General features: G+C 73.5%; 108 protein-coding genes and 1 tRNA gene (1 of these 109 only partly in view). 53 read left to right on the top strand and 56 right to left on the bottom strand.

What is annotated here, in order from left to right:
* Positions 1-187, top strand: the 3' portion of a protein-coding gene (glpK, locus tag J2S44_RS35595) for a glycerol kinase GlpK (protein ID WP_310423353.1). It extends 1,310 nt beyond the left edge of the window; the window shows 187 of its 1,497 coding nt (coding positions 1,311-1,497); its start codon lies off the left edge, out of view; its stop codon occupies positions 185-187.
* A 199-nt stretch (positions 188-386) separates the two neighbouring features.
* Here glpK and J2S44_RS35590 read toward each other — a convergent pair whose 3' ends face one another.
* From J2S44_RS35590 to J2S44_RS35575, 4 genes are all read right to left on the bottom strand, one after another.
* A complete protein-coding gene (locus J2S44_RS35590; RefSeq protein ID WP_310423350.1) occupies positions 387-1,064 on the bottom strand; it encodes a DUF4232 domain-containing protein in 678 nt (225 codons plus the stop codon).
* 336 nt (positions 1,065-1,400) lie between these two features.
* Complete coding sequence (locus tag J2S44_RS35585; protein WP_310423348.1) at positions 1,401-2,624, bottom strand: cytochrome P450; 1,224 nt, start codon at positions 2,622-2,624, stop codon at positions 1,401-1,403.
* 65 nt (positions 2,625-2,689) lie between these two features.
* The gene (locus J2S44_RS35580; protein WP_310423345.1) at positions 2,690-3,283 is read right to left on the bottom strand and encodes a hypothetical protein; all 594 of its coding nucleotides are present in this window, start codon (positions 3,281-3,283) and stop codon (positions 2,690-2,692) included.
* 25 nt (positions 3,284-3,308) lie between these two features.
* Positions 3,309-3,779 (bottom strand): hypothetical protein, encoded by a 471-nt coding sequence (locus J2S44_RS35575; protein ID WP_310423342.1) that lies wholly within the window; start codon positions 3,777-3,779, stop codon positions 3,309-3,311.
* Between the two features lie 17 nt (positions 3,780-3,796).
* On the opposite strand from J2S44_RS35575, the gene J2S44_RS35570 reads away from it, so the two are divergent.
* Positions 3,797-4,282, top strand: coding sequence for a GNAT family N-acetyltransferase (locus tag J2S44_RS35570; protein WP_310423340.1), 486 nt, complete (start codon positions 3,797-3,799; stop codon positions 4,280-4,282).
* A gap of 575 nt (positions 4,283-4,857) precedes the next feature.
* On the opposite strand, the gene J2S44_RS35565 is transcribed toward J2S44_RS35570, so the two are convergent.
* From J2S44_RS35565 to J2S44_RS35535, 7 genes are all read right to left on the bottom strand, one after another.
* Complete coding sequence (locus tag J2S44_RS35565; RefSeq protein ID WP_310423337.1) at positions 4,858-5,982, bottom strand: RCC1 domain-containing protein; 1,125 nt, start codon at positions 5,980-5,982, stop codon at positions 4,858-4,860.
* Positions 5,983-6,124: 142 nt separating this feature from the next.
* The gene (locus J2S44_RS35560) at positions 6,125-6,625 is read right to left on the bottom strand and encodes an NUDIX hydrolase (RefSeq protein ID WP_310423334.1); all 501 of its coding nucleotides are present in this window, start codon (positions 6,623-6,625) and stop codon (positions 6,125-6,127) included.
* A 2-nt stretch (positions 6,626-6,627) separates the two neighbouring features.
* Complete coding sequence (locus tag J2S44_RS35555) at positions 6,628-7,416, bottom strand: alpha/beta fold hydrolase (protein ID WP_310423331.1); 789 nt, start codon at positions 7,414-7,416, stop codon at positions 6,628-6,630.
* Between the two features lie 40 nt (positions 7,417-7,456).
* Positions 7,457-12,163: a hypothetical protein gene (locus tag J2S44_RS35550; RefSeq protein WP_310423329.1), complete on the bottom strand. Its 4,707-nt coding sequence runs from the start codon at positions 12,161-12,163 to the stop codon at positions 7,457-7,459.
* The gene (locus J2S44_RS35545; RefSeq protein ID WP_310423326.1) at positions 12,163-12,882 is read right to left on the bottom strand and encodes a hypothetical protein; all 720 of its coding nucleotides are present in this window, start codon (positions 12,880-12,882) and stop codon (positions 12,163-12,165) included. The genes J2S44_RS35550 and J2S44_RS35545 overlap by 1 nt, the downstream gene beginning before the upstream one ends.
* Positions 12,879-14,381 carry a hypothetical protein gene (locus J2S44_RS35540; RefSeq protein WP_310423323.1) on the bottom strand — a complete coding sequence of 501 codons (1,503 nt, stop codon included), beginning with the start codon at positions 14,379-14,381 and terminating at the stop codon, positions 12,879-12,881. The genes J2S44_RS35545 and J2S44_RS35540 overlap by 4 nt, the downstream gene beginning before the upstream one ends.
* A 129-nt stretch (positions 14,382-14,510) precedes the next feature.
* A complete protein-coding gene (locus J2S44_RS35535; protein WP_310423320.1) occupies positions 14,511-15,152 on the bottom strand; it encodes a helix-turn-helix transcriptional regulator in 642 nt (213 codons plus the stop codon).
* A gap of 63 nt (positions 15,153-15,215) precedes the next feature.
* Between J2S44_RS35535 and fdxA the strand changes: the two genes are divergently transcribed.
* Positions 15,216-15,557 (top strand): ferredoxin, encoded by a 342-nt coding sequence (gene fdxA, locus J2S44_RS35530; RefSeq protein ID WP_310423317.1) that lies wholly within the window; start codon positions 15,216-15,218, stop codon positions 15,555-15,557.
* Entirely contained in the window at positions 15,554-15,958 is a 405-nt protein-coding gene (locus tag J2S44_RS35525; protein ID WP_310423314.1) for a hypothetical protein, read from the top strand. The genes fdxA and J2S44_RS35525 overlap by 4 nt, the downstream gene beginning before the upstream one ends.
* 222 nt (positions 15,959-16,180) lie before the next feature.
* Here the strand turns inward: J2S44_RS35525 and J2S44_RS35520 are convergent, their stop codons facing one another.
* The 5 genes from J2S44_RS35520 to J2S44_RS35500 form a co-directional block, all read right to left on the bottom strand.
* Positions 16,181-17,248 (bottom strand): sensor histidine kinase, encoded by a 1,068-nt coding sequence (locus J2S44_RS35520; protein ID WP_310423312.1) that lies wholly within the window; start codon positions 17,246-17,248, stop codon positions 16,181-16,183.
* Positions 17,249-17,286: 38 nt separating this feature from the next.
* Positions 17,287-17,952 (bottom strand): response regulator transcription factor, encoded by a 666-nt coding sequence (locus tag J2S44_RS35515; RefSeq protein ID WP_310423309.1) that lies wholly within the window; start codon positions 17,950-17,952, stop codon positions 17,287-17,289.
* Between the two features lie 118 nt (positions 17,953-18,070).
* Entirely contained in the window at positions 18,071-18,832 is a 762-nt protein-coding gene (locus J2S44_RS35510; RefSeq protein ID WP_310423306.1) for an SDR family oxidoreductase, read from the bottom strand.
* Between the two features lie 78 nt (positions 18,833-18,910).
* Positions 18,911-19,069, bottom strand: a complete 159-nt coding sequence (locus J2S44_RS35505; protein WP_310423304.1) for a hypothetical protein — start codon at positions 19,067-19,069, stop codon at positions 18,911-18,913.
* A 157-nt stretch (positions 19,070-19,226) separates the two neighbouring features.
* Entirely contained in the window at positions 19,227-19,400 is a 174-nt protein-coding gene (locus J2S44_RS35500) for a hypothetical protein (RefSeq protein WP_310423302.1), read from the bottom strand.
* 82 nt (positions 19,401-19,482) lie between these two features.
* On the opposite strand from J2S44_RS35500, the gene J2S44_RS35495 reads away from it, so the two are divergent.
* The gene (locus J2S44_RS35495; protein WP_310423299.1) at positions 19,483-20,088 is read left to right on the top strand and encodes a class I SAM-dependent methyltransferase; all 606 of its coding nucleotides are present in this window, start codon (positions 19,483-19,485) and stop codon (positions 20,086-20,088) included.
* 48 nt (positions 20,089-20,136) lie between these two features.
* Here the strand turns inward: J2S44_RS35495 and J2S44_RS35490 are convergent, their stop codons facing one another.
* Positions 20,137-20,499 carry a MerR family transcriptional regulator gene (locus tag J2S44_RS35490; protein ID WP_310423296.1) on the bottom strand — a complete coding sequence of 121 codons (363 nt, stop codon included), beginning with the start codon at positions 20,497-20,499 and terminating at the stop codon, positions 20,137-20,139.
* A gap of 80 nt (positions 20,500-20,579) precedes the next feature.
* Here J2S44_RS35490 and J2S44_RS35485 point away from each other — a divergent pair, with 80 nt between their 5' ends.
* The gene (locus tag J2S44_RS35485; RefSeq protein WP_310423293.1) at positions 20,580-21,245 is read left to right on the top strand and encodes an SDR family NAD(P)-dependent oxidoreductase; all 666 of its coding nucleotides are present in this window, start codon (positions 20,580-20,582) and stop codon (positions 21,243-21,245) included.
* Positions 21,246-21,276: 31 nt separating this feature from the next.
* Positions 21,277-22,353, top strand: coding sequence for a hypothetical protein (locus J2S44_RS35480; RefSeq protein ID WP_310423291.1), 1,077 nt, complete (start codon positions 21,277-21,279; stop codon positions 22,351-22,353).
* Positions 22,354-22,468: 115 nt separating this feature from the next.
* Here the strand turns inward: J2S44_RS35480 and J2S44_RS35475 are convergent, their stop codons facing one another.
* From J2S44_RS35475 to J2S44_RS35465, 3 genes are all read right to left on the bottom strand, one after another.
* Positions 22,469-22,819, bottom strand: coding sequence for a hypothetical protein (locus J2S44_RS35475; RefSeq protein WP_310423288.1), 351 nt, complete (start codon positions 22,817-22,819; stop codon positions 22,469-22,471).
* 119 nt (positions 22,820-22,938) lie between these two features.
* Positions 22,939-24,300 carry a UDP-N-acetylmuramoyl-L-alanine--D-glutamate ligase gene (murD, locus tag J2S44_RS35470; RefSeq protein ID WP_310423286.1) on the bottom strand — a complete coding sequence of 454 codons (1,362 nt, stop codon included), beginning with the start codon at positions 24,298-24,300 and terminating at the stop codon, positions 22,939-22,941.
* A 131-nt stretch (positions 24,301-24,431) separates the two neighbouring features.
* The gene (locus tag J2S44_RS35465) at positions 24,432-25,790 is read right to left on the bottom strand and encodes a hypothetical protein (RefSeq protein ID WP_310423282.1); all 1,359 of its coding nucleotides are present in this window, start codon (positions 25,788-25,790) and stop codon (positions 24,432-24,434) included.
* A gap of 255 nt (positions 25,791-26,045) precedes the next feature.
* On the opposite strand from J2S44_RS35465, the gene J2S44_RS35460 reads away from it, so the two are divergent.
* The gene (locus J2S44_RS35460) at positions 26,046-26,933 is read left to right on the top strand and encodes an anti-sigma factor domain-containing protein (RefSeq protein ID WP_310423279.1); all 888 of its coding nucleotides are present in this window, start codon (positions 26,046-26,048) and stop codon (positions 26,931-26,933) included.
* Positions 26,934-26,937: 4 nt separating this feature from the next.
* Here J2S44_RS35460 and J2S44_RS35455 read toward each other — a convergent pair whose 3' ends face one another.
* Entirely contained in the window at positions 26,938-27,537 is a 600-nt protein-coding gene (locus J2S44_RS35455) for a DUF4232 domain-containing protein (protein WP_310423277.1), read from the bottom strand.
* Positions 27,538-27,610: 73 nt separating this feature from the next.
* Positions 27,611-28,729: a serine hydrolase domain-containing protein gene (locus J2S44_RS35450; RefSeq protein ID WP_310423275.1), complete on the bottom strand. Its 1,119-nt coding sequence runs from the start codon at positions 28,727-28,729 to the stop codon at positions 27,611-27,613.
* A 171-nt stretch (positions 28,730-28,900) separates the two neighbouring features.
* On the opposite strand from J2S44_RS35450, the gene J2S44_RS35445 reads away from it, so the two are divergent.
* The gene (locus tag J2S44_RS35445) at positions 28,901-29,569 is read left to right on the top strand and encodes a copper homeostasis protein CutC (RefSeq protein ID WP_310423273.1); all 669 of its coding nucleotides are present in this window, start codon (positions 28,901-28,903) and stop codon (positions 29,567-29,569) included.
* Between the two features lie 80 nt (positions 29,570-29,649).
* Here J2S44_RS35445 and J2S44_RS35440 read toward each other — a convergent pair whose 3' ends face one another.
* Positions 29,650-30,456: an SGNH/GDSL hydrolase family protein gene (locus J2S44_RS35440; protein ID WP_310423270.1), complete on the bottom strand. Its 807-nt coding sequence runs from the start codon at positions 30,454-30,456 to the stop codon at positions 29,650-29,652.
* 191 nt (positions 30,457-30,647) lie between these two features.
* Positions 30,648-31,160, bottom strand: a complete 513-nt coding sequence (locus tag J2S44_RS35435) for an alpha-ketoglutarate-dependent dioxygenase AlkB family protein (RefSeq protein WP_310423268.1) — start codon at positions 31,158-31,160, stop codon at positions 30,648-30,650.
* Between the two features lie 59 nt (positions 31,161-31,219).
* Between J2S44_RS35435 and J2S44_RS35430 the strand changes: the two genes are divergently transcribed.
* Positions 31,220-31,633 carry a DoxX family protein gene (locus J2S44_RS35430; RefSeq protein WP_310423265.1) on the top strand — a complete coding sequence of 138 codons (414 nt, stop codon included), beginning with the start codon at positions 31,220-31,222 and terminating at the stop codon, positions 31,631-31,633.
* Positions 31,634-32,024: 391 nt separating this feature from the next.
* Here J2S44_RS35430 and J2S44_RS35425 read toward each other — a convergent pair whose 3' ends face one another.
* The 8 genes from J2S44_RS35425 to J2S44_RS35390 form a co-directional block, all read right to left on the bottom strand.
* On the bottom strand, positions 32,025-32,522 hold the full coding sequence (locus J2S44_RS35425) for a hypothetical protein (RefSeq protein WP_310423262.1): 498 nt from the start codon (positions 32,520-32,522) through the stop codon (positions 32,025-32,027).
* Between the two features lie 97 nt (positions 32,523-32,619).
* Entirely contained in the window at positions 32,620-33,135 is a 516-nt protein-coding gene (locus tag J2S44_RS35420; RefSeq protein ID WP_310423260.1) for a DUF6924 domain-containing protein, read from the bottom strand.
* Positions 33,136-33,175: 40 nt separating this feature from the next.
* Positions 33,176-34,093: a 1-phosphofructokinase family hexose kinase gene (locus J2S44_RS35415; RefSeq protein WP_310423257.1), complete on the bottom strand. Its 918-nt coding sequence runs from the start codon at positions 34,091-34,093 to the stop codon at positions 33,176-33,178.
* 71 nt (positions 34,094-34,164) lie between these two features.
* On the bottom strand, positions 34,165-34,590 hold the full coding sequence (locus J2S44_RS35410; RefSeq protein WP_310423254.1) for a hypothetical protein: 426 nt from the start codon (positions 34,588-34,590) through the stop codon (positions 34,165-34,167).
* Positions 34,591-34,950: 360 nt separating this feature from the next.
* Entirely contained in the window at positions 34,951-37,152 is a 2,202-nt protein-coding gene (locus tag J2S44_RS35405) for an MMPL family transporter (protein WP_310423250.1), read from the bottom strand.
* 25 nt (positions 37,153-37,177) lie between these two features.
* Positions 37,178-37,900, bottom strand: a complete 723-nt coding sequence (locus J2S44_RS35400) for a TetR/AcrR family transcriptional regulator (protein ID WP_310423247.1) — start codon at positions 37,898-37,900, stop codon at positions 37,178-37,180.
* Between the two features lie 159 nt (positions 37,901-38,059).
* A complete protein-coding gene (locus tag J2S44_RS35395) occupies positions 38,060-38,836 on the bottom strand; it encodes a MerR family transcriptional regulator (protein WP_310423244.1) in 777 nt (258 codons plus the stop codon).
* Complete coding sequence (locus tag J2S44_RS35390; RefSeq protein ID WP_310423240.1) at positions 38,833-40,275, bottom strand: MFS transporter; 1,443 nt, start codon at positions 40,273-40,275, stop codon at positions 38,833-38,835. Before J2S44_RS35390 ends, J2S44_RS35395 begins: the two co-directional genes overlap by 4 nt.
* A gap of 104 nt (positions 40,276-40,379) precedes the next feature.
* Here J2S44_RS35390 and J2S44_RS35385 point away from each other — a divergent pair, with 104 nt between their 5' ends.
* A complete protein-coding gene (locus J2S44_RS35385) occupies positions 40,380-40,832 on the top strand; it encodes a GNAT family N-acetyltransferase (protein WP_310423237.1) in 453 nt (150 codons plus the stop codon).
* Positions 40,833-40,834: 2 nt separating this feature from the next.
* Positions 40,835-41,578, top strand: a complete 744-nt coding sequence (locus J2S44_RS35380) for a DinB family protein (RefSeq protein ID WP_310423234.1) — start codon at positions 40,835-40,837, stop codon at positions 41,576-41,578.
* On the opposite strand, the gene J2S44_RS35375 is transcribed toward J2S44_RS35380, so the two are convergent.
* Positions 41,575-42,405: an SDR family NAD(P)-dependent oxidoreductase gene (locus J2S44_RS35375; RefSeq protein ID WP_310423231.1), complete on the bottom strand. Its 831-nt coding sequence runs from the start codon at positions 42,403-42,405 to the stop codon at positions 41,575-41,577. The genes J2S44_RS35380 and J2S44_RS35375 overlap by 4 nt on opposite strands.
* Positions 42,406-42,552: 147 nt before the next feature.
* Here J2S44_RS35375 and J2S44_RS35370 point away from each other — a divergent pair, with 147 nt between their 5' ends.
* The 3 genes from J2S44_RS35370 to J2S44_RS35360 all read left to right on the top strand — a co-directional run bounded on the left by J2S44_RS35370 (position 42,553) and on the right by J2S44_RS35360 (position 44,370).
* Entirely contained in the window at positions 42,553-43,416 is an 864-nt protein-coding gene (locus tag J2S44_RS35370; protein ID WP_310423228.1) for a helix-turn-helix transcriptional regulator, read from the top strand.
* Positions 43,417-43,486: 70 nt separating this feature from the next.
* On the top strand, positions 43,487-44,074 hold the full coding sequence (locus tag J2S44_RS35365; protein WP_310423225.1) for a class I SAM-dependent methyltransferase: 588 nt from the start codon (positions 43,487-43,489) through the stop codon (positions 44,072-44,074).
* A complete protein-coding gene (locus J2S44_RS35360; protein ID WP_310423222.1) occupies positions 44,071-44,370 on the top strand; it encodes a DUF1905 domain-containing protein in 300 nt (99 codons plus the stop codon). The genes J2S44_RS35365 and J2S44_RS35360 overlap by 4 nt, the downstream gene beginning before the upstream one ends.
* A gap of 24 nt (positions 44,371-44,394) precedes the next feature.
* On the opposite strand, the gene J2S44_RS35355 is transcribed toward J2S44_RS35360, so the two are convergent.
* The 3 genes from J2S44_RS35355 to J2S44_RS43025 are packed head-to-tail and all read right to left on the bottom strand — an operon-like array spanning position 44,395 to position 46,699.
* Complete coding sequence (locus J2S44_RS35355) at positions 44,395-44,550, bottom strand: hypothetical protein (RefSeq protein ID WP_310423219.1); 156 nt, start codon at positions 44,548-44,550, stop codon at positions 44,395-44,397.
* A 56-nt stretch (positions 44,551-44,606) separates the two neighbouring features.
* Entirely contained in the window at positions 44,607-46,304 is a 1,698-nt protein-coding gene (locus tag J2S44_RS35350) for a glycerol-3-phosphate dehydrogenase/oxidase (RefSeq protein WP_310423216.1), read from the bottom strand.
* Positions 46,304-46,699: an FGGY family carbohydrate kinase gene (locus J2S44_RS43025; RefSeq protein WP_374727940.1), complete on the bottom strand. Its 396-nt coding sequence runs from the start codon at positions 46,697-46,699 to the stop codon at positions 46,304-46,306. The genes J2S44_RS35350 and J2S44_RS43025 overlap by 1 nt, the downstream gene beginning before the upstream one ends.
* Before the next feature lie 119 nt (positions 46,700-46,818).
* Between J2S44_RS43025 and J2S44_RS35340 the strand changes: the two genes are divergently transcribed.
* Both J2S44_RS35340 and J2S44_RS35335 read left to right on the top strand, forming a co-directional pair.
* Positions 46,819-47,067: a helix-turn-helix domain-containing protein gene (locus tag J2S44_RS35340; protein ID WP_310423214.1), complete on the top strand. Its 249-nt coding sequence runs from the start codon at positions 46,819-46,821 to the stop codon at positions 47,065-47,067.
* A 12-nt stretch (positions 47,068-47,079) separates the two neighbouring features.
* Positions 47,080-47,211 carry a hypothetical protein gene (locus J2S44_RS35335; protein ID WP_310423211.1) on the top strand — a complete coding sequence of 44 codons (132 nt, stop codon included), beginning with the start codon at positions 47,080-47,082 and terminating at the stop codon, positions 47,209-47,211.
* A 13-nt stretch (positions 47,212-47,224) separates the two neighbouring features.
* Here the strand turns inward: J2S44_RS35335 and J2S44_RS35330 are convergent, their stop codons facing one another.
* Positions 47,225-47,782 (bottom strand): ester cyclase, encoded by a 558-nt coding sequence (locus J2S44_RS35330; protein WP_310423208.1) that lies wholly within the window; start codon positions 47,780-47,782, stop codon positions 47,225-47,227.
* 131 nt (positions 47,783-47,913) lie between these two features.
* Between J2S44_RS35330 and J2S44_RS35325 the strand changes: the two genes are divergently transcribed.
* The 24 genes from J2S44_RS35325 to J2S44_RS35210 all read left to right on the top strand — a co-directional run bounded on the left by J2S44_RS35325 (position 47,914) and on the right by J2S44_RS35210 (position 76,631).
* The gene (locus tag J2S44_RS35325; protein WP_310423205.1) at positions 47,914-48,636 is read left to right on the top strand and encodes a cellulose binding domain-containing protein; all 723 of its coding nucleotides are present in this window, start codon (positions 47,914-47,916) and stop codon (positions 48,634-48,636) included.
* A 9-nt stretch (positions 48,637-48,645) separates the two neighbouring features.
* Entirely contained in the window at positions 48,646-49,191 is a 546-nt protein-coding gene (locus J2S44_RS35320; protein WP_310423203.1) for a hypothetical protein, read from the top strand.
* A 193-nt stretch (positions 49,192-49,384) separates the two neighbouring features.
* Positions 49,385-49,963 carry a Panacea domain-containing protein gene (locus J2S44_RS35315; RefSeq protein WP_310423199.1) on the top strand — a complete coding sequence of 193 codons (579 nt, stop codon included), beginning with the start codon at positions 49,385-49,387 and terminating at the stop codon, positions 49,961-49,963.
* Positions 49,953-50,252: a hypothetical protein gene (locus J2S44_RS35310; RefSeq protein WP_310423195.1), complete on the top strand. Its 300-nt coding sequence runs from the start codon at positions 49,953-49,955 to the stop codon at positions 50,250-50,252. Before J2S44_RS35315 ends, J2S44_RS35310 begins: the two co-directional genes overlap by 11 nt.
* A 410-nt stretch (positions 50,253-50,662) precedes the next feature.
* On the top strand, positions 50,663-51,706 hold the full coding sequence (locus J2S44_RS35305; protein WP_310423193.1) for a LacI family DNA-binding transcriptional regulator: 1,044 nt from the start codon (positions 50,663-50,665) through the stop codon (positions 51,704-51,706).
* Positions 51,703-53,733 carry a beta-galactosidase gene (locus J2S44_RS35300; RefSeq protein ID WP_310423190.1) on the top strand — a complete coding sequence of 677 codons (2,031 nt, stop codon included), beginning with the start codon at positions 51,703-51,705 and terminating at the stop codon, positions 53,731-53,733. The genes J2S44_RS35305 and J2S44_RS35300 overlap by 4 nt, the downstream gene beginning before the upstream one ends.
* 36 nt (positions 53,734-53,769) lie before the next feature.
* Positions 53,770-55,086 carry an ABC transporter substrate-binding protein gene (locus J2S44_RS35295; protein WP_310423187.1) on the top strand — a complete coding sequence of 439 codons (1,317 nt, stop codon included), beginning with the start codon at positions 53,770-53,772 and terminating at the stop codon, positions 55,084-55,086.
* 61 nt (positions 55,087-55,147) lie between these two features.
* The gene (locus tag J2S44_RS35290; protein WP_310423182.1) at positions 55,148-56,062 is read left to right on the top strand and encodes a carbohydrate ABC transporter permease; all 915 of its coding nucleotides are present in this window, start codon (positions 55,148-55,150) and stop codon (positions 56,060-56,062) included.
* Positions 56,059-56,898, top strand: a complete 840-nt coding sequence (locus J2S44_RS35285) for a carbohydrate ABC transporter permease (protein ID WP_310423180.1) — start codon at positions 56,059-56,061, stop codon at positions 56,896-56,898. Before J2S44_RS35290 ends, J2S44_RS35285 begins: the two co-directional genes overlap by 4 nt.
* 863 nt (positions 56,899-57,761) lie before the next feature.
* Complete coding sequence (locus J2S44_RS35280; protein ID WP_310423177.1) at positions 57,762-59,222, top strand: NAD(P)/FAD-dependent oxidoreductase; 1,461 nt, start codon at positions 57,762-57,764, stop codon at positions 59,220-59,222.
* Positions 59,219-59,509 carry a phosphopantetheine-binding protein gene (locus J2S44_RS35275; RefSeq protein WP_310423174.1) on the top strand — a complete coding sequence of 97 codons (291 nt, stop codon included), beginning with the start codon at positions 59,219-59,221 and terminating at the stop codon, positions 59,507-59,509. Before J2S44_RS35280 ends, J2S44_RS35275 begins: the two co-directional genes overlap by 4 nt.
* Before the next feature lie 67 nt (positions 59,510-59,576).
* Positions 59,577-63,446, top strand: coding sequence for a non-ribosomal peptide synthetase (locus J2S44_RS35270; protein ID WP_310423171.1), 3,870 nt, complete (start codon positions 59,577-59,579; stop codon positions 63,444-63,446).
* Between the two features lie 21 nt (positions 63,447-63,467).
* Entirely contained in the window at positions 63,468-63,689 is a 222-nt protein-coding gene (locus J2S44_RS35265) for an MbtH family protein (protein ID WP_310423168.1), read from the top strand.
* Entirely contained in the window at positions 63,686-65,209 is a 1,524-nt protein-coding gene (locus J2S44_RS35260; RefSeq protein WP_310423165.1) for an amino acid adenylation domain-containing protein, read from the top strand. The genes J2S44_RS35265 and J2S44_RS35260 overlap by 4 nt, the downstream gene beginning before the upstream one ends.
* A gap of 35 nt (positions 65,210-65,244) precedes the next feature.
* Positions 65,245-66,489: an ATP-grasp domain-containing protein gene (locus J2S44_RS35255; protein ID WP_310423160.1), complete on the top strand. Its 1,245-nt coding sequence runs from the start codon at positions 65,245-65,247 to the stop codon at positions 66,487-66,489.
* Entirely contained in the window at positions 66,486-67,778 is a 1,293-nt protein-coding gene (locus J2S44_RS35250) for an MDR family MFS transporter (RefSeq protein ID WP_310423158.1), read from the top strand. The genes J2S44_RS35255 and J2S44_RS35250 overlap by 4 nt, the downstream gene beginning before the upstream one ends.
* Entirely contained in the window at positions 67,771-68,985 is a 1,215-nt protein-coding gene (locus J2S44_RS35245) for an argininosuccinate synthase (RefSeq protein ID WP_310423156.1), read from the top strand. The genes J2S44_RS35250 and J2S44_RS35245 overlap by 8 nt, the downstream gene beginning before the upstream one ends.
* Positions 68,986-69,001: 16 nt before the next feature.
* Positions 69,002-70,225 (top strand): argininosuccinate synthase, encoded by a 1,224-nt coding sequence (gene argG / locus J2S44_RS35240; RefSeq protein ID WP_310423153.1) that lies wholly within the window; start codon positions 69,002-69,004, stop codon positions 70,223-70,225.
* Between the two features lie 18 nt (positions 70,226-70,243).
* Positions 70,244-71,770: an argininosuccinate lyase gene (gene argH, locus J2S44_RS35235; RefSeq protein WP_310423147.1), complete on the top strand. Its 1,527-nt coding sequence runs from the start codon at positions 70,244-70,246 to the stop codon at positions 71,768-71,770.
* Complete coding sequence (locus J2S44_RS35230; RefSeq protein WP_310423145.1) at positions 71,767-72,918, top strand: hydroxymethylglutaryl-CoA lyase-like TIM-barrel protein; 1,152 nt, start codon at positions 71,767-71,769, stop codon at positions 72,916-72,918. The genes argH and J2S44_RS35230 overlap by 4 nt, the downstream gene beginning before the upstream one ends.
* Before the next feature lie 2 nt (positions 72,919-72,920).
* A complete protein-coding gene (locus tag J2S44_RS35225) occupies positions 72,921-73,937 on the top strand; it encodes an isocitrate/isopropylmalate dehydrogenase family protein (RefSeq protein WP_310423143.1) in 1,017 nt (338 codons plus the stop codon).
* A complete protein-coding gene (locus J2S44_RS35220) occupies positions 73,934-75,178 on the top strand; it encodes a 3-isopropylmalate dehydratase large subunit (protein ID WP_310423140.1) in 1,245 nt (414 codons plus the stop codon). Before J2S44_RS35225 ends, J2S44_RS35220 begins: the two co-directional genes overlap by 4 nt.
* The gene (locus tag J2S44_RS35215) at positions 75,175-75,663 is read left to right on the top strand and encodes a 3-isopropylmalate dehydratase small subunit (protein ID WP_310423137.1); all 489 of its coding nucleotides are present in this window, start codon (positions 75,175-75,177) and stop codon (positions 75,661-75,663) included. The genes J2S44_RS35220 and J2S44_RS35215 overlap by 4 nt, the downstream gene beginning before the upstream one ends.
* Entirely contained in the window at positions 75,660-76,631 is a 972-nt protein-coding gene (locus tag J2S44_RS35210; protein ID WP_310423134.1) for an aminotransferase class IV, read from the top strand. Before J2S44_RS35215 ends, J2S44_RS35210 begins: the two co-directional genes overlap by 4 nt.
* Here the strand turns inward: J2S44_RS35210 and J2S44_RS35205 are convergent.
* Positions 76,624-78,303, bottom strand: coding sequence for a DUF885 domain-containing protein (locus tag J2S44_RS35205; RefSeq protein WP_310430080.1), 1,680 nt, complete (start codon positions 78,301-78,303; stop codon positions 76,624-76,626). The two genes, J2S44_RS35210 and J2S44_RS35205, sit on opposite strands and share 8 nt — an antisense overlap.
* 109 nt (positions 78,304-78,412) lie before the next feature.
* Between J2S44_RS35205 and J2S44_RS35200 the strand changes: the two genes are divergently transcribed.
* Positions 78,413-78,485, top strand: a tRNA-Gly gene (locus J2S44_RS35200).
* Between the two features lie 101 nt (positions 78,486-78,586).
* Here J2S44_RS35200 and J2S44_RS35195 read toward each other — a convergent pair.
* The 3 genes from J2S44_RS35195 to J2S44_RS35185 all read right to left on the bottom strand — a co-directional run bounded on the left by J2S44_RS35195 (position 78,587) and on the right by J2S44_RS35185 (position 80,342).
* Positions 78,587-79,096, bottom strand: a complete 510-nt coding sequence (locus tag J2S44_RS35195) for a hypothetical protein (RefSeq protein WP_310423131.1) — start codon at positions 79,094-79,096, stop codon at positions 78,587-78,589.
* A 70-nt stretch (positions 79,097-79,166) separates the two neighbouring features.
* The gene (locus tag J2S44_RS35190; protein ID WP_310423128.1) at positions 79,167-79,544 is read right to left on the bottom strand and encodes a hypothetical protein; all 378 of its coding nucleotides are present in this window, start codon (positions 79,542-79,544) and stop codon (positions 79,167-79,169) included.
* A gap of 48 nt (positions 79,545-79,592) precedes the next feature.
* Entirely contained in the window at positions 79,593-80,342 is a 750-nt protein-coding gene (locus tag J2S44_RS35185) for an ArsR/SmtB family transcription factor (RefSeq protein WP_310423124.1), read from the bottom strand.
* 293 nt (positions 80,343-80,635) lie between these two features.
* Between J2S44_RS35185 and J2S44_RS35180 the strand changes: the two genes are divergently transcribed.
* Together J2S44_RS35180 and J2S44_RS35175 are read left to right on the top strand one after the other, a co-directional pair.
* The gene (locus tag J2S44_RS35180) at positions 80,636-81,118 is read left to right on the top strand and encodes a universal stress protein (RefSeq protein WP_310423121.1); all 483 of its coding nucleotides are present in this window, start codon (positions 80,636-80,638) and stop codon (positions 81,116-81,118) included.
* 65 nt (positions 81,119-81,183) lie between these two features.
* Complete coding sequence (locus J2S44_RS35175) at positions 81,184-82,407, top strand: NAD(P)/FAD-dependent oxidoreductase (RefSeq protein WP_310423118.1); 1,224 nt, start codon at positions 81,184-81,186, stop codon at positions 82,405-82,407.
* Between the two features lie 48 nt (positions 82,408-82,455).
* Here the strand turns inward: J2S44_RS35175 and zwf are convergent, their stop codons facing one another.
* Positions 82,456-83,796 (bottom strand): glucose-6-phosphate dehydrogenase, encoded by a 1,341-nt coding sequence (zwf, locus tag J2S44_RS35170; protein ID WP_310423115.1) that lies wholly within the window; start codon positions 83,794-83,796, stop codon positions 82,456-82,458.
* 115 nt (positions 83,797-83,911) lie between these two features.
* On the opposite strand from zwf, the gene J2S44_RS35165 reads away from it, so the two are divergent.
* Both J2S44_RS35165 and J2S44_RS35160 read left to right on the top strand, forming a co-directional pair.
* Entirely contained in the window at positions 83,912-84,196 is a 285-nt protein-coding gene (locus tag J2S44_RS35165) for a Smr/MutS family protein (protein WP_310423110.1), read from the top strand.
* Between the two features lie 174 nt (positions 84,197-84,370).
* Positions 84,371-85,591 (top strand): acyltransferase family protein, encoded by a 1,221-nt coding sequence (locus J2S44_RS35160; protein WP_310423108.1) that lies wholly within the window; start codon positions 84,371-84,373, stop codon positions 85,589-85,591.
* Here J2S44_RS35160 and J2S44_RS35155 read toward each other — a convergent pair.
* Together J2S44_RS35155 and J2S44_RS35150 are read right to left on the bottom strand one after the other, a co-directional pair.
* Positions 85,546-86,229, bottom strand: coding sequence for a response regulator (locus tag J2S44_RS35155; RefSeq protein ID WP_310423106.1), 684 nt, complete (start codon positions 86,227-86,229; stop codon positions 85,546-85,548). The genes J2S44_RS35160 and J2S44_RS35155 overlap by 46 nt on opposite strands.
* Positions 86,230-86,278: 49 nt before the next feature.
* Positions 86,279-87,847 (bottom strand): sensor histidine kinase, encoded by a 1,569-nt coding sequence (locus J2S44_RS35150; protein ID WP_310423103.1) that lies wholly within the window; start codon positions 87,845-87,847, stop codon positions 86,279-86,281.
* Positions 87,848-87,927: 80 nt separating this feature from the next.
* On the opposite strand from J2S44_RS35150, the gene J2S44_RS35145 reads away from it, so the two are divergent.
* Both J2S44_RS35145 and J2S44_RS35140 read left to right on the top strand, forming a co-directional pair.
* On the top strand, positions 87,928-89,286 hold the full coding sequence (locus J2S44_RS35145) for a cation:dicarboxylate symporter family transporter (RefSeq protein ID WP_310423100.1): 1,359 nt from the start codon (positions 87,928-87,930) through the stop codon (positions 89,284-89,286).
* Between the two features lie 355 nt (positions 89,287-89,641).
* Positions 89,642-91,417: a GAF domain-containing SpoIIE family protein phosphatase gene (locus tag J2S44_RS35140; RefSeq protein ID WP_310423097.1), complete on the top strand. Its 1,776-nt coding sequence runs from the start codon at positions 89,642-89,644 to the stop codon at positions 91,415-91,417.
* A gap of 49 nt (positions 91,418-91,466) precedes the next feature.
* Here J2S44_RS35140 and J2S44_RS35135 read toward each other — a convergent pair whose 3' ends face one another.
* From J2S44_RS35135 to J2S44_RS35105, 7 genes are all read right to left on the bottom strand, one after another.
* Positions 91,467-94,673 carry an AbfB domain-containing protein gene (locus J2S44_RS35135; protein ID WP_310423094.1) on the bottom strand — a complete coding sequence of 1,069 codons (3,207 nt, stop codon included), beginning with the start codon at positions 94,671-94,673 and terminating at the stop codon, positions 91,467-91,469.
* A 316-nt stretch (positions 94,674-94,989) separates the two neighbouring features.
* Entirely contained in the window at positions 94,990-95,883 is an 894-nt protein-coding gene (locus J2S44_RS35130) for an ADP-ribosylglycohydrolase family protein (protein ID WP_310423091.1), read from the bottom strand.
* 15 nt (positions 95,884-95,898) lie between these two features.
* Positions 95,899-96,030, bottom strand: a complete 132-nt coding sequence (locus tag J2S44_RS35125) for a hypothetical protein (RefSeq protein ID WP_310423088.1) — start codon at positions 96,028-96,030, stop codon at positions 95,899-95,901.
* Positions 96,031-96,192: 162 nt separating this feature from the next.
* Positions 96,193-97,041 (bottom strand): hypothetical protein, encoded by an 849-nt coding sequence (locus J2S44_RS35120; protein WP_310423085.1) that lies wholly within the window; start codon positions 97,039-97,041, stop codon positions 96,193-96,195.
* A gap of 271 nt (positions 97,042-97,312) precedes the next feature.
* Positions 97,313-98,146 (bottom strand): peptidase, encoded by an 834-nt coding sequence (locus J2S44_RS35115; RefSeq protein ID WP_310423082.1) that lies wholly within the window; start codon positions 98,144-98,146, stop codon positions 97,313-97,315.
* A 2-nt stretch (positions 98,147-98,148) separates the two neighbouring features.
* Entirely contained in the window at positions 98,149-99,420 is a 1,272-nt protein-coding gene (locus J2S44_RS35110) for a VWA domain-containing protein (RefSeq protein ID WP_310423080.1), read from the bottom strand.
* A gap of 152 nt (positions 99,421-99,572) precedes the next feature.
* A complete protein-coding gene (locus J2S44_RS35105) occupies positions 99,573-102,008 on the bottom strand; it encodes a tyrosinase family protein (RefSeq protein WP_310423077.1) in 2,436 nt (811 codons plus the stop codon).
* A 216-nt stretch (positions 102,009-102,224) separates the two neighbouring features.
* Between J2S44_RS35105 and J2S44_RS35100 the strand changes: the two genes are divergently transcribed.
* Entirely contained in the window at positions 102,225-102,857 is a 633-nt protein-coding gene (locus tag J2S44_RS35100; RefSeq protein WP_310423075.1) for a putative DNA-mimic protein, read from the top strand.
* A gap of 81 nt (positions 102,858-102,938) precedes the next feature.
* Here the strand turns inward: J2S44_RS35100 and J2S44_RS35095 are convergent, their stop codons facing one another.
* Positions 102,939-103,499, bottom strand: a complete 561-nt coding sequence (locus tag J2S44_RS35095) for a hypothetical protein (protein ID WP_310423072.1) — start codon at positions 103,497-103,499, stop codon at positions 102,939-102,941.
* 159 nt (positions 103,500-103,658) lie between these two features.
* On the opposite strand from J2S44_RS35095, the gene J2S44_RS35090 reads away from it, so the two are divergent.
* The 3 genes from J2S44_RS35090 (at position 103,659) to J2S44_RS35080 (ending at position 107,371) form a co-directional block, all read left to right on the top strand.
* Positions 103,659-104,420: an ABC transporter ATP-binding protein gene (locus J2S44_RS35090; RefSeq protein WP_310423070.1), complete on the top strand. Its 762-nt coding sequence runs from the start codon at positions 103,659-103,661 to the stop codon at positions 104,418-104,420.
* Positions 104,405-106,453, top strand: coding sequence for a hypothetical protein (locus tag J2S44_RS35085; RefSeq protein WP_310423067.1), 2,049 nt, complete (start codon positions 104,405-104,407; stop codon positions 106,451-106,453). Before J2S44_RS35090 ends, J2S44_RS35085 begins: the two co-directional genes overlap by 16 nt.
* 129 nt (positions 106,454-106,582) lie before the next feature.
* Complete coding sequence (locus J2S44_RS35080) at positions 106,583-107,371, top strand: Rossmann-fold NAD(P)-binding domain-containing protein (RefSeq protein ID WP_374727939.1); 789 nt, start codon at positions 106,583-106,585, stop codon at positions 107,369-107,371.
* On the opposite strand, the gene J2S44_RS35075 is transcribed toward J2S44_RS35080, so the two are convergent.
* The 4 genes from J2S44_RS35075 to J2S44_RS35060 form a co-directional block, all read right to left on the bottom strand.
* Positions 107,364-108,386, bottom strand: coding sequence for an LLM class flavin-dependent oxidoreductase (locus J2S44_RS35075; RefSeq protein ID WP_310423061.1), 1,023 nt, complete (start codon positions 108,384-108,386; stop codon positions 107,364-107,366). The genes J2S44_RS35080 and J2S44_RS35075 overlap by 8 nt on opposite strands.
* Positions 108,387-108,439: 53 nt before the next feature.
* Positions 108,440-109,660: a hypothetical protein gene (locus J2S44_RS35070; protein ID WP_310423058.1), complete on the bottom strand. Its 1,221-nt coding sequence runs from the start codon at positions 109,658-109,660 to the stop codon at positions 108,440-108,442.
* A 139-nt stretch (positions 109,661-109,799) separates the two neighbouring features.
* On the bottom strand, positions 109,800-110,816 hold the full coding sequence (locus tag J2S44_RS35065) for an LLM class flavin-dependent oxidoreductase (RefSeq protein ID WP_310423055.1): 1,017 nt from the start codon (positions 110,814-110,816) through the stop codon (positions 109,800-109,802).
* A 128-nt stretch (positions 110,817-110,944) separates the two neighbouring features.
* Positions 110,945-112,588: an alpha/beta hydrolase gene (locus J2S44_RS35060; RefSeq protein WP_310423052.1), complete on the bottom strand. Its 1,644-nt coding sequence runs from the start codon at positions 112,586-112,588 to the stop codon at positions 110,945-110,947.
* A 335-nt stretch (positions 112,589-112,923) separates the two neighbouring features.
* Between J2S44_RS35060 and J2S44_RS35055 the strand changes: the two genes are divergently transcribed.
* Positions 112,924-113,958, top strand: coding sequence for a polysaccharide deacetylase family protein (locus tag J2S44_RS35055; RefSeq protein ID WP_310423048.1), 1,035 nt, complete (start codon positions 112,924-112,926; stop codon positions 113,956-113,958).
* Positions 113,959-113,999 lie beyond the last annotated feature (41 nt).

The raw sequence follows: 113,999 nt of genomic DNA, 5'->3' as shown, positions 1-113,999 counted from the left end.
GCTCGGCGCCGCCTACGCCGCCGGCCTCGCGGTCGGCTACTGGCCGGACCTGGCCGCGCTCCGCGACCTGTGGCACCGGGCCGGCCAGTGGCTGCCCGACATGGACCCGGCGCTGCGCACCACCGAGTACGCCAACTGGCAGCGCGCGGTCGCCCACACCTTCGACTGGATCCAGCCGCCGCCGTGAGCCGCTGGGCTCGGCCGGCGTGGACGACCTGATCGCGCTCGCCGAGGCGCGGGCGGGCTCAGCGGGGTCCCAGGCCGGTGCGGCCGTCGAGCAGCTCACGGGCCGCGTCCAGGTGGCCGGCGTGCCGGGCCGTCCCCGTCACGGCGGTGACGCCAGCAGCGCCGTACGACAAGTTCCCGGCCTACAGCAGCTTCCCGGCCTACAGCAGCGGACGGGACGGCTCGACGTGCGGGGCCGACGGCGGGGCCGGCGGTGTCCCGGTCGGCGCCGCCTCGCCGGGTGCCCGCTCGATCAGCCACGGGCTGACCCCGAGCCGCCCGGTGCTGCCCAGGTCGAGGCCGCCGTCCGGGCCGAGCACGGTCGCCGGGCGGCCGGCCGCCGGCGCGACGGCCAGGTGCGACACCACGACCGGTGGCCGGCGCGTGTCGTCGTACGTGTTGCGCCACACCACGATCGCGGACGCCCGCTCCCCGGGCCGGACCACCACCGGCCGCGGCGGATCGCTACGTCGCGGCAACGCACCGGCGATCTCGGTGACGCCGTCCAGGACCCGCACGTCCAGCGGTTCCCGTTCCGCGCCGAGCGGCGCCACGTCCGGGTAGCCGTCCACCCGGTAGTCCACCGTGCCGCAGTTGACCAGCCACACGCCGAGCGCCCGCAGGCCCATGGCCGCGTCCCGCTCGGCGAGCTCCAGCCGTACCCCCTCCGGCCCGCACGTCGCCGCCGGCGACGGTGGCGCGTCGGTGCGCTGCCACGACGGCTCCGCCCCGGCACAGCGCACACCCTCCCCGCAGGAGTCCCCGCCCTGCCCGGGCCCACCGGGCCCACACCCGGAGAGCAGAAGCAGAGCGATCACCGGGTACGCCAGACGCCGCATTCCACGGATCATGCCGTATCCCGGCGCGGACACCGCGTTCCGGCCGTCGTGCGGCCGGCGCCGACCCGGCTGGGCGCGGCCGCGGTGACTCCCGTTCCGTACCGCCGCGGGTCCGGCGCCGGTATCGGCGTGGGAGACGGGCCGCGGCGGGGCCCGCGCGCCGGCACATACGTTAGGCTCGATGTCGTGACGGCGGGCCGTCCGGCGGCCGCCGCCGCGTGGGGCTTCCCGGCTCGTCCGCCCCGCTCCCCGACGGCCACACCGTCCGGACCGGGTGGGCCGTCCTCTGATCGCGGTGGGCCCCCGTTTCCCCCGTTACGGGGGCCCACCGCCCGGTCAGTCCCCCGGCGTACGTCCGCGCGCCGTCCGCACCGGCAGCGTGAGCGGGCCGCGTACGTTGATCGATCGCCGGATCACGACGGGCCGGTCCGCGTCGGCCGTCAGCCCGGGCAGCGCGGCCAGCGCGATCCGGGTCTGCACCCGGGCCAGCCCCGCGCCCGCGCAGGTGTGCCCGCCGGCCCCGAACCCGAAGTGCCGGGACGGCGTCCGGGTCGGGTCGAAGCGGTCGCCGTCCGGGAAGCGCTCCTCGTCCCGGTTCGCGGACGCGAACACCAGCAGCACGTCCGCGCCCGCCGGGATCCGCACGCCGCCGAGCACCGCCGCCCGGGTGGCGAGCCGGAAGATCGTCGGCACCGGCGACTCGTACCGCAGCGTCTCCTCGACCACGTGCGACGGCGGCAGCCGCGGCGGCCACCGGTCCGGGTGCCGCAGCAGCAACCGGACCGCGTTGCCGATCAGGTCGGTGGTGGTGATGTGCGCCGCGCCGAACGTGCCGCCGATCGTCCCGACCGTCTCCGCCTCCTGGTCCGCGGTCAGCGGCGCGCCGCCCGGTGCGAGCGCCGCGACCACGTCACTGATCAGGTCGCCGGTCGGCTCGGCCCGCCGCGCCCGCACGTAGCCGGCCAGCATCCGCTGGAAGGCCACCACGGTACGGGCGTCCGCCGCCTCCGCGGCCTCGCCGACATCCGCGCTGCCCAGCCGGAACAGTGCCGCGCTGCCCGCCCGCGCCACCGCCACGTCGCCGGCGTCCAGTCCGAACAGTTCCGCCGCGGTGCCCACCGGCAGCGGCGCGGCGAACCGCTCCACCAGGTCCGCCCGCCGTGGCAGCGCAGCGGCGAGCGCCGCCGCCCGCTCCCGCATCCGCGGTTCCAGCGCCGCGATCCGCCCCGGCGCGGTCAGATGCCGGGTGTACGGCACGCGCAGCCGGTGATGGGCCGGCCCGTCCGAGGTGACGTGGTCGGGTTTCGGCGGGAAGCCCTCGGCCAGCACCGCGAGCGTCGCCGGGAACAGGGCCCGCACCGGCCGCAGGCTGTTCGCCGACGAGAACCCGGCCGAGTCCCGCAGCACCGCGTCCACGTCCCGGAACCGCGTCACCACCCAGGCGTCCAGCCGTGGCGAGTAGAACACCGGCTCCCGCCGCCGCGCGGTCGCGTAGAACGGATAGGGGTCCGCGAGGTGCGCGCCGAGCGGGTCATAGCTCTCCGCGAGTTCGCTGACCATCGGCTCGTCTCCTCACCCGGGAACGCCCTGATGAGAATCCCCCGGCCGCCCCCGCACGGCAACCCCTACGCGCCCGGCCCCCGGAGATCCCGGACGACGACGTCGTCCGGCCGTTCGGCGCAGTCGGGATGGTGAAGGTCGAGCAGGGCCGGATCGGTGGTCAGCGCGGTGCGCCCGACGTAGGTCTCGTCCAGGAAGAACGTCGCCCGGGTGCCCGCGCCGGCGGGCGCCGCGAACCACTCCGGCGGCGCGATCGCGTGGTGGCCGTGCAGCGTCTGCCGGAACCCGCGGCCGTCCCGCCACACCTCGAGGTCGACGTGCGTGCAGAGGCCCGACGATTGGATGTACATCCACCGCCGCGCGGGGTGGGCCAGTGTGCCGTACCGGTGGATCACCGGTGTCTCGTGACCGGGTGGCAACGTGTCCGGCTGGTCGTCCGTCACCGAGAACACGAGATCGGCGCTGATCTCCACGACGACCCGCGGCACGTGGGCCGCCGGCCCGTCCGGCCACGGGTGGAACGCCTGCCGCGCGACCGCCTCGAGGATCCGGGTCGGCAGCTCCGGACTCCCCCGGTCCACCCCGAAATACACCCGGGTGCGCCGTCGCACCGACTCCTCGGGCGGCAACACGGTCAGCTCGTTCTCGGCGTCCGCCACGCCGTCGACGCTATCCCGGCCGGGGTCACCGGTCCAGTGTGGACCGGGACCTGGCCAGGAAGGCGCCGCGCAGGTCGTCGAGCTCGGTGTAGAGGTCGTCGAGCGAGGGCACGCCGTCCCAGACCGCGCGGTTGAGGCGCTCGAAATAGGCGCGGGCGGAGGTGTGCACGTCCGCGGGGTAGAGGACCTGCAGCATGCGTTCCGCGACCCAGAGACGGTGCATGACCTCCTGGGCCGCGACCGGCCACGGGTCACCGGTGGACCAGTCGTCCGGGCGCTCGAACGCGGCCCGTTCCGCCTCCGCCGCCACCGCGACGAAGCGCTCCAGGTGCACCAGCCGCTCCGCGCGGCGGCTCTCGGCACGCTCCACCTCGCGCCGGCGCTGCTCGGCCCGCGCGCTCATCCGCAGCGTGCTGTGCTGCACCAGATAGGACAGTCCGCCACCGAGCAGCACCCCGCCGAGCGAGGTGAGCGCGGTGAGTGTCTCGCCGGCCACCGCGATACCGTACCGCGATGATGGTGCGTGACTTCGGCGACGACGACTGGCCCGGCGTGTGGCGGATCATCCGCGACGTCGTGACCGGGCAGGAGACCTTCCCCTACGACCCGCGGATGACCGAGCCGCAGGCCCGCGCCATGTGGATCGAGTCGCCGCCCGGCCGGACCGTCGTGGCGGTGGCGGACGGCCGGGTCCTCGGCACCGCGAAGATGGGCCCGAACCGCCCCGGCCCCGGCGCCCACGTGTCCACCGCGAGTTTCATGGTCGCGCCGGACGCGCGCGGCAGCGGCGTCGGCACCGCGCTGTGCGCGTTCGCACTCGACTGGGCCCGCGCGGACGGCTACGCCGCCATGCAGTTCAACGCGGTCGTCGAGTCCAACCACGCGGCCGTCCACCTCTACCGCAAACAGGGCTTCGACATCCTCGCCACGGTCCCGCGCGCCTTCGCCCACCCCACCCTCGGCCGCGTCGGCCTGCACCTGATGTACCAGGAGTTCTGAGCCCGGCACCACGGAACCGACAGCAGAACCCCGAAGGCGATTTTCCCGCTTCCGGCGCGGTCGCGTCCCCAGTGCTCCCGCGGGCACCGGTCGTCGCCGGCGCTCCTCCCTGCCGGCCCCGCCGTGGCCAGGACAATCCCCCGGCGCCCCGCCATCGGCCCCTCCCGGCCGCCCGGCCCGGATCCGGTGGCGCGGCCAAGGATCGCGGGGCACCGCGGCGGTCGCGTGGTTCTTCTACCGGCACCGCGCGGCACCGGCTCCGAGGCCGCCCGGCAAGCGGAGCGCCAGCGGAGACTTGCCGGGCGGCGAGGTTGGCCCGCGGGAGCATGCGGGCCGCACCACACCGGGAGCGGGAAAAGCAAAAACCGCCTCCCACAGCCAGCCGGAACGCGGGGTCCGGGGCTCGGCCCCGGGAAAACCCAGCGCCCGCGGGAGCATGCGGGCCGCACCACACCGGGAGCGGGATAAGCGTGATGTCGCTCGTGACGCGTCGGGTGCGGACGGATGGCCGGAGTCCGGTGGCGGGTGTCCCGCGACCGTCGTCCGGCCATCGTCCGCACGGCGGAGGCCGCCGGTTACGGGAAGGTCACCTGCCCGGGGGCGGTGCGGCGGACGGTGGTGCCGTCGCCGAGCTGGCCGCTGCCGTTGTTGCCCCAGCACCACAGCGTGCCGTCGGTGCGGACGCCGCAGCCGTGGTAGCCGACCGCGAGCGGGCCCGTCCAGGTGGTGGCCGTGCCGACCCGGGCCGGGGTCTTCCGGTGCGTGGTGGTGCCGTCGGCGAGCTGGCCCTGGCCGTTGTGGCCCCAGCACCACAGGCTGCCGTCGGTGCGGGACGCGCAGGTGGTGTCGAAGCCGACCGTGACCGCGGCCCAGGTGCCGCCGGTGACCTGGAGCGGCGCGGTCTGGTAGGGCACGTCCGCGCCCAGTTGGCCGTAGCCGTTCTCACCCCAGCACCACAGCGTCCCGTCGGTACGGTTCGCGCAGGTGAACGTGTATCCGGCGGTCACGCCGGCCCAGGTCGCCGCGGTGCCGACCTGCGTGGGGCTGGTGCGGTAGCCGAGGCTGCCGACGCCGAGCTGCCCGCTGGAGCTGTCACCCCAGCACCACAGCGTCCGGTCGGTGCGGGTCGCGCAGGTGTGCGCGAACCCGGTGGTGACGCTCGCCCAGGTGGTGGCGGTGCCGACCCGCAGCGGCACGGTCGAGACGTAGACCGACCCGCCCTGGCCGAGCTGGCTGTGCCGGTCGAAGCCCCAGCACCAGAGCGATCCGTCGGTACGGGTGGCGCACGTGTGGTTGTCGCCGGCGCTGACGGTCGCCCAGGTGGTGGCGTCGCCGACGCGGACCGGTGCGGTGCGGTTCGTCGTGGTGCCGTCGCCGAGCTGGCCGCGGAAGTTGTTGCCCCAGCACCACAGTGATCCGTCGGTGCGGACCGCGCAGGTGTGCCCGGTGCCGCCGTCGGCCGCGGTCCAAGAGCCGGCGATCGCGACCGGTGTGGACCGCGCGGTGGTGCTGCCGTCGCCGACCTGGCCGCTGGAGTTGCTGCCCCAGCACCAGAGCGACGCGTCACCGCCGACCGCGCAGGTGTGCCCCCACCCGACGGTGACGGTGGAGATCGTGGCCGGGGCCGCGGCACTCGCCGGCGCCGCCATGCCCAGGACGGCGACCGCGAAAGCGACGACCAGCGTCCACAGTGAACTCATACGGTGTTGCCTCATACGCTGAACTCCCGGAATAGGTGGGTGGCGAGGCGATGGGAGCGCTTCCAGGCATCCTACATCGACGTCCGGCGATATCAAGCCGTCGCGGGACGCGCCACCGGCCGGGCGCCGGGGGTGCCCGCCGTCAGACGGTGGGGACCTCCGCGCCGTCCCGGGCGAACCAGGCGGTCTCCCCGCCGTCCAGCGTGGTCTCGATCCGCAGCCGCTCGTAGTCGTTCAGCGGTGGCAGCGTCGCCCGCGCGTACCACCCCACCTCCAGCGACTCGTCGTCCGCGACGTGCGCCACCCGTTCCTGGCCCGGGACCGGGCGGCAGAGGAACCACACGTTGAGGTACTCGCACCGGTCCCCGTTCGGGTAGGCGGTCGGATGCAACGCCACCCCGGCCAGCCGCTCCACGGTCACCCGCACGCCGGTCTCCTCGAGCACCTCCCGGACCGCGGCCTCGGCCGGCTGCTCGCCGGGATCGATCACCCCGGACGGGATCGACCACCGTCCGTCGTCGCTGCGCCGCTGGAGGAGCAGCTCGCCCGCGTCGTTCACCACGACCGCGGAGGCGCTGGGCAACATCAGCAGGTCGTGCCCGATCTGCTTCCGCAGGCCGGCGATGTAGTCGGAGACACCCATGATCAAACCTTAGCGAGGAAGGCCCGCAGCGCCGCCAGGAACGCGTCCGGCCGGTCCAGGTTGACGGTGTGCGCCGCGCCGTCGATCACGACCTGCTCGGCACCGTGCGCCGCGAGCTCGTCCGACACGCGCCGGATGTCCGTCGTGTCCAGCGTCCCGACCATGGTGAGCACGGGTTTCGGCAGCTCAGCGAGCCGGCCGACCGCCCCCACCTCGAGCATCCGCCCGGTCGCCTCCACCGACAGCCGCACCACCCCGTCCCGCATCATCGCCGCGCACTTCTCCCGCATCGCGGCCGGCACCTGCTCCGGCGCCCGGTACGGCCCGTCCACCCAGGCACGCAGCATCGCCTCGACGAAGCCCTCCGCGTCCGCCCGCGCCGCCGCGTCCGCCTGGGCACGCCGGCACTCCAGCGTGAACGGGTCCGTGAAGGTCATCCCGCTGACCCCGGTCGCCACCAGGACCAGGGTCACCGGCACCTCGGGATACGCCAGCGCGAAGTCGATCGCGGTCCGCCCACCCAGCGACAGCCCCACCAGAACCGGCCGCTCCGCCCCGACCTGCCGCAGCACGTCCGCGAGATCCCGGTACGCGCGATAGTCCCCGCGCGCCGGCGTGGACCGCCCGTGCGACCGCGCGTCGTACCGCGTCACCCGGTGATCCACCGCCAGCGCCTCGAACTGCCCGTCCCACATGGACGCGTCCAGCGCGCCACCGTGCAGCAGCACCACGTCCCGCCCGCTCCCGGCGGTCTCGCAGTACAGCTCGCCGTCCTCCACCGCAATCCGCACACCACGCAGCCAACCACGCGCCGGCCTCTCCGGGCAGGGCCTAGAGCAGCCGTTCCTGGCGGGGCAGGGTCAGGCGGGCCGTGGTGATCGTGGCGGTCAGCGCGTCCTCGTTCAGGTCGCGGTCGACCACCTGGGCGTACGAGCGGCCCTGGTTCTGGGTGTTGCGCATGCGCACCACGTTCGGGAACCGGCCCACCGCGCGCATGTCGCCGAGCCCGGACAGGAAGATGAGCTGGATGCCGTTCGCGGCCGCCACCCGGCGCTGCAGGTCGAGGAACGCCACGTAGTTCGCCGTGCCCAGCGGGTTGTCCATCGGCAGCACGCCCAGCCCGGGCACGTCCGACCCGCGGTTCGCCGCCCGCAGCCGGGCCAGCATGCAGAACAGCAGCAGGCTGATGGTGACCTTCTCGCCGCCGGACCACTTGCTCATCAGCTCGACCGGCTGCCGTTCCTCGCCCAGCGCCGTCGACGGCTTCAGCACCCGGGCGACGAAGTTGCCCTTGCCGACCGCGGCGGACGTCGCCTCCCAGGCCAGCGTCATCCCGTCCGGGATCGGCTCCTTGCGTTCGACCAGCTTGTCCACCAGCCGTTCGACCCGGGACCGCAGCACCGCGTCGCCGGTGTCCACGCTGGCCCGCGGGCCCACGTCCAGGAACCGCCGGTTGCTCAGCTGCTCGCCGAGCCCGCCCGGCAGCTGCGCGTGGTTCTGCGCCCGCTGCAACGTCTTGAGCGCCTCGCGCACCTCCGCGCAGAGCGCCGTCACGACCAGGTGCTTGTCCTTGTCGATCGCGGACAGTTCGCCGCGCAGCCCCTCCCGGTACTCGGTCAGCCGCGCCGCCAGCGCCTCCGCGTGCGGCGCGAGTTCGTCGACCGCGTTCTCGGTCCGGAACCGGTCCCGCACCTCCGGGCTGACCACCGCGAACCGTTCCTGCGCCGCCCACCGCCCGAGCCGGTGCCCGCCGGTCGTCAGCGCGCCCCGCGCGGTCGCCAGCGCGGACTCCGCCTCGTGCACCGTGCGCCGCGCCGCCCGCACCTCGCGGTCCGCCTCGAAGACCTCACCCGCGAACGGCACCGCCCCCGGCGGGTACGGCACGTCCTCGTCGACCAGGTCGGTCGCGGCCCGGTCGAGGTCCTCGGCCCGCCGGGTCGCGGCCCGCGCCCGGTTCTCCGCGGTCGTGGCCGACGCCGCGTGCGCGTCCGCCTCGGCCTGCCGGCGGTCGAGTTCCGCCCGCACCTCCCGGGCCCGCATGTCCGCCTCGGCCGCGGTGTCCGGCGGCGTCACGTCGACGCCCGGGGCGCGGCGCGCGGTCGCGGCCACGAGCACCCGCTCCGCCGCCTGCGCGTCCGCCCGGGCGGTGCCGGACGCGATCAGCGCCTCGTCGTGCGCGTCCTTGGCGATCGCGGTCGACCGCCGGACCGACACCGGGTCGGCCGCCTCCGGCGTGTCCGCCAGCAGCTCCGCGGCCGCGCGCTCGGCCCGGCCGAACGAGTCGATCTGGTCGTCCAGCGCGGCCAGCCGGTTGTTGATCTCGGCGATGGTGGCCTCCAGCGCCGACTCCGACGCCTGCCGCAGGTACGCCTCGTCCGCCGCCTGGTAGCCGGCCCGCGCGTCCGCCAGCGACGGCAGCTCGTCGACCGCGACGACGGCGGAACCGGCCACCCGCCGCAACTCGTCGGCCCGGGCCCGGTACTCCGCGGCCCGCGACCGCTTCTCCTCCGCCGCCCGGGTGGCCGCGCCCGCCGCAGCCGCGTACCGCTGTTCCTCGCCCTGCGCCGCCGCCAGCGCCGCCTCCGCCTCGGCCCGCGCGCCGGGCAGCGCATCGCGCTCCGCGCGCAGGCCCGCCATCGCCGGCACCCGGTGCACGATATCGGCCAGCACGCCCATCCGGATCGCCAGCGTGCGCCGCTCCGCCGCCAGCGCCTGGCGGCGTTCCTGCAGCTCCGCGTGCTCGGCGTCGAGCGCGGCCCGGGCCTCGGCGAGCGCGGCGCCGCGCAGGTCGGCGGACCGGACCTCCTCGTCCAGGCGCGCGATCGACTCGTCCAGGTGCTCGCGGTGGCCCGGTGGGCACCGGTCGACCAGGATCAGCAGCCGGTCCTTGAGCGTCTTGTCCCGGTCCCGGCCGTCCGTCAGCTCCTGGATCTGCTCGGCGCGGGACCGCTGCCCGGCCCGCCGCCGTTCCGCCTCGGCCGCGCCGGCCGTCCGGTCGAACAGCGCCTGCGCCGGTGCGATCACGAACCCGTCGCCCGGCTCCGGCAGCGCGTCCACGACCTGCCGCAGCGCGGCCGTGGTCGACACCCGGACCGCGCTGGTCGGCCGCAGTGCCGCCGCCGCGAGCGCGGCCCGGGCCCGTTCCAGGTCCTCGGCCGCGGGGACGAGCAGGCCGCCGACCAGGTCCGGCGCGGCCGCGATGGCCGGTGCCCACCGGCTCGGCGGCACCGAGTCGGCCAGGTAGTGCCAGCCGACGACCGCCGGGATCCGCTTCTCGGCCAGCACGTCCGCGGCCATCGCCAGGTCGAGTGCCGGTGGCAGCAGCCCGCGCGCGGATTCGAGTGCCCGGGTGGCCCGGTGGTCCTCCACGTCCGCGACCGCGAGGTCGATCCGCCGCCGGTCCGCGGTCAGGATCTCCTCGGTGAGCAGGTCGGCGAGCTTGCGGTGCTCCGCGATCGGGTCGATCCGGTCCGCCTCGGCCAGCATCAGCAGCCGGTGCTCGGTGGCCAGCGCGTCGATCTCCGCGACCAGCGGCTCGCGCTCCGCGACCAGCCCGGCCCGCCGGTCCAGCGCCGCGTTCCGCGCCCCGGCCAGCTCCGCCGTCTCACGATCGAGTTCCCGCCGCCGTACGCCCAGCGCCTCCACCGCCGCCGGCAGCGCGTCCTCCAGTTCCCGCACCACCGCGGCGTCCGCGTCCCGGGCGGCCTGGTACGCCTCCTCGATCTCCCGGTCGGAGACCGCCTCGGCCCGGACCGTCCCGGCCCGCCACGCCGCGCTCCCGCCGGTCCGCTGCCCGGGCACGGCCCGCCCGGCGCCACCGGGCTCGGACCCGCCGCCGTCGGCGGCCGCGGCGGCGTCGTCGACGGCCGCACCGCCCCGGGTGGCCGCACCGCCCCGGGTGGCCGCACCGCCCCGGGTGGCCGCACCGCCCCGGGTGGCCGCGCCGCCGGTGACCGCGTCGCCGTCGGTGGTGGATTCGCCGGCGCGGCCGGTCGCGCGGGTCTCGCCGACCGGCGCCGGTGTCGCGCCGTCGACGATCTCGTCGAGGACCGCGTCCAGGTGCCCGTCCGCGATCGCCGTCCCGATCGCGGTGGTGAACGCCGCGATCTGCTCGTCGATCGTCCGCCGCCGGGCGTCCAGGCCGCCGATCCGGGCCTGCAGCTCGCCCGCGGCGGCACGCGCGGACGCGTGCGCGGCGGACGACTCCGCCGCCGCGGCCGCGTGCGCGCCGGCCTCGGTCCCCAGCGTGCCGGCGACCGCGCGCAGCACCGCGACCAGCAGCGCCGCCGCCTCCGCGCGGGCGACCCGGGCCGGTTCCGCGCCGGCCTCCGCCTCCTCCTGGCGCTGCACCGCGCTGGCCAGCCGGCGGCTCGCGGTCAGGTGCTCGGCCAGCAGCGGCACTATCTGCCAGGCCGCGTGCTCCAGCGCGGACCGCCGTACCTCCTCCAGGGCCTCCTGGTGTGCGCCGGTCGCCTCCGCGTGCCGCAGGTGCGCGGCCCACCACACGTACTCCCGGATCTCCGCGTCGAGTGCGGCGACGCGCTCCAGCGCGGCCCGCTCGTCGGACCGGTGCGCCGACACCGACGCCGACTCGGCCGCGGCCCGGGACCGGGCGGCGTCCGCGGCCGCGCGCAGCGAGGCGGCCAGGCCCACGGCGGCGTCCCGGCGCAGCGCGACCGTGCGCTCCGCCCCGGCCACCTCGTCGCGCGCGGTGGCCAGGCGTTCCAGCAGCCCGGTCGCCTCGTCGCAGAAGTCGACCTCGGCGCGCAGCCGGGGCTGGCGGGCCAGCCGGTCGCGGGTGGTACGCAGGATCTCGGAGATCTTGCCGGCCGAGCCGGGGTCGGTGACCAGCGAGAGCAGGTACTGCACGAACTCGTCCGCGGTCTTGAACTTGAAGTGGTGCTCGATGCCGCCCTCGGTCGCGTTGATCTTCAGGATCGCGGTGAACAGGCCGGGGTCGAGACCGCGGTCGGTGAGCGCGCCGGCCCACCGCTCCTGCTTGGTGACCACGACCGGGTCCAGGTCGAGCGGCAGCGCCTCGAGCGCCTTGACGAACTCCTTGAAGTCCGTCGGCCGGCCGTCCGGCCGGGTGAACGGCAGCGTCTCGATCTGCGTGGCCGACGCGGTGGGGCTGAACGCGTACCAGCACTGGCGCAGCCGGTCGTGTGCCGCGTTCGGGTCGGCGGGCTGCACCCGGTCGGCCCACTCGTAGACCGCGCCGGTGATCAGGCGGCGGCCGCTCGGGTCGACCCACTCGACCACCACGTGCGCGGTGTCCCCGCCCAGGATGCAGTCCTCCAGGTGGCGGCCGGTGGTGGCGGTGGCGAGGAAGTCCCGGCGGTCCGGCCGGACCAGCGCGCAGACCAGCGCGATGAGCGTGGACTTGCCGCCGCCGTTGCGCATCCACAGGATCGTGTCCAGCGGCGTGCCGTCCCGGCCGGTGAGTTCGAGCGTGACGTCGCGGAACCGGGCCGCGGGCGAGCCGATCCGGTCGAGGAAGATGCGGCGCATCTGCCACAGCCGCGCGGGCGCCGCCATCAGGCGACCCGCTGCCGGTGGGCGCGCAGCGCGGCCAGTGCCTCGCCGCCGGCCACGTCCGCGACCAGGAGGCGGAAGCGGTCGGTGAGCTGGTACGACGCGGGCCCCATCTGCGGCATCAGCCGGGCGGCGCCGCGCTCGACGAGCCAGCCGAGCACCTCCGCGATCGCGAACTGGGTGCAGCCGCGGGCCGGGCCGGGCTGCCGGTCCTTCGGCTTGAACGACGGCATCCGGGCGTAGACGTTCGCGGCGACCCGGGCCTGCCCGTCGACCGTGTCCTCGTCGCCGGGCAGCGCGGACACCGCCTCGATCGCGTCCCGCACGAACGCGTCCAACGCGGCCACCTCCACGATCTTGACGTCCGTGCTGTCCAGGTCGAGCTGGCGGGGGAACGCGTACGCCGCGATGCCGAGCACGATCAGGCCGGCGACCAGCTTGTCGTCCGGGTTCATGGCGGTGCTGCGCAGGTCGCTCATCCGGACCGCGAAGACGCTGTTCGGCTGGGTGGTGAGCACGATGCCGCCACGGCTGGGCGCGCCGAGCACGGTCAGCCCGAGCCCGCCCGCGACCGCCTCGACCGTGTCCCGGAACTCGGTGTTGCTGCGGAAGCGCTCCAGCAGCACACCGTACGGGTTCGCGTCCGTCGGCCGGGCGCCCGCGCGCAACCCGAACGCGACCAGTTCCGCGGCCGCGCGCACGTCCTCCAGCGGCACCGTCACCGCGACTCCTCCGTTACCGCTTCGTCCCGCGTGAACCGGACCACCAGGTCGTCCCCCCACGCCACCGGCGTGTCCAGCACGTCGTCGCCGCGCTCCACGGTCAGCGACGCGACCAGCGCGGACAACCCGCCGTCGTCCTCGTCGGCGGCGTCCGACACCCCGTCCGGCGCATACGCCCACAAAGCGGACAGCAAGATCAACTCTATCGCATCCTGCGCGTCGCCCTCGGCCAGGTCCACCTCGGACAGCAGCGCCGACAGCGGTGTCGGCTCGTCGCTCGCCGCCCGCAGCACCCGGGACGCCGCGTCGATGACCACCGGAGGGTACGACTGGAGGTCCACACCCGTGGTCTCGCCCGGCCGCTCCGGGTCGAACTCGTCCGGCTCCGGCGCCCGGGGCGGCGCCAGCAGCGCGTCCACCAGGCTGTCCAGGTGCAGCAGCCGCGGCACGCGCAGGCCCAGCACCCGGTCGCCGAACGCCTCGATCACCGGCAGCGCGTCCGAGTCAGGCAGCCGCAGCACCGGGTGGAACAGCTCCTTCTCCGGGTCGAGCAGCCGCAGGTGCACCGGCCGGGCGAAGACCTGGCTCAGCTGCGCCTGGATGAAGACGGTGTGCGCCGAACCCACGCGGGACGCGAGATCGAGGTGCACCTGACGGATCCGGCGCAGCGTCTCGACCAGCTCGCCGGAGGCCTGCCGCACGGCCGCGTCCGTCTCCGTGTCGATGCCGGCCGCGACGTGGTTGAGCACCTCCGCGTCCTCGGCCACCCGCGACTCGACGTGCTCGCGGGCGCGCTCCAGCCGGCGCGGCACGTCGACCGCCCAGTCGACGGCGCGCACGTCCCGCCGGGTCGCCTCCATCAGCTCCGTCAACGACGCGGCCATCGCCACCGACACGCGCTCGGCCTGCGCGGCCGTCCGCCCGGCCGCCTCGAACCGCCGGTCGCGCAACTGCCGCTGCAACACCACGGAGAACGCCGCCTCCGCGTCGTCCACGTCCAGGTCCAGACCGCTGAGGTAGAGCATCACCGCCTGCGGCGACGCCTGCACGATCGCGCCGTCCGGGCTGTCCTGCAACTGGAGCAGCTTGAACGCGAACTCCTCGCGCCGCCCGTCGTCGTCGGTGAACGCGTAGACGAACGCGCGCTGCCCCTCCGCGTCGTTCAGCAGCCCCTTGATCACCCAGCGCGCCGCCTCCGCGCAGGCGTCCCGCGGCGCGCCCGGCGCCATCCGCACGGCCAGCTCCGCGATCGAGTCCAGCAGCTCACCGAGCGTGATCTGACGCGCGAACCCCATCGAGGCGACCGCGATGTCCACCGCCGCGAGCGCCAGCTGCCGCAGGTCGAACCGCCGGTCGTCGACGTTGGCGAAGGCCGCGTTGCGCACCAGCCGGGCCACCGGATCGGTGAGCACCAGCGCCCGCCACCGGGCCCGCATCGACGCCTCCGCCGAGGGCGACCGCAGGACCCCCGGATCCCCGTCACCCGTCTCGACCTGCACCGACACCCCTCACCCCCGTCACCTGCCGCGCCGGTGGACAAGGTTAGCCGAGGCCGCCGACCACCCGGCCCACCACCCACAGTAGTGATCTTGACCCCGCCGGCGCCCCACGACCGCGCCCGGCCGCCGTCAGCCCTCCAGGCGCAGCGTGACCAGGCAGCGGTCCGGGGTGGCGAACGGGGTCAGGCCGTCCACCGCGACCGGTGCGGTCAGGCCGTCCATCGCGCTCTCCAACAGCCCCTCGTGCAGCGCGCAGATCATGCCGCCGTGCGTGTCGACCAGGTCCAGGAACGGGCAGTGCCGCAGCCCGATCTCGCCGTCCCGGCCGGCCACCCGCGGCGGGTCCGGCGCGAAGCCGAGATCGTCGAGCATGTCGTGCAGCCAGACGATCGCGGGCTCGGTGCCGTCCGCCACCCGCACGTCGTCCGCGACCCGGCTGCCCCACCGGCGGCCCGCGTCCTGTGCGGCCGCGATCGGGTCGTCCGCGCGCGCCAGATCGTCGGCCAGCAGCTCCGCCAGCACCCGGTAGTTGCGCGGCCCGCCGCGATCCATCTCCCGCCGCGCGGTGAACAGCAGCGGCGGCCGGCCCGGACCGTCCGGCGTGCCGTGGACGCGGTCCGCGTGACCGGACCGTGCCAGCGTCTCCAGGTGGAACCGGGCCGTGTTCGGATGGATGCCGAGCCGCTCCGCGACCGCACCGATGCTGACCGGCCCGGCCGCGGCGCGCAACAGCTCCAGCACCTCCCGGCGCCGGACCGCGGGCTCACTCATGGCGCCATTCTCACACGTACCCACCGGGGTTTTCACTATCGGTTCTTGTATAAACTCGCTCGCATGGCTTACGTGATCGCGGAACCGTGCGTCGACGTCATGGACAAGGCGTGCGTCGAGGAGTGCCCGGTCGACTGCATCTACGAGGGCGGGCGCACGCTCTACATCCAGCCCGACGAGTGCGTGGACTGCGGCGCGTGCGAGCCGGTCTGCCCGACCGAGGCGATCTTCTACGAGGACGACCTGCCCGAGTCGATGACCGCCTACGCCACCGAGAACGCGGCGTTCTTCGCGGACACGCTGCCCGGCCGCGACGCCCCGATCGGCTCCCCGGGTGGCGCCGCCAAGATCGGCCCGGTCCCGGCCGACACGCCGTTCGTGGCCGCGCTGCCGCGCCGCCCATGAGCGCCGCCGCCGTCTTCGTCCGGCTCGGCATGGTCGTGGCGATCTCGTTCATCGAGGCGCCGCTCAAGTTCCGCGCCCCCGGCGTCACGCTCCCGATCGGTCTCGGCATCGGCCGCCTGGTCTTCCGCGCGCTCAACGTCGCCGAGGCCGTCCTGGCCACGTTCGCCCTGCTCACCGCCTTGATCATCGGCACCGGCACGGCCGCGCTGACCGTGCTCGGCCTCGCCGTCCTCATGCTGGCCGTCCAGGTCGCCGCGGTCCGCCCCGCGCTGACCCGCCGCTCGAACCGCGTCCTGGCCGGCGAGACCGGTCCGCGATCGTCCGCCCACCTGGTCTACATAGCGCTGGAGATCCTCAAAGGTGTCGCGCTGATCGCCGCCGGCGCGCTGCTGCTCGGCTGACCGGGACCACACCCCATGGTCCCGCTTCCGGCGTGGCGGCGTTCCGAGTGCTCCCGCGGGCACCGGTCGTCGCCGGCGCTCCTCCCTGCCGGTTCCGCCGCTGGTCACGCACAACCCCGGGCGGTCACCCGGCGACGGTCACCCGACGGCGGAGAGCCGACGGCGGTCACCCGACGGCGGAGAGCCGACGGCGGTCACCCGGCGGCGGGGAGCCGACGGCGGTCACCCGGCGGTGGGGAGCCGCACCACGACGCGCAGGCCGCCGGCCGCCCGCGGAACGAGCGTCAGCGTCCCGTCGTGCGCCCGCACGACGGCTGCGACGATCGCCAGCCCCAGCCCGGCACCGGCGTGCCCGGCGCGCGTCCGCTCGGCCCCGCGCCGGAACGGCTCGGTGAGCGTCGGGATCACCTCCGGCGCGAGCACCTCACCGCCGTTCTCCACCGTGAGCACCGCCCTCCCCGCACCGGCTCGCGTCACGACCCGCACGAAACCGCCCGCCGGTGCATTGTGGACGATCGCGTTCTGCACCAGGTTCATCGTCAACTGCAGCAGCAGCGACGGCGACCCGGTCACGTGCACCACGTCGCCGGCCACCTCGACGGCCACCCCGTGCGCCCCCGCCAGCGGCAGCAGCGTCTCCACCGCCTCCTCCGCCGCGAGCGACAGGTCGACCCGCTCCCGGCCGAACGACCGCCGATCGGCGCGGCTGAGCAGCAGCAACGCCTCCGTCAGCCCGATCGCCCGCGCGTTCACCACGTGCAGCCGGCCGATCAGGTCACCGTCGACCCGGGCCGGGTGCTCGCGGGCCACCTCCAGCATCGCCTGCGTGATCGCCAGCGGGGTGCGCAGTTCGTGCGACGCGTTCGCCGCGAACCTGCGCTGCTCGTCGACGTGCGCCTCCAGCCGGCCGAGCATGGTGTCGAACGCGTCCGCCAGTTCCCGGAACTCGTCCGCCCGCCCCGGCAACCGGATCCGGTGCGCAAGTGACCCGGTCGCCGCGGTCCGGGCCGCCTCCGTGATCCGGCTCAGCGGCGCCAGCATCCGCCCCGCCAGGATCCAGCCGCCCACCAGCCCGAACACCAGCAGGAACCCGGCGACGACCGCGGCCCGCGGCGCGAACGCGTGCAGCAGCTCGTAGCGCGTCGGGCTGTGCGGCCCGACCCGCGGCGACCAGGCCGGCGGCTGCGGCACGTACCGCAGCAGGAACACCCACACGACCGCGAGCAGCAGCGCACCCGCCACCATCAGGAAACCCGCGTAGCTGAGCGTCAGCTTCAGCCGCACGCTCATCCCCGGCACCCTGGGATCGTGGTCCACCGCCGCACCGCTCACGGCGCGACGTCGATGCGGTAGCCGGACCCGGCGACGGTCTCGATGACGCCGGGCTCACCGAGCCGCTTCCGCAGCGACGAGATCGTGATCCGCACCGCGTTGGTGAACGGGTCCGCGTTCGCGTCCCACGCCCGTTCCAGCAGCTCCTCCGCGCTCACCACGCCGCCGTGCGCCGCCACCAGCACCTCCAGCACGGCGAACTGTTTCCGGGTCAGCGCCACGTACCGCCCGTCCCGGAACACCTCCCGCCGGAACGGATCCACCCGCAGCCCCGCCACCTCCCACACCGGCGGCCGCGGGCGCACCCGCCGCCGGTCCAGCGCCCGCAGCCGCAGCACCAGCTCCCGCAACACGAACGGCTTGGTCAGATAGTCGTCGGCCCCCAGCGCGAACCCGGACTCCTTGTCGTCCAGCCGGTCCGCCGCCGTCACCATCAGGATCGGCATCCCGCTCCCGGACGCGAGAACCCGCCGCGCGATCTCGTCCCCCGACACGCCCGGCACGTCCCGGTCGAGGACCACGACGTCGTAGCCGTTGACACCCAACAGCTCGAGCGCCGTCTCACCGTCCCCGGCGACGTCCGCCGCGATCGCCTCCAGCCGCAACCCGTCCCGGATCGCCGCCGCCAGAAACGCCTCATCCTCCACCACCAGCACCCGCACGCCTCGAGGCTACGGGCCACCACATATCACCGGCCTACCAAAAACCTCCGGCCTTCGAACGCCCGGCGCCGGCGGCCGGAGTGCGGTGCCCCAAGCGGGGTGGGCGGTTCGCCGCGGGTCAGCCCAGCTGGGTGGGGACGACCGTGAGGTCGGCCAGGTTGACGCGGGCGGGCACCGCGACGGAGTAGACGACGGCGTCCGCCACGTCCTCCGCGGTGATCGTCTCCAGGCCGGCGCGGAGCTCGTCCAGTCCGGTCCGGGTGGCCTCGTGTGCCATGTCGGCGCCCAGCTCGGTCATCGCGAACGCGGGGGCGACGTTGCGCACCCGGACGCCGCGGGGGCCGAGCGCGGCGCGCAGGTTGCGGGTCAGCTGGGCGACCGCGGCCTTCGTCGCGCCGTAGACCGGGTAGTCGGCGAAGATCACGTCGGCGGCGATCGATCCGACGTTGACCAGGTCGGCGCGCCGGCCGGCGCCGGCGGCCGCGAGCAGGTCGTCGACGAACACGTGGCCGGTCGTGATCAGGCCGCGCAGGTTCACATCGATCATGCGATCCCACTCGCCGGTGTCCGCCTCCTCGAACGGCGCGCCGAGCATGACGCCGGCGTTCGCCACGACGAGGTCGGGCCGGCCCAGTTCGTCGCGGACCGTGCCGGCCGCGGCCGTCATCGCGGCCGAGTCGGACACGTCCACCGGCACCGCGAGCGCGCGCACCCCGTTCTTCGCCCGCAGCTCACCCGCCAGCTCGTCCAGCCGGCCGGCGCGCCGGCCGATCAGGGCCACGTCGGCACCCTCGTCGGCGAACCGCCGCGCCAGCGCCGCCCCGATCCCCGCGCTCGCCCCGGTGACGACCGCGATCCGTCCTGTCAGCATCTCGCTCATGCCGTCGAATCTATGAAGCGTCCCCGCCGGCAGGGAGGTCGTGCTGCACCCACCCACGCGATCGGCGGTGACCGCCCGTCACGGGGTGCGCCGCCGCGCCCGCCGCACGGCCAGCGCCGCCGACCCGAGCACGAGGACGGCACCGATCAGCTGCAGTCCGGGCGAGTCGTCGGCTCCGCCGTACACGAAGGCGGCGACGCCGGTCACCACGGCGAGGGCGACGAGGACGTAGTACATGCGGCACTCCTTGGCGTGGGTGGCCCTCATGCCACCGCACGCAGCACATCACCCGGCGACGTGCGCGGAGAAGCCGTTCGCCGGACCTCGCACAGGATCTGCACACCTCGCGCACACGGCGGCCGCACCGGGCCGAGTCCGCGGGGGCGGTCGTGGGTCAGGCGACGATCGCGGTGGCGACCGCGACCACCGCGGTGACGGCGGCGGCGACGGTCAGGGCGGCGAGTCGCGCCGGCCGGTGCCCGAGGCGGGCGTGCCGGGCGTGGCGGCCCCGGCGGCCACGCAGGTCGGAGGTCCGGACGAGGCGCTCGAGTTCGATGGTCGGCGTCATGGCCCCAACCTATGAGCGGTGCACCGCGTGGCGCGTGAGCCGCCGTACTCAGGTCCCGCAGGCGGGGCTCTACAGTGTCGTCGTGCACGAGCAGCCGGTACGGGAAGCCTATTCGTCGAAGTCGGAGCGGTACATCGCCCTGTTCGACGGCGACTGGCGCAGCGACGACGAGACGGCCCTGGTCCGGGACCACCTCACCGGTCTGGACGGCCCGGTGCTGGATCTGGGGTGCGGCCCCGGGCACTGGAGCGCCTATCTGCACTCGCTCGGCGCCGACGTGACCGGCGTCGACCTGGTCCCCGAGTTCGTCGGTCACGCCCGGACGCGCTTCCCCGGCCCGGAGTTCCGGCTCGGCTCGATGACCGCGCTCGACGTACCCGACCATTCGGTGACCGGCATCCTCTCCTGGTACTCGACGATCCACCTGCCGCCGCCGGAACTCGACCGGGCGCTCCGCGAGTTCCGCCGGCTGCTGACCCCGTCCGGGCGGTTGGTGATCGGCTTCTTCGACAGCGACGACGAGGTGGCGGCGTTCGACCACGCGGTCGTCACGGCGTACCGCTGGCCGGTGGACGAGTTCGCCGCGCGGCTGGCGACGGCCGGGTTCACCACGCTCGAGCGGCTGCGGCACCGGCTCCCGGACCGCCCGGACCGCCGGTACGCGGCCATCGCCGCCCGCGCCCACTGACCGCACCGGCCCACCCGGCACCAAAAACACCGGGCGCGACAGGAAGGGTCAGGCGGGCCGGTCCGCGGCGGACAGCAGGCCGTCGAGCGCGTCCCGTTCCGCGGCCAGGCGGCTCATCGCGGCGGTGATGCGGGCGCGTTCGCGGGTCAGGTGGCCGACCAGGCCGGGGCACGGGGACGGCACCGGGCGGGCGGCGTCGCCGTGCACGCAGTGCAGCACCTGGGCGATCACCGTGGTGGGCAGGCCGGCGGCGAGCAGCGCCCGGATGTGGAAGACCGTGGTCACGTCGGACGGCGCGTAGTCGCGGTACCCGTTGCCGCGCCGGACCGGCCGCAGCAGGCCCTGCTCCTCGTAGTAGCGCAGCAGCCGCCCGCTCACGCCGGTCGCCCGGGCCAGCTCCCCGATCCGCATCGCGCCTCCGGCTTGACCTTCACACCGATGTGACAGCTTAGGTTCGGCCCGTCGGCGATCACAAACATCGAGGGGTACGCATGGCGGGCATCATCATCATCGGGGCGGGGCCGGGGATCGGGCGATCGGTCGCCCTGCGGTTCGCGCGGGAGGGACTGCCGGTCGCCCTGATCTCGCGCACCGGCGGCACGGTCGGGGCGGAGGTGGCCGCGCGCGGCGTGCGCACGCTCACCCACCGCGCGGACGCCGCGGACGAGGACGCGCTGCGGGCCGCGCTGGACGAGGCGGTGGACGCGTTCGGCCCGCCGGACGTGGTGGTCTACAACGTCGCGCTGATCCGGCCGGACGCGCTCGGCGAGCTCGACGGGGACGCGCTCCGGCACGCCTGGACCGTCAACGTGGGTGGCGCGATCGTGGCAGCCGCGCACGTGCTGCCCGGGATGGCCCGGCGCGGCGGCGGTACGTTCGTGGTCACCGGCGGCATGCCGGAGCCGAAGCCGGAGTACGTGTCCCTCTCGCTCGGCAAGGCGGCCGTGCGCACGCTCGTCGACCTGCTGGACCGGCGGTTCGGTCCGGCCGGCGCGCACGTCGCCACGGTCACGGTGGCCGGCCCGGTCGCGCCCGGCACGCCGTTCGACCCGGACGACATCGCGGACCGGTTCTGGCAGCTGCACACCCAGCCGCGCGCGCACCGGCAGCGCGAGATCGTCGTATCCGGCGAGCCAGCCGTCGTACCCGTTGACTAGGGTCTTCCGGGTCAGCCGACGAAGGAGCAGCGTGGCCCGTTACCCGACCGTGCCGTTGCCGGCCGGCGAGCCGAGGATGATCGCCGGCCAGGTGCGTTCCTGGGTGACGGCACCGCCGATGCGGGACCTGGTCGCCGCGTTCGGCGGCGAGCTGCCGGCGGGCGAGGTGGGCAAGCTGCTCGGCTGGCTCGACGACTTCTCCGCCGCGCACTGGGACTTCCGGCGCGCCGGCGGCGTGGAGCGTGACCAGGTGCGGTCGCCGCACTTCCACCCCGAGACCACCGCCACGGTACGGGAGGCGGCCACCGCGCTCGGCCTCGCCGAGCACCGCCGTCCCCGGCACGCGCGCTACGACCACGTGCTGGTGCTCGGCGGGCTCGGCCGGGCCTGCCTGCAGCGGGTCGCGCACGCGGCCGAGCTGCTGCGATCCGGGGTGGCGGCGACGGAGGTGGCCGCGCTCGGCAGCTTCCGGCCGCTGTCCGCGGCCGAGCGGGCGGAGCCGGGGCTGGCCGGCGCGGTGCACGAGGTGGACGCGATGGAGGTCGCGGTCCGGGCGAGTTTCGGCTTCCCTGCGGACCCGTTCGTCGACCGCGCGACCGGCCCGATCGGCCACGACTCCTGGGCGATCCGCACCTTCCCGGCCGCGACCGGCACGGCGCCGTCAGACACGGCCGCACCGCACACAGCCGCACCGCACACGGCCGCACCGGACACTGCCGCACCGGACACGGCCGCACCGAGCACGACGGCACCGGACACGGCCGGTGCCCCGGCCGTGCACGTGCTGGCCGCGCCGTCGAGTGAACCGGAGAAGCGCCGGGCGCACACGCCGGACACGTACGAGTTCTGGGCGCACCGCTTCGCCGTGCGACCCGGCGACCGGATCCTGGTGGTCACCTCGCCGATCTACGTGCCGTTCCAGCACTGCGACGCGATCCGCATGCTCGGCCTGCCGTACCGCTGCGAGGTCGACACGGTCGGCTTCGACCCGGCCCGGGCCGTGCCACCGCAGCCGGCGACCGCCACCGCCACCGACCGCTACCTGCAGGAGACCCGCTCCGCGATCCTCTCCATGCAGCGCCTGCTCGCGGCGGCCGACGCGACCTGAGGACGACCGGGAACCGGCCGTCGGGCCGCACACCGAGCTCGGCACCCGAGGTGCCGCCCGCGGACGAAACGGCACCCGGCCTCGTCGGAGGCCGGGTGCCGCAGAACCGGATCGACTAGCGCAGGCCGAGGCGCTGGGCCATCGACGGCTTGCCGCGGCCGAGCTTGCTCGCCATCCGGGTGGTCATGGACGGCGTGCGGCGCATCCGGGACGGCAGCGTGGTCACGGCCGCGCGCACGCGCTGGGTCCGCGTCTGCGGCTTGCGCGCCGCGCGCAGCCGGAGCACGGCCGCGGTCGCGCCGGCCAGCACGATCGCGACGGCCGCGACCGGCGTGGGGTTGCGGCGGATCGCGGCGCCGGTCTTGCGGGCCGCCTCCGGTGTGGCGGCGACGGCCTGACTGACGCGGTTCGTGTCGGCCTTCCCGTTCATCGTCGCGGGAGTGTCGTGGACCAGGCTGTCGGTCATGGCATTACCTCCACGAATTCGAAGTCGTGTGCGTGGTGTTCTGCCGTGATCAGTGCCCGTTCTCCCGCGATCGAATCGTGAGTCGGCCCTCATTCACCGTGCGTACACGATCGGGTGCGCTACGGCCGGGTCGCCTCGATCGCCTCGCGGAACACCCGGGAGCGGTGCGCGTAGTTGTCGTACCGCCCGTAGCTGGCCGCGGCCGGGGACATCAGCACCACGCCGCCGGTCGCGGTTCGCTCCCGGCCGATCCGCACCGCCTCGTGCATGTCCGCCGCCTCGACGACCGAGATCCCGGGCAGGTCCGCGACCAGCGAGAGGATCATCGGGCCGCTGTCCGGGATGCCGATCAGCGTCGCATTGATCTTGTTCTCGCGCAGGTAGTCGCGCAGCGGCGAGTAGTCCACGCCCCGGTCGTCACCGCCGACGATCACCGAGAGCGGCCGGTCCGCGAAGTTCTCGATCGCGTGGATCGTGGACTGCGGGATGGTGGAGAGCGAGTCGTCGACGAACGTCAGGCCGGACGGGTCCGCGATCGGCTGCAGCCGGTGCTCCAGCCCCGCGAAGCCACGCAGCGCCGCGGCCAGCGCCTCCCGGGACGCGACGCAGTCGACGCCCATCGCCTCGATCGCGGCCAGCGCCACGCACAGGTTGCCCTCGTTGTGCCGGCCGAGCAGGCTCAGGTCCGCGCGCGGGAACAGCGCCTGGCCGGCCCGGAAGAACCAGCGGGTGCCGTCCGGGCCGGGCGCGACGTGGAAGCCGTCCGGCAGCCCGGCCGGGACCAGCGGCAGCCCGCCCCGGTCGGCGAACTCGGCGGCCAGCCGCGCGTCGTGCCCGTGGTAGACCACCGCCTCCGCGCCGTGCATCGCGATGTTGAGCTTGCCCCGGAAGTACGCCTCCTCGCCGCCGAACCAGTCGAGGTGCTCCGGGAAGAGCGAGGTCACCACCGCGACCCGCGGAGAGTCGTCGAGATCCGCGCACTGGTACGCGCTGAGCTCCATCACGTACAGCTCGGCCGGGGGCATGGCCAGCGCCGCGATGCCGATGTTGCCGCCCAGCTCGTTCGGCCGGCCGGCACCGGCCAGCAGCGCGTGCACCAGGCTGGACGTGGTGCTCTTGCCCTTGCTGCCGGTCACGCCCACGGTCCGCTGCCGGTGCGCGGCCATCCACAGCGCGGTCCCGCTGGTCACCACGCCGCCGCGGGCCCGGTGCTCGACGATCCACGGGTGCACGTCCGGGATGCCCGGCGACCGCACGATCACGTCGATCTCGGCCAGTTCGCGGTGCGCGTCCTCGCCGCCGAACAGCGGCGCCGCCGCGGCCAGGTGCCCGGTCCAGGTGGTCGCGAGGAAGTTCGCGGAGTCCTGCACGGTGATCAGCCGCCGCGGCCCGGCCGGCGCGATCGCCTCGACCGCCGCGATGCCCTCACGGCCCGTACCCCAGACCGCCACCCGGCGTCCGGCCAGCTCCCGCAGCTCCACGTCTCTCCCCAGCGTCGCAGCCCCCACCCCACCGGCGGCGGTACCAGCAACATAGGCCATGGCCCGAACGTCCCGCCCGGCCAGGCCGCTGTCCCCGGCGACCGGGGCGGCGGGGGCGGCCGGCGCGGGCCTCAGTCCGCGGTGAGGAGCAGGACCTCGGGGGTGAGCGTGAGTGCGGCGCCGGCCTCGGTGCGGGCGGTGACGACGCCGTCGGAGACCGCGACCAGCGTCAGGATACTGCGGGAGATGCCCCGGGCGGCGAGCATCGTGGGGTTGCCGGTGTCCGCGCCGGCACCGCGGACCGCGACGTCGCCGGTGCCGTCGCCCGTCGCGGTGACCCGCAGGAACGCGCCGCCGATCCGGTCGAGCGGCACGCCGGCGAGCCCGGTGTCCGGCACCACGGTCACGGTCTCCGCACGGCCCGCGTCGACGTCGGCCGTTCCGGGCGGCGCCGCGGGCACGCCGGCGACCGGCGTCGGGACGACCTCACCCGGGCCACCGGCGGCACCGGACGGCGACGGCACATCCCCCGACGGCGCGGTGCCGGACGACGCGGTGCCGGGCGGCAGCAGCGCGGACGGTGGCAGGCTCGGCGCCGGGGACGGGTTCCCCGGCAGCGGGACCATCACCAGCAGGCCCGCCGCGGACGTCTCCGCCTCCTCGCCGGTGACGTAGCCGACCAGGTCGGCGCGCAGCTCCGTACCGGCCTCGTAGTGGATTGTGATCTTGTCGCCGTCGACCGGGACGAGCATCAGCCCGCCGCGGGTCCGGTCCGCACCCTTGGTCGCGGACCAGAACAGCTCCTGCCGGTCGGAGTCGCCCGCTCGGACGAACCCGCCCTCGGTGCCGACGTCCGCCGCGACCTGCAGCATCACCGCGGAGACCGACCTGCCGGCCAGCTCCGGGACGCGGTCCAGGTCGAGCTCCTTCTCGTCCCCCTCCGGCTCCTTGACCAGGCGGAAGATCTCCCGGGACGGGACCGGCACGACCCGGCCCGCGGCCGCGGCCGACGCCGGCGTCAGCGTGCCGACCAGCTGGACCACCAGGCGCCCGCCGGCCTCGTCGCGGACCCGCAGCGCGCCGTCACCGGCCACCGGCACGATCAGCGTGGTGCTGGTCTGCCCGCCCTCGCCGGCCAGCCGCAGCGCCGGGATCGTGCCCTCGGACGACGTGACGGTGACCGCGCCGGCCCGCGCCGCGTCCAGCGCGGAGACCGCGAGCACCACGGCCGTGCTGCCCTCGGCAACGTCCAGCAGCGACACGTTGACCTCGTCGCCCGGCGCGAGCGGCTCGCCGGACCGGTTGTCGAACAGCGACTGCGGCCCGGCCGGTACGAGCCGGTTCGACGCGATCGCGGCGGCCGCGTTCGTCAGCACGATCTCCGGGACGTCCACCGAGTTCGCCGAGGGCGCGCGCTCGTCCGCGAACAGCAGCCGGGTGCCGGCCAGTGCCATCGCGGCACCGGCCAGCACCGCCACCCCCACCGTCACGATCCGGAAGACGACACCCGGCCGTCCTCGACTCCACCCCGCCATTCGGCCGCCTCCGCATCGCTGTTTCTTCGCACCCCGGACCCCCCGTGCGGCCCGGGACTCGCCCCGCCACACCCAATACGGTGAAAATCAAGAACCGGTTCTCCCCCATTCTGGGGTACGGGTAAAGGCCCATCGATCAGGCACGACGTCACCCGGCCGATGGACGTGCGCGCATGCCCCGGGCCGCCGCCGGCCCGTATGGTGGCCGGTGTGACCGACGCGGAGTCACCACGCAATCGCGCACCCGACCCGGGCGCGGGCGGTGACGCGCCCGGGCAGTGGTTCGGCACCGGGCCGGACGACGACGAGATCGAGGACTTCCCGGCGTCGCCACCGCCGTATCCGGGCCCGGCACCCCGCCCACCGGACGAGCCACCGCACTCCGCCTATCCGCCGGACCCGGCCTATCCGCCGGACCCGGGCTACCCGCCGCCGGACGGGGCGCCGTCCTTGCGGGACGGTGGGGTGGTGCCGGACCGGCAGGTCGCGGGCGTGGCCGACTACTGGCCGGTGCCGCCGCGGGAGGCGGTCGCGGCGGTGCCGGAGCGCGGGACGGGGCGGAAGCGGCGGGCCGGGCCGGCCGGGCCCGGACCGGGCGTGCCGGGTTCCTCCGCCGGTGCGTCCGGCCCGCTCGCCGTACCCTCGGACGGGTCTGTGGGTCTTCGGCGCCCGTGGGCGCTGCCGCTCGCGGCGCTGGCGGCGGCCGCGGCGCTGACCGCCGGGGTGCTGGTGGTGGACCGGGTGCTGACGCCGCCGAACCCGTTCCTGGAGGGCGGCACGGAGTTCGCGGCGACCGGGGCGAACGGCGCGACCGGCACGGTGCGGCTGGTGCCGACCGGCACCGGGACCGGCGTGGTGCTGGAGCCGGACGGGTTGCCGGCGGCCGCGGCGGGCAGCTACTACGCGGCCTGGCTGCGCGGTCCGGACGGGACGGTGGTGCCGCTGGGGTCGTTCCACGAGCGGCGGACCGGCATCCCGGTCTTCCTGTGGAGCGCGGTCGAGCCGGCCGGCTACCCGGAGTTCGTGGTGACGCTCCAGTCCGAGAACGATCAGCCGGCGCCGGACGGCCCGGTGGTGCTCACCGCCCGGCTCGGCTGACGGGTCACCAGGCGACGACGCCCTGGGTGGACGGCTGGATCGTGCCGACCTGGAGGCCGCTGACCGGCAGCCGCTCGACGGCCTGGTCGCCGCCCTCGACGCCGGTGATCGTGGCGTTGACCGGCGTGCCGCCGCCGGGCGGCGAGACGGTGAGCGTGGTGGCCACCGCGCAGCCGGACGCGCCCAGGTCGCAGATCGTCCACTTGAAGCCGGCGAACGCGGTCTCGCCCGGGTCGAGCGCCGTGGCCGTGGCCGGGCCGGGCTGCTCGACCTCCTCGACCGGCACCGTGAGCGCGCTGCCGTCCGCGGCCCGCAGGCCGAGCGTGGGGCGGCCGTCCAGCGTGCACGGGCCGTCGGACGCGTTCGTGATCGCCAGCAGCGCCACGCCGGCGTCCTGCACGGTCGCCGCCGCCCGGATGTCCTCGCCGGTGCAGGCCTCGCCGCCGGCCACGCCGGCCACCGAGCCGGCCGGCACCGGCGCCGTGCTGCGCGTCCCGGCAACCGGCCCGGGCTCGCCCGCGGCCTCCTGGCCGGCATCGCCGGCGCAGGCCGTGACGGTGCACAACAGCGCGGCCGCCGTGATGACCCGGAACGGACGCCTCATGTCAGGACCCCTCTCGTCGACTGCCCGGATCGTTCCCGGACGGCCGCGGGAGTATGCCGGTTTCGCGAGGGTCCTACCTGATCGACGCGTTCACCGCCCGGATCAGGTTCGCCGCGCGGGTGTCCGGTTCCGCATAGTCGGCGTGCATGCGGTTCGGCACGTAGCCGAACGCGACGCCGGTCTCCGGGTCGGCGTACCCGATCGAGCCGCCGTGCCCGGGCCAGCCGAACGCGGACGGCGAGTACCACGGCAGGTCCGGCGACGGCAGCCCGAAGCCGAGCCCGCTCCGGCTCGGCACCTCCATGATCACGTCAGGCCCGGCCGCGGCCTCCGCCGTGGCCGTCGCCAGCGTCGCCGGCGCGAGGACGCGCACGCCGTCCACCTCGCCGATCAGCGCGGCGTAGAAGCGGGCCAGCGCGGCGGCCGTGCAGACGCCGTTGACGGACGGGATCTCGCAGGTCAGCGCGGCCGGCTCGGACAGGTCGAGCGGCTCCTCGCTGATCACCAGCGTGCGGGTCCGCAGCGCGGCCGGGTCCAGCGCGGCGAGCACGGCCCGCTCCCCCGGCGACGTGATCAGGGTGGCGAGCCGGTCCAGTTCGGACGCCGGCAGGCCGACGTGCAGGTCCAGCCCGAGCGGCGCCGCGATCTCCTCCCGGAAGAACACCCCGGGGGTACGGCCGTCCGCACGCCGGACCACCTCGCCGACCAGCCAGCCGAATGTCAGCGCGTGGTAGCCGATCGCGGTCCCCGGCTCCCACTCCGGCACGGCCTCGGCCAGCCGCTCGACCACCGGGTGCCAGGCGTAGACGTCGGCCAGCGGCATGCGGGGCAGCGCGGGCAACCCGGCCTGGTGGGTGAGCAGCCAGCGGACCGGGATGCCGGCCTTGCCGTGCCGGGCGAACTCCGGCCAGTACGCCGCGACCGGCGCGTCCAGGTCGAGCACGCCGCGCTCGGCCAGCACCAGCGCGACGGTGGCCGGCACCGCCTTGGTGGTGGAGAAGACGACCTGCAGCGTGTCGCGCTCCCAGCGCCGGCCGGTCGCCGGATCCGCCACGCCGCCCCACAGATCGACGACCCGCTCACCGGCCCGGTAGACCGCGACCGCCGCACCGGCCTCGCGCGCCATGTTCGCCGCGAACGCCTCCGCCACCCGCTCGTAACCGGGCGCGACCGTACCGTGGATGTCCGTCATGGGTGGTCAGGCTATCCTGGCTCGGCCGGTCAGGGCCGGTGGCGCGTCGTGGGTGACGAACGGTCCGCGCGCGAGCGGTTCGGCGCGCGGCTACGCTGATGCATCGACGTACGCGAGATCACAGCGGCGATTCGCCGGGGAACATGCCTCGCATATGGGACCATGCCGCCTATGTCGCGCCCGCTGCTGGAAGTCATCGCGCTCGGCCCCGCCGACGCCCGCCGTGCCGCCGACGGCGGCGCCGACCGGATCGAACTGGTCAGCGACATGGACGCGGCCGGCCTGACCCCCGACCCGGCCACCGTCGAGGCGGTCCGCGCGGCCGTCGACATCCCGGTCCGGGTGATGCTCCGCGACCGGGACGGCTTCGCGCCGCGCGACCTGGCCGCACTGCGCGGCACCGCCAAAGCGGTCCGCGGCGCCGGTGCGACCGAGTTCGTGCTCGGCTTCCTCACCCCCGCCGGCGGCGTCGACCTGCCGGCCGTGCAGGAACTGCTCGACGTGCTGGACGGCGCGCCGTGGACGTTCCACCGCGCCATCGACCACGCGGCCGACCGGACCGCGGCCTGGGACGTGCTGCGCGACCTGCCCGGCCTCGACTGTGTCCTGACCGCCGGCTGCCCGTCCGGCGTCACCGACGGCCTGCCCGTCCTCGCCGCCGAGGCCGCGTCCGGCATCCCGGTCCTGGCCGGCGGCGGCCTCCGCCCACCCCACCTGACGCCGCTGCGCGAGGCCGGCGTCACCGCGTTCCACACCGGCGGTGCGGTCCGCCCGGAGGGCCGCTGGGACCGGCCGGTCGACCCGGACCTGGTCGCGTCCTGGCGCGCGGCGCTCAGCTGATCGACGCGCTCGGCCGATCGACGGCGGCCCGCCGGCCGCGGAACCGGGGGTGCGCCGCGGCCCACCCCCGGTCACCCGCCTCAGAGCTTGCTGATCTCCGCGGACAGCATGTACGCGTAGACCACGGCGTGGCCGTACCTCTTCGGGTGGAAGATCTGGACGTGCTTGGTGACGTCCGCGCTCACGCCGTGGATCCACTCGTTCTTCATCGGGGTGGTGCACGCCTCGTGACCGAGGAACGGCAGCCGCATCTCGACGAACCGCACACCGGCCCGGCCGGCCGCGTCCGCGATGCCCGCGGCCAGGTGATCGGCGTTGTGCGTGACCTGCTGCCGCTTCGCGGCGCTGAGGCCGACCGCGCCGCAGCTGCCGGTCCCCTCCGCCACCAGCCGCGGGTACCCGAGCACCAGGACCCGCGCGTGCGGCGCCCGCGCCCGGATGTCGGTGTAGAGCGCGGCCAGGTCGTCGGCCAGCGTGGTGCGTGCGTAGTGGGCGGCCAGGTCGGTGGCCGCCTTGCAGTCCGCGTCGGTGCCGGTCAGGCACGTGCGGACGGTGTTGGTGAAGCCGTCGTCGTTGCCGCCCACGGTGATCGTGACGAGCGTGGTCCGCGCACCGAGCGCGCCCATCTGGCCGGCGCGCACATCGGCGATGGTGGCGCCGCTGCACGTCATGTCGCGGAGGGTGAAATCGGAGTGGATGCGCGCCCAGGTACGCGGGTAGCTGTCCTCGCTCCGCAGACACGCGCCGCTGGACTCGAGGTACGGCGGCGCGCCGACGCCGGAGGCGAACGAGTCGCCGAGCGCCACGTAGTCACCGGGAGTCAGGCCCGTCGCCTGAGCGGGTGTCGCGGCCGCCACCGTGGCGGTGACCGCCAGCACGGCGGTCACGAGGGCCGAACGGAGTCTGTGCATATACGTCTACACCTCGGGGATCGGGGATGCGGGCAATCCGTCCGCTGCCCGGCACCGTGCCGGGCGGGACGCGTCATCGTGGCCCCGGACGCGGGACACCCGCATCGGCATCCGTTGCCTACCTCCACCACCCGCGGCGGTCAGGCATGCGGTGCGCCCGGCCGCCGTCACGACGCGGACAGCCGGAACGTCAGGCTGAACCGCAGTCCCACACCGTCCGCCCGCGGCACGGCGTGCGACCAGTGCCGCTGGGTCTCCTCCGTCATCAGCAGCAGCGAGCCGTGCGCGAGCGGCATCTCCACCCGCCGCTGCCGGTCGAGACCGCGGAAGACCAGCGTGCGGGTCGCGCCCAGGGACACGATCGCGACCGCGCTGCCCGGGGCCGGCCCCGCGTACGAGTCCCGGTGGAACCCCATCGTGTTCGCGCCGGTCTCGTACCGGTTGGCCAGACAGTTGTCGAAACCGTGTCCGGCGTGGACCGATGCCGTCCCCGCCACCGCTGCGAGCTCCGGTGGCATCGGCCTAGGATCATGATGCCGGCCGGAATAGTCGTACGGCGTACCGAAACTGGCGGTCTGCCGCGCCCGCATCCCCTCATCCCACTCCAGCGTCCGCAGGAAGCCGAACACGGCGTCCGGGTCGGACAGCGCACCGGGCACGTACCGCACATAAAGATCCATCGACCGACCCTACGACCGCCGTACGCCGGGCGGCCGTCGATCAACACGGGGAGCGAAGCGTGCTCGCAATCGCCGCACAGGCACTGCTCGGCCTGGCCCTGCTCGGCGCCGGCACCGGCCACCTCACGGTGCTGCGCGACGAGTTCCACGCCCAGGTCCCGCCGTGGATCCCGCTGGACGCCGACTTCGTCGTGGTCGCGTCCGGCGTCGTCGAAATCGCGCTCGGCCTGGCGCTGCTGCTCACCTGGCGGCAGCCGGCCCGCGGCCTGGTCGGCGCCGTGACGGCCGCGTTCTTCGTCGCCGTGTTCCCCGGCAACATCGCCCAGTTCACCGAGCACCGTGACGCCTTCGGCCTCGAGTCCGACCTCGCCCGCGGCATCCGCCTGCTCTTCCAGCCGCTGCTGATCGTCTGGGCCCTCACCGCCACCGGCGCGATCCCCGCACTCCGCACCCTCCTCCACCGCCGCCGCTGACACCGCCGCCGCCTCCCCGGCGCGGCCCCCTCCCCGGCACCGCGCGGCCACCTCCGCGCTTTCACGGGCACTTCCCGGCGCTCCCGCGGTCACCGCTCAACCGGCCGGTCCGCGGGACGAACGTTCACCGGTCACCTCCGTCGTGTCCGAAATATCGTCCTAAAGCAGGTTCCCAGCGCACACCGCCCGCGCTCCACGCCCCGGTGGATCATTGACCGATGCGAAAAGGCGCCCGATCGGCGTTGTGGACCTCGTTTTCGCATCCGTCAATGATCCAGACGGTGCGACGCACGCGGGTACGGCACGACGGCGGATGGGCGGGCGCCGCTCCGGCGAGGTCAACTCACCCGTTCCGGCGCGGGGCCGACCCGGTGCCGGCTCGGTCGTTCCGTCATTCGTGGCCGACCCCGGCGACCCTCGCTCGGTCACCGGCGAAGTCGAGTCGCTCCGCCACACACGAGCGATGCGCGACAAGGGAGACGCACCCGGGGCCGTCGGCGCTGCGCACATCGATCGAGACGCCGTCCCCTCCCGAGCTCACCACCGTCGGCCGAGCGCAGAACGCACATGGCCGGCGCAGCGCGCGCAGGTCCGCACCACGCAGCGAGAGACGCAGCCAGAGCGGCGGCGCGTACCGGTCGATCTCCTGAACGACCGCGTCCGCCTCGCTCCCGACCGCGGGCAACTCGTGCGGCAGCGCCCTCGGCGAACCGGACGGACTGTCGATGTATGCGCCGTCCACCGAGGCGCCCACGTCCTCGTGCCCGCGCACCCGGACCATGACGCCCCAACGCTCGTGGCTCACGATCCTCACCCGGACCGTCTCACCGACCACCAGTGCCGACACCCCGCCGTCGAACCGCTCCATGTCGCCAGTGTCCTCGATCATCCAGCGGCCGGCTCCGGCGAGGCACTCGGCGGACGCGCGGGTTCCGGGGGTGCCGCTCGACCGGTTCGCACCCGCACCGGTCCGAGGGGTGGTGGGGTCAGCGGCGGCGGGCGGTGGGTGAGGTGGAGAAGTCGTAGTCGTCGGCGTCGAAGGGGACGCCCTTCAGGGAGGCGATCGCGGAGAGCACCTTGATCTGGCCCTCGCGTCCGCCGCACCGGTAGACGCCGTCCGGGTCGACGCTGCGCACGTAGTCGTGGAAGAAGCCGGGCGCGACGAACAGGTTGTTGGCGACGTGCCAGAGCACCTCGGGGGCGGACCGGAACGTGCCGCCCGGGTCGTCGATCAGGTCCACGACCAGCAGCGGCAGGTCGGGTGAGCTCATGGTGACGCTGTCGGCGAGCGCGACCATCGGGTGGGACGGGGTCCGCGGGACCAGCTTCAGCGCGCGGGCCGGGCTCACGCCGGAGAAGGCCGGGTCGTCCACGAACGTGAACGCGGCGCGCACCAGGTCGCCGCCGGGTGGTTCGGCGACGGCCCGGCACACCCGCGTCCACGCGTCCACGTCGGTGAAGTCGGTGCGCACGACCAGCGTGCTCTCGGTCACAGGCAGCATGGTCCAACGCTAACAATCCGGGCGTGCGCGCCGGGCCGGATCAGCGGTCTTCCAGCCGGACCCGGCCGATCAGCTCGGCGATCGCCTCGGCGTCGCCGGTGCCGAGGCCGCGCCGGGTGACGTTGAGCGCGCCGGCGGCGGCGCCGGTGCGCAGCGCCTCCTCGATGTCGCCGCCACGGGCGAGGACGGACGCGATGCCGGCGGTCATCGAGTCGCCGGCGCCGCGGTGGTCGGCGACCTCGAGCGCGGGCGGCTCGACCGCGACCACCCGGCCGTCGAAGAGGGCCAGGCTGGGCGCGTCGGGGCGGCTGATCAGCACGGTGCCGGCGCCCTCGTCGAGCACGCTCCGGCCGGCCTCGATCAGCGCCTTCTCGTCGTCGCCGGACGCCCGGCCCGCGTCGATCAGCTCCTCGTGGCTGACCTTGACGAACGCGGGTTTGCCCTTGAGCACCGCCGTGAGGTCGTCGCCGGACAGGTCCACGACCACGGTGACGCCGTTGTTGCCGAGGTCGGCGGCGAGCCGCCGGTAGACGTCCGGGTCGACGACGCCGGGTGCGGCCGAGCCGCTGAGCACCGCGACCGGGGACCGCAGGCCCTCGGCGAGCGCGAGCCCGTAGAGCTCGTCGATGTCGTGCCGGGTGAGCGGGACGCCGCCGTCCTCGGCGATCTCGTCGCGTTCCCCGCTGCGGCGGTCGTGGACGTACCAGCCGTTGCCCGAGTCCCGTTTCACCGACCGGATGTCGATGTTCTCGCCGCCGAGCCGCCCGAGCAGGACCTCACCGGTCTCTCCGCCCAGGGACACACACAGCGTCACGGGTACGCCGAGCGACGCCACCATCCGGGACATCCAGACGCCCTGGCCACCCGCGTGTACATGCAACTCCGGCCGGTCCGCCCGTTCCTCGATCGTCACCGTCAGGATCGGTACGGCCGCGAACACCATCACCCGCGCATCCATGACCCCGACGTGCCCGGAATCCGGCCCGGTCACCCCTGGTAGATGCTGTGAACTCGCTGAGTGTTGTCGGCTCAGGCGGCGGCCGCGCGGGCGGAGACGAACTCGTGCAGCCGCAGCCACTCCGTCTCCAGCACCGCACCGTACGCGCGGGCCACGTCAATCATGTCGCGGGCCCGGTCGAAGTCCCCGGCCAGGAACGCCGCGGTCGCGGCCGCGTTCGCCTGACCGCCCCGGGCGCGGCGCAGCTCGGACCACTCCTCCGCGGTCCGCACCACGTCCGGCAGCCCGTGCGCGGCCACGTGCGCCTCCAGCCAGGCGCGCTCCTCGTCGGTCGCGCCGGTGATCTCGCAGACGTACTTCTGCCAGCCGCCGGCCACGTCCCGGTAGCCGGGCGCCCACTGCTCCGTCGCCATCAGCAGCTGCTGCCGGCGTATCTTCGCGCGTCGCTGCTCCAGATCGTCACCGAGCGCCGGAGCGTTCTCGACAGTCGCGGTCATGCGGTTCCCCCTCGAAGATCAACGTCAGTCGGCCAGATTTCCCTGCGCGACCGGCACCCATGCCCGTCACCCGGACACGACCCGGTAACGATGGTTACCAGGCGTCCCCTGCGAGGGTGCGCGGCGCGGCCGGGAGGTGCCCGGCCGCGGGCCGCGCGGGCTCGGTGACCAGCGACGGCACCGGCTCCGATGCGGCGGCCGAGCGGCGGCGGAGGCCGCCGCGAGCGTTTGCCCGCGGGAGCATGCGGGCCGCACCCCGCCGGAAGCGGGAAGATCACGGTCTGGGGTGGGAGGAGGCGGAAACCGCGAGGAGCAGGCTCCCGGACGGCCGGGACCCTGCTCCTCGGGTGCGGGACGGCGTCAGTGGCGGGCGGTCTCCGACTCCGGCGCGGAGGTCTCCGTGACCTCGCTGACCGTGACCGGCGGGACCGCGCGCTCCAGCGCCGCGCCCTCGACGTCCAGCGTCGGGAGCCAGCGCAGCCAGGCCGGCAGCCACCAGGCGGCGCGGCCGAGCAGGCTGAGCGCGGCCGGGACCGCGATCATGCGCACGATGATCGCGTCGAACAGGATGCCGACGGCCAGCGCGAACGCGATCGGCTTGATCGTGTCGTTGCCCTCCGGGACGAAGCCGGCGAAGACCGCGAACATGATCGTCGCGGCCGCGACGACGACCGGCGCGGCCTGCTTGAAGCCGGTGATCACGGCGTCCCGCGGCGAGGCGCCGTGTGCGTGCGCCTCGTGCATGCGGGAGACCAGGAAGACCTGGTAGTCCATGGCGAGGCCGAACAGGATGCCGATCACGATGATCGGGGCGAGGCTGAGCAGCGGCGCCTCGGTCTCCGTGTTGACCAGCGTATTGAGCCAGCCCCACTGGAAGACCGCGGTGGTGGCGCCGAGCGCGGAGCCGATCGTGAGCAGGAAGCCGAGCACGCCGATCACCGGTACCAGCAGCGACCGGAACACCAGGATCAGCAGGATCAGCGCGAGCCCGACGACCAGCACCAGGTAGCGCGGCAGTGCCTCGTCGAGCTTCTCGGCCACGTCCACGCTGACCGCGGTCTGCCCGGTCACGTAGATCTGGTCGTCACCGGCGTCGTCGACCGTGTCCCGCAGCGTGTGGACCAGCTGCTTCGTCTCCTCGCTGTCCGGCGCGGAGTCGGCGATGACGGTGACCATCGCGGCCGCGTCGTCCGGCCGGGCCGCGGCGAGCGACGCGAACGAGACCCCGTCGAGCGCCTGGAACGACGCCACGATCGCGGTGGCGCGGGCGGTCGCGTTCGCGCCGTCGACCAGCACGACCAGCGGGCCGGAGAAGCCGGGGCCGAACCGCTCGGCGATGATCGCCTGCGCCCGCTCCTGCGTGCTGCCGGCCTGCGCGGGCTGGATCAGCGTGGTCTGCATGGAGAAGAACGGCACGGAGACGACGCCGAGCACGACCACGGCGGCGAGCAGGCTCAGCGTGCGGAACCGGGTGACCGTGTCCGCCCAGCCGCGGTAGAACGGCCGGCCCTGCTCCTCCGGGTCGACCGCGCCGGCGGCGCGCAGCCTGCGGGGCAGCGCGCGGCGGCCCATGAAGCCGAGGACCGCGGGAACCAGCGTGATCGCGATCAGCACGGCCACCACGATGGTGGCCGCGGCCGCGATGCCCATCTCGGTCAGGAACGGGATGCCCGCGACCGCGAGGCCGGCGAGCGCGATGACGACCGTGATGCCGGCCGTGACGACCGCGGAGCCGGCGGTGCCGACCGCCATCGCGGTCGCGTTCTCCGGGTCGCGGCCGTGCAGCAGCTCGTGCCGGTAGCGGGTGACGATGAACAGCGTGTAGTCGATGCCGACCGCGAGACCGAGCATGACCGCGAGGATCGGCGTGGTCGACTGCAGATCGACGAAGCCGCTGAGCGTGGTGATGCCGAGCGCGCCGATGCCGACGCCGACGATCGCGGTGAGCAGGTTCATCCCGGCCGCGACCAGCGAACCGTAGGTGATCGCCAGCACGATCAGCGCCACCACCACGCCGATCGCCTCGGCCGGGCCGCCGATGTCCGAGCCGGGCTCCATGCTGGCCTCGCCGCTGACCTCGGTGTCCAGGCCGCCGTCGCGCGCCTCGGCGACCGCGTCCAGCAGGGCCTCGCGCTGCTCGGCGGTGATCTGCGGCGCGGGCACGCCGTAGGTGACCGTGCTGTACGCCGCGCTCCGGTCCGGCGCGACCGTGGGGCGCTGCGGGTCGAGCGGGTTGCTGGCGCTCTCCACACCGGGCAGCGCGCCGAGCTTCTGCACGTACGCGGTGATCTCCGCGGCCACGGCCGGGTCGCTGACCGCGGCGCCGTCCGGTGCCGCGATCACCACCTGCGCGGTGCCGCCGGACCCGCCGCCGAACCGTTCGTCGATCAGGTCCAGCGCGGTGGTCGACTCCTGGCCGGGAATGCTGAACGACGTGGCCATGGTGCCGGAGAGCGTGACCGCGCCGACCCCGGTGCCGACGAAGACCAGCAGCCAGACGATGGTGACCGCCCATCGGTGCCGGAACGAGCCCAGCCCGAGGCGATGCAGGAAGGTTGCCATGCCGATGGTTCCTCTCGGTGCTTCTCTAACGCGGGTGGCCGAGTGCGTCGTAGATCGCGGCGACCAGGTGGTTGCGCACCTCGCCGGGTGCGTGGTCGCGCAGCTGGTGGAACGGGTGGCCGTCGCCGCTCAGCGCGACCGAGGCGATCGCGAGCGCGCCGACCGCGGCGATCACCCGCACCACGCGGCCCACCTCGGTGCTGCCGGGCAGCACGCCGAAGGCGGTCATCACCGGCCGCGCGATGCCCTCCAGCCGGTCCTGTTCGCCGGGTCCACCGGATCTTCCGCTCGTCGCCGGCTTCCCGGTCGTCGCGGGCTTCCCGGTCGTCGCGGGCTTCCCGGACCGACCGGGCCCACCGGGTTCGGCGGGTTGAGCGGGCTGAACGGGTTGAGCGGGACCGGTCAGCTCGGCGGGACGGCCGACGAAGGACAGCGCGAGCGAGGTCAGGCCGGGGCTGGACAGCGCGAGGTCCACCAGGAGCTCGATCACCGCGCGGTCGCGCTCCGGCCCGTCCGGCATGGCCGCGGCCGTCTCCGCGACCTCGCGCATCGCGCCGGCGCAGCAGTCGACGGCCGCGTCCCACAGCGCCTCCTTGCTCGGGAAGCGGTGCAGCAGGCCGGTCTTCGAGTAGCCGGCCGCGTCCGCGATGCGCTGCACGGACGTGTCCCTGAAGCCGTGCCGGGCGAAGAGCGCGGCCGCATGCTCGACGATCTCGTCGTCGATCTCCTGTCTCGTCTGTCGCGGCACGTGGACCAACTTAGTGCCTCACGGACCATCCTGGTCCGTACCGGACCGTAATGGTCCTCACATTGAGCACACGTCTCATACTCGCATTTCGCCTATCTGCGGCGAAGCGAAAGCAGATCATCCAGCGGTACGGTGCGGGTGCACCCGCCGTGCCCGCACTCAGGCCCCGGGCGTACCCGGCCGGGCGCGGGTGTCCCGCTCCGCGTGCTGGACGTCCGCCACCATCCGGGCCAGGAACGCGCGCTGCGTGTCGTTGAACATCGCGTCCCCGTAGTCGGCGAACAGCGGGTCCACCTGCGGCGCGTGGATCGCCGGATAACCGCCCGCGAAGACGCGCGCGAACACCCGCCGGTACGCGGCCAGCAGCTCGTCCCGCTCACGCTCCGGCGTCTCCCCGTCCAGCGCCGCGAACCGGCCGGAGAGCGCGCTCAACTCGGCGAGCAGGTCCGGCCGGTTCAGCGCGACGTAGAAGTCGCGCAGCTCCCGCCGGCCGTCCTCGTCCAGCAGGTGGTGCAGCAGGATCGACAGGTCCCGGTCCTGCGCCAGCAACGCCGGCGGCAGCCCGGTCGCGTCGTAGGCACCGAGCAGCCCGGCCAGCTCCGGCGGCGTGTCCGGGCTGGCACCGGCCGCCCGCAGCCGGGCGATCACATCGCGGCGGGCGGTGAGCCGCGCGATCTGCGCGGCCAGCTCCGCGTCCAGCTGCTCCAGCACGGAGTCCGCGTGCGTCGCCGACCCCAGCAGCGCCGGGATCTCGTCGAGCGGCACGCCGATCTCGGTCAGCCGGCGGACGCGCAGCAACAGGATCAGGTCGCCGACCGCGTACTCCCGATAGCCGTTCGCCCGCCGCCGCGGCTCCGGCAGCACGCCGACCCGGTGATAGTGCCGCAGCGTGCGCACGCTGACCCCGGCCAGCCGGGCGATCTCGCCGCTGTTCATCCCACCAGCTCCCCAGGCTCCTGCTCACGCCGTTCCGGCTCCTGCTCACGCCGTTCCGGCACCCGCTCGCGCTGCCCCGGCCACCGCTCCGCCTGGTCCGGCTGCCCGTCCTGCCGCTCGGGCTGGTCCGGCAGGTCCGGCTGCCGTGCCGGCTGGTCCGGCCGTGGTGCGCGGGTGGCGGGCGGCCCGGCGGGCCTCAGGGTGCGGAGCGCCGGTGCCCACAGAGCGTAGGCCGCGGTGACCGCCCAGGCCACGGCCAGCGCGACCGCGGCCGTCCGGGCGCCGGACCACTCGGTCAGCACCGCGGCCGCCCCCATGCCGAGCGCCGGGGCGAGCGTCATGATCGCATTCTGCGTGCCCATGATGCGGCCGCGCATGCCGTCCGGGATCCGCTCCACCATGAGCACGCCGAGCAGGCTGCCGAACAGGCCGTTGCCGAGCCCGACCACGCCCGCCGCCGCCAGCACCAGCCACGGTGACGCCAGCGACGCCATCCCGCCGAACCCGGCGACCGTGCACAGCGCGCCGACCACGAACCAGGCCCGGCGCGGTCCCCGGCCACCCACGGCCGCGTAGGTGCCGCCGCCGGCGAGCAGGCCGAGCGCGAGCGCGCTGAGCACGAACCCGAGCAGCTCCGGGCGGCCGGCGAGGGTGAAGTACACCGGCAGCACCAGCGCCTGGAACGCGCTCAGCACCAGCACCAGCACCGTGCTCAACACGGTCGTCACCACCAGGAACGGTGACCCGATCAGCACCCGCCAGCCGTCCCGCAACCGCACCCGCCAGCCGTCCCGCAACCGCACCCGCCCCGGACCCGCGCCCACCGGTCCGGTCGGGGTGGGCGCGCCGAGCGGGCCGGTGGTCGCGAGCGCGCCGGCCTCGCGCGGGATCAGCAGCGTGACCAGGGCCGCTGCGCCGGAGAGCGCGGCCGTGACCCAGAGGACCCCCGTACCGTCGAACGTGGTGACCAGCACGCCCGCCACGCCCGGCCCGATCAGCGTCACCACCGCGCCGCTCGCCTCCCGCAGCCCGAGCAGCCGTTCCGTGCCCAGCCCGCCGCTGCGCACGATCCCGGGCAGCATCGCCTCCCGTGCCGTCAGCCCCGGCACGTCCCCGAACGAGCCGATCACCGCGGACAGCACGAACCAGCCCAGCGACAGCCCGACCGCCGAGTCCAGCAACGGCAGCGCCGCGATCGACGCCGCCGACACCAGATCCGTCAGCACGGACGCGGTCCGCCGGTTGATCCGGTCGATCACCACGCCCATCAGCAGGCCGGCGACTGCCGCCGGTAACGCCGACGCGATCGCCACCGCGCCGGTGGCCAGCACGCTCCCGGTGGTCTGCAGCACGATCAGCGGCAACGCCACCCCGGCAACCGAGTTGCCGAGCAACGACAGCACGTATGAGGCGAGGTACGCCCCCGAAGCTCGTTTCACCCCACCATGGCAAACCATGACGTCGCGTCGGGGTCAACCACCGATCCGCAAACCGGCCGGTAAGGACCCGAAAATCGCTCACCCCTGACGCCTATCCTGCGGTCATGCGTCTGGAACGCGTGACACCGAGGAACTACGAGGCCGCGCTGAAGCTGTCGGTCCGCGACGACCAGCAGGATCTGGTGGCGTCCGTCGAGCACTCGCTCGCGGAGGCGTACGCGTACGGCGACCACGCCTGGCCCCGGCTGGTCTACGACGATGACCGGCTGGTCGGGTTCCTGATGGCATTCGTGGACCTGCCGTGGCGGGACCCGGACGACACCGACCGGCGCTCCGGCCTGTGGCGCCTCAACATCGCCGGCGGCGAGCAGGGCAAGGGGTACGGCACGTTCGCGGTCGAGGCGGCCTGCGCCGAGCTGCGCTCCCGCGGGACCACGGCGTGCTACGTGACCTACGTGCCGCGCGACGGCGGCCCGGAACCGTTCTACCGCGGGCTCGGGTTCGTCCGCACCGGCGAGGTCGCCGACGGTGAGACCGTCGCCGTGCGTACCCTCTGACCATGGCGGACTTCACCGGGCAGGACCTGAGCGGCGCGCGCTTCCGGACGGTGCGGCTGGCCGGCGCCCGCTTCCACGACGTCGACTTCCACCGGGCGCGGATGCGCGGGGTCTGGCTGTCCGACGTGGACATCGACGGCGAGGTCCGCAACCTCGTGATCAACGGCGTCGACGTGGCGCCGCTGATCGAGGCGGAGCTGGACCGCCGCGACCCCCGCCGCCCGCTGATGCGCCCGACCACCCCGGACGGTTACGTCACCGCGTGGGAGGTGGTCGAGCGCATCTGGGCGGAGACCGTCGACCGGGCGCGACGGCTCGACCCGGCGCTGCTGCACGAGCGGGTCGACGACGAGTGGTCGTTCATCGAGACGCTGCGCCACCTGGTCTTCGCCACCGACGCCTGGGTGCGGCGCGGGATCCAGGGTGACCCGTCGCCGTGGCACCCGCTCGACCTGCCGTGGGACGGCATGACGCCGACCCCGGGCGTGCCGTGGGACCGGGACGCCCGGCCGGCGCTGGACGACGTGCTGGCCCTGCGCGCCGACCGCATGTCCGGCGTCCGCGACGTGATCGCCTCGCTCACGCCGGAGTCGCTGGCCGCGCCGACCGCGCCCGCGAGGGGCCCGGGCTGGCCGGCGGAGGGCGACTCGTACCCGGTCTCGGACTGCCTGCTGACCGTGCTCAACGAGGAGTGGCAGCACCGGCTCTACGCGGAGCGGGACCTGGCGGCGCTGGAGTCGCGTTAACCGGCGAAGTCCGTGCTGACGGCCAGCTCGCGGCCGGCCTCGATGTCGCCGGCGAGCGCGCCGACCGCGGCCCTGGCCAGGTCGTACGAGTCGGAGCCGAGCAGCTGGTGCAGCGGCGCCCCGCCCCGCACCGCGACCGTGATGATCGCCTCGGCGGCCTTGACCGGGTCGCCGAGCTGGGTGCCCGGCATGGCGAGGTGGGCGTCGGTCATCTCGCGGATGGCGCCGTAGCCCTCGACGGTGCCGGTGGGCAGGCCGAGCGAGTGCGGGCGCAGGAAGTCGGTGCGGAAGTAGCCCGGCTCGACCAGGTTGACCCGGACGCCGAACTCGGCGACCTCCGCGGCCAGCGACCCGGTCAGGCCCTCCAGCGCGTACTTGCCGGCGCAGTAGAGCGCCCAGCCCGGGAACGTGGTCAGGCCGAGGATCGAGCTGACGTTGATGACGTGCCCGCGGCGCTCGGCCCGGAAGTCCGGCAGCACCGCGCGCAGCACGTTCCAGACGCCGAAGATCTGGACGTCGAACATCTGCCGCACCTCGGCGTCCGTGGTCTCCTCGACCGCGCCCAGGAAGCCGTACCCCGCGTTGTTGACGACCACGTCGATCCGGCCGAAGCGCTCCTTCGCCGCGGTCACGGCCGCGGTGACCTGCCGCTCGTCGGCCAGGTCGACCTCCAGCGGAAGCAGCCGCGCGGTGTCGGCGGCACCGAGTGCCGCGGTCAGCCGGGCGGTGGAGCGGGTGGTCGCCGCGACGCTGTCGCCCCGGGCGAGCAGCTGCGTGACCAGCTCCAGGCCGAGGCCGCGGGACGTGCCGGTGACGAACCAGTTCATGGGTAACTCCTCGAGTCGTGGTGACGGACTCAATGCTTCGACGCCGGCGGCCCGCCGGACAGCGCCGAGCTGGCCCACCCGTACCTGGGAACGGCGTGCCCACCCGGGCCGCTGCCGCCGGCGGCCGGATGCGCCACCATGAATGACATGGATGGTCGTTCCGCACTGGGAGAGTTCCTGCGCGCGTGCCGGGCGAACACGGCGCCGGCGGACGCGGGACAGGGACGGCGGGTGCGCGGCCTGCGCCGGGAGGAGGTCGCGCAGCTGGCCGGCGTGAGCGTCGACTACTACACGCGGCTGGAGCAGGGCCGGCACACCACGCCGTCCGAGACGGTGATCGACGCGCTGGGCCGGGTCTTCGGCCTCGACGCGGCCGGTCACGCGCACCTGGCCGACCTGGCGAGACCGGCGCGCCGCCGGGCCGAGCGGGTCCCGTCGCAGAAGGTGCGGCCGGCGATGCAGCAGCTGATCGCGTCGATGACCGAGCACCCGGCGTTCATCATCGGCCGGCGCACCGACGTCCTCGCGGCGAACCCGCTGGCCCGCGCGCTGCTCGCGGACTGGCCGAGCCGGCCGCCCCGGGAACGCAACTACACCCGCTGGGTCTTCCTCGACCCGGCCGCGCGCGACCTCTTCGCCGACTGGCGGACCGTCGCGGCCGAGGTGGTCGGCACGCTGCGGCTGTACGCCGGCCGCCACCCCGACGACGTGCGGCTCAACGAGCTGGTCGGCGAACTGACGATCAAGAGCGCCGAGTTCCGCACCTGGTGGAACGGCCACCGCGTGCACGAACGTACGCACGGCACCAAGCGCCTGCTGCACCCCGCGGTCGGCCCGATCACCATCCGTTACGAGGCGTTGTCCCTGCCCGGCGACGACGACCAGACCCTCTTCGTCTACAACACCGACCCCGGCAGCCCGTCCCACGACAACATGCGCCTGCTCGCCCTCTGGGCCGACCCCCGGGCACCCCGGGACGCGCGGCCGGCCGTGCCGCGGACACGCGAATAACGGCGGCGCGGCGCGCGGGTTAGGTTTGACGGGCAGAGAGCCGATCTTGAGGGTACGGGGTGAGGTGGCCATGACCGAGGAGAATCTGTGGCTGCGGCAGGTCGCGGAGAACCCGGGGCATGCGCAGTGGTACATCCAGCGGTTCCGGGACATGGCGGCGCGCGGGGCCGATCTGGGTGGCGAGGCGCGCATGATCGACGCGATGGTGCCGCGCGGCGCGCGGATCCTGGACGCGGGCTGCGGGACCGGGCGGGTCGGCGGGCTGCTGGCCGCGGCCGGGCACACCGTGACCGGTGTCGACCTGGACCCGGAGCTGATCGAGGACGCGCGGGCGACGTACCCGCAGACGCGGTGGCTCGTCGGTGATCTCGCCGAGCTGAGCCTGCCGGACCGGTTCGACGTGATCGTCTGCGCGGGCAACGTGCTGACGTTCGTGGCGCCGTCCACGCGCGTGGAGATCCTGCGCCGCTTCGCCGGTCACCTGGCCGACGGCGGTCGCGTGGTCACCGGCTTCGGCGCCGGCCGCGGTTACGACTTCGACGCCTACCTCACGGACGTCAAGGAGGCCGGGCTGGACGCGTCGCTGCTGCTGGGCACGTGGGACCTGCGCCCGTTCGGGCCGGACGCCGACTTCCTGGTGGCGGTGCTGTCCCGGTGATCATCGAGTTCGAGGCGCCGCTCTGGGAGTGGGACGCCCGCCGGGAGAGCTGGACGTTCGTCAGCCTGCCGGAGGACGTCTCCGAGGACATCAAGCATCTGACCGGCGGGCTGCGGCGCGGCTTCGGCGCGGTCAAGGTCCGCGCCGTCGTCGGCCGCAGCGAGTGGAGCACCTCGATCTTCCCGGACAGCCGGCGCGGCGCCTACGTGCTCCCGGTCAAGCGCGCGGTCCGGGAGAGGAACGGCCTCTCCCCCGGCGACGTCACCGCGGTCACGGTCGAGGTGCTGACGCCCTGACCCGCGCCCCGGCGAGCGGCGGGGTCAGCAGCGCGACGATCGGTGCCAGGGCCAGGGCGGTGAGGCACGGTTCCAGGCGAGCCGGTTGGCCGGCGCCGCCGCGAGGACACCACCGACGAGCGCGGCGAGCACGGCGAGGATGACGCCGCCCGGCCCGTACCGCGGGAGGAATGTTCGCACGGCGTGAATATGGAGACCGGTGACCGGCCGCGGGAGGGCGGCCGGTCACCGGGCGGTCAGACCGGCACGATCTCCGGGGCCTCGCGGCGCAGCGCGTCCGCGCCGGCGTCGTCCGGTGCGGACTGCGCGGCGAGCTCGGCCGCGACGCGGGACTCGTAGTGGCCGATCTCCCGGGCCACGTCCTCCGCCGACCAGCCGAGCGCGGGCGCGATCAGCGGTGCGGCCGCGCGGGCGGCGGTGCGGCCGCGGTCCGCGGTCTCGATCGAGATGCGGGTACGGCGGGTGAGCACGTCCTCCAGATGGCGGGCGCCCTCGTGGGTGACCGCGTAGACGATCTCCGCGGTCAGGTACTCCGGCGCGCCCGGCATCGGCGCGCCCAGCGACGGGTCCGCCGTGATCAGCCCCAGCACCTCGTCGACCAGCGTCCCGTACCGGTGCAGCAGGTGTTCGATCATGCCGACGCCGAGCCCGGTGCCGCGGCCGAGCGCGTGCCGCCGGTTCCACGCGGCGCGGTAACCGGCCGCGCCGAGCAGCGGCACCTGCTCCGTGCACGAGGCCGGCACGCGGTACGGCAGGTCCTTGACCGCGAGATCGACGGCGTCCTTGGCCATCACCCGGTACGTGGTGTACTTGCCACCGGCGATCACCACCAGCCCGGGCACCGGTGAGTCGACCGCGTGCTCGCGGGACAGCCTGGCCGTGTTCGCCGCGGTCGCGGAGATCAGCGGGCGCAGCCCGGCGTAGACACCCTGGATGTCGTCCCTGTTCAGTGGCGTGACGAGCGCCTTGTTGACCTCTTCGAGCAGGTAGTCGACGTCGTGCCCGGACGCGGCCGGGTGGGACTTGTCCAGCGTCCACGGCGTGTCGGTGGTGCCGACGATCCAGTGCCGGTCCCACGGGATGACGAAGAGCACGCTGGTCGCGGTGCGCAGGATCATGCCGGAGTGGCCGGGGATCGCGGACCGCGGCACCACCAGGTGGATGCCCTTCGACGCGGTGATCCGGAACGTGCCCGGCTCCGGCAGCAGCGACTGCAGGTCGTCCGTCCAGACGCCGGTCGCGTTGATCACCGACTTGGCGCGGATCTCCAGCGCGGCGCCGGTCTCCGCGTCGGTCACCCGGACACCCGCGACCCGGCCGTCGGCGGACCGGAGGAACCCGTCCACCACGGTACGGGAGGCGACGTGCGCGCCGTGGGCGGCCGCGGTCCGGGCCAGGAACATGGTGTGCCGCGCGTCGTCGACCTGCGCGTCGTAGTACTGGATCGCGCCCGAGAGCGACTCCGGCCGCAGCCCGGGGAACGCCCGCAGCGCGGCACCGCGGGACAGGTGCTTGTGCTTGGGAATCCCGGCGCTGGTGCCTCCGGAGACGCTCAGCGCGTCGTAGAGGAAGATCCCGGCGCCGACGTAGAGCCGTTCCCAGCCGACGTGCCGCAGCGGGTAGAGGAACGGCACCGGCCGGACCAGGTGCGGTGCGAGCTTCTGGATCAGCAGGCCGCGTTCCCGCAGTGCCTCGCGGACCAGTCCGAAGTCGAGCATCTCCAGGTAGCGCACGCCGCCGTGGATGAGCTTGCTGGACCGGCTGGACGTGCCGCTGGCGAAGTCGCGTGCCTCGACCAGGCCGACGGTGAGCCCGCGGGTGGCCGCGTCGAGCGCGGCGCCGGCGCCGGTCACGCCGCCGCCGACGACGAGGACGTCGAGCTCCTGTCCGGTCATGGCGGCCAGCGCCGCCGTACGCGCCGATGGTGTCAACATCAGATATCCCCTAGTCCGAAGGTGCGCTCGACGGCGGCCTTCCAGCGTGTGTGTCCCTGGTCCCGGCGGTCGGCCGGCCAGGAGGTCTGCCAGCGGCGGGATTCCCGCCAATCAGGCCCTGGGTCGAAGTGGGGTCGGAGCGAGGCGCGGCCCAGGTGTCGTCCGGGTGCGCGGCGCGGAAGCCCTCGGTGCGCGGACGACGACCGGATCTCCGGCGGCGTCTCGGCGGGGATGTCGAGGAGCGCGAGCAGCCGCGGGTCCCAGCTCATCGTCTCCAGGGACATCAGCTGCGTACGGCTGGCGTTCGTCACGTCGGTGGCGAACACCTCCCCGCCGGTCAGGTTCCACGGTGGCCAGGTGTCCACGGGGCCGGCCGGGATCTCGCCGCGCGCCACCGGTACCCGCAGACCGGGATCCCGCGCCGACGAAGTCCGCCACAGTGTTTCCTCTCGATTGCCGGATCATCCCGACGGTATGAACCGACGGACCCCGCGACAACGCCTCGCGTGCGACAATGTCGCACGCACCGGGCTTGATCCAGTCCATCGAGCGGTCGTCCGCGATGCTCCGGCTGATCGGTGCCGCACCCGCCGGCCTGCGGGTCAAGGAGATAGCGGACGCGCTCGGCCCGGCCCAGGCGGCCGCGCGCGGCATCCCGCACACGCTCGCGCACGTCGGGTGCGTCACACAGGACGACGGCCGCTACCGGCTCTGCATCGCCGAGGGGCAGCCGGCCCGCGCGGTCCTGGAGGCGACCGCCTGACAGACCCGCGACGTGGCCGACGGCGCCGGCCACCGGTCCGGCCGGCAGGACCCGCGCAACAACCGGCACCGGGCCGGTGTGCGGCGCCCGGCCATGGACCCGGACCGCCGCGCCGCCGAGGCCGCCGTCCTCCGGAGCGGCTGACCCGCCGAACCGGTCAGTGCGAGAGGTCCGGGGGTGTCGTGTCGGTGAGGCGCGGGTCGGGGGTGGAGCCCATCCTCGCCAGGCCGCGCAGCGCCCGGACGAGCCACCACCAGGTGCGGGGGTCACGCATGTCCTGGGCCGCGAGGAGCTGGGAGAACATGGTGAGGCGGTCGAAGTAGACGCGTTCGCAGACGAGGTTCTCGGCCTCGTCGAAGAGGAAGTAACCGGTCATCCGGACCCGGAAACGGCCACCGGTCGGCGGGATGCCGTTGAGCGGGCCGAGGTGCGTGCCGATCAGCCAGAACTCGACGATGACCGCGTCGGCGCTGTGCCGGACCGCGATGATCTCGTGATCCTGGTCCGGGAACGCGACGCGCGTGTCGTCGTAGTAGCGGCGGACCGCGGCGTCGCCGTCGTGGACCGTCATCATGGCGATCAGCTCGTAGTGCGGGTGCGGGAACGTGGCCAGCACGTCGTCCCACTCCTGGCGGACCTCGTCGTGGAAGTGGTCGAGGACGAGCTTCTCGCGGGCGCGCAGCGTGTCCGGGTCGGGCAGGTCGAAACGGCCCACGGGAGTCTCCTCGACGGGAAGTGACAGGCGTCCCGGGCACCCTACCGACGGCTGTCCGATGTGTCTCGTCCGACCGTTCGTCGCCCGGTGCGGGTAGTCTGTGGCCCCTGTTCCTACCGGAGAGGCGAGCGATGCCGGCGGCGACAACGCTCCGTAACCTTGCGCCGTGGCTGCCCACCGGCGTGGCGGTCGCGTTCCTGCTGGGCTCCCTGGTCACGGTCGCGGGCTACGCGGTGCGCGGCGACGATCCCGTGCCGCCGCCGGGCCGGGCGGCACCGCTGCCACCGTTCTCCCCCGAGACACCGGACCCCACGGCACCGGACCCCACGGCACCGGCGTCCGGGGCATCGGCCTCCGGGACGCCGGCACCCGGCGCGGCCGGGGCGGCGGACGACCGGCCGGAGGCGGCGATCGGGGTGGCCGACCCGAAGCGGGACGCGCCGGACCGGCGGGTGCCGGAGGCGCAGCGGAGCACACCGGAGCGCGCGCGGGCCACCGGCTCGGCGCCGGCCCGGCAAAGGCCGAGCAGCGGACCGGGCGGTACGTACCGGGTGGTCGACGCCTTCCCCGGCGGGTTCATCGGCGAGGTGCTGGTCGAGAACCCGGCGCGCACGGACACCGCCTGGACGGTCACGCTGACCGTGCCGGCCTCGATGACCGGGCTGGTCACGTCGTGGGTGGAGGGCGCGCCGCAGGCCACGCTGGAGGTGGACGGCCGCACGTACACGTGGCGGTCCGGTGTGCCGGTGAGCGCGGGCGGCAGCGTACCGCTGAGATTCCATTTCAACCGGGAGGACGGCGCCGACGTGCCGGACCGGTGCGCGGTGAACGGCAACCCCTGTACGGGACTCTAGGAGGCGATGATGCGGCACGAGGGTCTGCTCGGTGCGACGTTCGCGGACGGCGGCGTCGGCGCGGCGTACGCGGCGGGAAAGGTCCTCGTCGTCCGCGTCGGCGACCGGGAACTGGAGCCGGACGAGTACCACGCGCGCCCGGACACCGAGATCACCGGCTGGGCCCACGTCTGCTCGTGCGGCTGGCACGGCACCCACTGGCGGCGCGCGACCGGCCCGGGCGACCAGGACCTCCCGGCCCGCCGGGTCTGGTCCGCGCACCCGTCGCCGCCGATGGACACGATCGATCTGATCAGCGGCCACGAGTACGCCGACCACATCGCCCCGATCCGGGAGGGCCTGCTGGCCTCGCTGCTCCGGCTGGCCGGCGACCACGTGCTGACCGCGGTCGGCCGGGCCCGGGAACTGGGCGCGTCCTGGTCCGACATCGGCGCGGCCACCGGCCTCACCCCGGAGGACGCACACGCCCGCTGGCAGCACGCCCCGATCCAGCTCGTCACACCACGCCACGGCGCCCAGCTCGCGGCCCTGGCCCGCCTCTGCACCCCGGCCTGACCCACCCGCCCGCGCGGCCGCGGTGCCGGAATCCACGACAGCACCCACCCGCACCGCCCCGCGAGCCGGCCACCGCACCACGAACCCACCCGCCGCCGGTGGGCGGCAGTTGCAAAAACGGACACTGCTGATCGTGTAATGGGATCAATACCGTATGTGGTTGATGCCGGTCGATCCCCGCGGAGGCAGCGCCATGGTCATCGCCGTCAGCCGTCAACCCGAACGGGTGTATGAAATTTCCGGCCTGGACAACCCCTGCCGATCATCAACCGGGGGTCGCTACGGTCGCCCGATGACCGCAACCGTCCACGACGTAGCCGCGGCCGTCACCCGACGGCTACCCGGCCTCCCACCGGAAGACATCCACCGGCTCGTCTACTACACGCAAGGCCACTACCTCGCGGAATACGACAAACCCCTGTTCGACGCCGACATGATCGCCACCGACGACGGCCCGCACATACCGGCCCTCGACGAGGCACACCAACCGGCCGGCGGCGACACACTCCCCGAAGCCGCCGCCGCGGTCGTCGACCACGTGACCTGGCGCTACGGCGCACTCGACAGCCGGCAGTTGCGTCACCTGACCCGCCAGGAATCTCCCTGGGTCAACGCCCACCGCGACAACCGCCCGATCGACCACGCCGAACTGCACGCCTTCTTCGCCGCCCCGTCCCCGGCGAGCCTGCCCGACCCGCGCCTCACGGACCCCGCGTTCCGTGCCGCGCTCGCCGCGCAGCTCACCCCGGGGACGGTCGGCCATGACCGATAGGCCGTACGCGGTTACCGGTTTCGACCAGCTCATCGCGGACTGGATCGCCGAGCACAAGCCCAGCGCCATCGAGATCGAACGCGTGCAAGCGTGGGTTGACGCACTCCAGAAGGACCCGGAGCCCGTCGGCGCCGATCAGCTCGGCGGGCACTCAGGCATCATCGACGATGACTTCGAGGACATGTACCACGCCCGGATCGACGGAACGTCCGTCGTCGCCACGTGGCAGATCGTCGAGTGGCGGCGACAGGTGGTCGGCAGGCTCATCGAGGGCCTCCCGGACGCCTGACGCCGTAGACGCGGACAACGCCCCGGACCGCGGTGGTCCGGGGCGTCAGCTACGACCGCTCGAAGCGACAGTTGAGCCGGCCCGCATCACGATGTCGACCGGCGGCCGTGCACCGACTCAAACTCCCGGTCGACGCTCGCACCGGCGCCGCCGGTGCCGCCGAGCCGGTGGTTCCGGAGCCGGACGGAGTCCGAGACGGCCCGGTCGATCGGTGAGGTCACGGGTCGGCCCTCCCCGGCGCGGGAGTTCCACAGTAGACGACGGCGCCGGACCCGATTACCCACCGTCGCGAAATGATCACCGTTCGGCCCGCAGAATTGTTCACGTAACGCCATTGACATGTTCAGAGTCACAGGCCTAGCTTTTGCGAAACGTTTCGACGGCCAACGGACGACGAGGATCGGTGGCGCATGGGTTCGCTACGGGACGTAGCCACGCGGGCGAATGTCGCGGTCTCCACCGCGTCCGCTGCGCTGAACGGCACGCGCCCGGTCGCGGCCGAGACGAAGCGCCGGATCCTGGCCGCGGCCGCCGAGCTCGGGTACCGGCCGAACGTGCTGGCCCGCGGCCTGGTCTCGAAGCGGACCCGGATCCTGGCGCTGCACTACCCGGCACCGGCCGGTGGGTTCGGCCTGACCGAGATGCAGTTCGCGACCGGTGCGGCCGCGGCCGCCAGCGAGCTGGGCTACCACCTGCTGCTCTCCCCGGAGAACGCGGATCCGCTGGACGAGTTGCGCTACCTGACCGGCACCGGCCTGCTCGACGGCGTGCTGCTGATGGAGGTCCGGCTGGACGACGAGCGGGTCGCGCTGCTGACCGGCGAGAACGTGCCGTTCGCGCTGATCGGCCGCACCCGGCACCCGGAGCGGCTGTGGTTCGCGGACATCGACTTCGGCCGGCTCGGCGCGGACGTGGTGGAGCACCTGACCGGGCTCGGCCACCGCACGATGGCGTTCATCAACCACACCCGGGACGCCTACACCGGGGACTACGGACCGGTCGTCCGGATCGGTGAGGAGATCGCGGCCGCCGCGAAGGAGGCCGGGATGAGCTACGCCGACGGCTTCGACGCGGACACCGCGGAGCAGGGCCGGGCCGCGCTGGACGGGCTGCTGGCCACGCACCCCGAGGTCACGGCCGTGGCGGTCTTCTCCGACCAGGCGGCCGTCGGCGTGCTGGCGGCGGCGGAGGAGCGCGGCCTGCACGTACCCGGGGATCTGACGGTCGTGATGGTCCTGACGTCCGCGCAGGTGGCGTCCATGTTCCGGCCGCGACTGACCACACTGGAGCCGCCCAGCCTGGAGCTCGGCCGGCGCGGCGCGCAGATGTTGATCGAGCAGCTCGCGGACGACACCGCGGGCCCGCCGCCCGGCGGTGAACTGGTGCCCTGCCGCCTGGTGATCGGTGACAGTTCCGCCGCACCGCGGGAAGACCACAAGGAGGTACGAGCGTGAGCGCGGACCGACCCGGCCTGCACACCGTGACCCGAGGCCGCGGCCTGCTCTTCGGCGGTGACTACAACCCGGAGCAGTGGCCGGAGCACGTGTGGGAGGAGGACGCGGCGCTGATGCGGGCGGCCGGCGTCAACCTGGTCACCGTGGGCGTGTTCAGCTGGGGGCGGCTGGAGCCGTCGCCGGGTGAGCGCGACTTCGCCTGGCTGGACCGGGTGCTGGACCTGATGCACGGCGCCGGGGTGGCGGTCGACCTGGCCACGCCGACCGCGTCGCCGCCGCCGTGGATGGGGCACCGCTGGCCGGAGACGCTGCCGGTGGACGAGAACGGGACGGTCCTGCACTACGGCGCGCGCAACCAGTGGTGCCCGTCGTCGCCGGTGTATCGCGAAAAATCATTGGAAATCACGACCGCGCTGGCGGAGCGGTACGCCGGCCACCCGGCCGTCGTCATGTGGCACGTCGGCAACGAGTACGGTCAGGTCTGCCACTGCGACCTGACCGCGGCGAACTTCCGGCGCTGGCTGACCGCGAAGTACGGCGACCTGGCCGCGCTCAACGAGGCCTGGGGCACCACGTTCTGGTCGCAGCACTACTCCGACTGGGCCGAGATCATCCCGCCGCGCACCGCGCCGTACATCATCAACCCGTCGCAGAAGCTGGACTGGGCCCGGTTCTGCTCGGACGCGCTGCTGGAGCAGTTCACGGCCGAGCGGGACGTGCTCCGCGCGCACTCCCCCGGCATCCCGGTCACCACGAACTACATGGGGTTCTTCAAGCCGGTCGACTACTGGTCCTGGGCACCGGAGCAGGATGTGATCTCCAACGACTGGTACCCGGACCTGGCCGACCCGCGCTTCCCGGTCCGCGCCGCGCTCACCCACGACCTGATGCGCTCGCTGGCCGGCGGCCGGCCGTGGATGCTGATGGAGCAGTCCACCGGCGCGGTCAACTGGCGGCCGCACAACCTGCCGAAGCCGGCCGGGCAGCTGCGGCTGGAGTCGCTGCAGGCGGTGGCGCGCGGCGCGGACGGGTCCTGCTACTTCCAGTGGCGGCAGTCCGCGTTCGGCGCGGAGCGCTTCCACTCCGCGATGCTGCCGCTGGCGGGCCCGGACACGGCCGCCCACGCCGAGGTGCGCGCCCACGGTCAGGAACTTCAAGGGCTCAAGGACGTCGCGGGTACGGTCGTGAGCGCGCAGGTCGCGATGTTGCACGACTGGCACAGCTGGTGGGCGGCGGAGGAGCGGGCCCGGCCCAGCGACCGACTGTCCGTGATCGAGCAGCTGACCGACTACTATCACCCGCTCTGGCAGCGGGGCGTGACCGTGGACCTCGCGCGGCCGTCGTCGGAGCTCTCCCCGTACCCCCTGGTCATCGCCCCTGATCTGTTCTTGATCAGCGAGGCGGACGCCGCGGCACTGACGGAACACGTGCGGGCCGGCGGCGTGCTCGTGGTCGGGCCGTTCTCCGGCATCGCGGACCCGCGTGGCCACCTCCACACCGGACGGTTCCCGGCGCCGCTGCGCGAGGTGCTCGGCGTCTCCGGCGAGGCGTGGCACCCGGTCGATCAGCCCGTGCACTGCTCGTGGCGCGATGAAACCGGTTTCACAGGGTCCGGTTTCACGGCCCGGGACTGGACCGAGAGTCTGCGTAGCGACGGCGCCGACGTGATCGCCGTGTTCGACGACGGCGGGCCGGCCGTCACCCGGCACGAGTTCGGCGCCGGCGTCGCCTGGTACGTCGGCACTCTCCCGGACGCGGCCGGCCTGTCGGAGCTCACCGAGAGGTTCCTCGCGGACGCCGGAGTGTCCGGAATGGACCTTCCCGAGGGGGTCGAGGCGGTGCGCCGCGGCGATCTGCTCTGGGTGCTCAACCACGGGGACGGCACCGTCTCCGTGCCCTTCGAGGGGGACGCCGTGGACGTGCTCACCGGCGCCCCGATGCACAACGGGGCGACGCTCGCCCCTCGTGGTGTCGCGATCCTGCGGCAGCACGCCGGTACGGGCACCACCGCACCGGCCACCCGATGAACAACCCTGGTAAAACCTGCGAAAGCGGAGAACATCATGCGTAGAAGGTCCCTGCTGGCCGCCTCCTCGGCCGCGATGCTGCTGGCCGCGTGCGGCACCGGCGACGACGAGGGTGGCGAGAACGGCGCCGCACCGGCGATCGAGGGCGACGAGAACGCCCCGGCCAACCTGGTCTTCTGGGCCTGGGCGGAGAACATCCAGCAGGTCGTCGACCTGTGGAACTCGAAGAACCCGACCCAGAAGGTGCAGCTCAGCGGGCAGGCCGCGAGCGACGAGCTGGTCTCCAAGTTCCTCACCGCGGTCAAGGCCGGCAACGCGCCGGACGTGGTGCAGGCCGAGTACCAGGCGCTGCCCACGCTGATCACGAACAACGCGCTCGCGGACCTGACCAGCGCGATCGACGACACGACGAAGAGCGCGTTCCCGGCGGGCACCTGGAACCTGACGTCGTTCGGCGGTGCCACCTACGGCATCCCGCAGGACGTCGGCCCGATGATGCTGTTCTACCGCGAGGACATCTTCACGGAGATGGGCTTCTCGGTGCCGAAGACCTGGGAGGAGTTCGGCGTCCTGGCCAAGGCGGTGCGGCAGAAGGACCCGAAGAAGTACCTGACCACGTTCTCCCCCGGCGACGCGGGCTGGCTGGCCGGCTTCGCGCAGCAGGCCGGCTCGAAGTGGTGGAGCAACTCGAACGACGCCTGGACCGTCGCGGTCAACGACGAGGCCACCAAGAAGATGCTCTCGTTCTGGGGCGGGCTGGTGAACTCCGGCGACCTGCTCGGCGACCCGATGTACACGCCGCAGTGGAACAGCCAGATGAGCGACGGCACGATCATCGCCTGGCCGAGCGCGGTGTGGGGCGCGGGCGTGCTGACCGGTGTCACGCCGGGGCTGGCCGGCAAGTGGAAGGCCGCGCCGATGCCGCAGTGGTCGGCGTCCGAGCAGTACACCGGCTTCTGGGGCGGCTCGTCGACCGCGGTCAGCACGTCGTCGACGCAGAAGGCGCAGGCCGCGAAGTTCGCGAAGTGGCTGAACTCCGACCCGGAGGCACTGGCCGCGCTCGCCAAGATCGGCCTGTACCCGGCGGCGTCCGCCGGCCAGACCGCCGAGGTGCTGGGCGCGCCGCCGGCGATCATGTCGGCGCAGCCGGACTACTACACGACGGCGGCGGCGATCGCGAAGACCGCGCGCGGCTTCGACAGCTGGGGTCCGAACACGAACGTCACGTACGGCGCGTTCGAGGACCTGCTGCCGACCGCGGTCAAGAACAAGACCGACTTCACGGCGGTCGCGGACCAGGTCCAGAACACCTCGCTCGAGGACCTCAAGAAGCAGGGCTACCAGGTCGCTTGATCTTCTCGGCCCGCCGGTCCCTGGTGACCGGCGGGCCGTCTCCGCCGGAACGGAAACACACATGACCACTGTCACGAGGCGGCGACGCCGGGGACCCGGTGCGGCGCCCTATCTGATGGCCGCGCCGGCCGTCCTGCTGTTCATAGCGTTCTTCCTCATTCCCATCGGGTACGCGATCTGGCTGAGCCTGCACGCGATGCGGGTGCGCGGCCGGGGCTTCGGCGTGCGTACCGAGGTGTTCGTGGGGCTGGAGAACTACCTCTCCGCGATCGGCGACTCGGCCATGTACGAGGCGCTGGTCCGCATGCTGGCGTACGGCGTGATCATGGTGCCGGTGACGATGGGCCTGGCCCTGTCGTTCGCGCTCATGCTGGACGTGCCCAAGGTCGGGCTGAAGAGCTTCTCCCGGCTCGCCATCTTCCTGCCGTACGCGGTGCCGGGCGTGATCGCGTCCGTGCTGTGGGGCTTCACGTACCTGCCCGCGGTCTCCCCGATCACCCGGATCTTCACCGAGGCCGGGCTGCCGGCGCCGGACTTCTTCGGCGACGTGTCGATCTACTTCTCGATCGCGAACATCGCGATCTGGGGCTCGGTCGGCTTCAACATGGTGGTGCTCTACACCGCGCTGCGCGCGATGCCGGCCGAGGTGTACGAGGCCGCGAAGATCGACGGCGCGTCCGAGTGGCAGATCGCCTGGAAGATCAAGATTCCGCTGCTCGCCCCCGCCCTGATCATGACGTCGGTGTTCTCGCTGATCGGCATGCTGCAGGTCTTCAGCGAGCCGAACACGGTCAAGTCGATGACCAACTCGATCACGCCGGACTGGGTGCCGCTGATGCGGATCTACCAGCAGGGCTTCATCGAGAACGACATCTACCTGAGCGCGGCCACGTCCGTCCTGCTGGCACTGGTCACCGTACTGCTGTCCCTGGCCGCCCTGGCCGTGTTCCGGTTCCGTGCCCGGAGGTCGTCGTGAATCGGCGCGTCAAACTCATCCCGACGATCCTGCTGCTGCTCGGCGCGCTCTACTCGATCGCGCCGGTCGTCTGGCTGGTCTTCGCCTCCACCAAGGGCCCGGGCGAGCTGTTCACCACGTTCTCCGGCTTCCCCAGCTTCAACGGCGGGTTCATGGAGAACGTGCGCACGCTGAACGAGTTCGGCGACGGCCGGTTCTGGAAGTGGACGCTCAACAGTCTCATCTACGCCGGCGGCGGCGCGCTGCTCACCGTGATCATCTCCGCCACCTGCGGGTACGCGATGGCGAAGTACCGGTTCCGCGGCCAGAAACTGATCCTCGGCTCGCTGCTGGCCGGCGTGCTCGTCCCCGGCATCACCCTGTCCATCCCGCAGTACCTGCTGCTGTCGTCCGCCGGGCTGGTCGGCACGTACTGGTCGGTCATCCTGCCCAGCGTGATCAGCCCGTACAGCATCTACCTCTGCCAGGTCTACGCGTCCGCGTCGATCCCGGACGAGATGCTCGAGGCCGGCCGCGTCGACGGCGCCGGCGAGTTCCGCATGCTGTGGTCGATCGGCCTGCCGGTCATGATGCCCGGCCTGGTCACCGTGTTCCTGCTGCAGTTCATCGGCATCTGGAACAACTTCCTGCTGCCGTACATCATGCTCGCCAACGACGACCGCTTCCCGCTCACCGTCGGCCTCTACTCCCTGCTCAACCGCGGCGCCTCGCAGCCCGCGCTCTACACGCTCGTCATCACCGGCGCGCTGCTGTCGATCATCCCGATCTTCGCGCTGTTCCTCTTCCTCCAGCGCTACTGGAAGCTCGACCTCATCGCCGGCGGCGTCAAGGGCTGACCGCCGCCGCTCCGCGTTCCCGCGCCGCCCGCCCCCTCCCCGGGGCGGGCGGCGTCGTCGTCCGCCCCGGCCTCACCAAACCCCGCAAGCCGGACATCGGGCACGCGATTGCCGTTCTGCAAATTGCATATGATCCTCAAACTTGCCCGCCGCCGCCCCGTTCCTGATCAATATTCAATGTGTTGATCAATGCGAAACAGCGATGCTGACCTGCAAAAAGACTCCCCAAACAAAGGTCAACTTATTGCGGGCCAATTCGTTCGATCTCTTAACGCCTAACTGCTTGCACCCAGCAGGCGCCCCGTCTAAACTCCAAGAGTCGTTAGTCGACGATCGATGTTCGGAGAGTGACGAATCGACGTAGGATGCCCGCGAGCCTCGGCGCTCGCAGTCATCCCGGAACGGGGGATTTGCAACGGGGGAAACGGGGCCTCCAGGGCCGCTCTGTGATCACTATTAAGTGATCACATATTGTGCTGTGCGCGCGACGACTTCGCCCACCTCAGCACCGCTGACGATCGCACCGGCGCGCCTGCCGGTCATGCGATCATGCCGCGGCCAAGCCGACAAGCATATACATCGCGCAGCCGACCGCCACAGTCCGGCTCATGGGTTAATTGCGCCCGAAAATGCGCACACCCAGGCATTCTTGACCATTTCTGTGCGGAAATATCGAGAAGCCCGGTCAGCAATGAGCCGTAATGACGCGTCGCGTTCCCGTGAAAGTCCGCACCCGTGAAAGCCATTGCCGAAACGGTAGAGCTTCGGTGATGTGAATGCTCCATGCCTGCTTTACGGTTTATCGGAGGATTTCGATGGAACATCCTGGTGTCAGAAACACTGCAGCGCCGAAGCAGGCCGATGTGGTCATCGTCGGCAACGGCGCGCTCGGCCTGTTTCTCGCCGACGAACTGGTGGAACGCAAGGTCGGGTCCGTCGTCGTGGTCGGTCCCAGCCACCGTGACGCGGGGGCGAGCCGCGCGGCCGGCGCGATGCTCGGCTGCTTCGGCGAGGTGACCTCCGAGTCGCTTCGCACGGACGCCTCGCGCACCCGGTTCGAGCTCGGCGTCCAGGCGCACAGCCGCTGGCCCGAGGTCCTGCGCAAGCTCGAGGAGCACTCCTCGACCGGGTTCCCCCTGCAGACCGCCACCGAGACGCACGTGGTGCTCAACGCCATCGGCGCCGAGCTGGACACCGTCAACTTCGAGGCGATGCTCAAGGCGCTCGACGAGTACGGCAAGCCCTGGTCCCCGATCGACCCGGCGGACATCCCCGGCTTCCGGCCGCGGACCGACGCGCGCGCACTGCGCGCCGTTCACCTGCACGACGAGGGTGCGGTCGACGCGCGCGGCGTGCTCGCCGCGCTGGAGACCCGGCTCGACGCGGCCGGTGCGACGCTGCTCGACCAGACCGTGCGGCGGCTGACCGGTAACGCCGACGCCGTCACCGGGGTCGAGCTCGAGGACGGCAGCATCATCGAGGCGGGCAAGGTCGTCGTGGCGGTCGGCGCGCGCAGCGAGGCCCTGGTCCGGACCGTGGCCAAGGAGACCGAGCTGATCCCGACGTTCCCGGGCCTCGGGTTCGCGATGATCGCCAAGCGCACCGCCGGTGAGCCGTTCCGCAGCGTGGTGCGCACGCCGAACCGCGGCTTCGCCTGTGGCCTGCACGTCGTGCCGGCCGGCCCCGGCCGGGAGTACCTCGGCGCCACCAACCGCCTGGTCGACGACATCGCCAGCGTCACCTGGATCGCCGATGTGCGCTACCTCGCCCAGTACTCGATGCAGCAGCTGGACGAGCAGATCGCGCGGCACGAGGTCCTGCAGTGGCTCAGCGGCAACCGGCCGGTCACGCTCGACGGCTTCCCGATGATCGGCTGGCTCCCGACCTCCGGGCTCTACCTGATGACCGGCACCTACCGGGACGGGTTCCACTGCGCCCCGCTGCTGGCCACGCACGTCGCCAACGAGCTGCAGGGCAAGCCCGGCACCATCGACCCGATGTTCAACCCGGTCCGCCAGCCGATCCAGACCCGGACGGTCGAGGCTTCGGTCGAGGAGTACGTGCAGCACAACATGGCCGCCTGGTTCGAGACCGGCGCGGAGGCCGCGCCGCAGATGACGACCACGCAGCTGGCCGCGTACTACCGCGCCCGGGGCACGGAGTTCTACGAGAAGATCGGCTCCGGATACGCCCTCGGCCCCGACGTGCTCTGGTACGCCGAGGGCAGCCTCGTCGGCGCGCGCCGGGTCGCACGCTACCTGCGTCGCGTCGGCGACGCTCCTTCCCTGGCCCCGGCCACGAGCGGCATTGGAGAATCGCGGTGACGAACGCCGATCAGTCCCTCCGGGACCTCGTCAGCAAACTCGTCCAGGAGCAGCTCAACTTCGGCAGCCGCGAGCTGGCCCCCGACGACGACCTGTGGAACATGGGCATGACCTCGCTCTCCTGCATGGGTCTCATGCTCAACCTGGAGGACGCGCTCGACGTCGAACTGCCGACGGAGAGCCTCCAGCACGGCACCTTCCGCAGCGTCAACACCATCGTGGCCGCGGTCGCCGCCGTCCGGGAGGACGCCGAGCCGGCCGCCGACGCCACGACGCCGGTGGCCTGACCGGCACGTCCGCACACCCGCCCGTTCCGGTGCGCGCACCGGAACCTCCCGTATGGACCTGGTGGCCATGCCCCGACGTGAGAAGCGCCCCGCCAACCCGTTCCCACTGCACCGCGAGCCCGTGACGAGCGGATACCCGCTGTCGGTGGGTCAGGAGCGCCTCTGGTGGCTACGCCAGCTGGACTCCGCGCACGACCAGTACCACATCCATGGTGGATGGCGCTTCCCCAAGGGACTGGACCCCGTGGCCATCACCACCGCCTTCGCCGGGCTGGTGCAACGGCACGAGATCCTGCGGACGAGGTTCGTCCTCCGCCCGGACGGGACCACGGCCCAGGAGGTGCTCGACGACGTCGAGATCCCCATCACCTGGAGCGGCCGGGATTGGGTCGCGGCGGTCGAGGCCGCCGCGACCGCTCCCTTCGACCTCGCCGACCCGCCGCTGTTCCGGCTGGTCGGCGCGGAGCTGGACGACGGACCCGGGCTGTACATGGTGTTGCACCACATCATCACCGACCGGTGGTCGATGGACGTGCTGCCCCGGGACCTGATGGAGCTGTACGACGCCGCGCTGGAGAAGCGGCCGGCGCAACTGCCGGAGCTGCCGGTCCAGTACGGCGACTACGCCGTCTGGCAGCGGCGGTTCCTGACCGAGGAACGGCTCGCGTCGCTGCTGGAGTGGTGGTCGGGCGCGCTGGCCGGCCTCGACCGGCTGGAGCTGCCGCTCGACCGTCCGCGCCCGGCCGTCGCGGCGGGCGACGGCGCGAGCGTCGTCGAGGAGCTGTCCGAGGAGTCCACGTCCGCGATGACGGCGCTGGCCTGGCAGTCCCGGGCGACGCCGTTCATCGTGGTGACGGCCGCGCTGGCCGCGACGCTGGCCGACTTCACCGGCCAGTCCGATGTGGTCGTCGGCGCGATCGTCTCCGACCGCCCGCACAACGACCTGCAGGACGTGGTCGGGTTCTTCGTCAACACGGTGCCGGTCCGGGTGGACGTGTCCGGGACCGATCTGACCTTCCGGGAGCTGATCGTCCGCACCCGGGATGCGTGGATGGCCGCGGACGCCCATCAGGACGCGCCGTTCGAGCAGATCGTCGGCGCGCTGCGCAGCGGTGCGGCGGACCGGCGCAACGCGATCTTCGACGTCGCGGTGAACCACGCCGGCGACCGGCTCGCCCTGACCGAGCTGCCGAACGCGCCGATCTGGTGGTACCCGGAGGTCCCGGAAACCGCCCGGTTCGACCTCTCGCTCACCACGATGCCGGTCGACGGCCGCCTCCGGGCGTCCTTCCTCTACCGTCCCGACCTGTTCGAGCGGGAGCCCGTCGCCGCGCTCACGGCCCGGTACGTCCGCCTGCTCGAGCGCGCGATCGCCGAGCCCGAGCGGCCGCTGCGCGAGTTCGTCCTGACCACGGACGAGGAGCTGGCGGCCCTGCACGCCCGCAACGACCCGTCGTCGGCACCGGAGACCACCGTGGTCGAGCTGTTCCGGGCCCGCGCCTCGGCCGCGCCGGACGCACCGGCGGTGGTCGCCGCGGACGGTGCACTGTCCTGTCGCGAGCTGGACGAGCGGTCCGACCGGCTGGCCCGGCACCTGGTCACCCGGGGCGCCGGCCCGCAGCGCGTCGTCGCGGTCTGCCTGGAGCACGGCATCGAGCGGTACGTGGTGCTGCTCGCGATCCTCAAGTGCGGTGCGGCGTACCTTCCGCTCGACCCGGGCTTCCCGGCCGAGCGGCTGACGTTCCTGCTCGACGACTCCGGTGCCGTCCTGACCGTGGTCAGCCCGTCGCTGCGCGGCGCACTCCCGGCGCACTCCACGCCCGTGCTCGAAGCCGGTGCCGGCGCGCCCGGCCTCGCCGGCGACGCGGCCGGTGACCTGCCGCCGGCCGCGCGACCCGACGACCTGGCGTACCTGATCTCCACGTCCGGCTCGACCGGGACGCCCAAGTCCGTGGCGGTCACCCACCGAGGGCTGAGCCGGCTCGTCGCCGGCGCCCCGAGCTACCTCGAGGTCGGGCCCGGGACCACGTTCCTGCAGGCCGGGCCGCTGACCTTCGACGTGGCCGCGCTGGAGTGGACGGCGCTGGCGAACGGCGGGCGCGTCGTGGTGACCGACACCGGAACGCTTCAGGAGAACCTCGGCGCCCTTGTCCGCGAGCACGCCGTGACCACGCTCAAGCTGGTCTCTCCTCAGCTCGATCTCCTGGTGGAACGGGACGTCGCGGCCCTGGGCGGGCTGCGCCAGCTGATCGTCGGCGGCGACGTGGTCACGCCCAGGAGCTTCGCGGCGATCCGGGAGCTGCTGCCGCGCTGCCGGGTGACGGCGTCGTACGGGCCGACCGAGTGCACCGTGCTGGCCACCGTGTTCGACGGCGACCCCGGCAGCGGCCGGGTGCCGATCGGCCACGCCGTACCGCACACCCGGGTCTACGTGCTGGACCGCGACCTGCGGCACGTCCCGGCCGGTGCGCGGGGTGAGATCTACCTGGGCGGTGACGGCCTGGCCCGCGGCTACCACGGGCGGCCCGGCCTCACCGCGGCCGCGTTCGTCCCCGATCCGTACGGTCCACCCGGCTCCCGGATGTACCGCACCGGTGACCTGGGCCGCTACCTCGCGAACGGCGAGATCGACTTCCTCGGCCGCGCGGATCGCCAGGTGAAGATCCGCGGCTTCCGGATCGAGACCAGCGAGATCGAGCACGCGCTGCTGCGCCAGGCCGGGATCACCTCGGCGATCGTGCTCCGGGCGGAGCTGCGGACCGGACCGGCGCTGGTGGCGTACGTGGTGGCGGCCGAGCCGGTCGACCGGGCCGCGCTGCGCCGCGGGCTGGGCGAGACCCTCCCGGCGTACATGGTGCCGGACCACGTCGTGCAGGTGCCGCGGATCCCGCTGACCGCGAACAACAAGGTGGACCGCGCGGCGCTCCCGCCGGTCACGGCCGCCCCGCCGGGCGCGGAGCAGGACGTGGCACCGGAGACCGGGCTCCAGGCCCGGGTGGCCGAGGCGTGGTCGACGGTGCTGGGCGGCCCGGTGCCGGCCACCGGCGACTTCTTCGAGCACGGTGGGCACTCGCTGCTCGTACCGCGGGCGACCGCGGCGGTCCGGCGGCTGCTCGGCCGCGAGGTCCCGCTGCGCCTGATGATGGAGCACCGGACCCCGGCGGCGTACGCGACGGCGCTGCTCGGCGAGAGCCGGCCCGACCTGGCCGGGGTGTCCCGCGAGCACCGGCTGGAACGCCGGTCCTGGCGTTCCGAGCGGCTGGGCGGCGACCGGCGGGTGGACCTCTTCGTCTCCGGCACCGACCACGCGGCGCCGGTCCGGCGGCTGCTGGTGGTGCTCGACGGCTCGGAGCTGGTGGACATCATGCGGCTGCCGGTGATCCTGGACCGGCTGACCCTGGCCGGGCACATCCCGGTGACCGCGGCGGTCTTCCTGAGCCCCGCCGACTGGGAGTCGCGCCGCACGGAGCTGCTCGACGACGGCTACGTGGACCTGCTCGCCGACGACCTCCTGCCGTACCTGCGGACGTGGCTGGGCGAACGGGACCGGGCCGACCGGGTCGTCGCGCTGGGCGCGAGCCTGGGCGCGATCGCCGCGGTCCGTGCCGCGCTGCGCCGCCCGGACCGGTTCGACGGCGCCGCCGGCATCTCCGGACCGCTCACCGACCATCGGCTCGGCCCGGCCCCGGACGGCGACGGCGTCGGCGCCCAGCCGGTGCGCCTGTTCCTGGCGGCCGGGCGCGAGGAGGAGGAGATCCTGCTCGACGACGGGCTCAGCCTGGTGGAGGCGACGAAGCAGACGGCCGCGGACCTGGCCGGCCGGGGCCACGTCGTCCGCACCGAGTTCGCGGACGGCGGCCACACGTATGCCGCCTGGGAGGCAGTCCTCCCCGGCGCCGTCGGCTGGGCGCTGGCCGACCAGCCCGAGCACGAATGACCTGAAGGGACCGAGGGGCACATGTTCGACGATGAACGGCGGGAGTTCCGTGTCGTGGTCAACCACGAGGAGCAGTTCTCCATCTGGCCGGCCGATCGTGATCTTCCGCTCGGCTGGCGGGCCACCGGCCCGGCCGGCACCAGGGCGGAGTGCCTCGCGCACATCGACGAGGTCTGGACCGATCTGCGGCCGCTGAGCGTGCGCCGGCCGGCCGCGGCCGAACCCACGGGAGGTCAGCGGTGAGCGCGCCCCCGCGGACCGCCGTGACCCTCGGCGAGATGTTCGAGCACCAGCTCCGCACCCGTCCGGACGCGACCGCGGTGCGGACGTCCGGCCGGTCGTGGACCTACGCGGAGTTCGGCGCGGAGACGGCCCGGCTGGCGCATCGGCTCCGGCGCCTCGGCGCCGGTCCCGGCACGGTCGTCGGGCTGGTGGCCCCGCGCGGCCCGGCCGCCGTGCTCGGTCTCTGGGCCACGATCCGGGCCGGTGCCGCGTGCCTGCCGCTGGACCCGGCCGGGCCGCCGGCCCGCAGCCGGGACGTGCTCCGCGAGGCGGAGTGCACCCTGGTGCTCGCGGACGCCGCGGTCGAATGGCTGCCCGGGGCGTTGCTGATCGGCGATCCCGGCCTGGCGGGCGAGCCCTCGACCGGTGCCGGTCTGCCGGCGCCAGCGGCCCAGGACCTCGCCTATGCGATCACCACGTCGGGCTCGACCGGCCGGCCGAAGGTGGTCGGCGTGCCGCACGAGGGGATCGTCAATCTGATCGTCGCCTGCCGGGACGAACTGGACCTGATCCGCCCCGAGGACGTGCTGCTCTGGACGGCCGAGCCGACCGTCGACGTGTCGATGCAGGACTGCCTGATGACGTTGGCCTGCGGTGCCGCGATCGCGACCTCCGCGCCGGGCGCGCCGCAGGCGATGCTCCTGGTCCGCGATGCCCGGGCGCTGGGCGCCACCGTGCTGGACCTCCCGTCCGCCGTGGTCGGGCCGTACGGCCGGTCGCTGCTGCCGCGCCTGGCCGCGGCCGGGGTGCGACTGGTGATCACCGGCAGCTCGCAGCTGGACGGGCGCGGACTCGCGGACGCGGCCGGCGACCTCGTGGTGCACAACGGGTACGGTCCGACCGAAGCCTCGGTCGCCGCCACCTGGTACGTCTGCGACTCCACCACCCCGCAGCGGGCGCCGATCGGCAAGCCCTACGGCGGCGTGCGGATCCATCTGCTCGACGAGGACCTGCGCCCGGTCCCGGACGGCGAGGTCGGTCAGATCTACATCGCGGGCCGGGGGCTCGCCCGCGGCTACCTCGGCCTGCCGTCCCGGACCGCCTCGGCGTTCCTGCCGGATCCGTTCAGCGACGAGCCCGGCCGGCGGATGTACGCCACCGGTGACCGCGCGACGGTCGACGCGGACGGCAACTACGTCTACCTGGGACGGATGGACGACCAGGTGAAGATCAACGGGTTCCGGGTCGAGATCGGCGAGGTCGAGCACGCGCTGCGCGGATTCCCCGGGGTCACCGACGCGGCCGTACTGGTCCACCCGCGAGCGCCGGGCGGGACCGCGCTCGTCTCCTATCTGTCCGGCACGCCGTCGCCCGACGAGGCCCTCGTCGAGTACCTCCGCGACCACCTGCCGGGCCACATGATCCCCCGGTTCCACGTCTGGCTGGCCGAGATGCCGCTGAACCGCCCGGGCAAGGTCGACCGCACCGCACTCGCCGGCATCCCGATCGGCGACTCGTTGTACCGGGCGGGCGGGCGATGACCCTCCCTCACCTGGCCGAAGGAGAGCTCTCAATCATGTCAGACACCGCTTCCGCGCGACCCCGGATCCTCGTGATCGGCGGCAAGCCGAAGATCGTTCGTAAGGCACGCGAGCTGGGCCTGGACGTCGTCTACGTCCAGTACCCCGACTCGTACCGCCGTGAGCACTGGGACTACGTCGACCAGGCGCTGCTCCTGGACTACTCGGACATCGACCGGTTGCTGCCGCTGGTCCGGGCACTGCATGCGGCGTACCCGTTCCAGAAGGTTCTCTCGCTCTTCGAACTGGGCCTGCTGCCCGCCGCGCGGATCGCCGAGGACCTGGGGCTGGGCGGCAACTCGGTGGCCACGGTGGAGATGCTGCTCGACAAGCCGCGCATGCGGGCGCACCTGAACGCCGCAGGGGTCAGCCCGGTCGCGAACGCGGTCGGCCGTACCGAGGAGGACCTGCGCGGCTTCGTGCGCGAGCACGGCCTGCCGGTGGTGGTCAAGCCCACCCGTGAGGGCGGCAGCATCTGCATCTTCGCGGCCCACGAGGAGGCGGACCTGGCGACGATCGTGGACCGGTACCACGAGGCCGGTGCCACCTTCGACGTCATCGACCTGGCCGGGCCGCTGGACGAGTTCCTGGTCGAGGAGTTCCTGGACGGCCCGGAGATCAGTGTGGAAACGGTCAGCTTCGACGGCCGCCACGTGCTGGTCGCGGTGACCGACAAGGTGAGCGGCCCGGCCTTCGTCGAGCTCGGCCACTCCATGCCGAGCCGGCACCCGAGCGCGGTGCTCGAAGAGGTCGAGGAGCTGGTGATCCGGTTCCTGGACACGGTCGGGCTCACGGAGGGACCCGCGCACACGGAGGTCAAGCTGACCGGGCGCGGGCCGCGGATCATCGAGTCGCACAACCGGGTCGGTGGCGACCGGATCAACGAGCTGGCCGAGATCGCCTACGGCGTCGACATGGACCGCTACGGGATCGGCATCCCGTTCGGGCTGGTCGAGCCGCTGCGGCAACCACCGAAGCCGGTGGCGGGCGCGGCGATCCGGTTCCTCACGCCGCCGGCCGGCCGGGTCGTGGCGATCACCGGCACCGAGGCGGTCCGGGAGGACCCGGCCCTGGTCGAGCTGGAGATCGAGGTCGCGCCCGGCGACGTGGTGCGCGAGCTGCGCTGGAGCGAGGACCGGGTCGGCCACGTGATCGCGCGGGGCGAGACCGCCGAGGAGGCCGTCGCGAACTGTGAACGGCTGGTGGCCGCCGTACGGATCGAGACCGAGGCCGTGCGATGACGACGGACACCACGCCGCCGGAGGACGACCTGCGGTTCTGGCAGGCGGTCCGTTACCTGCCGATGCGGGTCTGGCTGGTCAGCGCCGGCATCCTGGTCAACCGCGCCGGCAACTTCCTGCCGGTCTTCATCGTGCTGTACGTGACCGTCACCCACCACTCCGCCTGGGCCTCCGGGTTCGTGCTGGGCGCGGCCGGGCTGGGCAACGTGCTGGGCAACGCGATCGGCGGGCATCTCGCCGACCGGCTCGGCCGCCGGTGGACCATGACGCTGTCCGGGTTGCTCACCGGCGTGCTGACCGCCGGTGTGCCGCTGGTCGACCCGCTGCCCATGCTGATCCTGCTGGTGTTCCTGGTCGGCACCGTGTCCCAGATCTACCGGCCCGCCGCGGCGGCGCTGCTGGTCGACGGGCTCAACCACAAGCAGCGGCTGGCCGCGGCCGGGGTCTTCCGCTTCGCCATGAACATCGGCGCGGCGATCGGCGGTGTCCTCGGTGGACTGCTCGCGGCCTCCTCGTACGAGCTGCTCTTCTACGGCAACGCCGTGGCCGCGCTGGTCTTCGGCGTGGTCACCGCGGTCCTGGTGCGCGATCCCGCGGCGTACCAGGCGGCCCGGTCCGAGTCCGAGTCGGTGCTCACGGAGAAGGTGGGGTACCGCACCGCGTTCGCGGATCGCCGGTTGCGCCGATTCCTGATCATGACGTTCGTCGCGGAGGCGGTCTACATCCAGTCCACCGTCGGGCTGCCGTTGCACGTCTCCGACGCGGGCCTGTCACCGACCAGCTTCGGCCTGCTGATCGGCCTGAACGGCCTGATCGTGCTGGTGCTCGAGCTGCCGATCACCGCGGCCGTCTCGCGCCAGCGACCCGAGTACGTACTGGCGGTGGGCAACCTGCTCACCGGCCTGGGGCTCGCCGCCACCGCCTTCGCGGGCTCGATGTCCTGGCTGGCCGTGACCGTGGCGGTGTGGACGTTCGGCGAGATGATGTACGCCTCGATGGCCGCGGCGTACCTCGGTGGACTCGCCCCGCCGCACATCGTGGGCCGCTACCAGGGCATGTACGGCGCCGCCATCGCGGCCGGCAACGGACTCGGCCCGGTCATCGGCGGCCTGCTCTACGCGGCGAACGCCGGCGTCTTCTGGGTGCTCGTCGCGGTCGCCGGCGTGTGGTCCGCCCAGCTCTGCCTTCCGCCTCTGCTGCGCCGCCGCGCCGAGTCCGCCGCGGTGCCCGCCGAGCCCCTTCCACCATCACCGGCCGAATTATCCGAACGGGGAGGCTCACATGCCTGAACGCGCGAAGAAGATCGTCCTCGCCTACTCCGGTGGGCTCGACACCTCGACCGTCCTGAAGTGGCTCCAGGAGGACTACGGCGCGGAGGTGATCGCCTTCATCGGGGACCTGGGGCAACCCGGTGACCTCGCGGAGACGGCCGTCAAGGCCGAGCGGATCGGCGCCGCCAAGGTGGTGGTCAGCGACCTGCGCGAGCGGTTCGTCACCGACTTCGCCTTCCCGTGCATGGCGGCGAACGCGCTGTACCAGGGGCGGTACCCGATGGCGTCGTCGATCGGCCGGCCGCTGCTGACCCAGGAGCTGCTCCGGATCGCCGACCAGGAGGGCGCCGACGCGGTCGCGCACGGGTGCAGCGGCAAGGGCAACGACCAGCTGCGCTTCGCCCTCGCCGCGGCCGCGATCCGGCCGGGCATCACGGTGATGCAGCCGCTGCTCGACTGGCCCCTGCAGAACCGGGAGGACCAGGTCGCCTGGGCCCGGAGGCACGGCATCGACGTCCCGGTCACGGCCGACGCCACGTACAGCTACGACGAGAGCGTGTGGGGCCGCAGCATCGGGTGCGGCCCGATCGAGGATCTCAGCCTCCCGCTGCCCGAGGACGTGTTCACCTGGACCGTGTCACCGCGGCGGGCGCCGGACGAGCCGCAGCGCGTCCGGATCGGCTTCGAGCAGGGCCGCCCGGTCTCGCTGGACGACGAGAAGCTCGACCCGGTGACGCTCACGATCCGGCTGAACGAGCTCGGCGGCCGGCACGGTGTCGGCCGCATCGAGCACATCGAGGACAAGGTCGTCGGCATCAAGTCGCGGGAGATCTACGAGACCCCGGCGGCCGTCATCCTGCACCACGCGCACCAGGACCTCGAGGAGCTCACCCTCGACCGGGACACGCTGGAGTTCAAGCGCACCGTGGCGCCGCGGTACGCCGGCCTGGCCTACGCGGGTTACTGGTTCTCGCCGCTGCGGCGCTCGCTCGCGGCGTTCGCCGAGGACACCCAGCGGTACGTGACCGGGCAGATCGAGGTCGAGCTGTACAAGGGCAACCACCGCATCGTCGGCCGGCAGTCGGACCACGCGCTCTACGACTACGCGCTGTCCACCTACGACCGGCAGGACTCGTTCGACCACGAGGCCGGGCGGGGCTTCACCCGGATCGCCACACTGCCGGACCGGATAGCCGCCAAGGTCCGTCACACACCCGTCGGCTGACACGAAAGGAGCATCGATGCCGAAGGATGGCATCACACCCGTGAACCGGGTCGCCCTCGCATACTCCGGCGGCCTCGACTCCACGGTCTGCATCAAGTTGCTGGAGCGGGAGTACGCCGCCAAGGAAGTCATCCTGATCATGGTCGATGTCGGCCAGGGTGAGGCGAGCCTGGCGGAGGCGCGGGAGCGCGTCGCCGGCCTGCCACTGCAGCTGATCACGGTGGACGCGCGACGCGAGTTCACCGACGAGTGGATCCCCCGCGCCGTCGCCGCGAACGGCAGCTACGGCGGGTACCCGCTGTCGAGCTCGATGACCCGCCAGCTCATCGCGGCCCGGGTCGCCGAGGTCGCCCGCGAGCAGGGTTGCGACGCGGTCGCCGAGGGCTCCACCGGCAAGGGCAACGACCAGTTCCGCTTCCACAACACGTTCACGCTGCTCGCGCCGGAACTGCGGGTGGTCACACCGATCCGGGACCTCAACCTGTCCCGGGCGGGTGAGCGCCGTCTGGCGCAGGAGTTCGGACTGACCTACAAGGAGGGGATCAGCGACGACAAGACCTGCTGGGGCCGCGCGATCGGCAGCGGTGAGATCGAGGACCTCGAGCAGGACATCGACGTCAACGAGTACGAATGGTGGCACCCGGTCTCCGCGGACGCCGCCGGGCCGGTGCGCGTCACGGTCGAGTTCCGCGAGGGACGGCCGGTGCGGGTGGACGACGTCAAGGGCATGAACGAGATGATCGGCATGCTCAACGAGGTCGCCGGCCGCCGGTCGATCGGGCGGATCGACGTCGTCGAGGACGGCATCATGGGCCTGAAGTCGCGGGAGGTCTACGAGGCGCCCGCCGCCAGCGTGCTGCTCACCGCGCACCGTGACCTGGAACGGCTCTGCCTGACCAAGCGGGAGCTGGCGTTCAAGGCACAGGTGGACACCGCCTGGGCCGACCTCGTCTACCACGGGCACTGGCACCACCCGCTGAAGGCACAGCTCGACGCGTTCATCGCCGAGTCCCAGCGCCACGTCAGCGGCGAGATCACCATCGACCTGCACTGCGGCAACGCGGTCATCGCGGGCCGCCGGTCGGACCAGTCGCTCTTCGACCCGACCGTGCGCTCCGTGGAGCGGGACAGTTTCGATCAGAGCGACATGAGCGCGGTCGTCGAGACGTACGCGTTCGAGAGCGTCTTCCTCGGTGGAAGAAACCGACGTCAGGCCGTCATTCAGGCGCCTGAGATCTAACGGACAGATTGAGGGGCTATGCAGAGCAACAGCTTGTGGGGTGGACGGTTCCAGGAGCAGATCGCGTCGACGGCTCTGGAATACACCGAATCCCTGGCCGTGGACGCCGCCATGCTGACCGAGGACATCTGGGGCAGCAAGGCCCACGTGATCATGCTGGGCGCCAACGGCATCATCGACGACGAGGACACCCGCGCCATCCTGAGCGGCCTCGAGAGCGCTCGCCGGGAAGTCGACGAGAACACGTTCACGCTGGACGTCGCGGACGAGGACGTGCACATGAACGTCGAGCGATACGTCACCAGCCGGCACGGCAAGCGCGGCGCCCGGATGCACACCGCCCGGTCCCGTAACGACCAGGTGATCACGGATACCCGCCTGCACACCCGCGGCCTGATCCTCGGCATCGAGCGCGAGGTGATCGCCCTCCAGGACACGCTGCTGACCCTGGCCGCCGACCACACCGACACCCTGTCCATGGGGTACACGCACACCCAGCACGCGCAACCGATCACCATCGGCTACTGGGCGACGGCGTACGTCGGCATGTTCCGCCGCGATCTGGTCCGGCTCCGCAACGCCTACCGGTCCACGGACATCAACCCGCTGGGCGCCGGGGCGCTCGCCGGGACCTCCTTCCCGACCGACCGCCGGCTGACCACCGAGCTGCTCGGCTTCGCCGACGTCCAGGAGAACGGGCTCGACGCGGTGAGCTCCCGCGACTTCGGCCTGGAGTTCCTCTCCGCGCTGGCGATCCTGGTCTCGAACATCTCGAAGATCGCCGAGGAGATCGTCTACTGGTCGACCCACGAGTTCCGGCTCGTCGAGGTGGCGGACGGTTACGCCATGGGCAGCTCGATGATGCCGCAGAAGAAGAACCCGTGCGTGGCGGAGCTGATCCGGGGCAAGACCGGCAAGGTGTACGGCCGGCTGGTCGAGCTGCTGACGATGATGAAGGGCATCCCGACCGGATACAACCGGGATCTGCAGGAGGACAAGCCGCCGATCTGGGAGGCGTCCGCGTCGGCCGCGTCCACCATTCGTACCCTCAACGGCCTGCTGTCCACGCTGCGGTTCAACCCGGACCGCATGCGCGAGCTCGCCCACAAGAACTTCGCGCTGGCCACCGAGGTGGCCGACTACCTGGTCAAGACGCAGAACATCCCGTTCCGCGAGTGTCACCGGATCGTCGGCGAGACCGTGGGCAGCCTGTACCGCCGGAACCTCACGTTCGAGAACGTCGAGGAGACCGTGCAGGCGCTGGCCGCGGCCGGGGCGAAGGTCACGGCGGAGGAGATCGCACCGGTGCTCGACCCGGTGGTCTCCGTCAACAGCCACACCAGCCTGGGCGGCACCGCGCCCGCCGAGGTACTGCGCATGATCAAGGCTGAGCGCGAGCGGCTCGAGGAGCACACCCACGACGTCGACGCGCGCGAGGAACGCATCTCCAGCGCGTTCCGCGGCACCGAGGCGATCAGCGCCGCGGTCATCGCCGGCAGCGGCGTGCAGGCCGCGGTGGCCCAGTGGAGAGGGGAAAGCCAATGACTGATCACGTGCAGATCAGCGACACCACCCTCCGGGACGGCGAGCAGGCCGCCGGGGTGGCCTTCAGCCTGGACGACAAGGTCGAGATCGCCAAGCAGCTCAACCGGCTCGGCGTGGACGAGGTCGAGGCCGGGTTCCCCGGCTCGTCGGAGGCGGAGGTGGCGGCGATCCAGGCGGTGTCCCGGGTCGTGACCGGCCGCCGGACCGCCGTGCTCGTGCGGGCCCTGCGCAGCGACATCGACAAGGGCGCCGAGGCGCTCAAGTTCGCCGAGCAACCCGTCGCCACGCTGTTCGCGCCCGTCTCCGAACTGCACATCCGGGTGAAGTTCGGCAAGACGCTCGACGAGGTACTCGCCATGATCGAGGACGCGGTGCAGTACGCCTGCAAGCGCTTCCAGCAGGTCATCTTCTCCGGCGAGGACGTCACCCGGGCGGACCCCGAGACGCTGGAGCGCTGCTACCTCACCGCGCTGTCCGCCGGCGCCTCGATGGTGAGCGTGCCGGACACCGTCGGCTACGCCCAGCCGGAGGAGTTCGGCCGGCTGGTGGCGCGCGTGCGCGCACTGGTGGGGCCGGACACCGGCGTGCGCATCCACTGCCACAACGACCTGGGTGTCGGGGTGGCGAACTCGCTGGCCGCGGTGCGCCACGGCGCGAACATCGTCAGCTGCACGTTCAACGGCATCGGGGAACGCGCGGGGAACGCGGCCCTGGAGGAGATCGTCGCCGCGCTGGCCATCCGCGAGGACTACTACCAGCGCAAGACGCGGCTGAAACTGGACGAGATCTACGCGACCAGCCAGCTGGTGAGCCGGCTCAGCGGCGTCGCGATCGGCGACACCAAGCCGATCGTGGGCGCCAACGCGTTCGCGCACTCGGCCGGCATCCACCAGCACGGCGTGCTGCAGGACCGGTCGACGTACGAGATCGCCTCGCCGTCGCTGATCGGCGCCCCGGAGCGCGGTCTGGTGATCGGCAAGCACACCGGCCACCACGGCCTGCGGGCGAAGCTGACCCAGTTGCACGTCGACCTGCCCAGCCAGGGCGCGTTCGACGCGGTGCTGGCCGAGGTGAAGCTGCGTGCCCACAACGGGACGGACATCGACGACGCCACGCTGCTGTCGATCGTGAAAGGACACGTGAACTAGCCATGGAACCGCGACTGTGCGTGATCCCTGGGGACGGCATCGGCCAGGAAGTCGTGCCGGTCGCGGTCCAGGTGCTCCGGACCGTGCTGCCGGAGGTGCGGTACGAGCGGGCAGAGGCCGGGTGGGAGTGCTTCCGCTCCCGGGGCGTGGCGGTGCCGCCGGAGACGCTGGACGCCGTGCGACGATGCGGCGCCGCGTTGTTCGGGGCCACCGCCTCGCCCGGCCGGGTCGTGCCCGGTTACCGCAGCGCGATCCTGACGCTGCGGCAGCAACTCGGGCTGTACGCGAACATCCGCCCCGCGGCCAGCACGGCCGGCTTCTCCCCCCGTACCGGAGTCGACCTCGTGGTGGTCCGGGAGAACACGGAGGACCTGTACGTCGGGCGGGAGACCCGCTCCGGTGACGTCGCGGTCGCGGAGCGGGTCATCTCGGCGACCGCGAGCCGGCGGATCGCCCGGGTCGCGCTGCGCATCGCGGACACCCGCGGCGCGAAGAAGCTGACCATCGTGCACAAGGCGAACGTCCTCCCGGTCACCGACGGGCTGTTCCGTGACAGCGTCCGCGAGGTCGTGGCCGGGTGGGACGGCCCGAGTGCCGGCATCGAGGTGGAGGAGACCTATGTCGACGTCGCCGCGCTCCGGATGGTCGGAGCTCCCGAGTCCTTCGACGTGGTGGTGACCACCAACCTCTTCGGCGACATCCTGTCCGACGCCGCCGCGCACTGGAGCGGCGGCCTGGGCGTCGCCCCGTCGCTCAACCTCGGTGACGGGGTGGCGATCGCCGAGCCGGTGCACGGCTCCGCGCCGGACATCGCCGGGACCGGTGCCGCGAACCCGGCCGCGGCGATCCTGAGCGTCGCCATGCTCCTTGAGCACGTGTGGGAGCGCCCGGACCTCGCCCGGCGCGTCACGCACGCGGTCGGGTCCGCCCTGGCCGGCGGGGTGCATCCCCCGGTTCTGAGCTCGGTCCGGGACACCGTGCTCCACCTGCTCGAATCCTCTGACGGAGGGACATCATGAACCAGACCCTTACCGAACAGATCATCTCCCATGCGGTCGGCCATCCGGTGCGGCCCGGTGATCTCGTGATCGTCCGGCCGGACGTCGCGATGGGGCACGACTCGCTGACGCCCAGCATCATCGAGATCATGCGGGACCAGCTCGGCGTCGCCGACGTCAAGGATCCCGACCAGATCGTGCTGGCCATCGACCACGTCGCGCCGGCCACGTCGGTCGACACCGCGAACATGCAGAGCACGATCCGTACGTTCGCGAAGGAGCAGGGCATCCGCCTGTTCGACGCGGGCCGCGGCATCGCGCATCAGGTGCTCGTCGAGGAGGGCATCGCCACCCCGGGCCGGATCGTGGTGGGGTCCGACTCGCACTCCTGCGGGTACGGCTCGGTCGGCGCGTTCGGCAGCGGCTTCGGGTCCACGGACATCGCGCTGGTCTGGGCCACCGGCCAGATCTGGCTGCGGGTGCCGGAGACGTTGCGGGTGCTGGTGACCGGACGGTTCCGGCCCGGCGTGGACGTCAAGGACCTGGCCCTGAAGCTCTGCCGGGACCTGACCATCGAGGGCGCCACCTACGACTCGATCGAGTACCACGGGCTGGACTGGCTGGACCTGCCCGGCCGGCAGACGCTCGCCAGCATGGCCGTCGAGCTGGGTGCGAAGGCCGGCATCGTGCCGCCGGCCGGCCTGCCCGCCGACCGTTTCGAGGTGCCCGACTGGCTCTACGTCGACCCGGGCGCGCACTACTACCGCACGGTCACGGTCGACCTCGACACGCTGGAGCCGCAGGTCGCCAAGCCGAACTCGGTGGACGCCGTGGTCGACCTGTCCGAGGTGGAGGGCACCGAGGTCTCCGTGGTGTTCATCGGCACCTGCACCAACGGCCGGTACCAGGACCTGCGCGACGCCGCGAACTTCCTGCGCGGCCGGCGGATCTCGCCGAACGTCCGGATGATGGTGACACCCGCCTCCAGCCAGGAGATGGAGAGGGCGGCCGCGGACGACACGCTCGCCACGCTGCTCCAGGCCGGTGCCGTGATCGGCTCGGCGGGGTGCGGCCCGTGCATGGGACGCCACCAGGGCACGCTGAGCGACGAGGACGTCTGCCTCTCGACCGGCAATCGCAACTTCCGTGGCCGGATGGGCTCGCCCAAGTCACGCATCTACCTCGCCTCTCCGCTGGTCGCGGCCGCCACCGCGCTGACCGGGCGGATCAGCGACCCGCGCGACGGGATGGAGCGGTCATGACCCGGGTGTGGAAGTTCGGCGCCAACGTCGACACCGACCAGATCGTCCCCGGCCGGTACGCTCCGTACCTGCGTCCGAAGGAGGACCTCGGCCGCGCCGCGTTCATCGAGGCGAGGCCCGAGTTCGCGGAGAACGCCCAGCCCGGCGACGTCATCGTGGCCGACCGGAACTTCGGCTGCGGCTCCTCCCGGGAGTACGCACCGCTGGCGCTGAAGAAGCGCGGCGTCGCCGCCATCGTGGCGCCGAGCTTCGCGCGGATCTTCTACCGCAACTCGATCAATCTCGGCATCCCGCTGTTCGTGTCCGACGAGATCGCCGAGGTCGCGGCGGACGGTGACGAGGTGGCCCTGGACCTGCCGGCCGGCCGGATATCGCTCGGTGAGCAGACCTACGACCTGCCCGAGCTGCCGCGGTTCACTCAGGACATCATCGACGCGGGCGGCATCGTCAACTTCGTCCGGGCCAACGGAAGGTTCCCCGGATGAGCCTCAGCTCACTGGCGCACGCACCGGGAAACCCGGACTGGATCTGGAAGGACGGCGAGTTCGTCCCCTGGGACAAGGCGCTGGTGCACGTGAACGGCGTCGGCCACGCGTCGGTGCCGGCGGTCTTCGAGGGGATCAAGGCGTACGTCAGCCGGGACGGCGCGCGACTGTCCGCCTTCCGGCTGGCGGACCACCTCGCCCGGCTGTTCCGGTCCGCCCGGGTCTGCCGCCTGGACGTGCCGTTCGACCTCGGCCAGGTCCACGACGCCGCACTCGAGCTGCTTCGCATCAACCGGTACCGGGAGGACGTGTACCTCCGGCCGTGGATCTTTCCCGAGGGGGTGATCCGCGAGGTGATGGTGCCGGCCGGCGCGCGCTGCCACCTGGTGATCGACTCCTGGCCGTTCCGGACGTCGCTGGCCGCGGAGCGGGGCTGCCGGGCCGCGGTCAGCTCGTGGACCCGCCCGGCGGACGCGTCGATGCCGGCGCGGGTCAAGGCGTTCGCGAACTACCACAACGGCCGCCTCGCACTGATCGAGGCCCGGGAGAACGGCCACGACTTCCCGATCATGCTCAACGAGCGGCGCAAGATCAGCGAGGCGCCCAGCTCCTGCATCGGCCTGCTGATCGACGGGCAGGTGGTCACGCCGTCGTCGACCAGCGACGTGCTGCAGAGCCTCACCGCGGCCACGGTCGCGGATCTGTGCGCGGAGCTGGGCATCGGCGTGGTGCACCGCGAGGTCGACCGCACGGAGCTCTACCTCGCGGATGAACTGTTCCTGATGGGTACGGGCGTGGAGGTCCTGCCGATCACCGCGATCGACGGCCGGCCGGTCGGTGACGGCCGACCGGGGCCGGTCACGCTCCGGATCCGGCAGGCATACGCCGACCTGGTCCGCGGGGTGACAGCCACCCGGCATCCCGGGTGGCTGTCGTCCGTACCGCTGGAATCCGCCCGGGTCAGCTGAGCGCTGCGGGGCCGATCACCAGGTCCCGCAGCGTGCCCAGCCCGGCCGGGCCGCGGCGCAGCGCGTCCATGTGGAATCGCCGGAGGTCGAACGCGGCGCCCTGCCGCGAGCGCGCCTCCTCGCGCATGGACACCCACAGCCGCTCGCCGAGCTTGTACGACGGGGCCTGACCGGGCCAGCCCAGGTAACGGTCGATCTCGTCCACCGCGCGGGCGTGCTCGGTCAGCGTCCGCTCCCGCAGGAACTCCAGGCCCAGCTCGGGCGTCCAGCGCTCGCCCTCGTGGAAGCCGGTGCCCGCCGGAATCTCCAGCCGCAGGTGCATGCCGATGTCGACGAGCACCCGGGCCGCGCGGAACAGGCTCTTGTTCAGCATGCCGAGCGACTGGCCGTCGTCGAGGTAGCCGAACTCGCGCATCAGCCGCTCGGCGTAGAGGGCCCAGCCCTCGCCGTGGCCGTCGATGAAGCACAGCAGGCGCTGGAACCGGTTCAGGCCCGGCGTCGCCACCGCGGTGCCGATCTGCAGGTGGTGGCCGGGCACGCCCTCGTGGTAGACCGTGCTCAGCTCCCGCCAGGTGGTGAACTCCTCCCGGTCCGCGGGCAACGACCACCACATCTGCCCGGGGCGGCTGAAGTCTCCGGCCGGGTTCGTGTAGTACGCCCCCATTCCGCCGCCGGACGGGGCGATCCGGCACTCCAGCCGCATCAACTCGTCCGGGATGTCGAAGTGCGTGCCACGCAGGTCGTGCAGCGCCCGGTCGGACAGCTCCTGCAGCCAGCCCCGGAACGCGTCCCGCCCGGTGATCCGGTAGCGGACGTCGGCGTCGAGCACCGCGGCGGCCTCGGCCGGGCCGCCGCCGCCCGCGATCCGCGCGGCCACCTCGGCCAGCTCGGCCTCGACCCGGCGGAACTCCTCCCAACCCCAGGCGTAGGCCTCGGGCAGGTCCACATCCGCGCCGATGAACTTGCGTGACCACAGCCGGTAGACGTCCGCACCGACCGCGTCCTCCCGGGCCGCGCGCGGCGCCAGGTGCTCGCGCAGGAACCGGGCCAGCCCCGCGTACGCCTCGGCGGCATGGCGGGCACCGGCGGCAAGGTCGGCCCGGACCGCCTCGCTCATCTCCGGAACCGCGTCGGCGCCCTCGACGAACGGCCCGAAGAACGACGTGGACCAGGTCTCGCACTGGGTGCTCACCCGGCCGACCTGGCGCACCGCGGCCACGATGCCGTCGTCCGCCGAGGCGCGCAGGGAGGCCTGATAGCCGGCGAGTGACGCCGGGACCGCCGCCAGCCGCCGGGCGATGGCGGCCCAGTCGTCCACGGTCTCCGCGGGCATCAGGTCGAAGGCCTGGCGTATCTCCTGCACCGGGCTCCACGTCACGTTCAGCGAGGCCGCCGGGAGGCCGGACGCCCGGATCTCCGCCTCGAGCCCGACACGCTCGGAGAAGATCGCCTTGGCGACCCGCTCCCCCTCGTCGGCCGGCTGCGCGGCGGTGATCGCACGCAGCGCGCGCCCGGCCAGCTCGGCACGGGCCCGATGCCCGTCCGGTGACAGGTCGGGAAGCGTGTCGTCGTACCCGGCGATGCCGAACTCGGTCGCCTCGGTCGGATTCAGCCGCGCATAGTCCTCCACGTACGAGTCGCAGATTTCATGTACGCGCGTGGACGTTTCCATGAAAGCGGTCACGATCGATATCGTACCGACTCGGGACCCCCCGTCCCGTCGATACGGGGCGTGGTCTAAAGTTCTCTGTGTCGCCGGGACAACAACCCCGGTCCGACACGCGGACGTAGCGCAGCTGGTAGCGCATCACCTTGCCAAGGTGAGGGTCGCGGGTTCGAATCCCGTCGTCCGCTCTCTTCCTCCTCGATTTTCCCCCGGGTGCGGTCACGTCGGCCGCTCGATCACCCTGCACGGGATCGCTCCCCTCACCCTTCCGGTCCCCCGCCGGTCAGCGTCAGCGCGCGCGGGCCGGGACGCGCGTGCCGAGCAGGGTGGGGACGGCGGTCAGCAGGAGGAGCAGTCCGGTGCCGGTCGCCGCGATCGTGCTGGTGTCGCCACCGCGGAGCGCGACGACGACGGCGGCCAGGAGCGCGACCGCGGTGATCAGCACGCCGGAGAGGTAGAGGAGCGGTTCGCCGAACGCGCGGCCGAGCGGGACGAAGTGGATGCCGACGACCGCGGCGAACCAGGCGGCCACGTACTCGTCCGCGCCGAGCGAGCCGAGCACCGTGACGCCCACGAGGACGAGGACGGCCCCGGCCGCCGCGACCACGTCGTAGCGGTGGCGGACGGCGGAGTCGGCCAGCGGGGAGCCGGCGGCGGCGCCCCGCCGGGCCAGCAGCGCGCCGAGGACGGCGAGGAGCACGCCGAGCACCGCACCGGCGACGAGGTACGGCGACAGCCAGGCCGGCGCGTGGGTGCCGGCCCAGCTGAACCACATGGCGGCGAAGGCGCTCTCGATCAATGTTGCGATACCGCGACCGCGGCCACCGCCGGATCCCCGGATGCCCATCGACGCATCATCGCATCATTGATCAAGAAGCCCGGGTCAGGACCGCACGGGTGCCGACCGTGACGACCGCGCTCGCGATGCCGAGTCCGACGAGGAGGAGGAGCGCGCCGACCGCGAAGAGCCCGGAGTCGTCGGTGCCCGCGGCGTGGATCGTCCAGGCCGTGGTGAACGCGAGCGTGAGGACGGCCGGAACGATCAGCGGGTGGACGCGCAGGACCAGCGCGGCGATCAACACGATCAGCAGGGTGACGCCGGCGCCGATCACCTGCCAGGCCTCGTAGGGGCCGGTGACGTTGCCGTTCACGTCGGTCCGGTAACCGGAGTCCCGGCCGAGCCACATCCACCAGGTGAGGACGGCGAGCAGGGCGAGCGCGGCGGCACCGCCGATGTTCTTGATCATTCCGGCACCCTATGTCGCGGGCCGGCGGGTGCGCGTGAGTCCCGGTACTCAGCCGGCGGCCATCTCCCACGGCGCTTGCGGCAGCACGGAACCGGTCTCCAGCAGGGACTTCAGGTTCGCGAACACGGCCGGCCAGCCCCGCGAGACCGCCGCTCGGTCCTCGTCGGACGCGAGCCGGGTGTGCGTCACGGTGAGGCGCACGATCTCCTGCCACGGCTCGACGTCGAACGTCACCGTGGACGCGCCGTCCTCCGGCCGCTCTCCCGGCATGCCGAACGTGATCACCAGCCGGCGCGGCGGATCGGTCTCCACCACCACGCCACCGCCGTCCGCGATCCCGGAGCCGTCCGTGCGCAGATGCTCCCAGGTGGACCCGGCCCGCCAGTCGGACCGGTTGCTGTGCCCCCAGTACGCCGCGGTCAGATCGGCGTCGGTCAGCGCCGCCCAGACCCGCTCCGCGGTGCTCCGGATGTAGGTCACGTAGACGTAGTCGGGAACCATCGCTCGCTCCTTGATCGCTTCCAGCGCGGCCAGCCGCGGCTCGTCGAAGGCCGCGATCCACCGCCGCCGGATCTCGTTGATCGGCACCGGATTCAGGTAGTGCAGCTTCTCCCGGCCCCGGCGGACCGTGCTGATCAGATTCGCCTCCTCGAGCACGGCGAGGTGCTGCGTGGCCGACTGCCGGGCCATGTCGAGCCCGGCGCACAGCTCGCCGAGCGTCTGCCCGTCGCGGGCCCGGAGACTGTCGAGCAGGCCGCGCCGGGTCGGGTCGGCGAGCGCCCGGAACACCCGATCCATGACCAGCATTATGCAGGCATCCGCCTGCATAATGTCAAGCGACCACCCGCGGGGAGGCGGCCAGAGGCGAGCGACCCGGAACGCTGGGTAAAGCGGCCTGTCACAGATCGATGGAATTTCGGGCCTTACCAGAGAGAGTTTTCTGGCTTACGGTCTGCATGACGACGGAGCGGGAACGGACGGGCACCCCGTGTCGCTCGATCGTTGTGTCTTGTGATGCGGCACGTCCGCCGGCGCATCGGCGTGGAGGGTGACGGGCGGACGGGACGGAGGGCAGAGTGTTGGCTGACTCGGTGGGTCCACGTGTCGTCGTCGGCGTCTCGCCGTCGCTGACCGGCCTGCGGGCGCTGCGCCTGGCGGTGGCGGAGGCGCGGCGGCGTGGCGTGCCGCTGCGTGCGGTGCGCGCCTGGGATCTCGACGGTACGGACGCGGTGTACGTGCGGGGGCGGGACGCGGCCCGGCAGCTGATCCGGGAGTGTTTCGCGGACGCGCTCGGCGGGATGCCGCCGGACGTGCAGATCAATTCCGTGACCGTGCTCGACCGGCCCGGTGCGGCGCTGGTCGACTACGCTCGCGAGGACGACGTGCTGTTCGTCGGGCGCACGCCGCAACGCTGGTGGCGGCGGGTGTTCCGGCGGTCGGTGGCCGGCTACTGCGTGTCGCACGCGGTCTGCCCGGTGCAGGTGGTGCCGCCGGACGCGTTCGCGCGCCAGTGGCAGCGCCGCAGCGTCGCCGACGCGATCAGCCGCGAACTGTCCGAACTGACCAGCGGATAGGAATACCGCCGGGGCCGGCCGGGGACCGGCGAGCGGATCGGGCCGCGCGCGGGTAGAACTCAACCATGTCCGAACCTGAATCGATCGTCATCGCCGGCGCCGGGCTTGCCGGCGCGAAGGCCGCCGAGACCCTCCGCACCGAGGGCTTCGGCGGCCGGATCACCCTGCTCGGCTCCGAGCTGCTCCGGCCGTACGAGCGGCCGCCGCTGTCCAAGGGCCTCCTCCTCGGCACCACCGGGCCCGACGAGCCGTTCGTCCACGCCGCGTCCTGGTACCCGGACAACGCCGTCGACCTGCGTCTCGGCGCGGTCGTCACCGGCATCGACCGGGCCGCCCGGGTCGTGCACACCGCCTCCGGCGAGGACGTCGGCTACGACCGCCTGCTGCTCGCCACCGGCGCGATGCCCCGCCGGCCGGCCGGCGCGGAGACCTTCGCCCACACGTTCCGCACCCGCGAGGACTCCGACCGCTTCCACGCCGCGATCGAGAAGAACGCCCGCCTCGTCATCGTGGGCGCCGGCTGGATCGGCATGGAGGTCGCGGCCGCGGCCCGGCAGCGCGGCGCGCACGTGACCGTGGTGACGCCGGACCGGCTGCCGCTGCGCAAGGTCCTCGGCGACACCGTCGCGCAGGTGTTCGCGGACCTGCACCGCGAGCACGGCGTCGAGTTCCGGTTCGGCGCGCACGCCACCGAGATCCTGCCGGACCGGGTGGTGCTCGACGACGGCACCACGCTGGCGGCGGACGCCGTGCTGGTCGCGATCGGCGCCGTACCGAACGACGCCCTGGCCGTGGAGGCGGGGCTGGCGACCGGCGACGGCGTGCACGTGGACGCGCTGCACACCACCAGCGACCCGGCGATCTTCGCGGCCGGTGACGTGGCCGCGGTCGACCATCCGCTGCTGGGCGCGCGGATCCGGGTCGAGCACTGGGCGAACGCGCTGGACTCCGGCCCGGCCGCGGCCCGCGCGATGCTGGGCCGCGGCACGCCGTGGGACCGGCTGCCGTTCTTCTTCACCGACCAGTTCGACCTGGGCATGGAGTACGCGGGCCACGTGCCGCCGGGCACGGAGACCCGTCTCGTCGTCCGCGGTGACCTGGCCCGGCGGGAGGCGATCGTGTTCTGGCTGGCCGGCGACCGGGTGGCCGCCGGCATGAACCTCAACGTCTGGGACGTGCAGGACCAGATCCAGGACCTGATCCGCGCGGGTCTGGCCGGCCGCGCGGTCGACCTGGCCCGGCTGTCCGACGAGTCGGTCCCGCTGACGGAGCTGGTGCCCGGCTCATGAGCCCGTGCGGGGCCGGATCGTGGTCCGGCCCCGCATCGAACAGGGCCGTCAACGCGACAGCGGGTGCCATCCGCCGGCCGGCCGGGTGCCCGCCGTCTCCGGCCCCCAGCTGCCCCGCTCGTACGGGCGGGGCAGCACGCTGCCGTCCAGCACCGGCGCCACGATCCGCCACTCCTCGTGGATCGTCTCCTCGGACGCGAACCGGTCCGGCCGGCCGTCCAGCGCGTCGTCGATCAGCCGTTCGTACGCCTCCTGGCGCGGCCCGAGCGCCGTCCCGAAGTCCACGTCGAGCGGGACCGGGCGGGCCGTGACCGCACCGCCGGGCTCCTTGACGTTGAGCGTCAGCCCGATGCCGTCGCCGCGGCCGAGGCGCAGCCGCAGCAGGTTCGGCGCGGCACCGGGCAGCGCTGACGTGGCCGGCCGCAGCGTCACCACGACCTCGGTCGCGGTCGCGCCGAGGTGCTTGCCGGCCCGCAGGTGGAACGGCACGCCCGCCCACCGGCGGGTGTCGATCCGCAGCGTGGACGCCACGAACGTCTCGGTCGTCGAGCCGGGTGCGACGCCCGGTTCGTCCGGGTAGCCCGCGTACTGCCCGAAGACCGTCGCGGCCGGCGTCAGCGGCCGCATCCGGCGCAGCACGTGCAGTTCCTCAGCGCGGCCGCCCGGCTCCATCGCCAGCAGCGCCGCCACCTGCAGCACGTGGTTCTGCAGCACGTCCCGGACCGCGCCGCTGCGGTCGTAGAACCCGGCCCGTCCCTGCGTGCCGAACTCCTCGGCCAGCGTGATCTGCACGTTGTCGATGTGCTCACGGCTCCAGACCGGCTCCAGCAGCCGGTTGCCGAACCGCACCGCGGTGATCCCCTCGACCGCCTCCTTGCCGAGGTAGTGGTCGATCCGGAAGATCCCCGCCGGGTCGAACGCGTCCCGCAGCGTGGCCGCGAGCGCGGTCGCGGACGCGAGGTCGTGCCCGAACGGCTTCTCCACGATCACCCGCCCGCGCGCCGCGAGCCCGGACCGCTTCAGCCCGCCGACCACGTCCGGGAAGACCGCGGGCGGGATCGCGAGGTAGAACAGCGGCCGCCGGGACGGGCCCAGCGCGGCGGCGAGGTCCGCGTAGGTCGAGGCGGACCCGTACGCTCCGGAGATCATCGTCAGCCGTGCCGCGAGCGCGTCGAACGCGGCCTCGTCCACCACGTCGACCGCCTCGGTGACCGCTTTCCGCACGGTCCGGACCAGCTGTTCGTGGTCCCACGCCGACCGGGCGACACCGATGACGGGCACGTCCAGGCGTCCGCGGCGGGTCAGCTCGTAGAGGGCGGGGAGCAGCTTCTTGGCGGCGAGATCGCCGGTCACACCGAAGAGAACGACGGCGTCCGCGCGTCCATCCATTGCCGGGTCACCCCATAAGGTCTGTCAGAAAAGCTCTACAGACCCGCCAACCCCAGCATGATCGTCCGGATTTCCGGGCCGGGGTGAGACGTGGGCGACAGCTATCATCGACGTCGTGAAGCTGAAGCTGGACCTGCACGACATCTTCAACAAGGGTCACGAGATCGACCGCGCGCTGCGGAACATCATCGACGAGGCGATCCAGAAGAAGGCCGCCACCGTCGAGATCATCCCCGGCAAGGGCAGCGGCGCGCTGAAGAAGAAGGTCCTGCGCTTCCTCGACCAGCGCGACATCAAGCAGCTCTACCACCGCGTGGAGAAGGACGGCGACAACTGGGGCCGGCTCTTCGTGCACTTCCGTCACGAGGCCCCGGCCGGCCGTCGCGGACGCGGGCGGTAGGAGCCGCCCGAGCGGCAACGGCCCATCCGCCCGCTTCCGGCGGGTCGAGTCCGCGTGCTCCCGCGGGCACCGGTCGTCGCCGGCGCTCCTCCCTGCAAGATCCGCTTCGCAGGAGCGGAAAACCACAGCGGGTTTACGTGTAAGCGGAGCGCGGGATGGCAATCATGCCCCGTTATGCGCCGCATTCCCGCTCTCGACGCCCTCAGGCTCCTGGCCGCGCTGGCTGTGGCGCTCTACCACTACACGACGTTCTGGTCGCCGGACGGCGTGCACAACCCCGCGCACTTCCTGCCGTCGCTGTCCCGGGTGACCGTCTACGGCTTCCTCGGCGTCGAGATGTTCTTCATGATCAGCGGCTTCGTGATCGGGATGAGCAGCTGGGGCAAGCGGATCGGCGACTACGCGGTCTCCCGGGTGGCCCGGCTCTACCCCGCGTACTGGGCGTGCATCGCGATCACGCTCGTGTTCACCACGCTCTTCCCGGTCACCGGCGGCTGGATGCCGGTCTACGACGACTTCACCTGGGTCGACATCGGCATCAACCTCACCATGTTGCAGCACCCGCTGGGCCACCCGTCGGTCGACAACGTGTACTGGACGCTCTGGGTCGAGCTGCGCTTCTACCTGCTCTGGGCGCTGGTGGTCGGCCGCGGTGTCACGTACCGCCGGGCCGTGCTGTTCTGTGTGGTCTGGATGACCGCGGCGGTGCTGGCCGTGCAGGTCAACCACCCGGTGCTGACCATGCTGACGATGCCCACCTACGCCGGCTACTTCTGCGCCGGCATCCTGCTCTACCTGGTCCGCCGCTTCGGCGGCTCGCCGCTGCTCTGGGCGATGCTCGCGTTCACCTGGCTGGTCAACCTGCACAGCCTCAACGAGCGCGTCCAGCTCAACCCCGGCTGGACCGTCCCGCTGTGGCCGGCCGCCCTGATCGTCACCGCGATCTACCTGACGCTGGCCGCGATCGCGACCGGCCGGGCCGACCGCCTCGACTGGCGCTGGCTGACCGTCGCCGGCGCGCTCACCTACCCCTACTACCTGCTCCACCAGCGCCTCGGCTACATCCTCATCCGGCACGGCATGGTCGACGCCGACCTCCCGCTGGAGCTGCTGGTCCCGGCCACCATGGCGATCATGCTGGTCCCGGCCTGGCTGGTGCACCGCCTCGTCGAACGCCGCTTCGGCCCGCTGCTCCGCGACGCCCTCCACCGCGGCCTCGCCGACCTGCGCCGCGACCACCCGGAACCGGTCGAGCGCCCGGCGGCGGCCGGCCGCGATCCGGCCGGCGTGCCGCACCAGGTGCCCGCGCGCCCGGGGCCGCCGGCGGGACACGCCCCGGCGCTCACCGGTCACGCCGGGCGGTACTCGACCTCCGGGCGCCCCGGGCCGCCGTAGCGCGGGGAGCGGACGACGCGGCCGGCGGTGGCGAGGTGCTCCAGGTAGCGGCGGGCCGTGACGCGCGAGACGCCGGTGCGGGCGGCGATCTCGGCGGCGGACAGGCCGCCCGGTGGCGGTGCGGTGCGCAGCGCGGCCAGGACCAGGTCGAGCGTGGCCGTGTCGAGACCCTTGGGCAGGGAGTCGGCGGGCGCGCCGCGCAGGGTCGCGAAGGCCCGGTCGATCTCGTGCTGGGCCGCGACCTGGCCGTCACCGTGCAACTGCCGGTGGTAGTCGGCGTAGCGCTCCAGCTTGTCGCGGAAGCCGGCGAACGTGAACGGTTTCAGCAGGTAGTGGGCGACGCCGAGGGCCGCGGCGGAACGGACCACGGCCAGGTCCCGGGCGGACGTCACGGCCAGCACGTCGGTGGCGCTGCCGGCCGCGCGCAGCGCCCGGGCGATCTCCAGGCCGTGCAGGTCGGGCAGATTGAGATCGAGCAGCACCAGGTCGACGCCGCCGGCCCGGAGCGCGGCGAGCGCGGCCCGGCCGGTGTGCGCCACGCCGGCCACCTCGAAACCCTCGACCCGCCGGGTGTACGCCGCGTGCGCCTCCGCGATCAACGGCTCGTCGTCGACGACCAGGACCCGGATCGCGCTCATGCCGGCCGTCCCGCGGCGCGGTGACCGGTGCACCGGACCGGCGTCCCGGTCACGGCGCGCCCACCGGCAGCCGGACCGTGATGACGGCGCCGCCTGCGGGACCGGACGCGGCCGACGCGGTGCCGCTGTGCCGCTCCGCGACCTGCCGGACCAGCGCCAGCCCGAGCCCGCGCCCCTCCCGCTTGGTGGTCCAGCCGCGCCGGAACGCGGCCGCGGCCTCCGCCTCCGTCATGCCCGGGCCGGTGTCGGAGACGCGCACCAGCACCTCGGCCGGCTCCTCGGTGATCAGCACGGTGACCCGGCGCGGCGCCGGTCGGCCGGCGACCGCCTCCAGCGCGTTGTCGACCAGGTTGCCGACCACGGTGAGCAGGTCCCGGCTCGGCAGCCGCGGCGAGTCCAGCCTGGACCGCGGGTCGACGACCAGCTCGACGCCGCGCTCCGCGGCCTGCGCGGACTTGCCGAGCAGCAGCGCGGCCAGCGCCGGCTCCGCGACCGCGCCGACGACCTGGTCGGTGAGCTGCTGGGCGAGCTCCAGTTCCGCGGTGGCGAGCCGGACCGCCTCGTCGGCGCGGCCGAGCTCGACCATGGTCAGCACGGTGTGCAGCCGGTTCGCGGCCTCGTGCGCCTGCGCGCGCAGCGCCTCGGTCAGGCCGCGCACCGAGTCCAGCTCGCCGGCGAGCGCGCGCAGCTCCGTGTGGTCGCGCAGGGTCAGCACCGTGCCGAGGGTGCGGCCCTCGAAGCGCGTCACCCGCTGGTTGGCGACCAGGACCCGGTCGCCGGCCAGCACCGGCACGTCCGCGGCCGGCTGGGCCGCGGTCAACAGCTCCGCGACCTCCGCCGGGAGCGACAGACCGGACACCGGCACGTCGTCGGGCAGTCCGAGCAGCCGGCGGCCCTCGTCGTTGATCAGCGCGACGCGGCCGTTCCGGTCCACCACGAGCAGGCCCTCGCGGACCGAGTGCAGGACCGCGTCGTAGTACTCGTACATCCGGCGCATCTCGGCCGGGCCGAGCCCGTGCGTCTGCCGCCGCAGCCGGTTGGAGAGCAGCCAGGCGCCGAGGCCGGCCAGCGCGAGCGCGAGCACGGTGGCCAGCAGCACGGCCGGCAGCTGGTGACGCAGCCGGCGGTTGATCTCGTCGGTGGTGATGCCGACCGAGACCAGGCCGGTGATCGCGCCGGACTCGTCCCGGACCGGCACGACCGTGCGCACGGACCGGCCGAGGCTGCCGGTGGTCGTCTCCACCACGACGCCACCGTGCAGCGCCGCGTCGATCGAGCCGACGAACGGTCCCTCGATCAGCGACGGGTTCGGATGCGTGTAGCGGGTGCGGTCCGGCGCCATCACCACGATGAAGTCGGTGCCGGTCGCGACGCGCACGCTCTCCGCGTACGGCTGCAGGGTGGTCGTGGGATCGTCGGCGCGCAGCGCCGTGACCACCAGCGGTGAGCGGGCGATCGTCTCGGCGACGGCGGTGACCTCCTCGACGGCCGCGTGCTGCGCGTCCTGCGCCGCTAGCGCGACCGTGCCCACGGTCCCGGCCGTGACCAGCAGTGTCACGACCAGCACCTGCAGCACGAACAGCTCGCGCGCGATGCTCCATCGACGGATGATCGCCATGTTTCGGTTCCGGGTCCTCGCGATGAACAGAATGAACGCAATCGTGCCTTGCGGGTGAGACACAGGCCACAGTCTGCGGCATGAGCGTCACGGAGAACACAGCGCCTGCGCGGCGATCGGGCGGCCGCACCCACTTCCTCTACATCGCCGTCATCGTCGCCGTGCTGCTCGGCATCGCGGTCGGCTTCATCTGGCCGGAGACCGCGAAGGCTCTGGCGCCGCTCGGCACCGGCTTCGTCAACCTGATCAAGATGATGATCGGGCCGGTCATCTTCTGCACCATCGTGCTCGGCATCGGCTCGATCCGGAAGGCCGCGTCGGTCGGCAAGGTCGGCGGCCTGGCCCTCGGCTACTTCCTCACCATGTCCACGGTGGCGCTGGCGATCGGCCTGGTCGTCGGCAACATCGTGCACCCGGGCGAGGGCATGCAGCTCAACGAGTCGATCGCGGCCGCGGGCCAGAAGGCGGCCGGCAACGCGCCGCACCAGAGCACGTCGGAGTTCCTGCTCGGCATCATCCCGCACACGCTGGTCTCGTCGCTGACCGAGGGCCTGGTGCTGCAGACGCTGTTGGTGGCGCTGCTGGTCGGGTTCGCGGTGCAGTCGATGGGCAGCCGCGGCGAGCCGGTGCTGCGCGCGATCGAGCTGATCCAGCGCCTGGTCTTCAAGATCCTCGCCATGATCATGTGGCTGGCCCCGATCGGCGCGTTCGGCGCGATCGCCGCGGTGGTCGGCGCGACCGGCATGGACGCGCTGAAGAGCCTGGCCCAGATCATGATCGGTTTCTACGTCACCTGCGCGATCTTCGTGTTCGTGATCCTCGGCCTGATCCTCAAGCTGGTCTCCGGCGTCAACATCTTCAGCCTGCTGAAGTACCTCGGCCGCGAGTTCCTGCTGATCGTGTCGACGTCGTCGTCCGAGTCCGCGCTGCCCCGCCTGATCGCGAAGATGCAGCACGCCGGGATCAGCAAGTCGGTCGTCGGCATCACGGTACCGACCGGCTACTCGTTCAACCTGGACGGCACCGCGATCTACCTGACCATGGCCTCGCTGTTCATCGCGGCCGCGATGGGCGACCCGCTGAGCGTCGGCGAGCAGATCTCGCTGCTCCTCTTCATGATCATCGCCTCGAAGGGCGCAGCCGGCATCACCGGCGCCGGCCTGGCCACGCTGGCCGGCGGCCTGTCCAGCCACCGCCCCGACCTGGTCGACGGCGTCGGCCTGATCGTCGGCATCGACCGGTTCATGTCCGAGGCCCGCGCGCTGACCAACTTCGCCGGCAACGCGGTCGCCACCGTCCTGGTCGGCACCTGGACCCGCGAGATCGACCGGGACCGGATGCACGCCGTGCTCTCCGGCCAGGACCCGTTCGACGAGGCCACCATGCTCGACGAGGAGGAGGAGACCCACACCGCCGAGCCCGCCGCCCCCCGCGGCTGACCTCGCACCCCCGCCCCACGGCGCCGCCGGACTCCCCCGTCCGGCGGCGCCCGCGCGTCCGGCACCCCGCATCACCCGCCCGGCGCTCCTCATCCAACCGGTGGCGCTCGGCCGTTCCGCGGCACCCGCCATCCGGCGACACTCGCCCGACCGGCGGCGCTCGCCCGACCGGCGGCGCTCGGCCGGCCGAGCGCCACGGGCCGGCCGGTACCCAGCGTGATCGGATCGGGATCACCAGCGGTCGCGGACCGGGGCCGGATGTCGTCATAATGTCCGGCGTGCCGGGCTGCGACGAACGTCCCCGAGGCGGTGCCGCGAGCGTGACGAGGCGGCCCGCCCGCCGTGGGGTGCCCGCGTGACGGAACCGTTCCCGGGGCGGTCCGGGGTGCTGTCGCTCACCGCGCGGCTGGAGGCGTTGACCCGCACCGGGCTCGACGCGGTCGCCGACCCGACGTTCGACCGGTTCGCGGCGATGGTTCGCACGGTGCTGCGCGTGCCGGTCGCGCTGGTGTCGCTGGTCAGCGACGACCGGCAGTTCTTCCCCGGCGCCTGCGGACTCGGCGAGCCGTGGGCCGGGCGGCGGCAGACCCCGCTGTCCCACTCGTTCTGCCAGCACGTGGTCGCCGCGTCGGAGCCGCTCGTGGTGGTCGACGCCCGGACCGACCCGCGGGTGCGCGGCAACCTCGCGATCGAGGACCTCGGCGTGATCGGGTACGCGGGCATGCCGCTGACCGACTCGGACGGCCAGGTCCTGGGCTCGCTGTGCGCGATCGACCACGAGCCGCGGCACTGGACCGACGCCGAGCTCTCGCTGCTGGCCGACCTGGCCGCGGCCTGCTCGGACAGCCTGCGCCTGCGCATCGCCACCTACTGGGCGAACCGGTACCAGCAGCGCGCGGCCGCCGCCTTCGACCGCAACCGGCTGCTGCTGCGCGCCAGCGTGGCGCTGGCCGACGCCGACTCGCTGGCCGGCGTGGTCGACGCGGTCCACGACCTGATCGCCGACGTGCTGCACCCGGCGTACGTCGGCGTCTCCGTCACCGGGCCGGGCCCGCACCTGACGCTGGCGTCCGCCCGCCTGCTGCCGGCGCAGATCGCGGACCGGTGGGCGCGCTACCCGTCGTCCTCGTCCACCCCGACCGCGCTCGCCGTCCGCACCGGCCGGCCCGTCGTGCTGCCGGACCTGGCGGCGGTCGCGGCCGAGACACCGGACGCGCTGAGCACGTTCACCGAGATGGGCTGGCAGTCCGCGGTCAGCGTGCCGCTGCCCGGGCCGGCCGGTGCGGTCGGCGCGCTGACGTTCACCTGGGACACGCCGTACCGACCGGACGGCGCCGTCCAGGCGGTGCTGGTCGCGCTGGCCGGCTACACCGCGCAGACGCTCGCCCGGGTGAGCGTGCTCGACGACCGGCGCACGGCCGCCGCGACCATGCAGAAAGCCCTGCTCACCCCGCTGCCCGCGCACGAGCACCTGCGGATGGCGGCCCGCTACGTCCCGGCGCACCACGAGGACCACGTCGGCGGCGACTGGTACGACGCGATCACCCTCGGCGAGGACCGCCTGGCGCTGGTGATCGGCGACGTGTCCGGGCACAGCCTCGCGGCCGCCGCGGCGATGAGCCAGTACCGCAGCATCCTGCGCACGCTGCTCATCGACCGGGACGAGCCGCCGTCCGCGCTGCTGCGCCGGCTGGAGCACACCAGCCGGTCGCTCGGCCAGCCCGACCTGACCACCGTGCTGCTGGCCTACCTCGATCCGGCGCCGACCGGCGGGCACGTGCTGACCTGGGCGAACGCCGGGCATCCACCGCCGCTGGTAGTGCTGCCGGACGGCACCGTCGAGCAGCTCGACGGGCACGACCCGCTGATCGGCGCCACCCGCCGCGCGTCACGCCGCAACCGCACCCGGCACCTGCCGCCCGGCACAACCGTGGTGCTCTACACGGACGGCCTGGTCGAGACGCGTACCGCCACGCTCGACGACGGCCTCGACAACGTGCGTGACCTGCTGCGCCGGCGGCACGGTGCCGGACCGGACGAACTGGCCGACCTGCTGATCCGGAACGGTCCGGTCGTCACCGGCGAGGACGACGTCGCGCTGCTGCTCGTCGCGACGCCGCCGCACCCGTGACGCCGTCCGGCGGGCCGCCGGGGTGTGCCCCGGCGGCCCGCCGGACCGCTCAGCCGATCGGGTCGGTCAGCACCCACAGCATCGACCCGGCCGCGTTCCGGTCGAGCTGCGTGATGAACAGCCCGGAGTCGCGCGCCCGGAGGAAGTGGTCGGGGAAGTTGTGCGACCGCAGCATGACCGCGCCGCCCGCCTGCTGCATGCAGAACGTGGCATCCGCCTTGAACAGCGCGGACCCGTCGTCCCCGTCGGCACGCACCCGGTAGTCGTAGTGCCGCAGGTACCGGCCGTCCGGCGTGCGCAGCGACACGCAGCCCGCGTTGGCCAGGCCCGGCACCAGCTGGAACGCGGCCCCGGAGCTGCCCGCCGAGGCGCGCTCCACGGTCACGCTTCCGCCGCTGACCCGCACGTACCGCTCGGAGCTCGCCATCCGCAACGAGCGCAGGTCGGCGGTGGTCCCGCCGCCGGGCGGCGCGGCCGGCGACGACGGCGCCACGGACGGGACCCGCGACGGTGACGGCTTCGCCGCGGCCGACGGGCTGGGCGACGCCGACGCGGACGGCGACGGCGAGGCCGACGCGGACGGTGACGGCGACGCGGACGCCGAGGCGGACGGCTCCACCACCGGCGGCACCGCGTACTGGGCCGCGCCGGACGGCGCCGCGATCGGCGTGAGCGTGTCGTCGTCGCCACCGATCACGCTGTTGATGATCAGGCCGGCCGTGGTGCTCAGCGCGACCACGGCCGCGATGCCGGCGAGCGCCAGCGCCTTCTTCGACCGGCCGGTGTTCTCCGGCTCCTCCGCGTCGCCGAGCGGCACGATCGCACCCGCGTCGTCGTCATCGTCGCCCCCGGACGGCGGCGGGATGTGCCGCGACGCGGTCTGCGGCGGCACGAACTGGTCGCCCGGCAGGATCACGCCGGCCAGCACGCCGGTGTCGCCGGCGTCCCGGTCGTCGGCCGGCACCCGCGGGATGACCGCGGTCACGTCCGCGTCCCCGCCGCGCTGCCGCGGGATCGCCACGGTACCCGCGGTGATCGCGGCCGCTCCCCCGGCGGCCGGCCGGCCCGGCGGCACCTCACGTGGGTGCGAGCCCTTGGCCGCCGCGGCCGACGCGCCACCGGACACGGCCGGCAGCATCGCGGTCGGCGCGTCCGTGGCCGGGATCCGGGTCGGCGCACCCGTCCACGACGGCGCCTCCGCGGCCGCCTCCGGCTCGGCGGGCGTGGCCGGGCCCGGGATCCGGGTCGGCGTCCCCCGCCACGTGGGCGGCTCCTCCGGCGCGCGCTTCCCAGCGATCATCGGCAGCGCGGCCGTGCCGTCGGCCTTGCCGGCCACCACCCCACCGGACCCCGCCACGGTACGGCCACCGGCCGTCCCACCGGCGGCACCCGACGAGCCGGCGTGCCGCGCACCCGCCTGACCGGCCGCACCCGAGGTGTGCCGCGGGAGCACCTCACCAGCGGCATCCGCCGTCCCGGTGTGCCCGGCACCGGCCTCAGCAGCCGCACCTCCGGCGGCTCGCCGCGGGGTCGCCTCCCCGGACACACCACCGGCCGCACTCCCCGCGGCTCGCCGCGAGGTCGCCTCCCCCGACACACCACCGGCCGCATTGCCCGCAGCTCGCCGCGAGGTCACCTCCCCGGACACACCACCGGCGCCCGCTGCCGCGGTGTGCCGCGCACCGGCCTGACCGGGCGTGCCGACGGCGGCACCCGCCGTCCCGGCGCGCCGCGAGGCCGCCTCACCGGCCGCACCTGACGCCGCGGTGTGCCGCGGGGACGTCTGCCCCGCCGTGCCGTCGGCAGCGGCGGCAGCACTCGTCGCGGCGACAGCGCCGGCCGTGTTCGACGGGGTCGTCCGCCGGGAGCCGGTCTGTCCCGGCGCTCCCGGCGCTCCGGACGCGTGCCGCGAGGCGGGCGTCGTCGGCGAGTCGGCGTGCCGGGCGTCACCCGAGGCGGTGCCGTTCCCGGCCGCACGACGCGAGGCGGCGTCACCGGCGGCGGCCTCGCTCGCGGCGCCGGCCTCCCCGGCGGCACCGCTGCCCGCGCCACCGCGCGCCTCGGGCGAAGCCACGTGCCGCGACGCGCCACCGGCCGTGCCGGAGGTCGTCGCCTCCGCCCGGTCGGCGGACGACCCCGCGCGGCCGGCGGAAGAGGAGCCCGCGCGACCGGTGTCCGTGAGCGAGGTGGTGCCGGCGCCGATCGCGCCGGCGGCCGTGGCGGCCGCGATCGCCGTGATGTCGACGGTCGATTCCGTGGAGAGTTCACCCGATCGGGTGGTCGCGGCGGCGGGTGTCGCGGCCACGCCACCGGCCGCGGCGGCTGCGGCGGCCGCCGTGCCCGGTGCGCCGGCCCAGCCGGCCGAGAAGGCGCCGGGGCGGCCCGGTGCCGGGCCGGCCGGGCCGGTGGCGGACGAGCGGACCGGCGTGACCGGTGGCGTACCGCCGAGCATGGGGTTGGTCCGCGCCGCGTCCGGCGGGACGAGGCCGTCCGTGGCGAGCGCGCCGACCAGCGCGGCCGGGACCGGGACCAGCGGGTGTTCGCCGAGCAGCCGGACCAGCTCGGGCAGGCCGGCGATCGCGGCGCCGCAGACCGGGCAGTCGCCGACGTGCAGGCCGAGGCCGCGGCGCCAGGCGGGGGCGGGCAGGTGGTCCCAGCCGTCGGTGAGCACGGCGAGTTCGGGGCAGCCGGGGTGGGCGCGCAGCGCGCCGACCAGTGCACGGGCCTGTTCCCACTGCTCGCGCAGCACGGTGACCCGGCCGGTGACGTCGTCCGGCGGCATGCGCAGCGCGTCCGCGACCTCGGCGCGGGTGAGCAGGCCGGCGGCCTCCAGCCACCACAGCGCCAGCACCACGGAGTGCTCGCCGTCGATCCAGCGGGTGGCCTCGTCCAGCTCGCGGCGCCGGCCGGTGAGGTCGTGCTGGACGATGGCGAGGCTGACGAAGTCGGCGGACGGGTCCGCGGGCCCGCCGTCGAGTGCGGTGGAGACACCGGTCCCGGCGGCCTGGATGCCCGCGATCTCACGGACCGCGCAGGCGAGCAGCCAGCCGCGGAAGCGGTCCGGGTCGCGCAGCTGCGCCAGCTCACGGGCGGCACGCGCGAACGTGCGGCGGACCGCGTGCGCGATGTCGGCGTGAACGTGCAGCGCACGGCCCGCGACGTGGTAGACCAGGGGCAGATGGAGCGCGTTCAGCTCCGCAAGCGCTCGACGGTCGCCCACCCGGGCCGCAACAACGAGGTCGGTACCCTCGGTCACTTTGGCTTCCCACCGCTCTTTTAAGAATTGCTTAATTCGGCACAGCGCCCCAGACCGTACCGAACGAATCTTCTTCGGAAAAGACCGGGGAAGCAGTTCGGTCATCGATTTCCGGGGCGGCGGGGGCCACTGCGGACGGTCGATTCCGCCCGAGCGTGCGCGTGACCAGCGCCGGAGCCGACCGACTGTGATCTTCCTGGTCGCGCGCGGTGTGCCGGAAATTTCGCCCTATGGCCGCATCATCCGTCGTTCGCGCTGGTCACGAGCGGTGACCGGCGCCGGCCCGTCAACGACCCGAAATAACGGAGGGTACGCGTCAGGAAACGGTTAGCGCATAGGACGGCAACGGCTCGCGGCGTGCCAGCCACTCAGCGGGAATTCCGTCACGCCCCGTATATGCCGCCACAATCCCGCCCACGATGGCGGCGGTCGTGTCGACGTCCCCGCCGGCCGCCACGCACGCCATGATCGCGGCCGGGAAGTCGTCGAGGTACGTGGCGGCGGTCCACAGCGCGAACGGCACCGTGTCCGGCGCGAGCACCTGTGATCCGTTGCCCAGCTCGTACGCCGCCTCGGCCGCACTCACGCCGAGTAGCCGCCGGGCGCGCGCGACGCCCGCGGCCACCCGGCTCTCCACCAGAAAACCGTGCACCACGTCGAGCAGGTCCGCGGGCGCGGGCCGGTCACGCACGGTTCGCGCCCAGCCGGCCTCGGCCGCCGTGACCGCCACGGCCACCGCGCCGAGGATCGCCTCCGGGTGCGCGTGCGTGACCTCGGCCGACCGCAGCGCCTCGCGCGCCGCGGTCCGCGAGTCCCCGGCGTGGAACGCGCCGAGCGGCGCCACCCGCATCGCCGCGCCGTTGCCCATCGACCCCTGCCCGCCGAACGCGGCCGGTGCCAGCTCCCGCCAGGACCCGCCCTCGCGCAGCCGCCGCAGCAGCACGACCGCGCCCCCGCCGTACCCCCGGTAGGGCTCGAAGTGCTCGCCGAACAGCGCCGCCAGCTCGTCCTGGTCGATCGGCCGGTCCGGCCGCAGTGCGGCCGTGACCGAGCAGGCCATCTCGGTGTCGTCGGTCCACGGCCACGGCCCGTCGGGAAGCTTTTCCGGGCTGGTGCCCGGAACGAAGAACTGCGCGCCCAGCGCGTCACCCACCGACAGCCCGTCCAGGCTGTCCCCGCAAATATCGATCATCGGCATGCTGACCGACATGCTAGCCGAGGATCCTCACCGGAGGTCGTCCGCGAACGGTCGCTGCGCGCGGGTGACCCAGGTGAACGCGCAGGTGACACGGGTGGAGCAGAAGACCGAACCGGCGTCGCCGAGCACGAGGCCCGCGCCGTCGTGCGTGAGCGACACAGCGGCGGACCATGATCGAACTGTCCCACGGGCCCGGGCCGCCAAGCCTCGGGTGCAGCCGCACCGTGCGCCGGGCCGGCGCGGCGAACCCGGGGAACTCCGCCTCGACGTCCAGCGGGATCGACGACGTGGTCAGCGTCCTGGCGGCACGGTGCCGTCCGGCTACGACACGTCCGGCCGGCGCGGCGCCAGCGGCGAGAACGCGCGCTTCGGCGCGCGCGGTGAGTAGCGGCGGACCGGCGGCGGGCCGGGCGGGGCGGGGCGGCTGACGCGCGACCGGCGCAGGGCACGCCAGGAGCGGGCCGCGAGCGCGGCGAGCCGCACGGAGACGGAGACGACCGACACGGGGGTACGCCGCGGCGCTCTCCCGCACGCGCAGGCCGCACCAGCCGCCGCCTCCGTTGCCGCGGCGGTCTCCGGCAAGGCCGCGGACGACCGCGTGGACGCGGACGACGGCGTGGACGCGGACGACGGCGTGGACGCGGACGACGGCGTGGACGCGGACGACGGCGTGGACGCGGGCGTGGAGGCCGGCGCGGGCGCGGTTTCCGGCTCCGGGCTCGCCGGGGCCGGCCGGGCCGGCGGCACGAACGGGCGCCGGGTGCCCGTTCCGGCCGTGCGGGACATCCACTCGGCGCGTGGCGTGCGGCGCGAGCCAGGCGTCCGGCCCCGGCCGGCGGTCCCGGCACGCGGACTCCGGCCCTGACCGGGAACGCCGGAGGCGCCGGCGTGCGACCCCCGGCCGAGACCGGAGATACCGGAGGAACCGGTGTGCGCCGTCCGGCCCGGACCGGAGGATCCGGCGCGGGACCGCCGGTCGCGGGAGGCGCGCGGGCCGGTGGTGCGGCGGTGCAGGAGATACATCATGCCCGCGCCCGCGGCGACGCCGGTGAGCAGCGCGAGGAACAGCATCGTGGTCGGGCCGAAGACGATCTGGCCGAGGACCGCGCCGGCGGCCCAGCGGGCCGTCCACGCCCCGGCCGACGACCAGGTGAGCGCGTCGATCTTCATCAGAGCCTCCCGCGACAGCCCGCACCGCCGGGGCGCATTCCCGGTAGTCGATGTGGTCAAACACGCGGAGTCGGGCCGTCACCACTCAGGGTCGCTCATCGCGGGCGGAAACCCGTACCCCCCGATGGTGTTTTTCGCTCTGGACGACGGACGGCCGGGCCCGGTGAGGAAGGTACCGGGCCCGGCCGTTCACTCCCCCTGCGGCAGGGAGACCGGCGCGGGCGTGGGGGCTGGCCGCGTACGCGCCGGTCTGCGGGGGATCAGGAGGGCATCAGGCGCGCACGCGCGGGCGGCGGGTCAGCGCGAAGCCGACCACGCCCGCGATCGCGGCCAGCACGCCGCCGCCGGCGGTCCAGAACCAGCGCGCGGAGAACTTCGGCAGGTCGGGCAGCCAGTCCCAGCTCCAGGCCGCGTCGTCGTCCTCGGCGGACGCCAGGGGAGCACCCGAGGCGGACGGCTGGGCGTTGACCGTCCCGGCCCGGGTCACCGGGTCGAGCGGCGCGGCCAGCTTGCCGTCGTCCGCGGACGTGCCCGCGTCGGTCGCGCCGACCAGCAGCGCCACCTTCGCGGACTGGCCGAGGTCCTTCTCCGGCAGGTTCGTAATGGACAGCCGGACGTAGTACGTGCCGGGCAGCGGGTCGCCGGACCACGGCTCGGCCCACGAACGCACCCGGCGCAGCGAGCAGCGCAGCTCGACCTCGGCGTCGGTGGTCTTCGCGACCGGGCTCTGCACGCCGTCCACGCACGCCTGGCGGCGGCGCAGCCCGTCGAAGACCTCGATCGTCCAGGCCTGGTCGCCGGTCCGGTCCGCGGCCGGCGGCAGCGTGACCGTGGCCTCGATGTCGTGCACCTGGCCGGCCCGGGCGGCGAACGCCCAGTAGAGGTACTCGCCGGTGGCCGCGTCGACCTCGACCGGCTGCCCGGCCTCGATCTCGGCCGCGGTCAGGAAGCTCGTGCCGGCCTTGGTGACCGTCTGCGCGCCCGGCGACGGTGTGACGCCGCCGTCCGGCGTGGGCGTGGCCGGTGCGGCCTGCGCGGGCACGGCCGCGCCGAGCAGCAGGCCGCCGACGATCACGGCGCCGCTGAGGTAAGGGGACAGACGCATGATCAGTTCCTCCACGTGGCGACCCACCAGCGGGTCAGCCAGCCGGCGAGCAGGCCGGCGACGAGGCCGGAGACGGTGAGCACGAGCAGCAGCAGGAAGCCGCGGCCGAGGCCGGGCGCGTCCGGCGCGGGCGAGGCGTCGACCACGTCGATGCTCAGCTCGATCGGCATGCCGGGCGTGTTCGCGGCGTTCGCGGCACCGGCGCCGGCGCCGGGCGCGAACGAGTTGCTGACCACGAGGCAGACGACGCGCTCCCCCTCGGCGGTGTCCTCGTAGGCCCCCGAGTAACGCAGACCGGTGGAGAGCACGTCCGTGCGCCCGCTGCCCGCGTCCGTGCCGCGGACCAGCTCACGGCCGTCCGTGGCGGTCGCCCGCAGCAGGACGCCGTAGTCGCGCTGCAGCGGCCGGTCCAGCGCCAGGCTGACGGACGCGCGCAGCTCCTGGTCCTCCGCGACGACGACGCGGTAGAACCGGTGCTCCTCGAACTTCTCCCGGTCGGTGTAGATGCCGGCGGTCAGCGTCGGCGCGCCCTCGCAGGCGTCCGTGCCGGCGACCGCGACCGGCGGTGCCGCGGCCGGCACGTCGGTGGCGCGCTCGACCAGCTGCGTGATCCGGTCGGTCAGTTCGTTCGGCGTGGTCGCGGCCGTGTACGTGCCGCCGGTCGCGGTCGCGATGCAGACCAGCTGCTGCCGGACCTTCTCGTCCGGCGCCAGGCCGAGCGTGTCCACCACCAGGTTGGTGCCCTGCGCGGCCAGCTCGCGCGCGACCTCGCACGGGTCCGGCGGCGCGCAGGTGTCCTCGCCGTCGGTGATCAGGATGATGTGCCGGGTGGAGCCACCGGTGCCGAGGTCCTCGGCCGCGCCGCGCAGCGCCAGGCCGACCGGGGTGAAGCCGGTGGGCTGCAGCGAGGCGATCGCGTTCTTCGCGGCGACGCGGTTGATCGGGCCGACCTCGACCAGCTGCTGGCTGTCCTTGCAGCCCTCCGCCTTGTCGTCGCCGCCATAGGTGGCGCCGAGCACGCGGATGCCCAGCTGGGTGGTCTCCGGCACCGCGTCGACGACCGTGTTGAACGCGTCCTTGGCGACGGACATGCGGGTGCGGCCGTCGATGTCGGCGGCCTCCATGGACCCGCTGACGTCGAGGACCAGTTCGACCTTGGCCGGTTCGGCGGGTGGTGCGGTCTCGGTCTCGTCGGCGAGCGCGGCGGACGGTGCGACCGCGACGATGCCGAGCAGGCCGAGAACGGCCACTATGGACGCTCTTCTGTGGATCACCGGCGCGATGGTAGTGATCACGCTTCGGACAGGAGCGGCCACCCACCTCACATTCACGACCGTCTAGCGGGTACGTGAGAATCGTTCCTGGTCAGCGCCGCCCACCCGATTCGGTCGCGGTGCGTGACGCCATCCGCACAGCAGCGCGTCGATCACGGTGCGTAGAAGATGCTCACCCGCCCGACGCGCACGGGCGGGACCGCCGCGTCCGCCGTCCGTGCCTCGGGTGACGCGAGCGTGAGCGGCCGGAACGACACCGTCACACCGGTCCCCCGGCTCGCCGCCCAGTCCGTGATGTCGAACGTGCGCCGGAACCCGTGCGGCGCGTCCCCGCGCGGCCCGTCGTGCCCGATGCCGAAGAACGACACGTTGCCCACGTAGTGCGGTACCGCGCGGGCGTCGCCGAGCGGGCGGACGAACACCTCGTACACCAGCTCCGGGTTGGTCTCCGCCACGATGTCCTCGAGGTTGAGGAAGGCCCGCGGCGCGGCGGCCGACTCGAGGGCGGCGGCGGCACGCGCGTCGACCGGCACGTCCACGGCCGCGGCCCGGCCGGCCAGCTCGACCGGGCGGTCGGAGGCGCCGACCAGCTCCGGCTCGGGCACCGCCGCGTCGGAGACCAGCGCCGCGGCGGTCATCGCCTCGACCGCGGCCGGCGCGAGGCCGATCCCGTCCTGGTAGACGTAACCGAGGTCGCGGTCCGTGTCCAGCAGCGCCGCCGTGGTGGTGGTGACCCGGTTGCCGGACGCGTCCCGGAACGCCCACGACTGGTTGCGCCACGCCGCGTCCGGTGGGTTCGCCCGGCCACCGCCCTGGCGCAGCCACACCGTCCACAGCCGGTCCACGTTCGCGTGGTGCAGCCAGAAGATCGGGTCGAGCGCGGCCTGGTTCGGGTCGCCCATCAACCCGCCGATCAGCGAGTGGACGTCGTTGTGCGGCGTGAACTCCAGCTCCCCGTACGCGTTGAAGAAGTGTTCCGGGCCGCTGCGCCCACCGCCGAAGCCCGGCGTGAACGCGGTGGCGCGCATCGCGTTCGCACTCCCGGTCGCGGACGCGGGCAGCCGCCCGCCCGCGTTGATCCCGGCCGCGCGCTGCGACACGAACAGCGGGTTCGGCGTGCCGTCCGGCAGCGTCCGCTCCCGGAACGCGGGAGGCAGCGCGGCCCGGGCCGGCGTCGAGTAGTCCCAGTACGGCAGCGCCCAGTCGGCCGGCCCGCCCTGCCGGACCACCTCCGCGCGCACGATCCGCTCGAACCAGGCGAGGTAGCCGCGGTGCCAGGGCAGGAAGTGCCAGCTGCCGTGCTGGCACAGGTTCCAGTCCGCGCCGGACGGCGTGGACCCGTTCCGCCCGTGCACCGCCGCCTGGTACGCCCAGCTCGTCGGGTCGGAGATCGGCCGGGACTGCATCGCCCGTACCGCTCGCGCGTAGAACAGCAGCGTCGGGTCCCAGACCGGCAGGTCCCACGCGTCCCGGCGGACCCGGACGGTGCGGAACGTGCCGTCCCCCGCGTTCGGCGCGGTCCACACGCCGTCCTCGCCGAACCCGATCAGGTCCGCGCGCCCGTCCCCGGTCAGGTCCACGGCGAAGCGCGGATGCCGGTCGACGCGCCAGTCCCCGGCCCGCTGGCCGAAACCGGTCAGCGCCGGGGCCGGTGTGGCGAACGTACCGTCGCCGTTGCTCCGGGCGATCCGCACGCCCGTCTCGCCGAAGCCGACGATGTCCGCGCGCCCGTCCCCGGTCACGTCCGCGAGCAGGCGCGGGTGCCGGTCGAGCAGCCACCCGCCGGCGCCGATCGCGAAGTCGTCCAGCACCCGGCGGGCCGGCCCGAACCCGCCCGCGCCGTCGTTGAGCGCGACCCAGACGCCGTCCTCACCGAAACCCACGATGTCCGGCCGGCCGTCGCCGGTCACGTCCGCCAGGACCCGTTCGTGCCGGGTGGTGCGCCAGCCGCCCGCGTCGAAGCCGAACGCGGCCAGCACCAGCTTCGGCGGCGCGAAGGTGCCGTCCCCGTTGCCCTGCGCCACCACCACGCCCTCGTCGCCGAACGCCACGATGTCGGCGCGCCCGTCGCCGGTCAGGTCGATCACGAACCGGGGGTGCCGCTCGACCAGCCAGCCGCCCGCCTCGGTCGCGAGGTCCGCCAGCACCAGGCGCGGCGCGGTGAACGTGCCGTCGCCGTTGCCGAGCGCGGTGACCACGCCGTCGTCGCCGAACCCGGCCAGGTCGGCACGGCCGTCACCGGTCAGGTCGACGGCGAACCGCGGGTTGCGCTCCACCCGCCAGCCACCGGCCGTGTAGCCCAGGTCCGGCACGACCAGCCGGGCCGCGGCGAACGTACCGTCGCCGTTGTTCCGGGCGACCGTCACGCCGTCCTCGCCGAACCCGACGATGTCCGGCCGGCCGTCGCCGGTCAGGTCCGCGAACAGCCGCGGATGCCGGTCCACCCGCCAGCCGGCCGCGTGACCGAACGCGGCCAGCGCCAGCCGGGGAGCCGCGAACCCACCGCCGCCGGCGGCCGGTGCGGTGTGCACGCCGGCCTCGCCGAACCCGGCGATGTCCGCACGCCCGTCCCCGGTCAGGTCGAGCACGAATCGAGGATGCCGGTCGGTCCGCCAACCGCCCCCCGCGTGGAATCCCGTCATCACGCGCCGCATCACAGGCCCCCTCCGCACCGTGAGAGTCCCAGCTTCGTCCCGCCGGACCGTCCGACGCGGCCGGTTGTCGCGCTTCGGACAGCGCCGTCACCCTGCGTACGCGCGGACCCGGCGAGCGGCGGTGATCGACACGGGCGGTAACGTGCCGGCGTGGGTGTAGCGATCTCGGTGGGTGTGCTGTCCGGTGTGACCGACGCGGCGGAGCGTGCGGCGCTCAGCGGCGGGCTGGAGGCGCTGCGCGTCGCGCTTGCCGCCGAGGGGATCACCTGGTCGGAACCGGAGACACCGCCGGTCCCCCGCGACTCGCACGCGCTCGGCAGTCTCTCCTACTCGATGCTCGCCTACCTGCGGCGGGTCCTCGCGCTGATCGAGGCGGGCCGGGAGGTCACGCCCGCGCGCGGGCCGGCCGAGCTGGACCGCGATCGCCAGGTCGTCGACGACGAGACGATGATGTTCTCCTCGCACCTGCTCTGCCACTCCGACTCGGCCGGCTACTACGTGCCGGTCGACTTCCCGGACCCGCTGTTCCTGAACGACCACCCCGGCGTTGCCGGCGGTGGCATGGTCGGCTCCAGCCAGGGCCTGCGCGCGGAACTGCGCCGCTGCGCGCCCGCGCTCGGCATCACGCTGGCCGCGGACGGCTCGCTGCCGGCGGACGAGGCACACCGGATCGGTCACGTCGACGACGACGCCGACTACGCCATCGAGATCACCGTGTGGTTCACGCTCTGGGACGCCTGCCGCGCCAGCGTCGAGGGCGGCCACGCCATCGTGTTCCACTAATCCCTTTCGGACATAGCGGAGGCGTACGGCCGGGGACGCGCTCCCGACCGTACTCCTCCTGACGTGTCCGGCGAGGTCCGCCTAGACCGACAGACCGACCGCGTTGGCCCCGCCGCGCCCGATCGCGAGCCACTGACCCGCCTTCACGCACTTCACCGACGCCCACGCGGCCGTCGACGACCGGCTGTTGCCGCAGAGGCCGCTGCCGCTCGTCTTGACCTGCAGCGTGTCCAGCCGGACGCCGCTGCTCGCCGAGCCGGCGACCAGCACGGTCCGGTCACTGACGCAGGTCTGCACCGGCGCCGACTGGATCGTGATCTTCACGCAGAGCGTCCCGACGCCGTTCGCCGTGATCGCCACCGCCTTCGCCTTCTTGACGGTGCCGGCCGCGCCCGCGGTCACCCGCGCGCCCTTCTTGCCGCACCGCCAACCCTGCCACCCGGTCTTGTCGACCTGGATGTTCACGCAGATGCTCTTGCCACTGCTGAGATCGCGCAGGCTGGCACCGCTCGGTTCGGGTGCGCGCACCCCGCCCAGCGACACCTGCGACCCCTTGGCCGTCGCGACGCCCGGCGCCGCACCGACTACCAGCCCGGAGAGGGACAGCGCGAGCGCCGCCCACGCCACGTAGTTACGCTTCATGGCCGACATTATGCAGATATTTCCCGGCAATTCGGGCAGCGCTCTAGCGCGCCGCGCCGTTCCGAAGATCAGAACCATCCGACGGTACGAGACCGGGGCCCCCTTTCGGGCGACGAAGATCCATACTGGAGCGCCATTCCCGGCCCGGAGGTACCCTTCGTGACGCCCGTTCCCGCACTACGCCTCACCGGCCTGGCCAAGTCGTTCGGCGACAAGGTCGCGGTCGACCGGATCGACCTCGACGTGCCGGCCGGCTCGTTCTTCGGCCTGGTCGGGCCGAACGGCGCCGGCAAGACCACGTCACTGTCCATGGCCGTCGGTCTGCTCCGGCCGGACGCGGGCCGCGCCGAGATCTTCGGCACCGACGTGTGGGCCGACCCGGCCCGCGCCAAGGCGCTGATCGGCGTGCTCCCCGACGGCCTCGCCATGCCCGAGCGGCTCACCGGACGGGAGCTGCTCACCTACCTCGGCCTGCTGCGCGGCATGGATCCGGCCGCGGTCACCGCCCGCGCGGACGAGCTGCTGGCCGTGCTGGAACTCGACGGCGCCGACCGTACGCTGGTCCTCGAGTACTCCACCGGCATGCGCAAGAAGATCGGCCTCGCCACCGCGCTGCTGCACGCGCCGCGCCTGCTGGTGCTGGACGAGCCGCTGGAGGCGGTCGACCCGGTCTCCGCCGCCACGATCAAGGTGATCCTGCAGCGGTTCGTCGCCGGCGGCGGGTCCGTCGTCTTCTCCAGCCACGTCATGCCGGTCGTCGAACAGCTCTGCGACCGGGTCGCCGTCGTCACCGGCGGCCGGGTCGTCGCGGCCGGCCCGATCGACGAGGTGCGCGGCGGCCGGTCCCTCGAGGACCGCTTCGTCGAGCTGGTCGCGGGCCGCACCGCGGACGCCGGGGAGCTCGCATGGCTGGCGTCGTGAACGGCCCGGCAACCCCACGGGGCGGCCTCGGCGCGCCGGTCCACGACCCCGGCCGGCCGGGCACACCGGACCACGACGCGGCCGGCCGGGCGGGCGGCACCGCCGGCATGCCGGGCCGGGGTGTGGCCGGTGCGCTGAGCCGCAGCTCCGCGGGCGTGATCGTCCGGATGAAGTTCGCGGTGCTGCGGCACTCGATGACCGGGCAGCGCGCCGCGGACATGGTTCTCGGCGGCACCGCCGGGCTGGCGCTCGCGGCCGGCACGATCTGGTTGGCCGGCCGCGCCTGGCCGGTCGCGTCGCTGCCGCTGGACCTGGCCGGCGCCGCGTTCGCACTCTGGATGATCGGCTGGCTCTTCGGCCCGGTGGTCTTCGGCGGCGGTGACGAGACGCTGCGCCCGGAGCACCTGTCGCTGCTCCCGCTGCGCCCGGCCACGCTCGCCACCGGCCTGGTCGCGGCCGCGTTCGCCGGCGTGGCGCCGCTGGTCAGCCTGATCGCGTTCACCGCGCTGATCGTGGCCGCCGCGCCGCTCGGCCCGGCCGCGATCGCGGTCTCGGCCGTCGCCACCGTGCTCCAGCTGGCGTTCGTGGTGATCGCGTCCCGGTGCGTCACCGGCGCGCTCGGCCAGCTGATGCGTTCCAAGCTCGGTGCCGTGCTCGCGGCCACGATCAGCGGTGGCGTCCTCGCGCTCACCCACACCGGCTGGGTTCTCCAGCCGCTCATCGTGTCCGCGCTGACCGGCGGCTTTCCGGCCTGGTTCGCGAGCTGGACGCGCGCGCTGCCGTCCGGCTGGGGCGTGGTCGCGGTCGAGGCCGCCGCGCGCGGCGACTGGTTGCTCGCCGCCGGCGCGCTCGCCGGGCTGGCCGCGCTGACCGGGCTGGCGCTGCTCGGCTGGACCGCGCTGCTGGTCCGTCGCCTGAGCCGGCGATCGGCCCGTCCGCCGGTCTCGTCCGGCGGCACCCGCCCGGCCCGCGCGGGGGCGGTCCGGGCCGTGGCCGGACGCGATCTGCGCACCGCCGTACGCGACCTGATGCGCTTCCACTACCTGGTGTTCGCGCTGGTCTACGCGCTGGTCTTCTGCCTGCTCCCGCTCGTCGCGCACGTGCCGATCCTCGTACCGTTCACCGGCGTCGCGTTCGGCGTCTGGGTCGCCGCCGTCTCCGCGAACCTGTACGGCGAGGACGGCACCGCGCTGTGGCAGACGATCCTGATCCCCGGCGCGGCCCGGCATGACGTCCGTGGCCGTCAGCTCGCCTGGCTGATCGTCGCCGCACCGCCGACCGTGCTGCTCAGCGTGGTGGCCACGCTGCTCAGCGGTCAGACCTGGGCCTGGCCGTGGCTGGCCGCGCTCGTCCCGGCACTGCTCGGCGGCGGTGCCGGCGTGGTCGTGCTGGTCTCGGTGCTGCGCCCGGTGCCGATGACCGACCCGCACAGACGCTCCGGCAACCTCGTCCAGAACGGCACCGACTTCACCCAGGTCCTGTTGACGCTGGTGCTGGTCGCGCTGACGGCCGCGCCCGCGTTCCTGACCGTCCGCCACGGTCCCGCGTGGGCCGGCCTCCCGGTCGGCCTGCTCTCCGGCGCCGGCCTGGCCTGGTTCCTCGGTCGCCTCGCCGCCGGGCACCTGACCACGCACGCGCCGGACCTGCTCGCCACGATGCGATCCGCGGACACCCGCCCGGCATCCGGATCGCTCGGCGGCGACCTCGACCTGGCCGCGCTGCGCAACACCGACATCGGCGCCGGCCGCCTCGGCATCGCGCACGCCTCCCCGGCCCGGATCGCCGCCGTCTACGCCCTCTGCACGCTGTGCTGGATCCCGCTGGTCGCCCAGGGCCTCGTGCCCGCGGTCCTCCGGCCCGCCGATCCCGGCTGGTTCCTCTCCCGCCACGTCCCGGCCGCGCTGGAACGGCCGGTGACCATCGCCATGATCCTGCTCGGGCTGACCATGCTCGCCGCCGGCTGGCAACAGCTTCGCGCCGCCCGCGCGGAGAACGACCGGGCGCTCCGCACCGCGTCCGACGCCGCGGGGTAGGAGGACCGCACGCCATGGTGACGCCCGTGAGCGGCACCATGGCGTGCACCGCGCCCGTGACGCACGGCCGGTCCTAGGAGGCCGGCTTCATTGGCCGGGCTTGACCTCAACCGGCGTTGAGCTTCGAGGATGGTCCACATGAGCGAGAGCGCGCTGGTCATCGGCGCCACCGGGAACATCGGGCGGCATGTGGTCGCGGGACTGCGGGAGCGCGGGGCACCGGTCCGGGCGGTGAGCCGGCGGGACGGGTTCGACCTCGCCTCGCCGCCGGACCTGGCGGACGCGGCCGAGAGCGCCGGCTCGGTGTTCCTGATCTGGCCGTTCATGACGGCGGAGCATGCCGGGGCGGTGGCGGACCGGCTCGCCGGGAAGCGGGTCGTCTACGTGTCCGCGATGAGCGCGGAGACCGGGTTCTGGGGTGAGGTGGAGACCGCGATCCGCGGCGTGACGGACCGGTGGACGTTCCTGCGGCCCAGCGGGTTCGCCACCAACACGCTCGGCTGGGCGGATCAGATCAAGGACACCGGCACGGTACGGGTGCCGTACCCGGCCGCCCGGCGATCGCTGATCCACGAGCGGGACATCGCGGACGTGGCCGTGGCGGCGCTGCTCGACGACGCGCACGCCGGCCGTACCCATGTGCTCACCGGCCCGGAGGCGATCTCACAGACCGAGCAGGTGCGGCTGATCGGGGCGGCGACCGGCCGGGACCTGCGGGTGGCGGAGCAGCCGCGGGCGGAGGCGCGCGAGGGCATGCTCACCTGGGCGACGCCGGAGTGGGCGGAGACCGCGCTGGACTACTGGGCGTCGCTGGCGCACACGCCGGAGCCGGTCACCCGTACCGTGGAGGAATTGACCGGACGCCCGGCGCGCACGTTCGCGGCGTGGGCGCGCGACCACGCGGCCGACTTCAGCTAGCCGGGCGCCAGCCGAGCGCCGGGCCGAGACGGGTCGCGATGTCCGTGAGGATCTGGACGTAGTCGTCGTGCGCGAAGGAGAACGGCAGCGCGAACGCGACCTCGTCGATCTCCCGGAACGCGGCGTGCGCGTGGAGCATGTCCCGGATCTCCTCGGACGTGCCGACCAGGTCCGGCGCGAACATCATCCGCCGCGGGCCCTGCGGCTCGCGCGTGCGGGGCAGGCGCTTCTCCGCGTACGCCCGGTACGTGGCGATCTGCTCCGGCGACGCGCTGTCGGTGGGGATGACGACCAGGCCCTGCGAGACGCGCGCGGCGGCGCCGGCCGGGTGCGCGGCCCGGAACGCGCGCACCTGCTCCAGCTGGACCGTCGCGAAGTCCGTCGACTCACCCTCGGCGAAGACCACGCTGCTGGTCAGGAAGTTCATGCCGTGCTCGCCGGCCCAGGTCGCGGAGCGGAGGCTGCCGCCGCCGTACCAGAGGCGGTCGATCAGGCCGGGCGAGTGCGGCTGCACCCGGTTCGAGTACGCCTCGAAGCCCTCGGTCACGGCGCCGTCCGTCAGCGCGTCGCCGCGCACGGCCGCGAGCAGCCGCTCGGCCCGGCCGTACGAGAGGTCCTCGGTGTCCGCGGTGTCCGGGTAGAGCGCGTCCCGGACCACGTCCCAGCGCATCGGCGGGCCGGCGCTGAGCCCGGGGTTGAGCCGGCCGCCGGAGAGCACGTCGACGGTGGCCCAGTCCTCGGCGAGCCGGACCGGGTTCTCCCAGCCGAGCGGCGTGACCGCGGTGCCCAGCTCGATCCGCCGGGTGCGCTGGGTGGCCGCCGCCATCACCGCCACCGGCGAGGAGATGCCGAACTGGAAGTGGCGGTGGCGCAGCCAGGCGCTGTCGAACCCGAGGCGCTCCCCCAGCTCGATGATCCGCAGGGTGGACTCGTGGCCGGCCGCGGGATCGTCCTCGTCGAACAGCCCGATGGTGAGGAATCCCAGCTTCCGGAGCGGCTTGTCAGGCGTCGGCACGATCCCATTCTGCACGCGCGGGCGCCCCGTCGCCCGGGCGACGGGGCGTCGTCTCACGGCAACTGCACCATGATCGTGCTCATCTCGTTCCACGACCGGTCGTACGCGGTGACGAGCGCCGAACCGGGCAGGCTGTTCGCCCCCAGGGTCAGGCTGTTGGCGGTCGTCTTCAGGATCCGCGCGGTACCGCCCGATGACGAGTAGAGGTAGAGGTGGTACGCCACCACGCCCACGTTGTCGGTGGCCGGTGCCCAGCTGATCGTCCAGCCGCCGCCGGGCGCGGGCGTGGCGGTCGGCAGGCCCGGTGCGCCCGGTCGCTCCGTGTCACCCGGCACCCGTGGGAACGCCGGTGGCTGCGGCACGGTGGCCCAGTGCGACAGCGCCGACTCGTTGCCGGCCGCGTCCCGCGCCATGACGTGGAAGTTCATCCACGGCGCGATCGGGTCCAGCGGGAGCCGGACCGTACCGGCCGCGGGAAGCGTCGCGATCACCCCGCTGGACTCCGTCGTGTACGTGCGATACACCACGTAGTCCGTGACACCGGTGTCGTCGATCGTCGGGTGGACCCGGATCGTCGCGTAGCCGGGCTCGACGCGAACCACGTCCGCACCCGGCGGCCGGAGCGGATAGCGGATGTCCGGCTGCGCCGCGGCGTACGACTCGACGCGCACGTTGTCGAAGTCGACCGGGCCGCCGTAGCTGACCAGCGCCGCCGGGCCGCCGCCCAACCGGACGTCGCGGGCGAACAGGGCACCACCGGTGCCGGCCGTGTACCCGACCAGCGTGCTGCCCCTGACCGCGAGGATCAGCCGCGCCGACCGCCAGCCCGGTGGGGTGACCAGTGCCGGAAGGGTGTCGAGCGTCTGCACCGTGCCCCGGGCGGAGACGTACTGGAGCGCCGGCACCATGTCGTTGCGGATGACCATCCGGTAGTGGCTACCGTCCGGGCGCACCCGCACCGCCACCCCGGCACCCGTCTGCCCCGGCGTCGGCCGGACGTCGACGGTCACGGCGTAGTCGGCCCAGCCCGGCCCGGCCGTCCGCAGCAGGCCGGGGCCGGTGGTGCGCGCGACCGTCGCGTTCCACTCCTCGTCCAGTGCCGCGTCCCAGGAACCGGACACCGGCTCCCAGCCCGCCAGGGTGCCGTCGTCGAACGAGTCGGCCAGCAGCACCGGCGCCGGATCGCCGAACTCCGCGGCCGACGCCCGGCCGGGCAGCATCACCGCCGTCAGCAGCCCGGCCGTCATCATCACCAGCAGTTTCCGTACACGCATCGAAGACCTCCACGGTTGTCGAGAGGTCGCCGATGCTATCGACGCGCGATACCCCCGACCGTCGGTTTAGGACGGTCCGACCCGTAGGTCTCAGTGCGTTGATGGCTAGCGATCCGGCGAGGGCGACACTCCACCCGTTCTACGCGCCCGCCGGTTTCCAGCCGATGGCCGGGGCGACGTGGGCCGCGATCGTGCCCAGAATCCGCGCGTTGTACTCGACGCCCAGCTGGTTCGGCACCGTGAACAGCACGTAATCGGCCTCGCGTACCGCCTCGTCCGCGGCCAGCTCCGCCGCGATCCGGTCCGGCTCGCCGACGTAGGTGCGCCCGAACCGCGACCGCACCCCCTCCAGCAGCCCGACCTGGTCGTCGTGGCCCTGCGCGCCGAAGTACAGCTCGTCGATCGCCTCGGTGATCGGCAGCACGCTGCGGGACACGGACACCCGCGGCGCCCGCTCGTGCCCGTGCTCCGCCCAGGCCGCCCTGAACAGCCGAATCTGCTCGGCCTGCAACTGGTCGAACGGCACGCCGGTGTCCTCGGTCAGCAACGTCGAACTCTGCAGGTGCACGCCGAGCCTCGCGGCCCACTGGCCGGTCGCGCGGCTGCCCGCACCCCACCAGACGCGGTCGCGCAGACCCGGCGACTGCGGCTGGATCGCCAGGTGACCGCTCACGCCACCGGTCCGGCCCGGGTCGGTGCGGGCGACCGGCGCACCGTCGATCGCGGCCAGGAACACCTCGGCCTTCGACCGGGCCATCTCCGCGGCGTCGTCCGCCACGTACCCGAACGTCTCCGCGCCGCGCAGCGCGGTCTCCGGGGACCCCCGGCTGATCCCGAGCTGCAGCCGCCCGCCGCTGATCAGGTCCGCGGCCGCGGCCTCCTCCGCCATGTACAGCGGGTTCTCGTAGCGCATGTCGATCACGCCGGTGCCGATCTCGATCCGGCGGGTGCGCGCACCGATCGCGGCGAGCAGCGGGAACGGCGACGCGAGCTGCCGCTCGAAGTGGTGCACGCGCACGAACGCGCCGTCCACCCCGAGCTCCTCCGCGGCCTCGGCCAGCTCGATCGTCTGCACCAGCGAGTCCGCGGCGCTGCGGGTCTGCGAGCCCGGCACGTCCCGCCAGTGCCCGAACGACAGGAATCCGATCTTCTTCACGCCTGCCATCAACGCCCGGCGCACCGCACGGGTTCCCGGCTGCGACACATCCCTCAGTCGCCGGCGGCGTTCCGGCGTCGCACATGACCCCGCAGTGCCGGCCCCTGCCGCTCGCCCGGGGCGGGCCGTCAGCCGAAGGTCACCGGCAGCGCGATCGCGACCGGCCAGGCGATCATCACGGCACCGGCCGCGATCGGGGACCACCAGGCGGCGCCGCCGCGCCGGGCGACGGCCGCGAGCAGCGCGTACAGCGCGAAGAGCACCGCGATGAGGGGCGCGACGAGGGTCAGGAAACCCGGCGCGAAACCGGCGACGGCCGCGGCGGCGAGCGGGACGGCGGTCCCGGCCAGCACGGCGAGATCCCACCCCGGCCCGGCCAGCGCCCGCGCGCCGGCCAGCAGCGCGGCCGTCGCCGATGCCAGCGCCGCCACCAGCAACCAGCGCTGTCCGTGCGGCACCATCAGGGTCAGACCCAGCTGCACCGGTACGACCACCGCCACGCCCCCGGCCAGCATCGACACCGCGGCCGTCCAGCCCGGCACCGGCGGTCTCCGCCAGCCGGTCAGCACACCGGCCGCGACCGCGAGCCCGCCGCCGACGGCCGCGAAGTAGCCGATCAGGTATCCGGTCACCGGCGACGGCGCCGCCACGGTCCCGACGCCGCCACCGAGGAGGCCGAGCACGCTCGCCGCCCCGACGGCGGCCCACGTCACCGGCCGCCGCAACGTGCCCGGCCGGATCGGTCCGGGTGGCGTCCGGGTCCCGCCGTGATGTCCCGGCTCGGGGCCGGCCGGCCCGGCACCGACCGGCGAAGCACCGGGCCCGAGGCCGTCCGGGTTGGGCGCCGGGCCGTCCGAGCCCGATACGGCGCCGCCGGAACCGGACGCGGTGCCGCCCGGACCCGATGCAACGCCGCCCGAACCCGACGCGATGCCGCCCGGTGAGGTGGGGCGCGGGGCGGAGCCGCGAGCCAGCGCGGCCGCCAGGAGCAGCAGCGCGCCGAGCAGCGTGAACGTGCCGGCGGTTACGCGGCGGAGCGGGACGATACCGGAGCCGGCCGCGGTGTTGCCGACCGCCGCGTCCAGCCAGGCGGCGGCCTCGCGGTGCGTGCGGGGCGCGAAGAGCACGCTGATGTGCTCGACAAACGGCACGCTGACCAGGCGCCGATCGCCGGTGGACCGATCGCCGGCCGCCTGCTCACCGGCCGCCTGCTCACCGGCGGCCCGGAAGCCGGCCGGCTCCAGTGCGCCGACGATCAGCAGCAGCCGCCGCGGACCGGGCCCCGTGCCGGAGCCGGGCAGTGAGATCGCCACCGTGGCCGCGATCCGCGGGTCGGCCGCGCCGGACCGGACCACCGCGCCCGCACCCATCGAGTGGCCGAGCAGCGTGACCCGGTCCGGGTCGACGTCCGGCAGGCCGCGCGCGTGCGCGACCACGGACGCGATCTCCGGGTCGATCACCGACGGCACGTCGAGCCGGCGGGTGTTCGCGCCGTGCCCGGCCAGATCGGGGAGCAGCACCACGTAGCCGCGGCGGGCCAGCGTGTCCGCGAACGGCCGCATCAGCCGCCCGGAGCCGGCGTACCCGTGCACCACCACGACCGCGGGCCGCGCGCCGGAAACCCCGGCCGCCCGGACGATCTCCACCGGCACACCGTCGGCCCGGGCCGGCTCGCTGCGCAGGCCACGGTCCGCGAGCACGAGACAGGTCAGCCCGGCGGCCACCGCCAGGATCCCCGCGACGAAGGCGGACCACCACGGTCGAATCGACATCGATGCACCGTACCGGTCGACAGCCGGCCGCGATCACCAGCGGCACGGCCGACCCGCCCCCAGCGGCGCGGCCGACCCGGTCACCAGCGGCGTGGCCGGCCGGATCGCCCAGCGGCGTGGCGCGGCGGGATCGCCGGTGACCCGGCCGGGCGGTCGCGAACCCGTGCGTGGCGGCGACCGCGGCGGACGGTTCCCAGAGTCGCGGACTTCCGGCTTGCTTCCGGAAGACCGGGCACCGCCGACGGGCGCATTTATTGACGTTCATCTCTTGATGGCGCCGCCGGTTCCATAGATACTCCGAAATGTTTCAGTCGTTCTCCGGAAGGAACCCACCGATGCCCCGGAATCGCATCACCGCGCTCGCCACGGCCGCGCTGGCCGTGGCGAGCGCGGCCGTCGCCGTCGTCGCGACCGGCCCCGCCACCGCCGCCGTCACCGGCCCGGCCGCCGCGGCCGCCGCCTGCGAGAACGGCTACGTCGCGCTCACCTACGACGACGGCCCGAACCCGTCCACCACGCAGGCGCTGCTCACCGCGCTGCGCAACGCGAACGCGCGTGCCACGTTCTTCAACACCGGCCAGCGCGTCCAGCAGAATCCGGCGCTGGCCCGGGCGCAGGTCACGGCCGGCCACTGGGTCGCGAACCACAGCTGGAGCCACCCGCACATGACCCAGCTGTCCGCCGCGCAGATGAACCAGGAGCTGTCCCAGACCCAGTCCGCGATCGCGCAGGCCACCGGCGTGACACCCCGGCTGTTCCGGCCGCCCTACGGCGAGACGAACGCGACGCTGCAGTCCGTCGAGGCGCAGCTCGGCCTCCGCGAGATCATCTGGACCGTCGACTCCCAGGACTGGAACAACGCGTCCACCGCCCAGATCGTCGCGGCCGCGAACTCGCTGCAGTCCGGCGGCATCATCCTGATGCACGACGCCTACCAGACCACGATCAACGCGGTGCCGCAGATCGTCGCCAACCTCGCGGCCCGCGGCCTCTGCCCCGGCATGATCTCCCCGACGACCGGCCGCGCCGTCGCCCCGGACGGCAACGGCGGCACCGATCCCGGCCCGTCGGCCTGCACCGCCACCTACGCCGAGACGCAGCGCTGGGGCGACCGCTTCAACGGCCAGGTCACCATCCGCGCCGGCAGCACCGCCATCACCGGCTGGACCTCCACCGTCACCCTGGCCGCGTCCCAGCGGGTCACCACCACCTGGAACGGCACCCCCACCTGGGACGCCTCCGGCACCGTGCTGACCATGCGCCCCAACGGCAACGGCTCCCTCGCCCCCGGCGCCAGCACCACGTTCGGCTTCACCGTCATGGCCAACGGCACCTGGACCGCGCCCTCCGTCACGTGCCGCACCCCCTGAAGTGACGTAGCCGATCGGCTAGCCATGAAGCTAGCCGATCG

This window comes from Catenuloplanes niger, assembly GCF_031458255.1.
Lineage (GTDB): Bacteria > Actinomycetota > Actinomycetes > Mycobacteriales > Micromonosporaceae > Catenuloplanes > Catenuloplanes niger.
Note: the sequence above shows the minus strand (reverse complement) of the source record. Positions and strands in the feature narration are given on the sequence as shown.

Coding starts and splice junctions, on each gene's coding strand:
- J2S44_RS35490 (WP_310423296.1), bottom strand. CDS start 20,499: ATGCGGATCGGGGAGCTGGCCCGGGCGACCGGCGTGAGCGGGCGGCTG.
- J2S44_RS35325 (WP_310423205.1), top strand. CDS start 47,914: ATGCCGGCGGCGACAACGCTCCGTAACCTTGCGCCGTGGCTGCCCACC.
- J2S44_RS35255 (WP_310423160.1), top strand. CDS start 65,245: ATGTCAGACACCGCTTCCGCGCGACCCCGGATCCTCGTGATCGGCGGC.
- J2S44_RS35155 (WP_310423106.1), bottom strand. CDS start 86,229: ATGAGCGCGATCCGGGTCCTGGTCGTCGACGACGAGCCGTTGATCGCG.
- J2S44_RS35475 (WP_310423288.1), bottom strand. CDS start 22,819: ATGACCGACAGCCTGGTCCACGACACTCCCGCGACGATGAACGGGAAG.
- J2S44_RS35385 (WP_310423237.1), top strand. CDS start 40,380: ATGCGTCTGGAACGCGTGACACCGAGGAACTACGAGGCCGCGCTGAAG.
- J2S44_RS35365 (WP_310423225.1), top strand. CDS start 43,487: ATGACCGAGGAGAATCTGTGGCTGCGGCAGGTCGCGGAGAACCCGGGG.
- J2S44_RS35085 (WP_310423067.1), top strand. CDS start 104,405: ATGGCTGGCGTCGTGAACGGCCCGGCAACCCCACGGGGCGGCCTCGGC.
- J2S44_RS35215 (WP_310423137.1), top strand. CDS start 75,175: ATGACCCGGGTGTGGAAGTTCGGCGCCAACGTCGACACCGACCAGATC.
- J2S44_RS35095 (WP_310423072.1), bottom strand. CDS start 103,499: ATGAAGCGTAACTACGTGGCGTGGGCGGCGCTCGCGCTGTCCCTCTCC.
- argH (WP_310423147.1), top strand. CDS start 70,244: ATGCAGAGCAACAGCTTGTGGGGTGGACGGTTCCAGGAGCAGATCGCG.
- J2S44_RS35160 (WP_310423108.1), top strand. CDS start 84,371: ATGCGCCGCATTCCCGCTCTCGACGCCCTCAGGCTCCTGGCCGCGCTG.
- J2S44_RS35115 (WP_310423082.1), bottom strand. CDS start 98,146: ATGCGTCTGTCCCCTTACCTCAGCGGCGCCGTGATCGTCGGCGGCCTG.
- J2S44_RS35210 (WP_310423134.1), top strand. CDS start 75,660: ATGAGCCTCAGCTCACTGGCGCACGCACCGGGAAACCCGGACTGGATC.
- J2S44_RS35080 (WP_374727939.1), top strand. CDS start 106,583: ATGGTCCACATGAGCGAGAGCGCGCTGGTCATCGGCGCCACCGGGAAC.
- J2S44_RS35585 (WP_310423348.1), bottom strand. CDS start 2,624: ATGGTCAGCGAACTCGCGGAGAGCTATGACCCGCTCGGCGCGCACCTC.
- J2S44_RS35305 (WP_310423193.1), top strand. CDS start 50,663: ATGGGTTCGCTACGGGACGTAGCCACGCGGGCGAATGTCGCGGTCTCC.
- J2S44_RS35410 (WP_310423254.1), bottom strand. CDS start 34,590: ATGACCGCGACTGTCGAGAACGCTCCGGCGCTCGGTGACGATCTGGAG.
- J2S44_RS35445 (WP_310423273.1), top strand. CDS start 28,901: ATGTCGCGCCCGCTGCTGGAAGTCATCGCGCTCGGCCCCGCCGACGCC.
- J2S44_RS35295 (WP_310423187.1), top strand. CDS start 53,770: ATGCGTAGAAGGTCCCTGCTGGCCGCCTCCTCGGCCGCGATGCTGCTG.
- J2S44_RS35290 (WP_310423182.1), top strand. CDS start 55,148: ATGACCACTGTCACGAGGCGGCGACGCCGGGGACCCGGTGCGGCGCCC.
- J2S44_RS35570 (WP_310423340.1), top strand. CDS start 3,797: ATGATGGTGCGTGACTTCGGCGACGACGACTGGCCCGGCGTGTGGCGG.
- J2S44_RS35150 (WP_310423103.1), bottom strand. CDS start 87,847: ATGGCGATCATCCGTCGATGGAGCATCGCGCGCGAGCTGTTCGTGCTG.
- J2S44_RS35550 (WP_310423329.1), bottom strand. CDS start 12,163: ATGGCGGCGCCCGCGCGGCTGTGGCAGATGCGCCGCATCTTCCTCGAC.
- J2S44_RS35130 (WP_310423091.1), bottom strand. CDS start 95,883: ATGTCGGTCAGCATGCCGATGATCGATATTTGCGGGGACAGCCTGGAC.
- J2S44_RS35560 (WP_310423334.1), bottom strand. CDS start 6,625: ATGGGTGTCTCCGACTACATCGCCGGCCTGCGGAAGCAGATCGGGCAC.
- J2S44_RS35315 (WP_310423199.1), top strand. CDS start 49,385: ATGGTCATCGCCGTCAGCCGTCAACCCGAACGGGTGTATGAAATTTCC.
- J2S44_RS35505 (WP_310423304.1), bottom strand. CDS start 19,069: ATGTACTACGTCCTCGTCGCCCTCGCCGTGGTGACCGGCGTCGCCGCC.
- J2S44_RS35485 (WP_310423293.1), top strand. CDS start 20,580: ATGGCGGGCATCATCATCATCGGGGCGGGGCCGGGGATCGGGCGATCG.
- J2S44_RS35535 (WP_310423320.1), bottom strand. CDS start 15,152: ATGAGTGAGCCCGCGGTCCGGCGCCGGGAGGTGCTGGAGCTGTTGCGC.
- J2S44_RS35415 (WP_310423257.1), bottom strand. CDS start 34,093: ATGGATGCGCGGGTGATGGTGTTCGCGGCCGTACCGATCCTGACGGTG.
- J2S44_RS35230 (WP_310423145.1), top strand. CDS start 71,767: ATGACTGATCACGTGCAGATCAGCGACACCACCCTCCGGGACGGCGAG.
- J2S44_RS35120 (WP_310423085.1), bottom strand. CDS start 97,041: ATGAAGATCGACGCGCTCACCTGGTCGTCGGCCGGGGCGTGGACGGCC.
- J2S44_RS35225 (WP_310423143.1), top strand. CDS start 72,921: ATGGAACCGCGACTGTGCGTGATCCCTGGGGACGGCATCGGCCAGGAA.
- J2S44_RS35310 (WP_310423195.1), top strand. CDS start 49,953: ATGACCGATAGGCCGTACGCGGTTACCGGTTTCGACCAGCTCATCGCG.
- J2S44_RS35185 (WP_310423124.1), bottom strand. CDS start 80,342: ATGGATCGGGTGTTCCGGGCGCTCGCCGACCCGACCCGGCGCGGCCTG.
- J2S44_RS35565 (WP_310423337.1), bottom strand. CDS start 5,982: ATGAGTTCACTGTGGACGCTGGTCGTCGCTTTCGCGGTCGCCGTCCTG.
- J2S44_RS35245 (WP_310423156.1), top strand. CDS start 67,771: ATGCCTGAACGCGCGAAGAAGATCGTCCTCGCCTACTCCGGTGGGCTC.
- J2S44_RS35395 (WP_310423244.1), bottom strand. CDS start 38,836: ATGAACAGCGGCGAGATCGCCCGGCTGGCCGGGGTCAGCGTGCGCACG.
- J2S44_RS35205 (WP_310430080.1), bottom strand. CDS start 78,303: ATGGAAACGTCCACGCGCGTACATGAAATCTGCGACTCGTACGTGGAG.
- J2S44_RS35220 (WP_310423140.1), top strand. CDS start 73,934: ATGAACCAGACCCTTACCGAACAGATCATCTCCCATGCGGTCGGCCAT.
- argG (WP_310423153.1), top strand. CDS start 69,002: ATGCCGAAGGATGGCATCACACCCGTGAACCGGGTCGCCCTCGCATAC.
- J2S44_RS35520 (WP_310423312.1), bottom strand. CDS start 17,248: ATGAGCGTGCGGCTGAAGCTGACGCTCAGCTACGCGGGTTTCCTGATG.
- J2S44_RS35380 (WP_310423234.1), top strand. CDS start 40,835: ATGGCGGACTTCACCGGGCAGGACCTGAGCGGCGCGCGCTTCCGGACG.
- J2S44_RS35175 (WP_310423118.1), top strand. CDS start 81,184: ATGTCCGAACCTGAATCGATCGTCATCGCCGGCGCCGGGCTTGCCGGC.
- J2S44_RS35510 (WP_310423306.1), bottom strand. CDS start 18,832: ATGAGCGAGATGCTGACAGGACGGATCGCGGTCGTCACCGGGGCGAGC.
- J2S44_RS35525 (WP_310423314.1), top strand. CDS start 15,554: ATGAGCGCCGCCGCCGTCTTCGTCCGGCTCGGCATGGTCGTGGCGATC.
- J2S44_RS35070 (WP_310423058.1), bottom strand. CDS start 109,660: ATGCGTGTACGGAAACTGCTGGTGATGATGACGGCCGGGCTGCTGACG.
- J2S44_RS35270 (WP_310423171.1), top strand. CDS start 59,577: ATGCCCCGACGTGAGAAGCGCCCCGCCAACCCGTTCCCACTGCACCGC.
- J2S44_RS35450 (WP_310423275.1), bottom strand. CDS start 28,729: ATGACGGACATCCACGGTACGGTCGCGCCCGGTTACGAGCGGGTGGCG.
- J2S44_RS35370 (WP_310423228.1), top strand. CDS start 42,553: ATGGATGGTCGTTCCGCACTGGGAGAGTTCCTGCGCGCGTGCCGGGCG.
- J2S44_RS35265 (WP_310423168.1), top strand. CDS start 63,468: ATGTTCGACGATGAACGGCGGGAGTTCCGTGTCGTGGTCAACCACGAG.
- J2S44_RS35375 (WP_310423231.1), bottom strand. CDS start 42,405: ATGAACTGGTTCGTCACCGGCACGTCCCGCGGCCTCGGCCTGGAGCTG.
- J2S44_RS35340 (WP_310423214.1), top strand. CDS start 46,819: ATGTCGCACGCACCGGGCTTGATCCAGTCCATCGAGCGGTCGTCCGCG.
- fdxA (WP_310423317.1), top strand. CDS start 15,216: ATGGCTTACGTGATCGCGGAACCGTGCGTCGACGTCATGGACAAGGCG.
- J2S44_RS35455 (WP_310423277.1), bottom strand. CDS start 27,537: ATGAGGCGTCCGTTCCGGGTCATCACGGCGGCCGCGCTGTTGTGCACC.
- J2S44_RS35425 (WP_310423262.1), bottom strand. CDS start 32,522: ATGATCGAGGACACTGGCGACATGGAGCGGTTCGACGGCGGGGTGTCG.
- J2S44_RS35190 (WP_310423128.1), bottom strand. CDS start 79,544: ATGATCAAGAACATCGGCGGTGCCGCCGCGCTCGCCCTGCTCGCCGTC.
- J2S44_RS35145 (WP_310423100.1), top strand. CDS start 87,928: ATGAGCGTCACGGAGAACACAGCGCCTGCGCGGCGATCGGGCGGCCGC.
- J2S44_RS35590 (WP_310423350.1), bottom strand. CDS start 1,064: ATGCGGCGTCTGGCGTACCCGGTGATCGCTCTGCTTCTGCTCTCCGGG.
- J2S44_RS35250 (WP_310423158.1), top strand. CDS start 66,486: ATGACGACGGACACCACGCCGCCGGAGGACGACCTGCGGTTCTGGCAG.
- J2S44_RS35320 (WP_310423203.1), top strand. CDS start 48,646: ATGCGGCACGAGGGTCTGCTCGGTGCGACGTTCGCGGACGGCGGCGTC.
- J2S44_RS35055 (WP_310423048.1), top strand. CDS start 112,924: ATGCCCCGGAATCGCATCACCGCGCTCGCCACGGCCGCGCTGGCCGTG.
- J2S44_RS35435 (WP_310423268.1), bottom strand. CDS start 31,160: ATGGATCTTTATGTGCGGTACGTGCCCGGTGCGCTGTCCGACCCGGAC.
- J2S44_RS35060 (WP_310423052.1), bottom strand. CDS start 112,588: ATGTCGATTCGACCGTGGTGGTCCGCCTTCGTCGCGGGGATCCTGGCG.
- J2S44_RS35420 (WP_310423260.1), bottom strand. CDS start 33,135: ATGCTGCCTGTGACCGAGAGCACGCTGGTCGTGCGCACCGACTTCACC.
- J2S44_RS35350 (WP_310423216.1), bottom strand. CDS start 46,304: ATGTTGACACCATCGGCGCGTACGGCGGCGCTGGCCGCCATGACCGGA.
- J2S44_RS35500 (WP_310423302.1), bottom strand. CDS start 19,400: ATGACGCCGACCATCGAACTCGAGCGCCTCGTCCGGACCTCCGACCTG.
- J2S44_RS35405 (WP_310423250.1), bottom strand. CDS start 37,152: ATGGCAACCTTCCTGCATCGCCTCGGGCTGGGCTCGTTCCGGCACCGA.
- zwf (WP_310423115.1), bottom strand. CDS start 83,796: ATGGATGGACGCGCGGACGCCGTCGTTCTCTTCGGTGTGACCGGCGAT.